110 protein-coding genes, 7 tRNA genes and 1 pseudogene (2 of these 118 cut by a window edge) are annotated in these 115343 nt (G+C 37.2%); 49 read left to right on the forward strand and 69 right to left on the reverse strand.

From position 1 onward, the window contains the following. Positions 1-107 carry the 3' portion of a DUF4260 domain-containing protein gene (locus J4Q03_RS07100; RefSeq protein ID WP_426047506.1) on the forward strand. 262 nt of this gene lie to the left of the window's left edge, so only the last 107 of its 369 coding nucleotides appear in the window; the start codon falls outside the window, past its left edge; it ends in the stop codon at positions 105-107. Positions 108-155: 48 nt separating this feature from the next. Here the strand turns inward: J4Q03_RS07100 and rpsO are convergent, their stop codons facing one another. Then, complete coding sequence (rpsO, locus tag J4Q03_RS07105; RefSeq protein WP_034704056.1) at positions 156-425, reverse strand: 30S ribosomal protein S15; 270 nt, start codon at positions 423-425, stop codon at positions 156-158. A 174-nt stretch (positions 426-599) separates the two neighbouring features. Here rpsO and J4Q03_RS07110 point away from each other — a divergent pair, with 174 nt between their 5' ends. The 8 genes and pseudogenes from J4Q03_RS07110 to J4Q03_RS07145 all read left to right on the forward strand — a co-directional run. Further along, entirely contained in the window at positions 600-1151 is a 552-nt protein-coding gene (locus J4Q03_RS07110; RefSeq protein ID WP_426047507.1) for a pyruvate decarboxylase, read from the forward strand. Positions 1152-1441: 290 nt separating this feature from the next. Next, complete coding sequence (locus J4Q03_RS07115) at positions 1442-1585, forward strand: bacteriocin-like protein (RefSeq protein ID WP_426047508.1); 144 nt, start codon at positions 1442-1444, stop codon at positions 1583-1585. 36 nt (positions 1586-1621) lie between these two features. Continuing rightward, positions 1622-1765 (forward strand): bacteriocin-like protein, encoded by a 144-nt coding sequence (locus J4Q03_RS07120; protein WP_157963374.1) that lies wholly within the window; start codon positions 1622-1624, stop codon positions 1763-1765. A gap of 36 nt (positions 1766-1801) precedes the next feature. Further along, positions 1802-1945: a bacteriocin-like protein gene (locus tag J4Q03_RS07125; protein ID WP_157967960.1), complete on the forward strand. Its 144-nt coding sequence runs from the start codon at positions 1802-1804 to the stop codon at positions 1943-1945. 29 nt (positions 1946-1974) lie between these two features. Continuing rightward, positions 1975-2139 (forward strand): bacteriocin-like protein, encoded by a 165-nt coding sequence (locus J4Q03_RS07130; protein ID WP_426047509.1) that lies wholly within the window; start codon positions 1975-1977, stop codon positions 2137-2139. 172 nt (positions 2140-2311) lie between these two features. Further along, positions 2312-3634, forward strand: coding sequence for a magnesium transporter (gene mgtE / locus J4Q03_RS07135; RefSeq protein ID WP_426047510.1), 1323 nt, complete (start codon positions 2312-2314; stop codon positions 3632-3634). 22 nt (positions 3635-3656) lie between these two features. Beyond that, positions 3657-4394: an ABC transporter substrate-binding protein gene (locus tag J4Q03_RS07140; RefSeq protein WP_426047511.1), complete on the forward strand. Its 738-nt coding sequence runs from the start codon at positions 3657-3659 to the stop codon at positions 4392-4394. Between the two features lie 209 nt (positions 4395-4603). Beyond that, positions 4604-4708, forward strand: a pseudogene (locus J4Q03_RS07145) (hypothetical protein); the annotation flags it as partial. Here the strand turns inward: J4Q03_RS07145 and J4Q03_RS07150 are convergent. Further along, on the reverse strand, positions 4709-4954 hold the full coding sequence (locus tag J4Q03_RS07150) for a hypothetical protein (protein ID WP_426047705.1): 246 nt from the start codon (positions 4952-4954) through the stop codon (positions 4709-4711). Positions 4955-4970: 16 nt separating this feature from the next. Between J4Q03_RS07150 and J4Q03_RS07155 the strand changes: the two genes are divergently transcribed. Then, on the forward strand, positions 4971-5993 hold the full coding sequence (locus tag J4Q03_RS07155) for an IS4 family transposase (protein ID WP_426047512.1): 1023 nt from the start codon (positions 4971-4973) through the stop codon (positions 5991-5993). Positions 5994-6171: 178 nt separating this feature from the next. Here J4Q03_RS07155 and J4Q03_RS07160 read toward each other — a convergent pair whose 3' ends face one another. Next, entirely contained in the window at positions 6172-6621 is a 450-nt protein-coding gene (locus tag J4Q03_RS07160; RefSeq protein WP_426047513.1) for a GAF domain-containing protein, read from the reverse strand. A gap of 11 nt (positions 6622-6632) precedes the next feature. Further along, positions 6633-8060: a TonB-dependent receptor gene (locus tag J4Q03_RS07165; RefSeq protein ID WP_426047514.1), complete on the reverse strand. Its 1428-nt coding sequence runs from the start codon at positions 8058-8060 to the stop codon at positions 6633-6635. Between the two features lie 54 nt (positions 8061-8114). On the opposite strand from J4Q03_RS07165, the gene J4Q03_RS07170 reads away from it, so the two are divergent. Then, positions 8115-8882 (forward strand): MBL fold metallo-hydrolase, encoded by a 768-nt coding sequence (locus J4Q03_RS07170; protein ID WP_426047515.1) that lies wholly within the window; start codon positions 8115-8117, stop codon positions 8880-8882. A 67-nt stretch (positions 8883-8949) separates the two neighbouring features. Next, positions 8950-9029 (forward strand) — tRNA-Leu (locus tag J4Q03_RS07175). Between the two features lie 68 nt (positions 9030-9097). Here J4Q03_RS07175 and J4Q03_RS07180 read toward each other — a convergent pair. From J4Q03_RS07180 to J4Q03_RS07195, 4 genes are all read right to left on the reverse strand, one after another. After that, positions 9098-10261, reverse strand: coding sequence for a hypothetical protein (locus J4Q03_RS07180; protein ID WP_426047516.1), 1164 nt, complete (start codon positions 10259-10261; stop codon positions 9098-9100). Between the two features lie 341 nt (positions 10262-10602). Then, positions 10603-11418 (reverse strand): ferritin-like domain-containing protein, encoded by an 816-nt coding sequence (locus J4Q03_RS07185; protein ID WP_426047517.1) that lies wholly within the window; start codon positions 11416-11418, stop codon positions 10603-10605. 25 nt (positions 11419-11443) lie between these two features. After that, entirely contained in the window at positions 11444-12154 is a 711-nt protein-coding gene (locus J4Q03_RS07190; RefSeq protein ID WP_426047518.1) for a ferritin-like domain-containing protein, read from the reverse strand. A gap of 81 nt (positions 12155-12235) precedes the next feature. Further along, the gene (locus J4Q03_RS07195) at positions 12236-12805 is read right to left on the reverse strand and encodes a fasciclin domain-containing protein (protein ID WP_426047519.1); all 570 of its coding nucleotides are present in this window, start codon (positions 12803-12805) and stop codon (positions 12236-12238) included. 395 nt (positions 12806-13200) lie between these two features. On the opposite strand from J4Q03_RS07195, the gene J4Q03_RS07200 reads away from it, so the two are divergent. Both J4Q03_RS07200 and J4Q03_RS07205 read left to right on the forward strand, forming a co-directional pair. Further along, positions 13201-13677 (forward strand): RNA polymerase sigma factor, encoded by a 477-nt coding sequence (locus tag J4Q03_RS07200; RefSeq protein WP_426047520.1) that lies wholly within the window; start codon positions 13201-13203, stop codon positions 13675-13677. A gap of 1 nt (position 13678) precedes the next feature. Next, on the forward strand, positions 13679-14506 hold the full coding sequence (locus tag J4Q03_RS07205) for an anti-sigma factor (RefSeq protein ID WP_426047521.1): 828 nt from the start codon (positions 13679-13681) through the stop codon (positions 14504-14506). Positions 14507-14536: 30 nt separating this feature from the next. On the opposite strand, the gene J4Q03_RS07210 is transcribed toward J4Q03_RS07205, so the two are convergent. Beyond that, entirely contained in the window at positions 14537-15484 is a 948-nt protein-coding gene (locus J4Q03_RS07210) for a beta-1,6-N-acetylglucosaminyltransferase (RefSeq protein WP_426047522.1), read from the reverse strand. A gap of 520 nt (positions 15485-16004) precedes the next feature. Between J4Q03_RS07210 and J4Q03_RS07215 the strand changes: the two genes are divergently transcribed. The 3 genes from J4Q03_RS07215 to lgt all read left to right on the forward strand — a co-directional run bounded on the left by J4Q03_RS07215 (position 16005) and on the right by lgt (position 18461). Continuing rightward, positions 16005-17129, forward strand: coding sequence for a DEAD/DEAH box helicase (locus J4Q03_RS07215; RefSeq protein WP_426047701.1), 1125 nt, complete (start codon positions 16005-16007; stop codon positions 17127-17129). A gap of 88 nt (positions 17130-17217) precedes the next feature. Next, positions 17218-17412 carry a cold-shock protein gene (locus J4Q03_RS07220; RefSeq protein ID WP_034741125.1) on the forward strand — a complete coding sequence of 65 codons (195 nt, stop codon included), beginning with the start codon at positions 17218-17220 and terminating at the stop codon, positions 17410-17412. A 215-nt stretch (positions 17413-17627) separates the two neighbouring features. Next, on the forward strand, positions 17628-18461 hold the full coding sequence (gene lgt / locus J4Q03_RS07225; RefSeq protein ID WP_426047523.1) for a prolipoprotein diacylglyceryl transferase: 834 nt from the start codon (positions 17628-17630) through the stop codon (positions 18459-18461). Between the two features lie 277 nt (positions 18462-18738). Here lgt and J4Q03_RS07230 read toward each other — a convergent pair whose 3' ends face one another. From J4Q03_RS07230 to J4Q03_RS07240, 3 genes are all read right to left on the reverse strand, one after another. Continuing rightward, the gene (locus J4Q03_RS07230; RefSeq protein ID WP_426047524.1) at positions 18739-19440 is read right to left on the reverse strand and encodes a LytR/AlgR family response regulator transcription factor; all 702 of its coding nucleotides are present in this window, start codon (positions 19438-19440) and stop codon (positions 18739-18741) included. Next, positions 19421-20491 carry a sensor histidine kinase gene (locus J4Q03_RS07235; RefSeq protein WP_426047525.1) on the reverse strand — a complete coding sequence of 357 codons (1071 nt, stop codon included), beginning with the start codon at positions 20489-20491 and terminating at the stop codon, positions 19421-19423. The genes J4Q03_RS07230 and J4Q03_RS07235 overlap by 20 nt, the downstream gene beginning before the upstream one ends. Positions 20492-20572: 81 nt before the next feature. Further along, positions 20573-20956: a DoxX family protein gene (locus tag J4Q03_RS07240; protein WP_426047526.1), complete on the reverse strand. Its 384-nt coding sequence runs from the start codon at positions 20954-20956 to the stop codon at positions 20573-20575. Positions 20957-21644: 688 nt separating this feature from the next. On the opposite strand from J4Q03_RS07240, the gene J4Q03_RS07245 reads away from it, so the two are divergent. Next, positions 21645-22073: a cold-shock protein gene (locus J4Q03_RS07245; protein ID WP_111956070.1), complete on the forward strand. Its 429-nt coding sequence runs from the start codon at positions 21645-21647 to the stop codon at positions 22071-22073. Between the two features lie 84 nt (positions 22074-22157). Here J4Q03_RS07245 and J4Q03_RS07250 read toward each other — a convergent pair whose 3' ends face one another. The 4 genes from J4Q03_RS07250 to queG all read right to left on the reverse strand — a co-directional run bounded on the left by J4Q03_RS07250 (position 22158) and on the right by queG (position 25275). Continuing rightward, on the reverse strand, positions 22158-22619 hold the full coding sequence (locus J4Q03_RS07250) for an SRPBCC family protein (RefSeq protein WP_426047527.1): 462 nt from the start codon (positions 22617-22619) through the stop codon (positions 22158-22160). Between the two features lie 14 nt (positions 22620-22633). Next, complete coding sequence (locus J4Q03_RS07255; RefSeq protein ID WP_426047528.1) at positions 22634-23281, reverse strand: murein L,D-transpeptidase catalytic domain-containing protein; 648 nt, start codon at positions 23279-23281, stop codon at positions 22634-22636. Positions 23282-23287: 6 nt separating this feature from the next. After that, positions 23288-23965 carry a TIGR02117 family protein gene (locus J4Q03_RS07260; RefSeq protein ID WP_426047702.1) on the reverse strand — a complete coding sequence of 226 codons (678 nt, stop codon included), beginning with the start codon at positions 23963-23965 and terminating at the stop codon, positions 23288-23290. A 356-nt stretch (positions 23966-24321) separates the two neighbouring features. Next, a complete protein-coding gene (gene queG, locus J4Q03_RS07265; protein WP_426047529.1) occupies positions 24322-25275 on the reverse strand; it encodes a tRNA epoxyqueuosine(34) reductase QueG in 954 nt (317 codons plus the stop codon). 163 nt (positions 25276-25438) lie between these two features. On the opposite strand from queG, the gene J4Q03_RS07270 reads away from it, so the two are divergent. Both J4Q03_RS07270 and J4Q03_RS07275 read left to right on the forward strand, forming a co-directional pair. Next, positions 25439-25738: a rhodanese-like domain-containing protein gene (locus tag J4Q03_RS07270; protein ID WP_426047530.1), complete on the forward strand. Its 300-nt coding sequence runs from the start codon at positions 25439-25441 to the stop codon at positions 25736-25738. A gap of 27 nt (positions 25739-25765) precedes the next feature. Beyond that, entirely contained in the window at positions 25766-26383 is a 618-nt protein-coding gene (locus J4Q03_RS07275; RefSeq protein ID WP_426047531.1) for an HD domain-containing protein, read from the forward strand. A 544-nt stretch (positions 26384-26927) separates the two neighbouring features. Here the strand turns inward: J4Q03_RS07275 and J4Q03_RS07280 are convergent. From J4Q03_RS07280 to J4Q03_RS07320, 9 genes are all read right to left on the reverse strand, one after another. Further along, complete coding sequence (locus tag J4Q03_RS07280) at positions 26928-27695, reverse strand: alpha/beta fold hydrolase (RefSeq protein ID WP_426047532.1); 768 nt, start codon at positions 27693-27695, stop codon at positions 26928-26930. Positions 27696-27705: 10 nt separating this feature from the next. Continuing rightward, positions 27706-28650 (reverse strand): NAD(P)H-dependent flavin oxidoreductase, encoded by a 945-nt coding sequence (locus J4Q03_RS07285; protein ID WP_426047533.1) that lies wholly within the window; start codon positions 28648-28650, stop codon positions 27706-27708. A 135-nt stretch (positions 28651-28785) separates the two neighbouring features. After that, positions 28786-30150 carry a peptidylprolyl isomerase gene (locus tag J4Q03_RS07290; protein ID WP_426047534.1) on the reverse strand — a complete coding sequence of 455 codons (1365 nt, stop codon included), beginning with the start codon at positions 30148-30150 and terminating at the stop codon, positions 28786-28788. 87 nt (positions 30151-30237) lie between these two features. Continuing rightward, on the reverse strand, positions 30238-31161 hold the full coding sequence (locus J4Q03_RS07295; RefSeq protein WP_426047535.1) for a PfkB family carbohydrate kinase: 924 nt from the start codon (positions 31159-31161) through the stop codon (positions 30238-30240). Positions 31162-31188: 27 nt separating this feature from the next. Then, entirely contained in the window at positions 31189-31746 is a 558-nt protein-coding gene (gldD, locus tag J4Q03_RS07300; RefSeq protein ID WP_426047536.1) for a gliding motility lipoprotein GldD, read from the reverse strand. Positions 31747-31790: 44 nt separating this feature from the next. Next, positions 31791-32825 carry an A/G-specific adenine glycosylase gene (gene mutY, locus J4Q03_RS07305; RefSeq protein ID WP_426047537.1) on the reverse strand — a complete coding sequence of 345 codons (1035 nt, stop codon included), beginning with the start codon at positions 32823-32825 and terminating at the stop codon, positions 31791-31793. A gap of 108 nt (positions 32826-32933) precedes the next feature. Beyond that, positions 32934-33443 carry a hypothetical protein gene (locus tag J4Q03_RS07310; protein ID WP_426047538.1) on the reverse strand — a complete coding sequence of 170 codons (510 nt, stop codon included), beginning with the start codon at positions 33441-33443 and terminating at the stop codon, positions 32934-32936. 29 nt (positions 33444-33472) lie between these two features. Next, positions 33473-34834 carry a DUF5458 family protein gene (locus tag J4Q03_RS07315; RefSeq protein ID WP_306844376.1) on the reverse strand — a complete coding sequence of 454 codons (1362 nt, stop codon included), beginning with the start codon at positions 34832-34834 and terminating at the stop codon, positions 33473-33475. A 21-nt stretch (positions 34835-34855) separates the two neighbouring features. Next, positions 34856-35302: a type VI secretion system contractile sheath small subunit gene (locus J4Q03_RS07320; protein ID WP_306844374.1), complete on the reverse strand. Its 447-nt coding sequence runs from the start codon at positions 35300-35302 to the stop codon at positions 34856-34858. Between the two features lie 354 nt (positions 35303-35656). Here J4Q03_RS07320 and J4Q03_RS07325 point away from each other — a divergent pair, with 354 nt between their 5' ends. Next, positions 35657-36703, forward strand: coding sequence for a hypothetical protein (locus J4Q03_RS07325; protein WP_426047539.1), 1047 nt, complete (start codon positions 35657-35659; stop codon positions 36701-36703). 60 nt (positions 36704-36763) lie between these two features. Here the strand turns inward: J4Q03_RS07325 and J4Q03_RS07330 are convergent, their stop codons facing one another. The 3 genes from J4Q03_RS07330 to J4Q03_RS07340 all read right to left on the reverse strand — a co-directional run bounded on the left by J4Q03_RS07330 (position 36764) and on the right by J4Q03_RS07340 (position 42609). Next, entirely contained in the window at positions 36764-38860 is a 2097-nt protein-coding gene (locus J4Q03_RS07330; protein WP_426047540.1) for a M13 family metallopeptidase, read from the reverse strand. 325 nt (positions 38861-39185) lie between these two features. Then, a complete protein-coding gene (locus J4Q03_RS07335; protein ID WP_426047541.1) occupies positions 39186-41243 on the reverse strand; it encodes a M13 family metallopeptidase in 2058 nt (685 codons plus the stop codon). Between the two features lie 115 nt (positions 41244-41358). Next, a complete protein-coding gene (locus tag J4Q03_RS07340; protein ID WP_426047542.1) occupies positions 41359-42609 on the reverse strand; it encodes a CinA family nicotinamide mononucleotide deamidase-related protein in 1251 nt (416 codons plus the stop codon). Between the two features lie 118 nt (positions 42610-42727). Here J4Q03_RS07340 and J4Q03_RS07345 point away from each other — a divergent pair, with 118 nt between their 5' ends. Further along, the gene (locus tag J4Q03_RS07345) at positions 42728-43207 is read left to right on the forward strand and encodes a hypothetical protein (protein WP_426047543.1); all 480 of its coding nucleotides are present in this window, start codon (positions 42728-42730) and stop codon (positions 43205-43207) included. A gap of 257 nt (positions 43208-43464) precedes the next feature. Here J4Q03_RS07345 and J4Q03_RS07350 read toward each other — a convergent pair whose 3' ends face one another. From J4Q03_RS07350 to J4Q03_RS07360, 3 genes are all read right to left on the reverse strand, one after another. Next, a complete protein-coding gene (locus tag J4Q03_RS07350; RefSeq protein WP_426047544.1) occupies positions 43465-44007 on the reverse strand; it encodes a lipocalin family protein in 543 nt (180 codons plus the stop codon). Between the two features lie 68 nt (positions 44008-44075). Further along, positions 44076-44810: a LytR/AlgR family response regulator transcription factor gene (locus tag J4Q03_RS07355; protein ID WP_426047545.1), complete on the reverse strand. Its 735-nt coding sequence runs from the start codon at positions 44808-44810 to the stop codon at positions 44076-44078. Positions 44811-44899: 89 nt separating this feature from the next. Next, positions 44900-46681, reverse strand: coding sequence for a histidine kinase (locus J4Q03_RS07360; RefSeq protein WP_426047546.1), 1782 nt, complete (start codon positions 46679-46681; stop codon positions 44900-44902). Between the two features lie 187 nt (positions 46682-46868). On the opposite strand from J4Q03_RS07360, the gene J4Q03_RS07365 reads away from it, so the two are divergent. The 3 genes from J4Q03_RS07365 (at position 46869) to J4Q03_RS07375 (ending at position 50876) form a co-directional block, all read left to right on the forward strand. Next, a complete protein-coding gene (locus J4Q03_RS07365; RefSeq protein WP_426047547.1) occupies positions 46869-48623 on the forward strand; it encodes an amidohydrolase family protein in 1755 nt (584 codons plus the stop codon). A gap of 182 nt (positions 48624-48805) precedes the next feature. After that, complete coding sequence (locus J4Q03_RS07370) at positions 48806-49480, forward strand: SIMPL domain-containing protein (protein WP_426047548.1); 675 nt, start codon at positions 48806-48808, stop codon at positions 49478-49480. Between the two features lie 199 nt (positions 49481-49679). Next, the gene (locus tag J4Q03_RS07375) at positions 49680-50876 is read left to right on the forward strand and encodes a vWA domain-containing protein (protein WP_426047549.1); all 1197 of its coding nucleotides are present in this window, start codon (positions 49680-49682) and stop codon (positions 50874-50876) included. A gap of 117 nt (positions 50877-50993) precedes the next feature. Here the strand turns inward: J4Q03_RS07375 and J4Q03_RS07380 are convergent, their stop codons facing one another. Continuing rightward, the gene (locus J4Q03_RS07380; RefSeq protein WP_426047550.1) at positions 50994-52199 is read right to left on the reverse strand and encodes an NAD(P)/FAD-dependent oxidoreductase; all 1206 of its coding nucleotides are present in this window, start codon (positions 52197-52199) and stop codon (positions 50994-50996) included. A gap of 116 nt (positions 52200-52315) precedes the next feature. Between J4Q03_RS07380 and J4Q03_RS07385 the strand changes: the two genes are divergently transcribed. Continuing rightward, positions 52316-52696, forward strand: coding sequence for an STAS/SEC14 domain-containing protein (locus J4Q03_RS07385; RefSeq protein WP_426047551.1), 381 nt, complete (start codon positions 52316-52318; stop codon positions 52694-52696). A 118-nt stretch (positions 52697-52814) separates the two neighbouring features. On the opposite strand, the gene J4Q03_RS07390 is transcribed toward J4Q03_RS07385, so the two are convergent. Then, positions 52815-54017: an MFS transporter gene (locus J4Q03_RS07390; protein ID WP_426047552.1), complete on the reverse strand. Its 1203-nt coding sequence runs from the start codon at positions 54015-54017 to the stop codon at positions 52815-52817. A 193-nt stretch (positions 54018-54210) separates the two neighbouring features. Between J4Q03_RS07390 and J4Q03_RS07395 the strand changes: the two genes are divergently transcribed. Beyond that, positions 54211-55071: an AraC family transcriptional regulator gene (locus tag J4Q03_RS07395; RefSeq protein WP_426047553.1), complete on the forward strand. Its 861-nt coding sequence runs from the start codon at positions 54211-54213 to the stop codon at positions 55069-55071. A gap of 404 nt (positions 55072-55475) precedes the next feature. On the opposite strand, the gene lipA is transcribed toward J4Q03_RS07395, so the two are convergent. After that, positions 55476-56342 carry a lipoyl synthase gene (lipA, locus tag J4Q03_RS07400; RefSeq protein ID WP_426047554.1) on the reverse strand — a complete coding sequence of 289 codons (867 nt, stop codon included), beginning with the start codon at positions 56340-56342 and terminating at the stop codon, positions 55476-55478. A gap of 108 nt (positions 56343-56450) precedes the next feature. Between lipA and J4Q03_RS07405 the strand changes: the two genes are divergently transcribed. Continuing rightward, positions 56451-57083 (forward strand): hypothetical protein, encoded by a 633-nt coding sequence (locus J4Q03_RS07405; protein WP_426047555.1) that lies wholly within the window; start codon positions 56451-56453, stop codon positions 57081-57083. Between the two features lie 78 nt (positions 57084-57161). On the opposite strand, the gene J4Q03_RS07410 is transcribed toward J4Q03_RS07405, so the two are convergent. After that, the gene (locus J4Q03_RS07410) at positions 57162-57722 is read right to left on the reverse strand and encodes an RNA polymerase sigma factor (RefSeq protein WP_426047556.1); all 561 of its coding nucleotides are present in this window, start codon (positions 57720-57722) and stop codon (positions 57162-57164) included. Between the two features lie 145 nt (positions 57723-57867). Here J4Q03_RS07410 and tyrS point away from each other — a divergent pair, with 145 nt between their 5' ends. Next, positions 57868-59163: a tyrosine--tRNA ligase gene (gene tyrS / locus J4Q03_RS07415; RefSeq protein WP_426047557.1), complete on the forward strand. Its 1296-nt coding sequence runs from the start codon at positions 57868-57870 to the stop codon at positions 59161-59163. 76 nt (positions 59164-59239) lie between these two features. Here tyrS and J4Q03_RS07420 read toward each other — a convergent pair whose 3' ends face one another. Continuing rightward, positions 59240-59656, reverse strand: coding sequence for a hypothetical protein (locus J4Q03_RS07420; protein ID WP_426047558.1), 417 nt, complete (start codon positions 59654-59656; stop codon positions 59240-59242). Positions 59657-59854: 198 nt separating this feature from the next. Between J4Q03_RS07420 and J4Q03_RS07425 the strand changes: the two genes are divergently transcribed. Together J4Q03_RS07425 and J4Q03_RS07430 are read left to right on the forward strand one after the other, a co-directional pair. Continuing rightward, complete coding sequence (locus J4Q03_RS07425) at positions 59855-61825, forward strand: sensor histidine kinase (protein WP_426047559.1); 1971 nt, start codon at positions 59855-59857, stop codon at positions 61823-61825. Continuing rightward, a complete protein-coding gene (locus tag J4Q03_RS07430) occupies positions 61815-62456 on the forward strand; it encodes a response regulator (protein WP_426047560.1) in 642 nt (213 codons plus the stop codon). Before J4Q03_RS07425 ends, J4Q03_RS07430 begins: the two co-directional genes overlap by 11 nt. A gap of 50 nt (positions 62457-62506) precedes the next feature. Here the strand turns inward: J4Q03_RS07430 and J4Q03_RS07435 are convergent, their stop codons facing one another. After that, complete coding sequence (locus tag J4Q03_RS07435) at positions 62507-62929, reverse strand: hypothetical protein (protein WP_426047561.1); 423 nt, start codon at positions 62927-62929, stop codon at positions 62507-62509. Between the two features lie 225 nt (positions 62930-63154). Between J4Q03_RS07435 and J4Q03_RS07440 the strand changes: the two genes are divergently transcribed. From J4Q03_RS07440 to J4Q03_RS07450, 3 genes are all read left to right on the forward strand, one after another. Continuing rightward, the gene (locus tag J4Q03_RS07440) at positions 63155-63793 is read left to right on the forward strand and encodes an alpha/beta hydrolase (RefSeq protein WP_426047562.1); all 639 of its coding nucleotides are present in this window, start codon (positions 63155-63157) and stop codon (positions 63791-63793) included. 122 nt (positions 63794-63915) lie between these two features. Then, positions 63916-65238, forward strand: a complete 1323-nt coding sequence (locus J4Q03_RS07445) for a PDZ domain-containing protein (protein ID WP_426047563.1) — start codon at positions 63916-63918, stop codon at positions 65236-65238. Between the two features lie 3 nt (positions 65239-65241). Next, positions 65242-65769: a hypothetical protein gene (locus J4Q03_RS07450; RefSeq protein ID WP_426047564.1), complete on the forward strand. Its 528-nt coding sequence runs from the start codon at positions 65242-65244 to the stop codon at positions 65767-65769. On the opposite strand, the gene J4Q03_RS07455 is transcribed toward J4Q03_RS07450, so the two are convergent. From J4Q03_RS07455 to J4Q03_RS07475, 5 genes are all read right to left on the reverse strand, one after another. Further along, positions 65762-66799 carry a L,D-transpeptidase gene (locus J4Q03_RS07455; RefSeq protein ID WP_426047565.1) on the reverse strand — a complete coding sequence of 346 codons (1038 nt, stop codon included), beginning with the start codon at positions 66797-66799 and terminating at the stop codon, positions 65762-65764. The two genes, J4Q03_RS07450 and J4Q03_RS07455, sit on opposite strands and share 8 nt — an antisense overlap. A gap of 290 nt (positions 66800-67089) precedes the next feature. Continuing rightward, positions 67090-69204 (reverse strand): hypothetical protein, encoded by a 2115-nt coding sequence (locus tag J4Q03_RS07460; protein ID WP_426047566.1) that lies wholly within the window; start codon positions 69202-69204, stop codon positions 67090-67092. Positions 69205-69751: 547 nt separating this feature from the next. Further along, the gene (gene nagB, locus J4Q03_RS07465) at positions 69752-71680 is read right to left on the reverse strand and encodes a glucosamine-6-phosphate deaminase (protein ID WP_426047567.1); all 1929 of its coding nucleotides are present in this window, start codon (positions 71678-71680) and stop codon (positions 69752-69754) included. A 79-nt stretch (positions 71681-71759) separates the two neighbouring features. Further along, positions 71760-72635, reverse strand: coding sequence for a sugar phosphate nucleotidyltransferase (locus J4Q03_RS07470; RefSeq protein ID WP_426047568.1), 876 nt, complete (start codon positions 72633-72635; stop codon positions 71760-71762). 14 nt (positions 72636-72649) lie between these two features. Further along, positions 72650-73729: a galactokinase family protein gene (locus tag J4Q03_RS07475; RefSeq protein WP_426047569.1), complete on the reverse strand. Its 1080-nt coding sequence runs from the start codon at positions 73727-73729 to the stop codon at positions 72650-72652. A 195-nt stretch (positions 73730-73924) separates the two neighbouring features. On the opposite strand from J4Q03_RS07475, the gene J4Q03_RS07480 reads away from it, so the two are divergent. Further along, entirely contained in the window at positions 73925-74965 is a 1041-nt protein-coding gene (locus tag J4Q03_RS07480; RefSeq protein ID WP_426047570.1) for a substrate-binding domain-containing protein, read from the forward strand. A gap of 1 nt (position 74966) precedes the next feature. Here the strand turns inward: J4Q03_RS07480 and J4Q03_RS07485 are convergent, their stop codons facing one another. Then, complete coding sequence (locus J4Q03_RS07485) at positions 74967-75605, reverse strand: sugar-binding protein (protein WP_426047571.1); 639 nt, start codon at positions 75603-75605, stop codon at positions 74967-74969. A gap of 544 nt (positions 75606-76149) precedes the next feature. Here J4Q03_RS07485 and J4Q03_RS07490 point away from each other — a divergent pair. From J4Q03_RS07490 to J4Q03_RS07505, 4 genes are all read left to right on the forward strand, one after another. Further along, entirely contained in the window at positions 76150-79221 is a 3072-nt protein-coding gene (locus tag J4Q03_RS07490; protein WP_426047572.1) for a SusC/RagA family TonB-linked outer membrane protein, read from the forward strand. A 10-nt stretch (positions 79222-79231) separates the two neighbouring features. Continuing rightward, positions 79232-80929, forward strand: coding sequence for a RagB/SusD family nutrient uptake outer membrane protein (locus tag J4Q03_RS07495; protein WP_426047573.1), 1698 nt, complete (start codon positions 79232-79234; stop codon positions 80927-80929). Positions 80930-81015: 86 nt separating this feature from the next. Next, on the forward strand, positions 81016-82335 hold the full coding sequence (locus J4Q03_RS07500; protein ID WP_426047574.1) for a DUF3472 domain-containing protein: 1320 nt from the start codon (positions 81016-81018) through the stop codon (positions 82333-82335). A 71-nt stretch (positions 82336-82406) separates the two neighbouring features. Then, positions 82407-83762, forward strand: coding sequence for a Gfo/Idh/MocA family protein (locus J4Q03_RS07505; protein WP_426047703.1), 1356 nt, complete (start codon positions 82407-82409; stop codon positions 83760-83762). A 523-nt stretch (positions 83763-84285) separates the two neighbouring features. Here the strand turns inward: J4Q03_RS07505 and J4Q03_RS07510 are convergent. Next, positions 84286-84474: a hypothetical protein gene (locus J4Q03_RS07510; RefSeq protein WP_426047575.1), complete on the reverse strand. Its 189-nt coding sequence runs from the start codon at positions 84472-84474 to the stop codon at positions 84286-84288. Between the two features lie 111 nt (positions 84475-84585). Between J4Q03_RS07510 and J4Q03_RS07515 the strand changes: the two genes are divergently transcribed. Continuing rightward, positions 84586-85266: an aspartate/glutamate racemase family protein gene (locus J4Q03_RS07515; protein ID WP_426047576.1), complete on the forward strand. Its 681-nt coding sequence runs from the start codon at positions 84586-84588 to the stop codon at positions 85264-85266. Positions 85267-85345: 79 nt separating this feature from the next. Here the strand turns inward: J4Q03_RS07515 and J4Q03_RS07520 are convergent. The 20 genes from J4Q03_RS07520 to J4Q03_RS07615 form a co-directional block, all read right to left on the reverse strand. Then, a tRNA-Asp gene (locus J4Q03_RS07520) sits at positions 85346-85419 on the reverse strand. A 32-nt stretch (positions 85420-85451) separates the two neighbouring features. Beyond that, positions 85452-85525, reverse strand: a tRNA-Asp gene (locus J4Q03_RS07525). 32 nt (positions 85526-85557) lie between these two features. Continuing rightward, positions 85558-85631, reverse strand: a tRNA-Asp gene (locus J4Q03_RS07530). A gap of 133 nt (positions 85632-85764) precedes the next feature. After that, the gene (gene trxA, locus J4Q03_RS07535) at positions 85765-86082 is read right to left on the reverse strand and encodes a thioredoxin (protein ID WP_047099031.1); all 318 of its coding nucleotides are present in this window, start codon (positions 86080-86082) and stop codon (positions 85765-85767) included. A gap of 85 nt (positions 86083-86167) precedes the next feature. Beyond that, positions 86168-87343 carry a cysteine desulfurase family protein gene (locus tag J4Q03_RS07540; protein ID WP_426047577.1) on the reverse strand — a complete coding sequence of 392 codons (1176 nt, stop codon included), beginning with the start codon at positions 87341-87343 and terminating at the stop codon, positions 86168-86170. A gap of 2 nt (positions 87344-87345) precedes the next feature. Beyond that, complete coding sequence (locus J4Q03_RS07545) at positions 87346-87810, reverse strand: hypothetical protein (protein WP_426047578.1); 465 nt, start codon at positions 87808-87810, stop codon at positions 87346-87348. A 24-nt stretch (positions 87811-87834) separates the two neighbouring features. Continuing rightward, positions 87835-88422, reverse strand: a complete 588-nt coding sequence (locus J4Q03_RS07550) for an HAD family hydrolase (protein WP_426047579.1) — start codon at positions 88420-88422, stop codon at positions 87835-87837. A gap of 5 nt (positions 88423-88427) precedes the next feature. After that, positions 88428-89153, reverse strand: a complete 726-nt coding sequence (locus tag J4Q03_RS07555) for an SDR family NAD(P)-dependent oxidoreductase (protein WP_426047580.1) — start codon at positions 89151-89153, stop codon at positions 88428-88430. Then, positions 89153-90472: an FAD-binding protein gene (locus J4Q03_RS07560; protein ID WP_426047581.1), complete on the reverse strand. Its 1320-nt coding sequence runs from the start codon at positions 90470-90472 to the stop codon at positions 89153-89155. Before J4Q03_RS07560 ends, J4Q03_RS07555 begins: the two co-directional genes overlap by 1 nt. Continuing rightward, positions 90469-91356: a decaprenyl-phosphate phosphoribosyltransferase gene (locus J4Q03_RS07565; RefSeq protein WP_426047582.1), complete on the reverse strand. Its 888-nt coding sequence runs from the start codon at positions 91354-91356 to the stop codon at positions 90469-90471. The genes J4Q03_RS07560 and J4Q03_RS07565 overlap by 4 nt, the downstream gene beginning before the upstream one ends. A gap of 109 nt (positions 91357-91465) precedes the next feature. Continuing rightward, positions 91466-92155, reverse strand: coding sequence for an OmpA family protein (locus J4Q03_RS07570; RefSeq protein ID WP_426047583.1), 690 nt, complete (start codon positions 92153-92155; stop codon positions 91466-91468). A 23-nt stretch (positions 92156-92178) separates the two neighbouring features. After that, complete coding sequence (locus J4Q03_RS07575) at positions 92179-92670, reverse strand: hypothetical protein (protein WP_426047584.1); 492 nt, start codon at positions 92668-92670, stop codon at positions 92179-92181. Between the two features lie 124 nt (positions 92671-92794). Then, the gene (locus tag J4Q03_RS07580; protein ID WP_426047585.1) at positions 92795-94477 is read right to left on the reverse strand and encodes a S8 family serine peptidase; all 1683 of its coding nucleotides are present in this window, start codon (positions 94475-94477) and stop codon (positions 92795-92797) included. 84 nt (positions 94478-94561) lie between these two features. Continuing rightward, on the reverse strand, positions 94562-95185 hold the full coding sequence (locus tag J4Q03_RS07585; RefSeq protein ID WP_426047586.1) for a WbqC family protein: 624 nt from the start codon (positions 95183-95185) through the stop codon (positions 94562-94564). Between the two features lie 60 nt (positions 95186-95245). After that, positions 95246-96892 (reverse strand): signal peptidase I, encoded by a 1647-nt coding sequence (lepB, locus tag J4Q03_RS07590; protein WP_426047587.1) that lies wholly within the window; start codon positions 96890-96892, stop codon positions 95246-95248. Between the two features lie 130 nt (positions 96893-97022). Beyond that, positions 97023-97760, reverse strand: coding sequence for a 4-hydroxy-tetrahydrodipicolinate reductase (gene dapB, locus J4Q03_RS07595; RefSeq protein WP_426047588.1), 738 nt, complete (start codon positions 97758-97760; stop codon positions 97023-97025). Between the two features lie 26 nt (positions 97761-97786). After that, positions 97787-98443 carry a DUF5683 domain-containing protein gene (locus J4Q03_RS07600; RefSeq protein ID WP_426047589.1) on the reverse strand — a complete coding sequence of 219 codons (657 nt, stop codon included), beginning with the start codon at positions 98441-98443 and terminating at the stop codon, positions 97787-97789. After that, a complete protein-coding gene (locus J4Q03_RS07605; protein WP_306844292.1) occupies positions 98444-99334 on the reverse strand; it encodes a ParB/RepB/Spo0J family partition protein in 891 nt (296 codons plus the stop codon). It abuts the gene before it with no gap. A gap of 73 nt (positions 99335-99407) precedes the next feature. Next, positions 99408-100181: a ParA family protein gene (locus tag J4Q03_RS07610; protein ID WP_426047590.1), complete on the reverse strand. Its 774-nt coding sequence runs from the start codon at positions 100179-100181 to the stop codon at positions 99408-99410. Positions 100182-100348: 167 nt separating this feature from the next. After that, positions 100349-101191, reverse strand: coding sequence for an energy transducer TonB (locus J4Q03_RS07615; RefSeq protein ID WP_426047591.1), 843 nt, complete (start codon positions 101189-101191; stop codon positions 100349-100351). A 388-nt stretch (positions 101192-101579) separates the two neighbouring features. Here J4Q03_RS07615 and J4Q03_RS07620 point away from each other — a divergent pair, with 388 nt between their 5' ends. The 5 genes from J4Q03_RS07620 to J4Q03_RS07640 all read left to right on the forward strand — a co-directional run bounded on the left by J4Q03_RS07620 (position 101580) and on the right by J4Q03_RS07640 (position 108807). Further along, positions 101580-103181: a hypothetical protein gene (locus tag J4Q03_RS07620; protein ID WP_426047592.1), complete on the forward strand. Its 1602-nt coding sequence runs from the start codon at positions 101580-101582 to the stop codon at positions 103179-103181. A 223-nt stretch (positions 103182-103404) separates the two neighbouring features. After that, positions 103405-105276, forward strand: coding sequence for a hypothetical protein (locus tag J4Q03_RS07625; protein ID WP_426047593.1), 1872 nt, complete (start codon positions 103405-103407; stop codon positions 105274-105276). 150 nt (positions 105277-105426) lie between these two features. Beyond that, the gene (locus J4Q03_RS07630; RefSeq protein ID WP_426047594.1) at positions 105427-106254 is read left to right on the forward strand and encodes an N-acetylmuramidase domain-containing protein; all 828 of its coding nucleotides are present in this window, start codon (positions 105427-105429) and stop codon (positions 106252-106254) included. 270 nt (positions 106255-106524) lie between these two features. Next, entirely contained in the window at positions 106525-107319 is a 795-nt protein-coding gene (locus J4Q03_RS07635) for an FkbM family methyltransferase (protein WP_426047595.1), read from the forward strand. Positions 107320-107328: 9 nt separating this feature from the next. Then, on the forward strand, positions 107329-108807 hold the full coding sequence (locus J4Q03_RS07640; protein ID WP_426047596.1) for a lipopolysaccharide biosynthesis protein: 1479 nt from the start codon (positions 107329-107331) through the stop codon (positions 108805-108807). Here J4Q03_RS07640 and J4Q03_RS07645 read toward each other — a convergent pair. The 4 genes from J4Q03_RS07645 to J4Q03_RS07660 all read right to left on the reverse strand — a co-directional run bounded on the left by J4Q03_RS07645 (position 108800) and on the right by J4Q03_RS07660 (position 113362). Further along, positions 108800-109846, reverse strand: coding sequence for a hypothetical protein (locus J4Q03_RS07645; RefSeq protein ID WP_426047597.1), 1047 nt, complete (start codon positions 109844-109846; stop codon positions 108800-108802). The genes J4Q03_RS07640 and J4Q03_RS07645 overlap by 8 nt on opposite strands. 91 nt (positions 109847-109937) lie before the next feature. After that, the gene (locus tag J4Q03_RS07650; protein WP_426047598.1) at positions 109938-110792 is read right to left on the reverse strand and encodes a glycosyltransferase family 2 protein; all 855 of its coding nucleotides are present in this window, start codon (positions 110790-110792) and stop codon (positions 109938-109940) included. A 74-nt stretch (positions 110793-110866) separates the two neighbouring features. Then, the gene (gene aspA / locus J4Q03_RS07655) at positions 110867-112267 is read right to left on the reverse strand and encodes an aspartate ammonia-lyase (RefSeq protein ID WP_426047599.1); all 1401 of its coding nucleotides are present in this window, start codon (positions 112265-112267) and stop codon (positions 110867-110869) included. Positions 112268-112336: 69 nt separating this feature from the next. Further along, entirely contained in the window at positions 112337-113362 is a 1026-nt protein-coding gene (locus J4Q03_RS07660; RefSeq protein WP_426047600.1) for an N-acetylmuramoyl-L-alanine amidase, read from the reverse strand. 135 nt (positions 113363-113497) lie between these two features. Here J4Q03_RS07660 and J4Q03_RS07665 point away from each other — a divergent pair. The 4 genes from J4Q03_RS07665 to J4Q03_RS07680 all read left to right on the forward strand — a co-directional run bounded on the left by J4Q03_RS07665 (position 113498) and on the right by J4Q03_RS07680 (position 115193). Continuing rightward, positions 113498-113582: transfer RNA gene (locus tag J4Q03_RS07665), tRNA-Ser, on the forward strand. 27 nt (positions 113583-113609) lie between these two features. Next, positions 113610-113684 (forward strand) — tRNA-Pro (locus J4Q03_RS07670). A gap of 32 nt (positions 113685-113716) precedes the next feature. Next, a tRNA-Arg gene (locus J4Q03_RS07675) sits at positions 113717-113790 on the forward strand. Positions 113791-113996: 206 nt separating this feature from the next. After that, on the forward strand, positions 113997-115193 hold the full coding sequence (locus tag J4Q03_RS07680) for a phage integrase SAM-like domain-containing protein (protein ID WP_426047601.1): 1197 nt from the start codon (positions 113997-113999) through the stop codon (positions 115191-115193). Here J4Q03_RS07680 and J4Q03_RS07685 read toward each other — a convergent pair. After that, positions 115190-115343, reverse strand: partial view of a hypothetical protein gene (locus tag J4Q03_RS07685; RefSeq protein WP_426047602.1) — the final stretch only. Its footprint extends 1700 nt past the window's final position; 154 of the gene's 1854 nt are visible here — the last part of the coding sequence; the start codon falls outside the window, past its right edge; its stop codon occupies positions 115190-115192. The two genes, J4Q03_RS07680 and J4Q03_RS07685, sit on opposite strands and share 4 nt — an antisense overlap.

A 115343-nucleotide genomic window follows, 5' to 3' on the forward strand; every position in this document is an offset into this window, starting at 1 on the left:
CCCATTCAGCATTCGACAGGATACTGGGCTATGGATTGAAATATCCCGACAGTTTTCAGAATACACATTTGGGGAGAATTGGAAAAGATAAAAAAGTGGGAACATAAAAAAAGCAACCTCTTTCGAAGTTGCTTTTATTTGAAAATCTCTGTAGATTATTTTCTTAAACCTAGTTCAGCGATAATAGCTCTGTATCTTGTAATATCTTTTTTCTTAAGATAATCCAATAAGCTTTTTCTCTTACCTACCAATTTCACTAGAGATCTCTCTGTGTTGAAATCGTGACGGTTAGCCTTTAAATGCTGAGATAAGTGGTTGATTCTGAAAGTGAAAAGAGCTACTTGTCCTTCAGCACTTCCTGTGTCCTGTGCAGATTTTCCATGTTTTGCGAAAATTTCTGCTTTTTTTTCTGTTGTTAAGTACATTCCAATATTGTTTAATGATTATTATGTAACGGGTGCAAAATTAAGACTATTTTTTGATTCTGCAAACATTATCGATTTCATTTATTGATTTTGATAGAAAAAAATGTTAAAAATTTCTTAATAAATTGTATGTCATCCGGTGAAAAGGCAGTAATTTTGCATACGAATTACACAATGAGAAAATTTATATTTTTTACAGCTGTCGGAACTTTTTTACTGGTTGGTTTTATTTCGGTAAAAGCACAGAAAAATGCCGACAACAAGACAAAAAAAATCCTATACTTCAATCCCGAGGTAGAACCGGATATTGAGGAAATCAAAGAACCTACAAATCTTGCTTTTTTCAGTGCCGTTTCCGATAATTTCAGCGGAAGGAAAAATAAAATACTCAGAGCTGAAGTGCAGATTCCTTTCGACAGTATTGAAAAACAAACCATCACGGATTACTGTGTCAATAACGATGCTGATTTCGCCGTTGTTCCCAAAGTAAGATATTTCAAGGTAGGAATAGGTAAATATGTATTTTCCAATCAGGTTGTAGTAAGCATGAAACTTTTTGATGCAGGAGGAAATCTGGTCACGGAAACCGATTATGATACTTACCGGAAAAATATGCGTCTTTTAGGTTCCACCGAAAATTCTATTAAAATAGGAACAGACGGAGCGATCAAGGGGATTTTGAAAAAACTCAGAAAACTTAAATCCGGGGCTGGAGCAGAGCTTTAAAAGTCAATGGGCAATTGTTACTGTTAAAAAATTCACTCATTGACAATTCACTATTCACGAATCATTATCAACACTATTTTTAATTGTCCATAGTTAACTGTTGATAAACTGACAATTCACAATTGACTATCCCATAATTCACTTCCCCAAAATTTTTTTCTATCTACGCTTTTTTGATAAATTCGGGAAACACCCAGAACAATCTGATTACTAGATAAATATTTTCACCAAGTAATGAATAATTAAATATTTTTTATTATTTTAGTGCTACAAATTAAAACTAAAATAATATGAAAAATTTAAAGAAACTCAACAGAGAGCAACAGAGACAGATCAATGGCGGAGCCATCACTAAATGCAGCCTTACCAACCCATGCAGTATCGGATGGTGCTGTGATGGTGCCTGTAAAGAATATGCCTGCATAGAGTTCTAATACAGATTTTTATTAATGATTAAAAGAATTATTGATATGAAAAATCTAAAGAAATTAAACAGAGAGCAGCAAAGCCAGATCAATGGCGGGACTATCGCAAGATGCAGTTTAACCAGACCATGCACCGTTGGATGGTGTTGTGATGGAGTATGTAGCCCACAAGCATGTATTGAATTCTAAGAGTCTTATCTTTTATTGAACTAAAAAATATTTACCATGAAAAATTTAAAGAAACTCAACAGAGAACAACAAAGAAAAATCAACGGGGGAGCTATTGAAAGATGCAGCGCAACCAGACCATGTTTCATTGGTTTCTGCTGCTGGGGCGTTTGTATGGAATATGACTGTATTGAAGAATAAATCAGTTTTTTACTTAATACAAAATATCCATGAAAAATCTAAAAAAACTCACCAGGAAACAGCAGCAGCAAATCAACGGTGGCCAATTGATCAGAAAATGTCAGGACCACAGCCAGTGTAGATTCGGGGAATGCTGTGACGGAGGTATGTGTATGCCTTCTCCTTACCCTTTATGCGGACCTATTCTTGAATAATATAGGTATTTATGAATTAAATTTAATTTTTGAACATCCGCTCCGGCGGGTGTTTTTTATTTCCAAAAAGATGTTCTGCTTTATTTTAATGTTTTATTAATCTTAATTTTTCGTCTTTCCTTCATAGTCTTAAATTTTTGAATTATTTTTGCATATCCAAAAAATTCACGTTTTGAATTCCAGAGACGAACTTATCTTTAATCCTGCCGATATCGCCGAAACTCTTAGCAATCTTCCTGCTGATGAGAGGCTTTTGGCATTTTTAAAAGTTCCGAAGGAATATAAAGCAGAAGTTTTTTCTCATCTTGATCCTGATTTCCAGGAAGAAACCATCCGAAGTATCGGAAGTGAAGAAGTTTCTGAAATCCTGAACGGAATGACTCCGGATGACAGAACCTCCCTTTTTGAGGACTTTCCGGATGAACTGATCAAGTATTCCATCAATCATCTTAATCCTCAGGAAAGAAGGATTGCCCTGAAGCTCCTTGGCTACAACTCAGATTCTATTGCCCGTCTGATGACTCCCTACTACATCCAGATCCGTAAAGAATGGACGGTAAAAAGATGTCTTCAGCAGATCAAAAAAGTCGGAAAAAGAGTGGAAACCATGAACCATCTTTATGTAGTGGATGAAAGGAACCGCCTGATTGATGATATTGCTTTAGGAAGCCTTCTGCTGGCAGAAGAAGATACTTTGATCTCGGATATGACCGACAATCATTTTGTAGCAATAATGACAACCACTTCCAAGGAGGATGCGGTAACTTATTTTGAAAAATATGACCGGACTGCCCTTCCCATCATTACGGAGGCCGGTGTCCTTGTAGGCATTGTAACTATTGATGATATCCTTGACCAGATTGAACAGCAGAATACGGAAGATATTCAGAAATTCGGGGGGCTTGAAGCATTAGATGATCCTTATACGCAGACTTCACTGATGGAAATGATCAAAAAGAGGGGTACGTGGCTGATTATTCTTTTCTTTTCGGAAATGCTGACTGCTTCAGCAATGGGCTTTTTTGAAGATGAAATTCAGAAAGCCGTTGTACTTGCTTTATTTGTACCTTTAATTATTTCCAGTGGAGGAAATTCCGGTTCCCAGGCAGCAACCCTTATTATCCGGGCTATGGCTCTCCAGGAAATCGGGCTGAAAGACTGGTGGTATGTGATGAAAAAAGAGATCTTTACCGGGCTCGCTCTGGGCAGTATTCTTGGTGTTATCGGATTTTTAAGGATTATGGTGTGGCATGAAGCAGGATTTTTCGATTACGGAATGTACTGGCCTTATGTGGGCCTGAGTGTAGGAGTTTCTCTTGTGATGATCGTACTTTGGGGAACGATTTCAGGATCCATGGTTCCTTTTATCCTGAAAAAACTGAATCTCGACCCTGCTACTTCTTCCGCGCCTTTTGTGGCTACTCTGGTAGATGTTACCGGACTTATTATCTATTTTTCCGTAGCCGGACTTTTTCTGACAGGAAAACTTTTGTAATTTAGGCAGACAAAGTCTGAATATGAAAGTTGTTTCACTAGTCCCATCTATCACAGAGGCGTTATTTGATCTTGGTCTTACTGAAAATGAAGTTATCGGCAGGACAAAATTCTGCATCCACCCTGAAAACAAAGTAAAAAATGTTCCGGTTATCGGCGGAACAAAAAACATCAATATTGATAAAATCAGGGCATTGCAGCCGGATCTTATTCTGGCCAACAAAGAGGAAAATACCAAAGAGCAGGTGGAAGCACTGATGAACGATTTTAAAGTTATCGTAACCAATGTGGAAACTATTGAAGACAATTATTATCTTCTTAAAACACTCGGAAATCTCTTCAATAAAGAAGAAAGAGCACAGCAGTTCAATCTTAAGATCTATGAGGTTGTAGAGCAGGCAAAACTTGATTCAACGGTAAAAGCAGCTTACCTCATCTGGAAAAATCCTTATATGACCATCGGTTCGGATACTTTTATCCACAGAATCCTATCAGAGATTGGTTTTGAAAACATTTTTAAGAACAGGACCCGTTATCCTGAGATTCAAATGGAAGAGCTTGCTGAAGCAGATGTTATTATGCTTTCTTCGGAACCTTTCCCCTTCAAAGAAAAACATATTGAGGAAATGAAGGCTTTTTATCCTGACAAAAAGATCATGATCGTGGATGGAGAGGCGTTTTCCTGGTATGGAACACATATCGCAAAGTGCGGGGATTATTTTAAAGAATTCTTAGCTGAAATTCATACGATGCAGCGTTAATTTTTTTTAACTACAAAAGAAGCAAAAGTTTTTAAACACTTAAGTTTTTATAAGTTGTCATAAAGGCTGCATGGAAAAACAACTTAAGTTCTTTGAAAATCTTGGATTCATACTGGCGGATATTCGTCTGAGGGATCAAAATTCCCCTCCTCCGGACTATCGTGTGGACACAATTTATTCCTAGTTTTATACGTTTATCATTATTTAGCATGATTACAAGAAATTTCAGGGAATTAGCCGATAAACGCTTACTTAAACGGGGTAATAAAATTTTAGATGATTTATTTTCCAAAAGCGTTCATTCGATTCGTCGTTTAAGTGATGACGAAGCTTCCGCCAAGGGGTATTATCGTTTTCTTCAGAATGATCGTGTCAGTGAATATGACCTGATCCGCAATATGTCTTATAATTGCATTGAAGCCTGTCAAGGCAAATATGTGATCTGCATTCAGGACACTACTGAAATTAATCTTTATAGTCATAAAGGGAGAATAAAAAAAGACCACTTTATTGGCACGACCACCTCTAAAAAGGATCTGGGTCTGGGTTTCTATATCCATCCGTCGGTTGTTCTTGATGCTTCCGAGTACACCATATGGCTTTGCTACTGTTAAGCTATGGAGTCGTTCGCAAAATTTTGCGAATAAACATGAAAGAAACTATCGTGAGCTTCCTATCGAAGAAAAAGAATCCTACAAATGGATCGAGGTATCTGAGCAAACCATCTCTGTTTTGAAGGCGCAAGTTCCGGGAATGCTTATTGTACAGGATCAGGAGGGTGATATTTATGAGCAGTTTGCCAGGATTCCACAAGAAGGTGTAGATTTATTGGTCAGGGCAAGGGCAGACCGTTCACTTCCAGATGAGACAAAATTATTTTCCAGCATCGACAAGGAGCAGGTACCCACTGTTTATTCGGTTTTTATTGATGCCAGAAATGGTAGAAAAAAGAGAACAGCCAAGGTAGAAGTCCGCTATAAACAAGTAGAAATAAAGAGCCCTAAAAGAATAAATGAAAATACGCCTAAAAGCTTAAAAATATATTTTATAGAAGCCAGGGAAGTTGAATATGAAGGCAGCGATGCGGTCTGCTGGCGTTTGTTAACTACCCTATCCATAGATAATATGGAGATGGCCATGAGCTGTATCGAATGGTATAGCTGGCGTTGGAGAATCGAAGAGATATTTAAAATTCTGAAAAAGGAAGGCTATGACATTGAATCCTCAGAACTGGAATACGCTTCTTCGATCCGAAAACAAAGCTTAATGATTATGGAAGTTACCATTAAGCTGTTTTTAATGCGCCTTGCCTATGCTGAGCCTGAGATAGAAATTGCTCCCGACTCCTGTTTTCATCCTGAAGAGCAGCAGCTGATGGAAGAATACATGAAAAATCTGGAAGGCAGTACCCAAAAGCAAAAAAATAATTATTCAAAGACGGATCTTAAAAGATACGTGTGGGTCATTGCCCGCTTGGGAGGATGGAAAGGATACGAAAGCAACAGACATCCGGGTATTACAACCCTGTGGATTGGACTCAAATGCTTTAAAGATATAGCCAAAGCTTACAAAATCTTTAAAGATGTGTCCACACGATAGTCCTCCGGAGGGGTGGCAAAAATTCAAAGAATTTTTGACGGGGTGGTCAACATATTCCTCAACAATCTCTTGAACCAATTGGTGGCTTCGGGAGCCTCAGTCACCAATTGAATTTAAATGTACAAAAAAAGCTCCGATTAAACCGGAGCTGATGTTATATTTCGAAATCAAATTTCAATTATAAAATCTTGGATACTTCATTACAAAGCCATTCCAAAAGTTCACGGTCCTCGGCTGTAAACGGATCTACAGTATGGGAATCGATATCGATCTGACCCACATTCTGACCGTCTTTGAAAATCGGAACTACGATCTCTGCTTTTGTATCGATAGAGCAGCTTAGATAATTACTTTCCTGGTGAACATCCGGAACTACGAATGTTTCATTGGAAACAGCAACCTGTCCGCAGATCCCTTTTCCGTAAGGAATGATAATATGATCAGTAGGTGCCCCAACATAAGGACCTAATTTCAGTTCATCCTTATCTCCGTTTTTAAAGTAGAATCCTGTCCAGTTGAAGTAAGAGATTTCCTGGTCCAGCAGGTGGCATACCTTCTGAAGCTTTTCTTCTGTATTGTGTTTCGGACTTTCAAGAATGGAAGAAAGTCTTTTCTTTATTTCTGACATTTTATTTTGTTTTAGGAGAATTGTTTGAAGGAAAGCTCTTCTTTATAGCCGAACATTCCGCGTTCTTTTATCATTTCTGCCACACCTTCAGGAACCTGGTTTTCCCAGCCTTTAATGCAGCATGCAATTTTTCTTAATATTTCTCGGGAATAAATTTCCAGGAACTCCGGATTGTGATTGGTAATATCTACAATACGGTTGTTGTGCTTGAAATATTTGTAAAGCTCTTTTAAGTTTTCTTCTACTTTAAGATTTGAAGAATCCAGCAATTCATGAGTTTCAGGATCTTTGTAAGGATAAAGATACACCCTCATTCCGTTCCTGAAGAACTTTCCGAATGCTTCCAGAATTCCACCCGAAAGGTCTTTATAATATTTCTCATCAAATACCATCAGAAGGTTATTCACACCCATGGCAACACCGATGTCCCCGCTTGTATAGGATGCAAAATAATCGATTAGTCTGTAGTATTCCGAGAAGTTGGAAATAATAACGGTATAGCCCAGTTTACCGAGAATATCCACCCTGTCCATAAAATCTCTCTCATCAATATCTCCATCCGCCCTAAGGTTTGAAATAGTGATCTCAATAAGCACTTCTGTTTCTTCATGGGTACAGGTTGCGTCTTTCTGGAACATCTCAAGACCGTTTTTAAGCATATCGATATTCACCTTCGTTACGGGTCTGAAACTTCCTCTTACCGCAAATATATTTTTCTTGTATAAAACATCGGCAGGCAGCATATTGCTTCCCTGGGAATTGAAAATCACCGCATCTGTCATTCCATGCTTCACAAGCTGCAGCGACATGAGTCTGTTGTCAACATAGTCAAAAGCAGGACCGCTGAAATCGATCATATCAATTTCAAGACCGTCTTTTGCTATATCATCGTATAAAGATTCGATTAAATTTCTGGGATTATCGTAGTAATGGAAAGCTCCGAAAATAAGGTTTACTCCAAGGTTTCCTAAAGTTTCCTGCTGTAGCGTAGCATCGTTTTCCTTAAATTTTACGTGAATCACGATCTCATTGTAATCCTCGTTTTCCTTTGTCTGGAAACGGATTCCTACCCATCCGTGGCCTTTAAGCGTTTTGTCGAAATTAATGGTAGTTACCGTATTTGCATAAGAGAAAAATTTTCTGTTGGGATTGTTTTCCCTTGAAATTCTTTCTTCAATTAACGCAACTTCATACCGGAGCATTTTACGAAGTCTGTTTTGAGTAACATACCTGTTTTTTGCTTCTTTTCCGTAAATGGCATCACTAAAATCTTTGTCGTAAGCAGACATCGCCTTAGCAATTGTACCGGAAGCCCCTCCTGCTCTAAAAAAGTGACGAACAGTCTCCTGCCCTGCTCCAATCTCTGCGAAAGTACCATAAATAGTAGGATCTAGATTAATTGTTAATGCTTTTTGTTTAGGAGTTAGTTTCTGATACATTAGGACGTGAAATTTTTCGTAAATTTACCAAAATTAAACCAACCTCAAAAGAAAATGAAGTTGAAATTTTTAGGAACCGGTACTTCCCAGGGTGTGCCCGTTATAGGCTGTACATGCGAAGTATGTACTTCCAAAAATCCCAAAGACAGGCGTTTCCGCTCCTCAGTAATGATTACTACTGAGGAAAGTAAAAAAATACTGATCGACTGCGGACCGGATTTCAGGGAACAGATGCTTCTCAACCACGAAAATACTGTAGATATTGTTCTTCTTACCCATGAACACAATGACCATGTGATTGGGCTTGATGATATGCGTCCGCTGATCTTTAAAAGCGGAAAAAATATGCCGATTTACTGCTATCAACGGGTTGGACATGAGATTAAAAACCGTTTTCCTTACGCCTTCGCTGATATAAGATATCCGGGAGCGCCGGCTTTTGATCTTCATGAAATTGAAAAAAAACCTTTCCAGGTTTTAGATACTGAAATCACGCCTGTGGAAGTGATACACTATGAAATTACGGTCTTTGGCTATAAATTTAAAAACCTGGCCTATATTACCGATGCCAATTTTATTTCGGATACAGAAAAGGAGAAACTGCAGAATCTCGATGTTCTTGTTCTAAACTGCATCAGAAAATTCGATCCACATCCTGCCCATTTTATTCTTCCTGACGTTATTGCCCTATTCAAGGAGCTTAAGCCTAAAAAATTATTTTTAACACACATCAGCCACCACCTCGGTCTGCATGATATTGAAGATAAGGATCTTCCGGAAGGAATGCATCTGGCCTATGATGGTTTGGAGATAGAATTTTAAAATTTTTCCCTTAAAAGCTTTTGAACATTAAAAAAAGTTTCTATATTTGCACACCAATTTAACACTTGCCCAGGTGGCGGAATTGGTAGACGCGCTGGTCTCAAACACCAGTTCTTAGGAGTACCGGTTCGATCCCGGTCCTGGGTACACAAAACCTCTGAAATCTTTTGATTTCAGAGGTTTTTTATTAAGTTTAATATAAATTCTTTCGACAGTTACCATTTTATTTTCGGCAGTACTTTTTTTATTTCTTTTGCAATATTATTTCCTGTTTTTCCCAGCTCGTTTCCAACATTGGTAAAGACCTTTACCGCTTCATGGTTTTTGCCCGGACCATACTGAATGTCGTGGACTGTATTGTTCCATGTTTTTACGATGTCATTATTAGGACCAAACTGATTCTGCAGCTCAGAACCGATTTTATTCAAACCTTTTACAATGTCATTATTTTTCCCAAAGCAACCGGAGTCACCTCCCACACCAATGGTAAGGCATTTATCCAGTTCCCGGGACATCAGCTGTCCACCGGCACAACCGGCAAAAACATAAGGCTGTCCGCCTGACGTTACAGCACACTGCACTACAATCTGAGATTCTGTATTCATATTCAGCTTGCTTGCTCCATAGCACATGGCTGTATTCATAAAGTTTACCTGTCCAAAACTGCCCTGTTGCTGCACACAGGAAAGAAGTTTCTGAAGCTCAGGATCCGAAGATTCACCTGCCAGACATAACGGATATTTACTATAGTCATTTCCATACTGCTTATAACATTTTAGCAGAGATGCAGATATCCTTCTTTCATTAGTACCTCCCATAGTTCCGACCAGGCATAAAGACTGTTCTTCCGATGTTGAAGCATTTTTAACACAGTTATAAATTTCATTCTCTTTTTTTCCAGCCATATTTTCGATCATGCAGTCGCCAAACTTTTGTCTGTCCAGTGCACCATTAAAACCCACTGACCGGTCGTAGCAGCTTTTAGCGGCCTGCTCGTTTGTGATCATCAGGTCACCATACGGTTTGTTGAGGTCTATAATCTGATCCGGTAGAGGCTGAAAACCGTTCGCTGTCTGAATACCTACATTAGGATTGTATACCGGCGGAACATACGTAACCATCGGATTTGGTGGTGGCTGAATGTCTGAATATCCAATGATCCGCGCTCCCTGAATATAATCAATCTCAATAACGTTCCTGTTGTAATCCAGGAAAAAAGCTTTTTGGTGCGGATTGGCAGCCGGCAGCCTTAAATACATCATTCCGGACGGATCACGGTACGCCATTCCTCTATTCATGGGATTGCCATCCTGCACCATCATCCCGTCACTATACAAAACAAAGCTCTGCTGATGTGCCTGATCATAAATACGGCCCACAGGAGCCGGAGGTTGCGAATAGAGACTGGTAAACAGAACGAGCAGGAAAAACTCACAACAGTCTTCAAATTTTTTAAATGTAGTGTTTTCATGATAATTTTGTTTTTATTAGCAGTAATTACGTACAAACTCAGATTTCCACAGTAGGGTTTCCGGACACAATGCCCTGGTTCACTGTTTTATCACTTATTAATTCCAGAGTAAAACTGGTGATAAAAACAAAATAAGTCAATTACACTTTTGGGTAATATTTCCTACACATCAAGATTAAATAATCAAAAAATCCTACCCTTAAGAAAACTTCTAAGGATAGGATTCACACCTAAATAATAAAAATTACCTCAGACAATAAACAGACCTGCAATTGCCTGAGCCTCACTTCCTGTTAAAATTTCATCATAAGCCGCAGATCCTGCAGCTGCTCCAAAAGCAGTACCGGTATTGAACCCGGCCTGATTCACATTTTCTTCTCCGGCATAAACAGCATGGGTAGCAGCAGGCATATTTCCTCCGTCGGCCAGCTCTATCCAGCCTTTATTGGCTCTCATTCTTCTCACCTGCGAAGCGTGTCTGGCTTCCACCGAGTGTATCTGTAACGCAGCCTGTAAAACAGCCTTATTAGCCATTACATTTCCGGCCTGTCCCTTATAAGCACGAACTCCTGTATCTTCAAAAGCCTGCGCCAAAACAAGGAATTGATTATAATCTGTAAAAGGCATAAAAGCTCCTCCTGCTGTAAAATCAAAAGTGGGTTTAGGCCCCGGAGTCTCTCCCAGGGAAGTTAATGTACTTTTCAGGAATATAACATGAGCCGATTCATGTTTTGAGATCTGCATGAAAACGGGACGGTCTGCATTGGGAATTAATCCGGGTGCGGCCAGCCCCATTGCATAATATTCATTTTCCAGATATTCAAGGACTAATGCCAGCTGTAAGGCATCCGTCAAAGCACTTTTAAAAAAAGTTGCAGATGCTGTCCTATCTAAAGTTTCTGCTTTGGCAGGAGTGGCCATTACGGCTCCCAATCCCAGAGGAATAGAGGCTACCGCTGCTTTTTTACCCAATGTTGAAATATTGGTAATCGTTTCTAATCTTGTAGCTTCCTTCGTAAAAAAATTATCATTAGAAAGCTTATCTAGTAATTTAAGAATGTTCATAATTGTAGATTTTGAAAATGAATAATTAGCTGATTCCTCTTTCTTTCCATGTGAAAGGTGTTTTTATAAAACCTCCCGCTGCCATGACAATATCTTTAGGCTCCTTGGCAAGATCCAGCCCATTGGCATCTATGACATCATCACCTGAAAAATCTGTAGATCCGGGATTAATAATATTCCTGATCGCTGAAGCGTGCCTTGCTTCCACAGAAACTATTTTCCCGGCAATCACTAAATAAGCCGGATTGGTAATGTATTTACCGGCACCGTTATATGCTGCTACTCCGGTATCTTCCAGAGCTTTCGCTGTTGCCAGAACAGAATTTCTGTCGTTGAAATTCACATTGGGGTACTGAAATTCAAGTTTGGGTAAAACATTCGTTGTCGCACCGGTTATAGCCGCTTTGAAAAAATCACGGTGGATAACCTCATGGTGATAAAGATCTGTGAAGATTTCTTTTTCAACACTTGAAATTCCCGAGTAAAAGTTATTGACCACTTTCGTATAAAAATCAGCCTCCAGCTGCTCCAATGCATACGCATAATTCAAAACTCCGACATCTCCGGCACCAAGGTCAAAAACCTGACCGTTGCCTGGGAATTCAAAATCATCGTCATCACAACCAATCAGCGTAAGTCCTGCCATTGCCAGTCCTATACCGCCCAGTTTTAAAAAATTTCTTCTGCCTGTATCCAGAGTTGCCCCCTGGTTAGAAACATTAATCGTTTTTTTCATAATATTATAGGTTTAAGTGTTTTATGATTCTTAAAGAGAAAAAAACAGCATAAAAAATTATGCTGTTTGAAAACTAAAACATTACGGCATCAACACCGTATCAATCACATGGATCACACCATTTGACTGGTTCACATCAGCTATCGTCACTTTTGCACTATTTCCTTTAGCATCCTGTACATACAGATCTTTTCCTTTTGTCCAGAAGGTCAGCTCTTCCCCTTCCACAGTTTTCATCATACTTTTACCTTTTCCGGATTTCACTGCGGCCCAGATGTCTTTAGCACTGTATTTTCCGGCCAGCACGTGATAGGTTAAAATCTTGGTAAGCATCTCTTTGTTTTCAGGCTTTACCAGAGTTTCCACCGTTCCTTTCGGAAGTTTCGCAAAGGCCGCATCCGTAGGGGCAAGCACCGTAAAAGGTCCTGCTCCCTGCAAAGTTTCCACAAGACCCGCTGCTTTTACTGCGGCAACCAAAGTCTTATGGTCTTTAGAATTGAGCGCATTTTCAATAATATTTTTAGATGGATACATAAGCGCTCCGCCCACCATTACTGTTTTTTCTTTCATCATCTGTGCAGTTACCTTCCCACTGAATACGAATGATAAAGCGATCATTCCTAAAACTGCGATTTTTGAGTTTGTGTTCATTTTGTTGTTTTTTTAGTTAGTATCTATTTGAATTGTGTTCTTAGAGTCATTTACGAGGTAGTTTTTATTTTGGATTTAAAAAAATTGATTTTTTATTAAAAATTTTAAAATCTGTCATTTTCTTTTAGCATCCAGAATAAAATCAAGACATATGAAATTCATGCGACAACTTTTAAAAAGGGTAAGAGTTGTTTTCACGATATACTTTTCATATTTGATCATTTTAAATAAATTATTTAAAAACATTTACGATTTAAAAGATTTTCCGGATGTTGTCTGTAGTATATTTTATTTTATTACATTTGGAATGAAAATCATACACTATTAAAACAACCTATTCGGAAGAAGAGCTTATCGTTTTACTGAAAGAAAAAAACGAATCGGGCTTTCATTATTTGTACGATCATTATGCAGGAGCCCTGTATGGTGTGGTTCTCCGGATCGTTCAGTCAAAAGAATATACTGAAGAAATCATCCAGGATGTTTTTGTTAAGATCTGGAATGCTGTTCATCAGTATGATCCGTCAAAAGGAAGATTTTATACGTGGATGATTAATATTGCAAGAAACACGGCTATAGATTATTTAAAATCGAAAGGTTTTCAGAATGAACTTAAAAACCAGCCGCTTCCGGATTTCGTATATAACTCTGCAGAACTTTCAACGACTAATAATTCATCCGATTTTATTGGGTTTAATAATGTACTGAAAGGTCTGGAAGTTGATAAGCAGGAACTTATCGACTTAGCATACTACCAGGGCTACACGCAGAACGAAATATCGGAAAAGCTAAAGATACCCCTTGGAACGGTGAAAACCAAAATGCGGAACGCGCTGATGAAATTAAAGGATTTGCTAAAAGATTATCAATAAATTGAACACTAAAGAATACATATCATCCGGAATTATAGAATCTTATATTCTAGGTCTTGCTTCTCCTGAGGAGGCAGGGATTTTGGAGTGTGTGATGAAAAACAATGCTGAAGTAAAAGCGGCTTTTGAAGAAGCGCAAAAAACTTTGGAAGATTTGGCGACAAGCCAGGCCGTGGCACCGCCAGCCGGTTTAAAATCTAAGATCTGGAATAAGATCCAGCAGGAACAGACTACTGAAGAAGTACAGCCTGCGGTTATTAGGGATATTCCCGCTGCGAAACCTCAGCAGGATATTAAACTTCAACAGGACACTAAGCCTCAAAGTACAGGCAGCTGGAAAACCTATGCGGTTGCCGCTTCTGTATTATTTCTGGTTAGTGCTGCCGGAAATCTTTTCTGGTTGAACGATCAGTCTAAAACGAAAGAGGAAATTGCTAAAATGAAGACCGAGAAAAAAGCTCAGGATCTCGCCATGCAAAAAATGAATCAGAAAATGGATATGTTTTCCAATCCTGATCTACAGATGGTCATGCTGAAGGGTGTAGAAAAACATACGGACTCCAAAGCAATGGTTTTCTGGGACAAAAAAACAAAAGAAGTCTACCTCAATGCTGAAAGCTTACCAAAAGCTCCGGAAGGAATGCAGTACCAGCTTTGGGCAATTGCAGACGGAAAACCGGTAAGTGCCGGAATGTACACTGAAGAAAAAGACAGTAAAACAGCTCTTGCCAATATTCCGAAAGCACAGGCCTTCGCCATAACCCTTGAAAAACAGGGAGGCAGTACAGTTCCTACAATGGAAAATATGTATGTAATGGGTGAAATCTAAGACCTGTATTATTCTGAATAAATACAGAAATTAATTATCTTGCCTTTTATTGATCTTCAGTTCTCTTTCTACTTCATCTACGCTTGGCAAAGGAAGATCGTAGCTTTCTGCAATATATTTCAGAACTTCTTCTTCTGTTTTCTCATTTATTTTCCTAATGAAAAGGTGATTGGTAGCTTTCAGAAAAACAATAAGCTCACCTGATGTCTGCTTCTTGCCGAATACCGTCTTTTCGATGACAGCCCTCTTATCATCATTTACAATAAGATCAGTAAAAGAAGTATTCATGAGAACAGTCTGGAAAAATGATTCTGCAGGCAGAAATGTATGGAGATAATAATCCTCGAAATTCATCACTCTTTTATTATTGGAGAGAAAAGCGCAGGTATCTCTGGTAAAAATAACCCATTTCCCCCCGATGTAGGGCGTAACTCCTTTCATAAATTCTCTTTTATATATAAGGGACGAGATCTTATAGGACAGTTCCGTGAAATGATTCTGTATTCTCTTAAGAGTATCCGGACGGTAAAATTTCTGATCGTAATAAAAAAGATAATTCCTTCCGTTGTTGGCTGTAAGAAATTTCCGGATGATATTCTGTGATTTCAAAGGATAATCTTCACCGCTCAGATTAACAAAATAATCCCATTCCTGGCTGACATTAAGAAGAAATTCCATGGCATCAAGCTCGATCTGGATCATACTGAATCCTCCGGAAACAATATTGATGCTTTCCAGGATATAGACGTTGGGAAACTTGGTGAGAAACATCTGAATCTCATCAGTAAACTCTTCCTTCGCTTTACGGTCGATATGAATAAGATAAAACTGATCTCTCGTATAGATCTTCTGAAACATCGCTTTGAATACTTCTGGCTTATGATGAACCATAATGAAGTACGCAATTCTTACATGCTGGCTTGAATTAGACTCTAAGGTTTGGGGCTGGGGGCTGGTTGTAGGAACAGAAGTCTGCATAAGTACGGATTTAAAAATCATCCGCTGGGGCAAACAATTCAGTTAACGTGCGAAAGCTACGAATAAATTTTTGATAATCAATTATTTAAACCAACCATTATTCAGTTTATTTATTGTATTTTTGCAATGCATTTATAAAAACAGGCCACTGCCTTTTGCTATTCTGTAACAGTTTAAAATCTTCATTTTTTCTCTTTCAGTTTGCTTTTTCAGCTGCCCAATTAAAACTTATTTTTAAAATAATTTTTAATACTGCTTCCCCGGTTTTCAGGTTAAAGTAGTTATAAAGCTCAGAGCAGCATGGATTTATAAAATCCTGTCCCTGAGAATGAGAACGATATGATATTGCAAAACTCTGTAAATATATTCCCAACTGAATTTATTGTCAAAGTTAGTGCAAAGTAAAATAATAATTAAAGATAATGCTTATCACAACTGACATTCATTATTTTGATACAAGACAACAATTCAGATCTTAACCGATTTGGCCACTCAGAACCGGATGTTCCGGTAGAATATGATGAGTTTTAGAAATTTAAATTTAATAAATCCTATAGTCCGGGCCGTTACAGAAGCCGGATATTCCAAACCTACAGAGATACAGTACACTGCTGTTCCGCATATTTTAGCGGGAAGGGATATTATAGGCTATGCCCAATCCGGCACTGGAAAAACGGCAGCATTTGCCATGCCTATTCTCCAGTTATTAAAAAGAAATACACCAGATCATAAAGAAATACGGACTTTAATATTAACTCCAACCCGGGAATTGGTCCTGCAGCTGGAAGAAAGTTTTAAAGTTTACAGCAAATATTTACCACTGTCACAGCTTTCCATCTTTGGAGGTGTATTATCAGGAAGCCAGCTGGCTGCACTGAGAAAAAGAGTGGATATCCTTATTGCAACCCCGGAAAGACTACTGGATCTGGTAAGCCAAAGATATATTGATCTCTCTAAAATAGAAATACTGGTCCTGGATGAAGCTGACAGAATGCTTGATATGGGATTTGCAGAAGATGTAAAAAAGATCCTGAAGCTGGTTTCACAAAAAAGACAGACCTTATTATTTTCTGCTACCCTGCCACCGGACGTCCAGAAATTCGCCGACGCCATGCTGAAGAACCCTGTAGAAATTACAGTAAATCCGGCTCCATCATCAACGCATACCATTAACCAGTCCGTTTACTTCGTTGAAAAAACTAAGAAAACTGATCTGCTTATCAATATACTGCAGGATGTATCTATATTACGCTCACTCGTTTTTACACGTACCAAACAAGGTGCCGACAAATTGGTGAAACAGTTGGAACGTACAGGTATTTTTGCAGCAGCCATTCATGGAAACAAATCTCAAATGGCAAGACAGCAGGCTGTGGAAGATTTCAGAAACAGTAAAATCCGTGTTCTGGTCGCCACTGATATTGCTGCCAGAGGAATTGATATTGAGGAGCTTCCTTATGTAGTTAACTATGAACTTCCCGATGTTCCGGAAATTTATGTTAACCGCATCGGAAAAACCGGAAGAGCAGGAATCCAGGGAACCGCTGTTTCTTTCTGTGACGAAGGGGAACGTTCTGACTTAACCAACATCCAGAAGCTGATAGGATTTATCATGCCAGTGGAAAAATTTCAATATATAAATTAAATCACAATAAAATAGATGGATTGTTCTCTAAGAAATTTAAGAAAGATCCTCAAAATAATTCAATACAACAATTTTTAATACTATTACAATGCAAGAAGGCACCGTAAAATTTTTCAATGAAGCAAAAGGCTTCGGATTTATTTCTCCAGCAGACGGAGGTAAAGACATTTTTGTACACTCTTCAGGATTAGATACAAGATCTATCCGTGAAAACGATAAAGTAGTTTTCGAAGTACAAAAAAGCGACAAAGGTTTAAATGCAGTTAACGTTAAGTTAGCATAATTTGAATATACGTTTAAACGAACATTGACTGATAGGTAGCAATACCTTTCATTTGATGTCCGTTCAAAACCTCTTACTTGATGTGAGAGGTTTTTTGTATCAGTATAAACATGATATATTCCCCCAAAACATTCTAAAGTTTGGTTTATGTTCCTTAAAAATGGCTATATCCTGCTATATTTGTCCCCTGAAAAATAATTCTACAACCATCATCAATGAATTTATACATTAACTGGGATGTAAATCCCGAAATTTTCAATATTGCCGGATTTCCCCTCAAATATTATGGCATGCTGTTTTTGGCCGGGCTCGTTCTGTGCTATTCGATCCTAAAGACCATTTATAAAAAAGAAAACCTAAGCCAGCAGGCTCATGAAGCCCTTTTTTCTTATGCTTTCATAGGGATTTTAGTTGGGGCAAGATTGGGGCACTGCCTTTTTTACGATTTCGATTATTATTCACAACATCCTGTTGAAATATTCCTGCCCATCCAAAAAGGGACTGACGGAGCGTATCATTTTTCAGGATACGCAGGGCTGGCAAGCCACGGCGGCGGAATCGGACTTATTATTATGCTTCTGGTGTATGCCAGAAAGTTTTCCATTAAGTTTATGACTGTTCTGGATGTAATTGCTATTGCCACGCCTCTGGCGGGAGCATTTATCAGGTTGGGCAATCTCATGAATTCTGAAATTATAGGAACACCTTCTAATGCGCCATGGGCATTTATATTCAGGCAGATAGACAATATTCCGAGACATCCTGCCCAGCTGTATGAGGCGATCTGCTACCTAATAATCTTCCTTACGGTGTATTTTATTTATACCAAAAACATTTTTAAGGTTGGAAAAGGCTTTTACTTCGGCATCACTACTCTATTGATCTTCATTGTGAGGTTCTTTGTGGAATTTATAAAAGTGGAACAAGTCGATTTTGAAAAGGGAATGAGCCTGAATATGGGACAGATCTTAAGCATTCCGTTTCTGTTTTTAGGACTGTTCTTTATCATTAAAAGTATCCGGGACAAAAAAGAAATAAAAGTTTCATAATCCTGGAAATAAATAGAAAACTCCGGTATCACCATCTTGGTACCGGAGTTTTTTTCGGATTATATCAAAAAAATTGGCTTAAGATGATTAAGCCAATCCGTATTCCTCAGAATACTAACATCCACATATATTCTAATTACTGTAATCGGTCATTCTTTTTTAAAACCTTTATTTACCACTATAAGTTCCTGCGATTTGTTTCACAGTTCAAAGTTGGTCAAAACTGAAGAAGAATAAAAGAAACAGCTATCAAATAAAGCTTGTGGTCTATGACGGCTTACAACCCAATGGAAGGCTTATAAGTCCTGCCGATCGGAAGCTTCTTACCCATCACCTGGATCATGCTGGCAGAACGTACTTCAATTTTAGGTTTCGAAATAATGTAAGATTTGTGAATCCTCACAAATATTTTAGGATCCAGACTTTCCTCTATCCTGCTGATCGGCATTTTCACTGTGATCGTTCCTGCTTTGGTGTGAATGTGAATATATTCCCGTAAGCTTTCAATAAAAAAGATGTCATAAAGAACAATTTTAATCTGCTTTTTTCCACTGCTGATAAAAATATGTTCACGGTCCGCTGCCTCCAATAAGGCTTCCTCTGCATTCATCAGATATTTAAATTTTTCAAGAGCTTTGGTAAACCTTTCATAGGGAATAGGCTTCATCAGATAATCTACAATATCAAGCTCATAGCCTTCTACGGCGTATTGGTGATAAGCGGTAGTCACGATAACAAGAGGTGGATTTTTCAATTTTTTCAGAAAATCAAAGCCTTTTACAACGGGAAGATGAAGGTCCAGAAACATCAGATCAATATTATGCCTGTTTAAAAGACTTCCGGCATAAACAGCATCGGAACATTTGGCCACCAGATAAAGATCTTCATCCTTTGAAACGAAATTTTCCAGGATCTCTGCGGCAATCGGTTCATCCTCTACGATAATGCAGCTGTATTTTTTAGAAGCGGAATGTGTCATTCAGATCAATAATTAAGGTTACAATATACCGTTCATTGGTAGTTTCAACGGTGAGGATATGCTTTGGATAAAGCAGTTCAAGCTGTCTGCGGATATTTTTCAGTCCTATTTTTGTAGAATTTCCATGGGGTTTTTCTTCTTTGGAATTTTCAATGTGGTAATGAAGAACACCGTTATTTAGCTGAATGTCGATATGAATAAAGCTTTGTCCAAAGGTTTCAGAAACACCATGTTTAAAAGCATTTTCAACAAACTGAATCAAAATAAGCGGGGATATTTCCTGAGAAGGATTATCTATATTCTCATTTAAACGGATCACAAGGTCATGATGCCGGATCTTCTGGATCTGAAGGAAATCTTTGATGTTTTCTACATCTTTATCTATGGAGATATACCGTTCGGCTGCTTCATAAATATTATAGCGCATTACTTTGGAAAGCTGTAAGATCACATCAGGTGTTTCGTCGGCTTTTTTTAGAGCCATTCCGTAAATATTATTCAGCGTATTGAACAAAAAATGGGGATTGATCTGTGCTTTGAGCATGGTAAGCTCCTGATCCAGCTTTTCTGATTTCAGCTTTGAGATCTGCTCTTTCAGCAGGTTTTTCTGCCTGGTAATCTCAACACCAAAGATAAGGCCCGCCATAAAGATCAGATCCATAAAAGAATTAAAAGCCACAAGCCCGTTCATAAATCCTGAAGGCTGTTTTCCGTCCAATGTTTCAACAACTCCATAAATATGGGGATAAATGATATAGTGGGTAAAAAATCTGTGAGCAAGGACCGCCGCAATAAAAATAATAACAGAGAGGATACAGGCAAGAAATCTTCTGATATCGGTTCTTTCGTAGACATACAGAAGGGCATAAGCCAACGGAATCTTAACCAGAAGATACCCAAGTTCCAGGATAACAGTATTCTGAAGCCTCACCTGCCATTCTGCATCAGGAAACTGATACCTTGACCAGTAAAAGTCCAGATAAACTTCCAGAATATAGTACAATATCCAAAAAAGCAGATGGACATATAATTTTGATTTTCTGCCTGGCATTAAGTGTAATACGATTTACTATGCAAAATACCATCTTTCAACGGAAAATAAAAATTTAAGCATTTGATGAACAGCAATGGTCTATGAACTGCAGCTTTCTTCCTGCCCGGTGAAAATAATCTGTAAAAAACAGCAGATTAAAAGAATATTGAATTCAATTCCATTGGTTCCGCCACCTACAACATACCATCCATTTTGCCAATGGACAAAATAAACCCCGAAAATCAGGATGATCATATTACAGATAGATACGGCCTTTACAAACCGGTCCGACCAGATCAGAAATACCGAGAAAAGATGAATCAGTTTCACAGCCCAGGCCAGATAGAGCCCAAAAGGACTAAACCCTATGGTATCGAGGTAAAGACGTCCAAAATTATTGACATCGCCACTGAAAATAGATACGACACTGTGCATCAGTAAAATAACAGACAGGGCTGCACGGAGATAGAAGTTCTTTTTCATGGATCTAAATTAAAAAATCACCAAAAAGAACAGTGAGTATAAGGTATCAACAGCTTAAAAGTGTATATAAAGATTAAATGTGGTAATGATTTTCAAATTCCCTACATCTATTGCAATACCTAATAATCAAAAAAAATTCTACCTATATAAAAGATATATCCCATTACATACCAACGTGATATAACTTACAATGCCTCTAAAATTCAGCTTCTGCGTAAAAAAAATCCAAAATATGTGATTTTTAGGCACAGCATTTGCTGATCTATGAGTCGTATTATACACCACTTCATTTTTATAATATATTATTTTCCACAATCCTCAGCGTGCTGGGGATTTTTTATTGATGTTTAAATTGATGAATAAATACTTCTTTATAAAGAAGAAAATACATTTTTGATAATCAATGATTTAAAATAGGTTTATTCGTTTAATTGTCGTATATTTGTATATTAATTAATAGGCCGCTGCCTTTGCCCTCTGTTACAGTATAGAAATTCTTTCTTTTCAGTTCCCGCTTTTCAGATGCCTCATTTTTTAAAAAATCACTTCTTTTACTGATGAACGCCTAAAAACAAACTGCTTTCGACGTTTCGTTTCATAAAGAAGAACAGACGGACGACTGCAGCTTTATAAGACTTGGCAGATCAGGTAAACAAATACAATATAAAATTAAATACTAGAATAATTTATGGCAGACTCTTTTTCTAAAAAAGAAAATTTCAAGAAAAAAATTCAAAAGCAAAAAGAAAAAGCGCTGAGACGCGAAGATCGTAAAACGAATAACAACAAAGGTGCAGAAGATGTTTTCATGTATGTAGATGAATTCGGAAGACTTACCTCTACACCTCCTGAAGACAGAGAAAGACAGGAAGTAAACATTGATGAGATCCAGCTTGGTGCTGCTCCTATTATGGCAGAAGAAATCAGAAAGACAGGAATCATCACTTTCCACAGTGAGAAAGGCTATGGCTTTATTACTGAAGACAACAGCAAAGAAAATGTTTTCTTTCACAACAACAGCTGTGCACATCCTGTAAAAAAGGGGAACAAAGTATCTTTCGAGAAAGAAAAATCTCCAAAAGGATTCTCTGCTGTTAATATCGAATTGGTTAAGTAAACAACAGATCTGTTGTACAACAGCAGATTTTGTAAGAAAATAAAGAAAGCCGCTCTCCAGAGCGGCTTTTATCATATCATAAACTTATTTTTTATTGAACATTTTCTCCAGTACTTCATAGCGGTAGTCGAAAATATGTTCCAGTTTCTTTTTAACGAAAAGTGGGTGGGCTATTTCACCTAAAAATCCCATCGGAAGTTCGTAATCAATGGTATCTTTCATAAGTACACCTTTTTCATTGGGAATGAATTCATGATGATGGTGCCATAGTTTATAAGGACCTTTTTTCTGGAAATCTATAAAGCTTTTCTGAAAGTCCACCTTAATGATCTCTGTCTGCCATTTCATTTTTATACCGAACAAAGGTGAAACGTAATAGTCGATGAGCATACCTTCATAAATTTCATCGTTTTCCATTGTGGTCAGAACGATAAAATTCATGTCTTTTGGTGTGATCTCAGAAAGATTATTAGCTGAGGAAAAAAATCTCCATGCGGTTTCTATACTGCAGTTGAGCTGCTGTTCCCGGAAAAGACGGTGCTTCATAATTTTTCTGTATTTTATTGATATATCCACATCAGAACCGGTTTTCCGGATTCTTGAATTATAGGATCAATTTCTTTCATTGCATTGTTAGACACTGTAGGACAGCCCCAGCCTTCCGGAGAACCTTTTGGAAAAACTTCATCGTCACTCATCCGGTCCCAGGAATGGAAAACGATATATCTTTTTAAAGCATTAGTGTTTGTTTCCTCCAGGCCATGCATCAGGTACTTGATATTGATTCCCCAATCACTGTGACCTCTTCCCCACAGCTTATATTTCCCTAAAGATGAAAGATGGCTTCCGTCTTCATTGCTGAACTGCGGATTGTCTTTTGAGCCATCTGCACTCCATTGATTTGAACCACAGCCATGACCCACAAGATATTTTTTAACAATCGATTTCGTTTTAAAATCCCAGACAAAAAATCTTTTAATTCCTGAATGAAGGCTCATATCGATCAGAATACAAAAATCCGTATTTAATTTTTCTGAAGTACAGAATTTCAGAGCATCTTTACCTTTTGCTGCCATCTTAAAAAGATCAGCTTCCGGCCTGTTCTCTTCTTTAACAGGAGAATCTGCTACAAGGTGACGGTTTCCTTTAGATTCATTAGTGCATGAAAATACAATGGATAAAGCAAAAATTACAGCGAAAACCTTCATTGAAAATTATTTGTAATGTCTGAAAATTCCAAAATCGGAAGGGGTCCATAACGCAGCTTTCTGTCCTGCAGCTTTCAGTGCATTGTTTGCCCAGGTATTACAGGTATTCAGGAAGCTATATTTTCCTTTGGCATCATAAAAAGCATCATTGATATCATAAACAGCATCAGTAGGAATCAGGATAAAGTTTCCGTTCTGATCCCTGTCGAATTTATCTTCTATAAACTTCACCAGATTCCTGTATTGATCTCTGCTGATCATGATCATTTTGCAGTCCTCACCTTCTTTCATGGTTTTGTAATAGGAACAGTGCATGGCAGAATCACTGAGCCAGAAAGCGGCTTTAAAAGCAGTGGAGAACTTCAGATCGGCCCATGTCGGCGTATCCAGATAAAACCCTTTATCCCCCCAGCCTATTCCTATATAACTATAATCTGTGCTTTTTGATTTTGTATTGGAAAACGGAACTTTTGCGCCCCAATCCTGAAGATCATTTTTTACGGGCATTACAATATCCGTATGTACACCGTTGGTATAAATATAAATCGGAATATCTTTCGGCTGCCCGTCATTATCTGCAGAAACTTCTATAAGCGGAAGTAAAAGACCCAGAATAACATACAGAGCAACAATTCCCAAAATAATTCCCAGAGTTTTCAGAACATATAGCAATACAATTTTCACACTCATGTTTTAATAAAATTTAATCTTCAATTTTATGTAAAAGTATTTGTTTTAATCGAAAAAATGATTAAATTTAGTTACGAAATATTCACAAATATGCGTAAAAATACAAAATCACAAAAAAGATTTAAAGTACGGGTAAAAACAGCTCCAAAAAGAGTACAAAAAAAACGTTGATTTTCTGTGGGACACTGGTCTCCTGAAAGTCAATTTTCTTTTTAGGAAAAGTTTTTCAGAGATTCTTACTGAATTAAATCTTAACCTCCTTAAGACTGACAACTTAAGGGATGGTCATTTACCCTCTTCAGCTTTGGAACTTCAAATTCCAGATAAGGATTCGTCACCAAAAATTTAACCTAAAGTTTTTCCGGAGAGCGTTCTAAAAATTCAATATTCCGCTTCAGACCTGCAAATTTAGTTCTCTTTACGGGGGATTTTCTGAAGATCTCAGAGAATATTTCCTGGGTAATTTCTTTCCATTCTTCTTTTTTGAAATTTTTAAGAGATGCATTGGGAGTAAAGCGGCTCTGAAGATTGGGTGAAGAAAATCTGTTCCAGGGACATACATCCTGACAGATATCGCATCCGAACATCCAGTCTTCCATCCTGTCTTTAAAATGATCCGGAATTTCATTCTTGAGCTCTATGGTTGCATAAGAGATGCAGCGGCTTCCGTCAATGATCTTTTCTGAAACAATAGCATCCGTAGGACATGCATCAATACACTTCCTGCAGGTACCGCAATGATCTGTAGTGGCATGGTCCGGAACCAGTTCGAGATCGCAGATAATTTCTGCCAAAAAATAGAAGGAGCCATTTTGCTTTGTAATGAGATTGGCATTTTTTCCTACCCAGCCTATTCCAGATTTTCTGGCCCAGCTTCTTTCCAAAACGGGGGCAGAATCTACAAAGACCCGGAACCCGAACTCCCCTATCTCCTGCTGCAGTTCAGAAACCATCTCACGGAGAATTTCTTTTACGACTTCGTGGTAATCTTCTGCGTAAGCATATTTTGATATTTTATAATTTTCCAGTGCTGAGATTTCTTCTTTCGGAAAGTAATTGTAGGAAAGTGAAATAACAGACTTTGAGCCTTCCACAAGCAGCCTGGGGTCCAATCTTTTATCGAAATGGTTTTCCATGTACTTCATTTCGCCATGGAAATTATTTTTAAGCCATTTTTCAAGATTCGGTGCATCTTCTTCTAAGAAATCCGCCTTTGAGATCCCGCAGCTCTGAAATCCAAAACGTTCTGCTTTAGATTTTATAAGTTGGGAATATTTTTCGGCACCGGTATTCAGGATTTCCATTCTGCAAAATTAAGATTAATTTACCAATCTTACGCGTTTCCATTAGAAATGGACAAGCCTTAATTTTTAAGCATTTTTGGGAAAATTTAAGTTTTGATAAGGCGTTTTTTCAGGAAAAAATTGCGTATTTTCGTTCTTACTTTTAATCTTAAATTACACAATTATGTCTTTAATAGAAGTTATACAGTCTGGAAATTATGAATTAATTGATGTCCGTGAGCCAATGGAGCTTGAAATGGACGGAAATATTGACGGAGCCAAAAATATTCCTCTTGGTGAAGTAGAAGACAGAAAAGAAGAAATCTTATCTATTGAAAAACCTGTGATTTTATTCTGCAGAAGTGGTAACAGAAGCGGAAAAGCATTGGAATATCTTAATGGACAGGGTCTGAAAGACGGTTATAACGGCGGAGGCTGGGCTGATCTTAAAGCAGTATTGGAAGCAAATCAGGGAACTTTTTAAAAGTTCCTTTTTTTATATTCATTCATCATGAAGCTGAAAGGAAATTTCACGGATCTCTGTCTTCATTTTACGAAAAACGGAAATCTTATTGAAAACCTGTGGCAGGAAATTGAAACCAGATATTCTGCCAAAGACAGATACTATCATGATCTTTTTCATCTTGAAAATATGTTTATGGAACTGGAAAGTGTAAAAAGCCTTATTGAAGATTTTTATACTGTTTCATTTTCTGTTTTTTATCACGATATTATCTATGATGCTTCTTCAAAGTCCAATGAAGAAAAAAGTGCTTCATGTGCTGCAGAACGGCTTCAAAAAGTGGGATTCCCCCGAGCTTTAATTTTAAAAACTGAAAATCAGATCTTAGCTACAAAATCACACACAAAGTCAGATGATCCGGATACTAACTATCTTCTTGACGCTGACCTTTCTGTTTTGGGAAAAGACTCTGCAATATATTTCGATTATACCCGGAAGATCCGAAAGGAATATGCCCTGTATCCTGATTTTCTCTACAAACCGGGGAGAAAAAAAGTGTTAAAATATTTCCTGGAACTGAAAAGTATTTTCAAAACAGAGCATTTCAGGGATAAATATGAGCAGCAGGCAAGAAGGAACATAGCAGCAGAGATTGAACTTCTATAATTACAGCTAAAGAAAGGAGATGCAGCAAAACCACATCTCCAGCATGAAACCATTCATTCAAACACAACTAATTAATTACTAATAACAAATGGAAAATTTTGGAGTTTCCTGTGAGGGAATTTTTTCATCAAATTTTATTTTTGGAATCTTCTCGCTATTTGATATTTCAAAAATAGAAAATATAAAATCACAAATTAGTGATTTAACGTGCGCTTTTTGTGTAACTTTCATTGATTCAACCCTATTAAAAAAAAGGTTAATGCTTTTAAAATAATCAGTTTAAAATTTATCCGGATGTAGATAATTCATTTTGTTATTTTCATCAAAACTTGTACATGTGCTAATATAGAATTATGTGACTTAAGATAAAAAATAGCTGAAAATAAAATTTGGACTGTAATAATGTGCATATTTAGACACAAACAGAAGTATTGAATCCCAATTTGTACATATAAGACCAAATCAGGTACCGTTCATTATTAAAGTCACAAAAAAACACCCTGCTATATCAGGATGCTCATGCTGCTGATTATATTTCAGACAGCTATATTCTTTTAATAAATTCTGATGTCTTATTGAGAATCAGCTCCGGAACCTCTTTATGTGGCGTATGCCCTACTCCCGGAATGATATATGTTTCTGCTGTACCGCTTACCTGGGCGACTGTTCTCTCAACCTGATCCAGGGTACCATATTCATCTGCTTCTCCCTGAATGAAAAGTAAGGGACACTGAATATCTTTTAAAAGGTATTCTATATTCCAGCTTCTGTAGTCTTCACGGGTCCAGGTTTCCGTCCAGGCTCTGAAAAGCATTCCCACTTTATCTCCGTGGTATTTGGCAAGACGTTCGGCAAGATTGGTCGTTTTGTAAGCGTTCCATGCTTCGTCAATGCCTTTTAATGTAACCTCTTCTACAAAAATATGTCCTGCTTCAAAAATTACAGCTTTTATTTTTTCAGGAAATTTAGCAGCCGTGATGAGCGCAATGGTTCCTCCGTCACTGTGTCCGAATAAAATTACATTATTAAGCTTAAGCTCATCCAGAAGGTCATTCAGCAAGTCGGCTTCAAGTTCCATATAATTAACCGGTCTTTCGTGAGTAAGCATAGGCCCGGATTTTCCATAGCCTAATCTGTCGTACATGAGAATATTACAGCCCGTAATTTCAGACAGTTTTGCCGGCATATCTCTCCAAAGCTGTGAACAGCCCAAGGAATCATGAAGAAAAACGATAACGGGTTTTTCTACAGCTAAATTATTGTATGCGATATAAAGTTTCTGACCTCTTACTTCTATTATCCTTTCTTCCATTCATTCGGTTCTATAAACTTGCAACTTTTGCTGCTTCAAATTCCTTCAACAAATTACTGAAAACGGTTTCTACCGGTAATATATCGTTAATTAATGCTGAAACCTGCCCTATTTCCAGCTCTCCGTCTTCCATATCTCCTTCAAACATTCCGCGTTTTGCCCTTGCGCGTCCCAATGAGGCCATTAAAGCTTCTTTATTTCTTCCTGACTGGTAGATGTCTTCCAATTCACTAAAGAACTTATTTTTCACCATCCTTACGGGCGCCAGTTCTTTCAAAGTAAGATGGGTATCGCCTTCATTCAGTTCGGTAATTTTCTTTTTCCAGTTTTCATGGGCACTTGCTTCAACGGTCGCTGCGAATCGTGAACCGATCTGTACACCATCTGCGCCGAGAATCATGGCAGCTTTCATCTGGGAACCCAATGCAATTCCTCCGGCAGCAATCAAAGGCTTGGAAATATGTTTTTTTACATTCGGGATCAGACAGAACGTCGTAGTCTCATCTCTACCATTATGGCCTCCTGCTTCAAAACCTTCAGCCACGACAGCGTCTACCCCTGCTTCTTCGCATTTTACAGCAAATTTTGTGGATGAAACTACGTGGGCCACTTTTATTCCTTCTTTTTGAAGGGTCTCCGTATAGGTTTTAGGGTTTCCGGCTGAAGTAAAAACAATTTTAACTCCTTCTTCCAGAATAATCTGAATGATCTCTTCAAGGTTGGGATATAACATGGGTACATTAACGCCAAAAGGCTTATCTGTAGCCAGTTTACATTTCTGAATATTTTCTCTCAGGATGTCAGGATACATACTTCCTGCTCCTATGATGCCCAATCCTCCGCAGTTAGAAACCGCCGAAGCCAGTCTCCATCCTGAATGCCAGATCATTCCTGCCTGAATAATTGGGTATTGTATATTAAAAAGCTCTGTAATTCTATTTTGATCTGTCTTCATTTCATGAAGTTTTTTTGCTGAATTGAAATCTATAAAATTGCTCATGCGTAAAAATAATAAAAAACACGGTTTCTAAAGGAAATATCTTGACTTTTCGGTATAAAAAAACCTTCAGAAATTCTGAAGGTTTTGTATTTATTTTTTGACTGATTCTTTTTTCCAGTTGGCTTTGAATTTACAGTTATCATAGCGTCCGTCAATTGATATAAAGGTTGTCGGTAATTTAGAGTTGACAAACTTCTCAATCATTTCGTTACGCTTTTTGTTGAGCGCCATCTGCTTGATTCTGTTATAATCTGTTTCCAGTGTGATCTGGTGGGCAGGAATAACATCTTCCAATTTGATGATCTTTATTACTTTTCTCTTATTGTCTTCATCTTCGAAAGGACTCGTAATATCTCCTTTGTTCAGACCTGCCAGTTCATACGTGATAGATCCCGGAATACTTTCTCTTTCAATTTTATCAGAACCATCCGCCCCAGAAATAATTCCAGCGTTGAATTTCGTTTTTTTATCTTCTGAAAATTTAAAAGCAGCATCTTTAAATGTTATTTTACCATCAATCACAAGTTTCTTGATACTGTCCAGTTTTGCTTTTGCTGTTTTCATCTCATCGTCTGTAGGGGTTGCTTTCAACAGGATGTGTCTTGCATCATATACTTTCCCTGATTTCTTGATCAGCTGTATAATATGGTACCCGAATTCGGATTCAATAGGTTCGGAAATCTCATTTTCCTGCAGATTTAATGCAGCCGCTTCAAACGGCTTTACCATCTGTCCCTTTGATATGTTTTTATAAAGCCCTCCATTGGCAGCAGATCCTTCATCTTCAGAATAAATCCTCGCCTGGCTTTCAAAAGTTTCTCCACCGGCAATATCCTGCTTGATTTTATTTAATCTTTTGATAAGGTCTTCTTTATGAGCCTCTGTCAGTTTAGGATATATCATAATCTGCGCTAAAGATATCTCATCTTTCACTTCAGGAAGCTGCATTTTGTACAGGTTATAGAAGTCTGTAACCTCATTTGGGGTTACGTCTGCCTTTTCAGTGATACGCTGATATTTTGCCTGCCCGTAATATTGGTCTACATCTATCTTTTCGATAGCGTTTTTCATTTCATATCCATTTCTGAATTTATAGGCAGCAAGCATCGTTTTTTCATCAGGGAACTGAGAAAGCAATTGACGGTATTTTGCATTGGCCTGCTCTTTAATAGCAGCAGAACGGTTTTCAATTAATGTATCTTTTTTAGCTTCGTATACAAGAAGTTTATTGCTGATCAGGTTTTCAAGGAAGTCACATTTATCAGTTTCAGAGGCTCCCTGCTGTTTGGCATAATTCATCTGCTCATTCACATCCGATTCCAAAACAATTTCATCCCCGATAACAGCAGCAATACCATCCACTAGTTCTCCCGGTTTTAGCTGAGCATTCATGTTTGAAGAGAATATCATCATGAAAATCCCAAGAAGAAAAGTGATTTTTAGTTTATTTGTCATTTTACTATTTTAAACAAGTTGCAAATTTAGAATACTTAACGAATTAGTCTAAATTTTTTATTATAAATATTTCTTAAAAAGACTTATTTATTGCAGTTCGATATCGAATGTCGTTAATTCTTTGAATTGTCTTAATCTGCTGAACATATCCGCTTCATTTACTTCCTGGATTCTTTCTGTTCCGAATTTCTCAACAGTAAAAGAAGCCATCGCTGAACCTACGATCAAAGCAGACTTCATTGTTTCGAAATCAAACTTACCTTTTTTAGCAAGATAAGCTGCAAAACCACCTGCAAAAGTGTCTCCGGCTCCGGTTGGATCGAAAACCTCTTCCAGCGGAAGTGCAGGAATAGCGAATACTTTATGGTCGTGGAAAAGTAGGGCGCCGTGCTCTCCTTTTTTAATGATTACATATTCTGGCCCCATCGTGTGGATCTTTTTAGCAGCTTTTACTAAAGAATATTCTCCTGAAAGCTGTCTTGCCTCTTCATCATTAATGGTAATAACATCTGTTTTAGCGATCATATCCATTAAAATATCCCATGCTGAATCCATCCAGAAGTTCATGGTATCAAGAATAACAAGTTTTGGACGCTTGTTCATTTTTTCCAGTACGGACAGCTGAACGCCAGGGTGTAGGTTTCCAAGCAGAAGAATCTCTGCATCCTGCATAGAATCTGGAATTTTCGGATCAAAATTCTCCAAAACGTTCACTTCTGTAACCAAAGTATCTCTGGTATTCAGATCATTATGATATTTCCCCGACCAGAAGAATGTTTTCCCTTCTTTTACGATCTCAATTCCTTCAATATTTACATCTCTGTCTGTGAACATATCAAGGTGCTCCTGTGGGAAATCTCCTCCAACAACGGAAACAATACCAGATTTAACGCCTAAAACAGATGAAGTGATGCTAATATAAGTAGCTGCACCTCCTAAGATTTTATCAGTTTTACCAAATGGCGTTTCGATTGCATCAAATGCAACGCTTCCTACAACTAAAAGTTTCATATATTTTTCAATGTATTTTAAAGTCAATTATTTTTTCCATTCAAAAGTGTCCAGCAGGTGCTTCATATCATTCCTGATATAGTTCACTGCCGGGGCCAGAGAATCAGGTTTCGGCCTTGTATTAAAGTATAAATAAGCAGTCACAAAATGTTTTGTGCTGTCTGTAATGTAAAATTGAAGATTGGAAGCACTCTGCCCCTTAAGCTCATAGAAGTTCCCATAGACTTTTTTGTTTGGGTATTCGAACGATTTTGTATCTATGGAACTTGCTTTAATGGTATGCTCATAGACCATTTTCTCAGCTTCTTTGATATGGTCTGCAAAATCATTCTGTATCGGATAATACGTCACAAAGACTTTGGCTTTCATTTTTGGGTAATTTATATAGTACCAGCACGGCTTTTTAGCATCAGAAATCAACGCAAAGTCTGAATATTCAAAAGTATAGGCACAGTTGTTCTCAAACTTCTGATATTGGGGTTCCGGATATTCCAGGCGGAGTTCCCCGTAAGGTTTTGGAACATGATCTTTTCCGCACGAAATTAAAAGCAGTGAAACAAAAATAAAAATGACGTTTTTTATCATTTTGCAAAAGTACAAATTAGATTTCAGATTTTAGGAGACAAATTTCAGTCTTTCAGTGAGTTTTGGATGTAGTTTTCCAAAGGCTTGGGGAAAGATTTATCATGAGAAGCTTCAAAGTCTGTAATGATGTACTGATTTTTAGCTATAAAACTGTTCCAAACCGCTTCTGAATGAACCTCAACGCTTGAAATTTCAATGGTAAGATTCTTGTGGGTAAGCTTATGGGTGATGGTTTTTACATTCCTGATAAAGGGTTCCAGCTCTGCAGAAATTACCGGTGGAAATTCAAATAATTTTTTCCAGATGAAATCGTCTTTTCTCTGCCGGATCAGAAACTGTCTGTTTCTGTGCACAAAATAATATTTCAGGCTAAGATCTTCTGTTTTTACCTTTTTTGTTTTAACGGGATACTCTGATGTTTTCTGCATGGAAAATGCAAGACAGTCATCATTTACAGGACATTCACCACAGAGAGGGTTTTTAGGTTTACAGATTTCTGATCCGAGATCCATCATGGCCTGATTAAAATCGCCTACATTTTCGGGCATGACCAATGCTGCCAATTGAGAGAAATAGGAAAAAGCTCTTGAACTGGAGATATCAAAATCATCGGCAAAAATACGGCTTAAGACTCTGTAAAAATTACCGTCAACAGCAGGCATTTTACCTCCGAAACAGATGCTTGAAACTGCTGCAGCAGTATATTTTCCGACTCCTTTCAATTTTAAAATATCTTCATAACCGGCAGGAAAAACGCCATGATAATCATTCATGATCTGTTGGGAGGCCTTATGGATATTAATGGCTCTTGAATAGTATCCAAGTCCTTTCCAGTAGAGCAGCACTTCATTTTCATCCGCATCAGCCAGTGTCTTTACATCCGGAAATCTTTTAATGAAGTTATTGTAATGGTTGAGTCCCTGACTGATCCTTGTCTGCTGAAAAACAATTTCGCAGATCCAGATTTTATAAGGGTCTTTTGTCTGTCTGAAAGGCAGATCTCTTGCATTTTTTCCGTACCAGTTCAGTAATTTATTTCCAATATGGAGAAATTCTGAACTTTTATTATCTTTTTCCAAAAACCTTTGTCTGTTTAAATAATTTGAGGGAATTCCTAACTGCAATTATTTTTATCATATCATTCAAAAATTTGATACAACTTCAATTCCCGTTCTGCAAAGATAAAATTATTTATCCTTTTTAACAGAGTATACAGGAGCTGCTTTCAGCCACTGATATCTGAGGTTTCTTTCTGCAGCAATAAACCGGTAGCCTTCAAGTTTTTTCAGATAAAGGTAGACAGAATCCGGTTTAAGCTTCAGTTTTTGATCGGAAAGAAACATGAACGGGTAATCCATCACTGAATCTCTTACTGTTTTCAATACTTTTCCGGATCTTACTTTGTAAAGAAAGAATGTTTTTCCTCTTCCTTTTGAACTGTCGGTAAGTTTGACATTGGAGCTTGCAATAACCAGCTCACTGCCGTCAAAACACTCCTCTTCGTTCATGATATAGGCTTTTCCCTTCTGCCGTTCGTCTTTAAAAAGGTCTACTGCATAATGGTCGGGAGCCTGGTATTTTTTTTCACAGCCCGACAATACAATCAGCATGAGTACAGGCAGAAAAAAGCTTAAACTGTTTTTGATCACATTAATTTTCATATGAATTGGCAGTAAAAAACCGATGTATAAATGCATCGGTTTTGTTATTTAAAATTGAGTTGTTATTATTCCTGAGTATATTGTGCATCCCATTCGTTACCATCATCTCCTTTGTGTCCGTCCAGTTTGATAACGAAACTTTTTGTAGGGAAATAAGGGGTCATGCGGATATCCAGCCATACTCTGTCTTTATTGACTCTGTCCTGCTCGAAACGAACAATTTTGAATTTTTCAATAAGTTTGTCCGGACCTTTGATATTGTCCAGGAAGGTCACGATCTGTCTTCTCAAATCGTCTTCGTTCTTTGCATTCCAGTTTTCGAAAGCTCTTCTGTTCAGGAAGTCAAGTAAAACTTTAGTCACATAGTCGAATACACGTACTACTGAATAGGTCTGAAGACCGATGTTATCTCCTGTAAACAGTGTTTTTGCAGAGAATGCCATGATCTTACCATATTCATTCACCATTGGAACAAGACCCATTTTTTCTAACTGAGAAATTTCACTTTTCTTCAACTCGAATTTTACAGCATCTACTTCGTTGATATTGCCATGCTTTTTACCTGCTGCCACCTGAGACATCAAAGTTTTGTGGATTTTTCCTGCCAGTGAAGTGGAAGGTGGAAGCTCTACATTCTCCTCTTCGCCTACTTCTTCAGCCTTCCCTCTGCCTACAAGCCAGTTACACGTCATAATAACGTTACTTCTGTGAAGCTCGCCTCCGGTAAGGTTTGCAGAGTGGAACAAGTCTACTACATCATCCGGCTTATCCAGGTTGGCGAAGTCGGTCACCATCATTACTTTATTCTCGTTACAGATCTTTGCCCATTTTTCAATGACTTTGTTTGAGCCTAAATATCCGGGTATTGCCAGGATAGAATAGTTGTCTCTAAGATCTAAACGGTCGTAATAGTTTTTGAATTCTTCGGAAATAGCATCAATGAATAAGGGGTTATCCAAATCTGAAACCTGTTCAAGACTTGCATTAACGATGCTTACGTTATCCACTTTATCCAGTTCTGTATTTTTATAAAACTGAGCTACAGTTCTGTAGTTGGTTTCCAACAGACGTACTGCGTCAAGTGTATTTTTCAGATTGGTCTTTAGATTCTGGTCTGCTGCCTGCGCTTTGGTTTTGCAGGTATCTGCCATCTGATCTGCAGATTCGTTTCCTTCTAAAAGACTTACCCAAAGGTTTATTTTTTGAAGAAGCTCTTTTCTTTCGTCTGATTTATTATTGTCTGTCAGGAAAATTTCTTTCCTGGCTTTTCTTGTAGGGTTCATATTGGCGATACCGTCTACAACGGATTCAACAAAGCCAAAACCTCCTATTTTATTAAGCTCTGCAAGCGGGTTGCCTTTCGGCTGCCCTGAGTGTTGCTGCTGACCCTGCTGTTGGCTTTCTTGTGCCTGTAATTTGCTATCCATGATTTGATTTAGTGTAAATAATTATTTTTCAAGTTCTTGTGCCACATCTTTCAATACTTCGATGAATGCAGCTCTGGTCTGGTCATTCTCAAGCATATTACGCAGAATTTTATTGGTTTTCAGCTGGCGTACGATTTTATTGTACTGCTCCTGTTCCATACTAAGCTGCTGTAAATAGTCTGATTTCTGGGTAAGATTTTTGGGTGTAAAGTCTGCAAGATTCTGAAAACGGAATTCCTCTTCCACTACACTGCCATCTTCCGTTTCGTGCTGTACAGCTACGGATGGTTGAAAATGTCTGAAGACGTCGTCCACAGTTTTTAATCCTGTTACGATTTCAGGGGTATAAGATTCTTCTGTAGTAAGCTGGCTCACTATCAGCGATTTGTTTTCCTGTATTTCCTGAATAGCTTCATTAGCGTCTACTTTTACCTCGTTGCCGCCAACACCATAATTAAACATTGCCATATTATTGTTATTTTGAGATTTCTGATTTTGGTTTGGATCTGTCTTTGAGTAATTTACCGATGAATCAAATAAATTACCAATCCAATGTTTAAATTTAAAAAAAAACTGTAACATACAAAATTTTGTAAAGATTTTTCTTGAAATATTTAATTTAACCTTATTTATATATAACGTAAAATCATGACTTTACGATTCACTAAACTATGAAAAATAAATAAAATAAGCTGTGTGGAGATAAAATAAAATCTTTGTGCACTTTGTATTTATATAAAAGCCTAAAAAACGTGTTAAAATAAGAATTTCTCCGGTGCGAGGAAAAAATATTCTTTATATTTAAACAAAGTAAACACAGTCATGAAAGATGTAAAGATTGCATTTAGAAAACCAATATATCCTGTTTCTGAAGCATTAAATCAGTATCTGGAAAAACATAACAGAACGACCAAGATTCAGTTTTTATATGAAGACCTGCTAAGATTCAGCGACAGTGTGAAAATTCTGGATAAGGAAGGCAAGGATACCTTATGGCTTGGTGTATTGTATTCTGAACATGAATTTACAGAAATAGAGGCTAATTTAAATAAGATTTATACGCTTCTTCATTCCGATGGAGATGAGGCTACTTTACCTTATCTGAAAGTGGATACCATTGATTTTTGTACCTTCGGAAACTCTAAGCCTTTTCGGATTCGGGTAAGAAATATTCTAAACGACAATCATACTAATTTTTATATTAAACAGGCCGATGCTTCCCGCATCTATGGACTAGAAATTGAAGACCTGCTTTCTCCCAACCGAATCAACTTTCTGATTTACAAAAACACCTTGATAGAAGAGCATATCCTGGGAATTCCCGGAGATGTTTTTATCCAGAAACATTTACATAACTGTACAGAATTGGAAAAAGCACAGATTTCCAAGGAATTTGTAAAATTCAATGAACGCTGCCTCATTGGGCTGCTGGGTGACATGCGTTCTTATAATTATGTTATTATTCCTATTCACGATTTCGATCAGGTTATTTACAGAATCCGCCCCATCGATTTTGATCAGCAAAGCTATGAAGGAAATTTGAAAGTTTATCTTCCCCAGTATTTCAAAGAAAACAATGCAATGGTTAATATGGTACTGGAAAAACTGAAGCCTAATTCTATAGAACAGTATCGCAAAGAAGTGCGTTCACAAATTGTAAAAAGAGTGACCAGCAGCAAAAGCAGATTCAGTGAACTTATTGCTATTATGAAAAAAGAAGATATTGCACCGGAAGCCAATGTTACAGAGCTAAAAACAGCATTACAAAAACTCACTTACGATGTCAACTTCAGGTATTGTAAAACTATGGGAGATATTATTGAAACCGGGATAAATTTTGTTCTCCGGAATTATAAGAAAGCCTATTAAAAAGAGAATCCATCCCATATTAATTGGGATGGATTCTTTTTTCTAACAATTTTGGTTATTCTACCAAATTTTTATTCTGTCCTGAGGCGCTTTATACATTTTGTCCCCAGGTTTTATATCAAATGCTTTATTGAATGCATCCTGATTGACCAGCGGTCCGAATGCTCTGAACACTCCAGGAGAGTGAGGATCGGTTTTCACCTGGTTGATCATATACTGGTCAGTAGATTTTGTTCTCCACACGGTTGCCCAGCTCATGAAAAATCTCTGATCCTGTGTAAATCCACTGATTTTTCCGGGGTTTCCTTTATCTTTCAGATACATCTGAAGGGCATCGTAAGCTACTGCTACTCCACCAAGGTCACCGATATTTTCACCGCTGGTAAATTTACCGTTTACAAAGCTTCCTTTTACCGGTTCATAAGCGCTGTACTGAGCAGCTAACTGTCCTACTTTCGCATCAAAGTTCTTACGGTCTTCATCCGTCCACCAGTTGTTTAGGTTTCCGTCACCGTCAAAACGTGAGCCGCTGTCATCAAATCCGTGAGAGATCTCATGCCCGATAACGGCTCCGATACCTCCGAAGTTTACGGCAGCATCAGCTTTAGGGTTATAGAAAGGAGGCTGAAGAATCGCGGCCGGGAAAACGATCTCATTGTTTGATCCGCTGTAATAAGCATTCACAGTTTGCGGAGACATTCCCCATTCTGTTTTGTCAACCGGTTTTCCTACTTTATCAAGGCTTCTCTGATATTGCCACTCAGATACGTTCTGAAGATTGGAATACAGTGTTGCGCCCTGTTTTGGAGATTCCACCTTTAACCGGGTATAATCTTTCCATTTGTCAGGATAAGCAATTTTCACAGTGAATTTAGACAGTTTTTCCTGAGCTTTCACTTTAGTGGCCGGAGACATCCAGTCCATATCGTTGATATGCGTTTTGAATGACTTTAAAATATAATCAATATACATCTCCATCTGAGCTTTTGCTTCAGGAGTAAAATATTTTTCAACATATAATTTTCCAAAAGCCTCACCAAGAACTCCATTTACAAGACTAAGTCCTCTTTTGTCCATCGGACGCTGCTCTTTCTGGCCCTGAAGATATTTTGAATAGAAATCAAACCTGATCTGCTCAAGCTTATCATCAAGATTGCTGGCATTCCCGTTAATCAGGTGGTATTTCAGATAGTCTTTTAACAGAGGAAGATTCTTTTCAGTCACAAACTGATCCATATTCTGATAATATTTCAGTTCACCGATGATTACTTTATCGGTATTCACTCCTGCATCCTTCAGATATTTAGCAAGGTTGACATTTTTAACCAGTCCTGAAAGTTCATTTACATTTTTAGGGTTGTACCTCAGATTGGCATCTCTGTTCTGCTCCAGAGTCAACAGGTAGTTGGCAAGCTGCTTTTCAAATGCCACAACATTCTGCGCAGCCTGTTCTGAATTTTTATTGCCTAAAACCCCAAATAGTTTTCCGACATAGGCCTGATATTCTGTTAAAGTTTTAGTATTGGCCTCATTTACTTTCTGATAGTAATCTCTTCCTAGTCCAAGATCCGGACCGCCAAGATACACCGCATTCATTTTAGAATTCTTCATATCTGCACCTACTCTCCATCCGTAGAAGGAATTGTCACCCAATTTTGTGGCTTCAAGAAGGTATTCTTGCAGGTCGTTTAGGTTTTTAATCGCCTCAATTTTTGCTAAATCCCCTTTAATAGGAGCCAATCCGTCAGCATTTCTCTTATTTACATCCATAAAAGACGCATACAGATTCTGGATCTTTTGACCTTCTGATCCTTCGGAATATGTTTCGGATAAAATTTTGTTCAGAATATCCAGAGAAGCATCATCTACATTTTCTCTCAACGCATTGAAAGATCCCCAGCTCGCTTTATCGGAAGGAATCTGAGTAGTTTTCACCCAATTCCCGTTCACATAGCTAAAAAAGTCATCCTGCGGGCGAACGCTTTTATCCATATAAGATAAATTAATTCCCTCATCTTTTATTTCTTCTTTCACAGGTTCTGCAACAGCAACCGTAGTTTCGGTTTTGATTTCTGTACCGGCAGTTTTAGCCGTTCCGCATGAGTTTAAAAATACAATGCCGGAAAGGGCAAGTATTCCAATATTTAGCTTTTTCATTAAAGATAATTTTGATTGTCTACAAACTTATCAAATATACAAATTTTAACAATAGGTGATTAATGATAATTGATAAATGATGAAGAATTGGCAGTGATTTCCGTGGGTTTGAGAGTATGAGGGGGTTGTAGCGTTTGAGCGTTTTAGGGTAAAAAAAACATTTAAGAAATCAGAATGAGTTAGCTACTGGCAACCCGGAAAACGTATCTTGAAACCTCATAACCTGAAACTCGCATCTGCTAGTTGCAACCTAACATTTGATATCTCCACATAAAAAAACAAAAACCGCTCATTGCTGAACGGTTTTACTATTTTCTGATGATAATTACCAGATTTTGATTCTGTCTTCTGGAGTTTTGTATAATTTGTCTCCTTTTTTCACGTCAAATGCATTGTAGAAAGCATCAACGTTGATGAGTGGGCCGAAGCTTCTGAAGTATCCCGGAGAGTGCGGGTCAGTTTTTACCTGGTTCACCATATACTTTTCACTGGATAAAGTTCTCCAAACAGTTGCCCAGCTCAGGAAGAATCTCTGATCCTGGCTGAATCCGCTGATTTTCCCTGGATTTCCTTTATCTTTTAAATACATCTGAAGGGCATCGTAAGCGATATTTACTCCTCCTAAGTCAGCGATATTTTCACCGTTTGTGAACGTACCGTTTACGAAAGTTCCTTTTACCGGCTCGTATTTGTCATACTGTGCAGCAAGAGCTTTTGTTGCTTTCTCGAAGTTCGCTTTATCTTCCGGCGTCCACCAGTCTACCAGGTTTCCGTCTGCATCAAACTGTGCACCTGAATCATCAAATCCATGGCTCATTTCGTGACCGATAACAGCACCGATTCCACCAAAATTAACGGCAGCATCAGCTTTAGGATTGAAGAAAGGCGGCTGAAGAATTGCAGCAGGGAAAACAATCTCGTTGTTTACCGGGTTATAGTAAGCATTTACCGTTTGCGGTGTCATACCCCATTCTGATTTGTCAACAGCTTTACCGATTTTTGCAAGATCTTTATTATACTGCCATTCGGTAATGTTCTGAAGATTGCTGTATAGATTTCCACCTTTAGCTTCAGAAACGATATCTAATTTTGAATAGTCTTTCCATTTATCAGGATAAGCAACTTTTACAGTAAACTTGTTCAGTTTGTTCATTGCCTTTTCTTTCGTTGTAGAAGACATCCACGCTAAATTGTTGATGTGAACGGCAAAGCTTTTCTTTAAATAGTCGATCAATTCCACCATCTGTGCTTTTGCCTCAGCCGGGAAGTATTTTTCAACGTATAATTTTCCGAAGGCTTCACCTAGAGTACCATTGATCAATTCGAAACCTCTCTTGTTCAATGCTCTCTGTTCCTGCTGACCTCTCAGGTATTTACCATAGAAATCAAATTTCATGTTACCCAATTTATCGCTTAAATAAGAGGCACTTCCGTGAATCATATGGAATTTTAAATAATCCTTGATTACAGGAAGATTCTGAGCAGTTACCAATTTATCAAATTCTTTGTAATATCCGATTTCTCCGATGATTACTTTATCTGTAGTTACTCCTGCTTTTTTAAGGTAAGCAGGGATATCAACACCTTTTACCAGTGTTGAAAGCTCAGCCATAGTTTTTGGGTTGTACTGCAATGTGTTGTCACGGCTCTGTTCGTTGGTAAGATAAGTTTTTGCAATACTTTTTTCGTAGTCGACGATTCCTTTTGCCGCTGCATCAGCATTTTTGTAGCCTAATTCTTTCAGCATGGAAGCTACATATTTCTGATATTCAGCAATAGCTTCTGTATTTTTTTCGTTTTCTTTCTGATAGTAATCTCTTCCTAGCCCCAGAGCAGCATTCCCTAAGTACACAGCATTCATTTTAGAATCTTTAAGATCGGCATCAACGCCCCATCCGTACAAAGTATTTTCTCCGTCTTTTGTTACAGAAATCAAATAGTTCTGAAGATCGGCAAGATTTTTAATCGCATCAATTTTATTCAGGTTAGTCTGAATAGGCTTGATTCCGTCTGCATTTCTCTTCTGCATGTTCATATAAGTAGCATACAGATCCTGGATTTTCTTGCCCTCGCTTCCTTCTGCAAATTTATCTTTCAGAAGAGAGTTCAGAATAGTCATTGAGTTGTTATCCGTATCTTCAGCCAGTTTGTTGAAACTTCCCCAGGTCGGTTTATCAGATGGAATTTTGGCTGTTTTCATCCAAGTTCCGCTTACGTAGTTATAAAAATCATCTTGCGGACGTACAGAAGTATCCATAAGGCTAATATCCAAGCCTTTATCTGTGCTGTTAACGGCTGTTTTTACGGCTTTTGCCTGTCCGTTCACTGTATTAAGTGAGCAAACTCCTGCCAGTAAAAACAAAGAAAGCGTTAGTTTTTTCATTATGATAGCAAATTTATTGTATATGTAGTTTTTTTTTGTAATCTGTTACAATTCGTTTCAATAAAAAATTAACAATTATAATATTGATTATTTTTCCTTTGGATAGTTAAAAAGATTACTTTGAAATTAATAAGCCCACCAGGTCCTGAATGATCTTCTGGGAAACGAAATTCATAAAATCGGGTCTGTCCAGATGAGGCATATACAGTTTTGAAGTGACTTCTTTTTCATTGATCCGTATCGTATAAAAAACGGTTCCCACTTCTTTACCGTCTTCACCTTTATCCGGGCCGGCAACCCCTGTTGTGGACATAGAAATATCGGAGCCAAATAATTTCTGACAGCCTTCTGCCATTTCACTGGCCACCTGTTCACTTACAACTGTAAACTGGTCTACGGTTTCCTGAGCAACTTTTAAAATCTCTATTTTCTTTTCTGTAGCATAAGGTACAATTCCGCCGATAAAATATTTTGAGCTTCCGGAATTGGCTGTGATCATTCTTGCCAGTTCACCTCCGGTACAGCTTTCTGCCGTGGATATAGTCAGTTTTCTTTCCGTAAGGATCTCCGCCAGAATTTTCTCTATTTTGTCTTCCGATACTGCGATAACGTGATCTCCTACCAAAGGAAGGAGCTTCTGAATCTCGTCTTCTGCCTGCTGTTTCAGGGCCACTTCATTATCCCCTGAAGCAGTAAGTCTCAGTTTCACACGTGTTCCTACCGGAAGATAAGACAATGCGATATTTTCAGGAAGGGCAAGCTCCCAGTCTTCAATAGTGTCTGCGAGAATACTCTCGGGAATGCCCACCACAGAAACTATTCTGGTATGAATATAGTAAAGATTGAATTTTTCTTTTAGATAAGGAACAATCTGATCTCTGATCAACGGTTTTACTTCATAAGGAACTCCGGGAAGGCTGAAACATAGTTTCCCGTCCTGCTCCATCATCATACATGGTGCCGTTCCAAAATGGTTTTGGAAAACAACAGATTTTGTAGGAACAAAGGCCTGTTCTCTGTTTCTTTCAAGAATATCCAGCCGGCCGCGCCTTTCCATATAATTTTTAAGATGGTTGAAAGTGACCTCGTCCAAGGCAATTTCGTCATTAAAAAATTCTGCCAGTGCTTTCTTGGTTTTATCATCTCTTGTCGGGCCCAATCCGCCTGTTGTAATAATAAGATCTCCAATTTCAAAAGCAACCTTTAAAGTATTTTTAATAGTGGCAATCTCATCTGAAATTGTGAAGATCTGTATAACCTGTATGCCTATGTTTTTAAGTTCTGCGGCAATAAAATTAGAATTGGTATCAACGGTGTTTCCGGAAAGGATTTCATCACCGATCGTAATCAGAACAGCTTTTTCCATATATAAATTCTTGAAAGAAAAATGTCCTGCAAATGACGTAAAAATCTACGGCTAAGACAACATAAAATGATTTTTTCTATCTTTGGCTGATACTGTTTAAAACTATAATTATTCGGCGATGGCAAAATATGATGATGCTTCCTGGCACTATGGCGGAGAATATCCGGAAAATCTACCTGATGAAAATGCAGCTACCCATATCGGAATGTTTCTGACATGGTGCATCAACAATGAACTCATATCAGAAGAGTTGGTGCAAGATTCCACAGATGAGATCCAAAGTGTGAAAAGACGTGAGATGACCGGAGGGCAATTCCTGATTGATATATGTGATGAAAAGTTCAGCCCACATGATCTGAATGATACCGGCAACGGTTTTGCACAGGCTTATTACAATGACGATACTGTCTTCGGAAAAAAATTCAGTTCGTTTACAGATGATTATTCGGAAACCTTTGACAGAAAAGCGGAAGAAAATAATTTCGAGTATGAATCTTTTTATCATGTAGAAGACACATACGAAAACTACGATCTGATAAAGCCTGTTATTGATCAGCGTTTTGAAGAGTGGAAGGAGTTTTCAGGCTACGTGGTTTGAGTTTAGGAGTCGTTACGAATAAGTTGCAGATGCAGAGTTTGCGGCTGTGAATTCAAAAGGCATAAATTAAGAGAAATATCTGGTGGCTGAGGCACTCGAAGCCACCAGCAGTAATGTCTCATATCTGAAGTCTTACATCTACAATCGTAAATCTTGACTATTGGATTCTGGCATTCACATTTCACTTGCGAAGCAAATTCACCATTGGCGTTTTCCAATCACAGTCTTGTATCTGATATCTAAAATCCTGATTTAAATTACTGATTATGCTTCACCCAGATCAATTCATCCGTGTTATACCCTAGTTTTTTTGCTTTTTCGATAAAACGCAGTCTTATACTTTCGGGAATTGAAGTTGTTCTGGATAGGATCCACAGGTATTTTACACTGCTTCCTGCCACCAGGGCATACTGATAATCTTCGTCGATATCAATCACATTGTAACCGGCCCAGATTGGTTTGAAAAATGAAACTTTAAGTCGGGCTTCGGTTTTATCTTTTACAAAACGTGCTTCTCCAATGGATTCTTTCCATTCTTTTTTAACGTAATCATAGCCTTTATTGCGGACACGGATGGAGCCGTTTGGATTTTCGGAGTATTCGGCAGTGACATTATCCATATTTTTCTCGAATCTGTAATCGAAACGGGCAATTTCATACCATCTTCCGAGATATTTCTTAGCATCAAAGTTTTGAACGGCAACAGCTCCTTTGGTAATTCCGGGAGAACAGGAATTGTAAATAATCAACCCCAGAATACCTAATGTAACCGGAACCGCAATTTTCTGAAAAGTTTTCATAATGGAATATTTTGTGATTGCGGTGAAAACTTCAAAAATAATGCCTTTAAGCTTTTAAGGAAGATATTCTAGGAAAAAACCTTCAGAAAATTATCTTTGAAACTGCCAGAAACTTCAATTTCCGTATCATCTGAAAGCATCACAGTTCCACTTTTATGATAAGATTTTACAAATCCAGCATTAATGATGTGGGAACGGTGAACCCTTACAAAAGGATTTTCCAGAAGATCATCGAAATGTTTCAGGAAACGGCAGACCATTTTTTTTGAGCCATCGGTAAGGTAAACCTGTGTGAAATTTCCGTCTGCCTGCAACCTAAGAATATCTTCAGTTTTTACAACATCAAATCCCTGAAGTGTCGGGAGAATGAGCTGCTGCTTTTCAGGCTTTAGTTTTAAATTTTCGAGAAGGATTTTATTACGGTTGAGTTCTTCTTTACTTTCGAGGCTTTCCGCTACTTTATTTACCGCCAGAATAAGCTCCTGAATATCTATAGGTTTCAGGATATAATAACTGGCCGATTTATTGAGAGCCTGCAGCGAATATTGGGAAAATGCTGTGATAAAAATGGTTTCATAAGAAAATTCTTTGGTAGCTTCTAACACATCAAAGGCATTCCCAAAAGGCATTTCGACATCCAGAAAGACCAGCTTCGGCTGTTTTTCAGCAATCAGGGGAACGGCTTCTTTGATATTTTCCGCCTCGCCTATAATTTCTACCTGAGGACAGTATTTCGTGAGATAATTTCTGAGAACTTCTCTTGCAATGATCTCATCGTCTACGATTACGGATTGTATTTTCATTTTTTCAGGTTAGAGTTTTGGAAGAGTGAACATTTTCATTACTATTTCCGTTTTAATTTTCAGATGCGACAGGAGCTTTTAAAGCTTTATTAAATAATATTAATTTTTATAGTAACCTGAACTCCGCCGCTGTTTTCTTTATCTTTTATGCTACATGTGATCTCTTTTTTGTAGAGGTCATTTAACAGCTTTATCCTTTCCAGTGTATTTTTCATTCCCCGCCCTTCTCTGGTTTTCTGGTGTTCCGTTTTTTGCTTTTTACTTTCCTGAATTCCGATTCCGTTGTCTTCAACCGTAATTTTTAAATGCTGAGCTTCTTTTTCAAAATTAAGTTTCAGAAATCCTTTTTCATTTCTGTAGCGCAATCCGTGCCAGACTGCATTCTCAAGAAAAGGCTGAATGAGCATTCCGGGAACTTTAAGGCTCTGCATATTCAGGCTTTCGTCTACATCAATTTCATAATCGAATTTATCAGCAAACCGCGTTTTTTCCAGGGCAAGATAATTTTGGAGCAGATCCAGCTCCTGCTGGAAAGGAATGAAATCTTCAGCAGAATTTTCCATGACGCCGCGCATCAGTTTTGAAAACTTCGTCAGATACTGATTGGCTTCCAGCTCGTTATTGGTTGCTATAAAATGGTTGACACTGTTTAAGCTGTTAAAGATAAAATGTGGATTCATTTCACGGCGCAGCGACTGCAGAGCAATTTTTTTATTTTTGACCTGAACTTTTTTCAGCATTCTGAAAATAAAGATCACGAGGCCCGTCAACAGAATCAAAACTCCGATCAGGCTGTAATTAAAGACATTTTTCCTGCGGATAAGCTGGTCTTTCAGTTCTTTTTCTTTTTCAAGCTGTGATATCCTCTGCTCGGTATCTTCCAGTATTTTATTGTCGATCAGGCTTCTGTCTTTGGAAACGAGATCCGGAAGTTTCCCAAGAAAATCCCTGTACAGCGAAACCGAAGCATCAGTATCTCCTGCAATATTATAGAGGCTGTCCAGCCTTTTTACACTTTTCTGAGCTTCAAGCGTATGTCCTTTTTCAAGGGCAATTCCATAGGCATTTTTTAATAAGGTAACAGCTTCTTCAGGATCATTATTTTTAATATAAATATCAGCCAGCTCCTGGATCTGATTGACTTTTTCCTGTGAATTTTCTTTTACAAAGTCTTCTTTCAGAACTTTCTTTTTGGCTTCAATTGCTTTTTTGAAATTCCTGTTTTCAACATAGAAATCAGTCAGTTTCTGATTGATCTCCAATGCCTGCTGAGGAGCTTCTTTTTTAGAGAGAACATAGGCATTGTTGAGGTTTTCTTCTGCTTTAGGGATATCTTTCTGCTGTATATTGACATCCGCCATCTGGCTGTAACTTGCTGCCAGATCACCTTTATCTTTTGTTTTAAGACTTATATTGATATTATCCTGAATGGCTTCTGCTTTCTGTTCGGGTGTGGGAGAAGAAAGTCTTGCCACGTCATTGGCATTGACAGCCCTGCTTTTTTCAGTATAGCTCATCTCGGCTGCCATGCTGTAATTGCTGATGGCGGGAGTTATTTTGTTCTGCTTTTCCTGAGACTGGGCAATTTTCCGGGTGACAGATTCCAGATTTTTCTTGTCGTTAAGGTTTTTGTAAATAGTTCTGGCTTTGACTAAAAACTCTTCGCTTTTAGCATAATTACCCTGATTGTAGTAATCATTGGCAATTCCCACATAAGTGTCGGCAACGCCTTTATTATCATTGTTGTCTACTGCTTTTTTGAGTCTGGCTGCCGATTTGTAGGCCTGAGTAACCCGCGTGGAATCCTGTGCTGTACAGAAATTTCCTGCAGCAAGAATGAAGATAAACAGTATTTTAAAAACTAATTTCACGGGTTTCAGATCTTGAATGCAAAGTAAGTAAAACTTTAGGTATCCTTTGGTATTCTTTACCAAGTCAAAACTTCATTTCACCAAGTTTGCCAGTTAAAAAATCAAACCTTTACATGTTCCTTAAAATTCTGTAACAGAAGGCAGTCCGTCTTTTGTTATATTTGTATTGTTACTTTATCCCAAACTCATGTGCAAAAAATTCCAGATCGCATTGGCAACTTTCTTTTGTATGAACATTTTTCATGCACAGATCTATATTGAAAATGTAACTGTTGTGGATGTTATTCACAAAAAACTGATTCCTGCCCAGACTGTTGTCTTTTCAGGAAAGCCAATTACAGAAATAAAACCCAGCAGGCAGATCAAAATTCCGAAGAACTCCCATGTTATTGACGGTAAAGGTAAATACCTGATGCCAGGAATGACGGATGCACACGTCCATTTTTTCCAGAGCGGCGGTCTATATACAAGACCGGATGCCCTTGATCTCAGAAAACATGTTCCTTATGAAAAAGAAATCAGCTGGAGCCATCATAATATGGAAGAGCTTCTGCAGCGTTATCTTAAAATGGGAATGACGTCAGTAATTGATCCCGGAGCAACGTATAATTTACTAAAACTCAGAGATTCTTTGAAAGAGAATGTCCGTCTGCCTTCAGTGTATATGTCGGGACCGCTCATTACTACTTATGAGCCTGAAGCTTTTAAAAATCTTAATAAAGATGAACCTTTCAGGCTGCTCTCGTCTGTGGATGATGCTAAGAAACTGGTTCAGGAACAGATTGCTTATCAACCTGATTTTATTAAGATATGGTATATCGTAACGGGAGATGCACAGAAAAAGAAAGAACAGGCAAAGGAATTGGAACCGGCTATAAAAGCAGTTATTGATGAGGCTCATAAAAATAATTTAAAGATCGCCATTCATGCAACAGAACGCTTCACCGCTGAAACAGCTGTACAAAACGGTGCCGATTTTCTGGTACATAATATAGAGGATGAAGTGATTTCTGATGATTTTATAAAGCTTTTAAAATCAAAAAAGGTCATTGTATGCCCTACCCTTACGGTAATGGATAATTATTATGATACTTACGGACAAAAGAAGACCTACACTACTTATGAGCTGGAAAATTCTCATCCAGAAAGCATTGGCTCTATGTACGACCTGAAGCATCTTACACAAACTTCAGACTCTGTTATACTTAATAAGCGTAAAGCAAGGTTCAGTGAACCTAAGATCAAAGCCTATATCTCAAAAACGGATTCCATCAGAGCTGTTAATCTCAAAAAAATGGCTGAAGGAGGTGTAACCATCGCTGCTGGTACGGACGCCGGAAATATCGGAACGCAACATGCATCATCATTTATCTCAGAACTTAAGGCCATGAAGGAAAGCGGGATGGACGAATGGCAGATTCTTCAGTCGGCAACCATTAACCCTACGAAGATCCTTAATAAGGAAAAGGAGTCCGGCAGCATTGAAGTGGGAAAAGCAGCTGATCTTGTTTTACTGAATTCTAATCCTGTTGAAAATCTGGACCATCTTACTGATATTGATTGGGTTATAAAAAACGGACTTCCTATAGACCATGAAAGAATTGTAAAAGTGACACCGGAATCCCTGGCTCAGCAGCAGGTGAATGCTTATAATGCGAGAAATATTGAAGCATTTCTGGAGCCTTATGCAGAGGATGTAGAACTGTACCTGTTTCCAGGAAAGCTGATCAGCAAAGGAAAGGAAGCCATGAGAAAAACATATTCCAATCTGTTTGATAAATCTCCGGATCTTCATTGCGAAATCAAACAGAGGATTGTGAATCTTAATACTGTTATCGATAAAGAGAGCGTTTCGGGATTGAGACCTGGTGTAAAGACGGAAGCAACAGCTATTTATGAAATTAAAAACGACAAAATCTCAAAGGTTTACTTTATCCATTAGTTTTATTTTTTGAACCCTTAAAAATGATTCAAATCATATTTAAAAAATTTGAAAAAGACGATTCTCACAGGGATTGTCTTTTTTTGTGACCATCCACCAAGTGAAAACCTCATTTCACCAAGTCTCTTCATTTCCGGTTTCAGATCGCCGTAATTTTACTTCAGAATTTAAAACAAGAAATTATGAAATTGAGACATTTTTTATTGATCGGAATCTTTACTCTGGGAAGTTTTGCCCATGCACAGGAAGTAAAGAAAAATGCAATTGAAGTTACAGGGATTGCAGAAATGGAAGTAGAGCCGGATGAAATTATCTTCAGCATCGGCATCAAAGCGGATAACAAAAACGAATTGGCAGACAACGAAAAAAAGCTGATTGAAACATTAAAGAATTCCGGAGTGAAGAACGAAGACATCAAATTTAAATCGATGTATCAGAATGTATATGCTAAAAATGGAAAATTTACAAAAAATTACCAGTTCAAGGCCAGTGCAAAAGCAAATATCAGCAAAATATTCGAAGACCTGAACCAGAAATGGGTAAGCAGCCTGAACGTTTCAGAAGTAAAGAATACTAAAATTGCTGATTTTAAGAAAACCGTTAAGATCAATGCTTTAAAAGCAGCCAAAGAAAAAGCGGATTATCTTTTGGAAAGTATGGGCAAAAAGGCCGGAGCTCCGATTGAGATCATCGAAATTGAAGATTACACCAGCGATACGGTTCTTCCTGTAGCTTATAAAAGCAGCATGAGAAATATACAGCTTGAAGCGGCAGATGCCGTAACCGATTTTTCTTTTGACAATATTGAAAATATCAAGCTGAAATACAGCATCAAAACGAGATACGAAATCCTTTAAAATAAACAGATTTAAGACAGTCCGGAAGGGCTGTTTTTTTTGTCTTAAACCAGCTTTATAAGTTCACCAAGTGAAAGTCAGGTTTCACCAAGTCTCCCGGTTTTCATCCTTAAATACAGATAATTTTACTTCAGGAATTATAACAATAAATAAGTTAAGATTCAATATTACAGCAGATAACCAATAAAAAAATAGAATTATGACAACTTTAAAAATCTTAGCCCTGACAGCCGGTACTTTTTTTTTAAGCTCAGGAAGTTTTTCAGACGCCCGCTGTTCAAACAGCAATACATCAGGCAGAGAGACATTTATTCAAAATGCTTCGGTAATACAGCCTGTGGTAACATCAAAGGATAACAAAATCCAGGTTGCCCTTCTGCTGGATACTTCCAACAGTATGGACGGGCTGATTGATCAGGCCAAATCAAGACTTTGGAATATTGTGAATACGCTAACCACTCTGAAGTATAATGGTCAGGCTCCCCAGATAGAAATTGCCCTTTATGAATATGGGAATGACGGTATCCGTGATGAAAATTATATCCGCCAGATTACTCCGCTTACGCAGGATCTTGATCTGGTTTCCGAGAAATTATTTGCACTAAGAACTAACGGGGGAAGTGAATATTGCGGTGCCGTAATCCGTGATGCCTCGATGAACCTGAGCTGGGATGGCAACGAAAAAAGCATGAAACTGATCTATATCGCCGGCAATGAACCGTTTGACCAGGGAAGGGTGAATTACAAGGAAGTCATTTCCAAAGCTAAAAGCAAAAACATTTATACCAATACCATTTTCTGCGGAAACAGAGAAGAAGGAACCCAAACCTTCTGGCAGAACGGAGCAGTAGTGGGCGGCGGTAAATATTTCAATATCGACAGCGACAGGAAGGTGATTTATATTGAAACGCCTTATGATGTAAAAATCTCAGAATGCAATACAAAACTGAATGACACCTACATTTATTATGGAAGTCACGGCTCTGAATATAAGCTTAAGCAGGTTACACAGGATAGAAATGCAGAAGTTCAGTCGGCTTCCAATTACGTAGAAAGAGCCGTAGCCAAGTCTAAAAAGAATGCTTATAAAAACGACCACTGGGACCTGGTAGACAAAGCTGAAAGTGATGCAGGGTTTATTGCTACAGTGAAAGATGATGTGCTGCCGGCCGAACTAAAAGGCAAAAGCAAGGAAGAAATTAAAAAAGCAGTTGCCATAAAATCTACAGAACGCGGGAAAATTCAGAAGGAGATTGAAGAGCTTTCCAGAAAACGTCAGGAATATATTGATGCCGAAATGAAAAAACGGGGCAATGCAGATACTGATGACCTTGGAAAAGCAATTGAAAGTTCTATTTTGGAGCAGGCAAAAGCAAATGGATATACTGCTAAATAATAGTTCCAAAATCCGTACAGATGGTGGCTTTGAATATCTTTAGCCATCATTTTGTTTTGGTATTGGTCTGGTCTTAACTTCAATCTTCATGTACATCCGGTGGCTAACCACCGGTTTTTACCTCCCAAACTTAAAATACCTTGACAGCGGGTGTTTTTTATTTTCCATAAACCGGGAAGCCATTTCCATCCCTGTCACAGAAAACGTGATTCCGTTTCCACCGAATCCCAGTACAAAATAAGAATTCTTAAACTTTTTATGCTCGCCAATATAAGGCAGTCCGTCTTTGGTTTCCCCAAAAGTTCCGGCCCATACAAAATCTGTATAAAAATGATAATCAGGTTTTATTTTCTTCAGGTTTCTCAGAATCTCTTTTTCCTTTTTATCCAGAAGGACATCCCGCTTTTCAGCACTGTAGAAATCTTCGTCGCCTCCTCCGATCAGAAGCCGGCCATCGGCTGTTGCACGCATATAGATATAAGGTGTATCCGTATTCCAGATCAGGGTATTGCTGATATTCTTGAATTTATCGCCATCAATTTCTGAAACGAGGGCATACGTGCTTTTTAAATCAACAAAATTTTCCTTCAGCAGATTTTTGCTTTCATATCCAATACAGTAGATCACTTTTTTAGCTTTGATCTGAAAACCGCTGTTTACCGTTATCAGATTAAAACCTTTGTGATATTCCACTTTTGTCATTTCAGTCTTATCAAATATTTCTAAACCTTTTCTTATATTGTGTTTAAACAATTCATGGGCGAATTTAAAAGCATCAATACTGGCTCCCTGCCTGGAAAGAATTCCACCATATGTGTTTTCAAGTCCAAACTGCTCCATCACTTTTTCTGCTTCTATCCATTTTACATCAAATCCTGCATCTTTTCTTGCCATATATTCATCTTTCAGCCACTTTACATCTTTCTTTTTTGAGGCAAAATACAAGGATTTCTTCCGTTTAAAGCCTGCATCGGATCTGATTTGTTTTGAAAGTTTTTCGAGGGTATCTATTGCATCAGAACAGGCTTTGTAACTTTCTACAGCACCTTTTTTGCCAATCAGTTCTTCCAGCTTAAAGAGGGGAACATCTATTTCATACTGTAGCATAGAAGTCGTTGCTGAAGTACTCCCGTTACAGAGCTCGCGTTTGTCAATCAGGATCGTTTTATAGCCGTCACTCACCATTTGATGGGCAATAAGACTTCCGGTAATACCACCGCCTATAATGAGTATATCACAGTCTTTATTTGATTTAAGGGATGGGTATGAAGCGGTCAATCCGTTTTTTAGAAGCCAGAAAGGTTCATTTGATTTTAGATCCATAATTGAATATTACATTTAAAACAATAACATTTATAAGTATTTTAACGATTTTTTATCAATTAATGGTGCAATTATTGTACCCAGTTTTAAAATCCAACCCACTTAAAATAATTAGTATGATAACAATTATTCCAGAAGCTCCGGAAAATGTTGCGGCATTCAGTGCGACCGGAGATGTGACGAAAGAAGATTTTGAAAACCTTGTCATCCCTCATGTAAAAGAAAAAGTAGACCAGTTTGGCGAGCTGAATTACTTACTGTATTTGGATACTGATCTGGATAATTTTACCATGGGCGCATGGCTTGAAGACGCATTTTTAGGATTAAAAAATCTCACAAAATGGAACCGTACAGCTATTGTTACAGACAAAGAAGCGGTACAGAATTTCACAGATATTTTCAGTGTTCTGATGCCGGGAGAATTTAAATCTTTCCCTAAAGAAAACTTATATAATGCACTTTACTGGTGTAAGAACGGTAATGAAGTGGAAGTATAGCATTATTGATAAAGAAAAAGAGGCTTTGTTCATCGACTGAACAAAGCCTCTTTTATATCTAGACAGTTGATTATAAATCTTTAAAGTGCTTCAGAAGTGCTTATAATCCGGTTTACTGTTACTTATCACAAGGTACACATTCTACAGCTGCATCATCATTGTCAGGAGTTTCTTTCCCGTACAGATATCTGTATCTCAAACTTATTGCCAGACCAATGAATGTCATCCCCACTCCTACTAACGATGGATATTTAAAGGAAAACCCGTACTCCAGAGGAATTCCGCCCAGAAATGCACCCATCGCATTGGCAATATTAAATGCCGCCTGCATAAATGCGGCAGCCATCATTTCGCTCTTAGGAGCCGCCTTCATCATCATGATATTAATAGGTGCGGCAACAGACATCGACAGCGCGCCACAGATAAATGTCAGTATCAGTGCCATATTCTGGTTCTCTGCAAAGAAAAATACTCCTGCCAGAGAAATCATCATCAGAAAGATCAGCAAAGCACATGTTTTCTCAGGTCCCAGCCTGTCTGAAATAAATCCTCCGGCAAGATTTCCAACAACCATTCCGGCACCGGCAAGAATCATTACATAAGCCATATGATTGCTTTGGATTCCGGCAACGATTGTCATTAAAGGAGTGATATAGCTGAGCCATGTAAACAGTCCTCCAAACCCAATCGCTGTAATTCCTAAAACCAGCCATGACTGTTTATTTTTAAGAAATTTCAATTCTTCCAGGAAATGGGTATTCTGATTCGATTCTATGGCCGGAAGCCATAATTTCAGGAATAATATGGCAAAAAGCCCGATTAATGCTACAATGGCAAAGTACAGCTTCCAGTGGTAAACATGTCCGATATACGTGACCAGTGGAACCATGATCAGATTCGCGATCGTAAGCCCTGTAAACATTAAGGATATATAAAATGCCTCCTTTCCTTTTCCAGCCATGCGGGATGCGACTACCGTTCCTACTCCGAAAAACGCACCGTGAGGGAGTCCGGACATAAATCTGATGATCAGCATGCTCGTATAATCAGGAGCTACCGCAGAAAGCCCATTAAACAGCGTAAAAAGGATCATTAAAACCATTAACACTTTTTTAGGTGGGAATTTCACGGAATACCCGATCAGGATCGGAGCTCCGATTACTACTCCCATCGCATAGGCCGAAATAAGGTGCCCTGCTTCAGGAATGCTAATTTTTAAGGTATTCGCAATATCAGGAAGCAGTCCCATTACGGTAAATTCCGTAGTTCCTATTCCCAGACCACCTATGGCTAAAGGTATTATTCTTTTATCAATCTTCATTGTCAGTAAACTTCTTTTCGAATTAATTTTAAATGATTTTTTCTGAAAAATAAAAACAGTTTTCCATCTTTACTTTGAAAGTGCAAAAGTCGCGAGAAATATCGGTTTTCACTTCTCCTGAAATGATAAAAATTTGCTCCATATTAACCTTTTTATGTAATTTTAAAATCAGAATCTATCAAATGAGAACAGGATGAAAATTCAGAAAGAAATCATAGAGTTTGAAAACGGGAAGTCTTTTAAGCTTTTCTCACCGTCTTTAAAGAACTGCTTTTTCTGGCATCATCACCCGGAAATAGAGCTTGTTTATGTAGAAGCCATCAACGGGATCCGTCATGTAGGACGGGATATTTCTGTTTTTACAGAAAGTGATCTGCTTTTAATAGGTTCCAATGTACCTCATCTTAATTTTGATTACGGTATTCAAACGGAATGCAGACAATTGGTGCTGCAGATGAGAGAGAACTTTCTTCAGGATATTGTTGTTTCCGTTCCTGAATTTGAAAGCATTAAAAAACTTCTGGAAAAGTCTTATTTGGGCCTTTCATTCTCAGGAGAAACAAAAAAAATGGTTGTCGAAAAGCTTCATGAAATCAAAGATAAAAACTCTTTTGATTCCCTGATAGGACTGATTGAAATCCTTCAAATTCTCGCTGCCTCAGATGAAATAAAAGAACTGAATAAGGAAGACACCAGAATAAAATGGTTCCTGAATGATAAGATCAGAATGGGAACGATCTACGATTACATCCACGAAAATTATGATAAAAAACCTAATGTCAACGAAATTGCAAAAATTGTCAGCCTTAGCACTCCTGCTTTCTGCCGTTATTTTAAAAAGCAGACGAATATGACGTTCACGGATTTTGTTAATAATTACAGGATCAATCAGGCTAAAATATTTCTACTGAAGGATTATTCTGTGACAGAAGTTTGTTTTCAGGTAGGTTTCGAGAGTCTGTCGTATTTTAATAAACTGTTCAAGCAGCATACGGGTGAAACGCCTTCAGAATTCAGGAAAAAGCATTTGAAGAATATTGAAGTGAGAAACTAGTTTTTTTCGTTGTTTGCGAGTATTTCTGATGTTTTTTATAACCACCCCGTCAAAAATTCTTTGAATTTTCGCCACCCCTCCACGGGAGGGGAATTCTGAGCCGACTATTTTTATCAGTTTGAAAATCTTCGATTTTCAAAGAACTTATGTGCTCTTCCTTTAAGAAACGTTTTTACTTAAAATAACTTAAGTGTTAAAAAGCTTTTGTAGCTTTTGTGGTTAAAAGTTTAGTCGGTGAGAACTTCGAGAGCCTCAGTTCCCGGTAATTTTTTGTTATCAATAATTAAAATTATCGCCGTAATCAGCTGTGTAGCCTTCAAAGTGGGCTGAGGCTCTCAAAGCCACTTATTTTTCTAATATTTTAATTAAACAAAAACCGCTTCAAAAATGAAGCGGTTATATTTTTAGTGAATATGTTTTTCAGCGTGGTAGGAACTTCTTACCAACGGTGAGCTTTCTACGTGTCTGAAACCTAAGCTTCTGGCAAAATCTCCCAGCTCGTCAAACTCTTCCGGTGTAATGAATTTTTTTACCGGCAGATGTTTTTTGGTAGGCTGAAGATACTGTCCAAGTGTGATGACATCTACGTTGGCATTTCTGATATCCTCAATGGTCTGGAAAACCTCATCTTTAGTTTCCCCCAAACCAAGCATTACCCCGGTTTTTGTTCTTCTCTGACCAGCTTCTTTTAGGTATCTCAGAACTTCTAAACTTCTTTCATATTTGGCCTGGATCCTTACTTCTCTTGTCAGACGTTTTACGGTTTCCATGTTGTGAGAAATCACTTCAGGGGCCACATCTACCAATCTGTCAATATGTTTCGTAAGTCCCTGGAAATCCGGAATAAGAGTTTCCATGGTTGTGCCCGGAGAAATTCTTCTTACCGCATTTACAGTTTCAGCCCAAAGGATGGAACCCATGTCTTTCAGATCATCACGGTCTACAGACGTAAGAACAGCATGCTTGATCTTCATTAATTTAATAGAACGGGCCACTTTTTCAGGCTCATCCCAATTAACGTCAAGCGGTTTCCCTGTTCTGACGCCGCAGAATCCGCAGCTTCTTGTACAGATATTTCCTAAGATCATGAACGTTGCCGTTCCTTCTCCCCAGCATTCACCCATATTCGGACAGCTTCCGCTCTGGCATATGGTATTTAATTTATATTTGTCTACCAAAGTCCTAAGCTCCCTGTAATTCTTTCCGGTAGGAAGTTTTACGCGGATCCACTTTGGTTTTTGAACGGTAGTATCTTGAACTAAATTCTCCATTTATTTCTCAAATTGAGCTTCAAAGTTAGTGATTTTTTTATCGAAACAATCAAAGACAAACATTGATGAAACATATAATTTCGTAATTTTAAACCACTAAAATCAAATATGAATAAAATCCTTTTTACTTTATCCGTTGTTATCAGTACATTTTGCTTTGCCCAGAAAGAGCTTCAGCCGGCAGGCTCGGAAATTATTGAAACGGTGGAAGGAGATCTGGACGGTGATAAAATTCCTGAACGAGTGGTTATTTATACTACAGCAGATGAAGGTGAACTGGGGAAGATCCGTGAAATCCAGATTCAGAAAAAAAGTGGCGGAACATGGATGATCCTGGAGAAATCAAGAAACGCCATTCTTGAAAGTGCCGGTGGAGGGATGATGGGTGATCCGTATCAGAGTACAGCTATTTCAAAGGGAATTCTGAATATCACCCAGGCAGGCGGAAGCAGCTGGAAATGGAGCTATACAGATAAATACAGGTTTCAGAACGGACATTTTGAACTGATTGGCCATTCTTCAACGTATGGAAGACCCGGAGATTATTGGACAGAGATAGATTTTAATCTCTCTACAGGACAGCTCAATTATGAGAAAGAAGTAGAGAATATTGCTGAATATGGTAAATCCAGGCAGGAAACCTATATTAAAAAAGGCTTGAAAATAGACCTGCAGAACAGAAATAAGAAGGAACCAAGGAAAATTATTCTTCCTAAAACAAAGGAGGAAGTTTATCTGTGAAAGTTTTGAACCTTTAAAACTCTATTAAGGTAAGCTTTGCTTTTAAGACTGAACGAGGCTGATTATCTTACTAAGCTATTAATTATCATCAAATTCATTATTTTTCAGCAGCTCGGCAAGAACTTTCTTGGCGCGCATTACTCTTACTTTGGTATTGGCAACGGAAATCCCGAGCTCTTCTGCAATTTCCTTGATACTTTTTTCTTCAAAGAATCTTAATTTTATAATATCCTGGTAATTGGCATCCAGCGACTCGATGGTCTTGATGATTTTTTTCTGCTCTTCTTTGGAGATCATCAGCTCTTCCGGAGATTTTGCAAACTGGTTTTTTACCTCATCCAGATTTTCGGTAGGGTCCTGGTTTTCGCGGCTTCTTTTTCTCCAGAAATCAATGACTGTATTCTGGGCAATGGTTAATATCCAGGTTTTAAACTGAAAATGCGGATCATACATATCCAGCTTCGACAGCACTTTTGAAAAAACGTTCACTGTGATCTCATCTGCATCATTTTCATCTTTCACTTTTTTCATGACAAAAGAGAAAACATCCACCCAAAAAATATTGATGAGTTTGGTCTGGGCCTTCTGGTCCTTTTCTTTTGCCTTTTGAATAAGCAGGAATAGCTGTTCGTCGTTCATTATTAACAAATATAATTTTTTTAAGTGAAAGCACAAAGGGGCTGACAGGCCTTTTTATCCTCCGATTTTTTTACCTCCGGACATCTATTCTCTATACTCCTGAATTTACTATCTTTGCATCGTAAAATTTTAAAGAAAATTATAGATGAATTCCTTTATAGAAGAACTAAAATGGCGTGGTCTTTTTGCCGATATGATGCCAGGAACCGATGAACAACTGAATAAAGAGGTAACTACTGCATATATTGGTTTCGACCCGACTGCTGATTCTTTGCATATCGGAAGTCTTATCCAGATCAAAATTTTAGCGCATTTCCAACAGCACGGACACAAGCCTATCGCTTTGGTAGGCGGTGCTACAGGAATGATCGGAGATCCTTCAGGGAAATCTGCAGAAAGAAACCTGCTGGATGAAGCTACTCTTCTTCATTATGTAGACTGTTTAAAGAACCAGCTTTCAAGATTTTTGGATTTTGAAGGTAATGGCCCTAATAAAGCTGAATTGGTCAACAATTACGACTGGATGAAGAATATTTCTTTTCTTGATTTTGCTAAAAATGTAGGAAAGAATATCACGGTGAACTATATGATGGCGAAAGATTCTGTAAAAAAGAGATTTTCGGGAGAAAGCGGTGCAGACGGGATGAGTTTTACCGAGTTCACTTACCAGCTTATTCAGGGATATGATTTCCTTCATCTGTATCAAAATAATAATGTGAAGCTTCAGATGGGAGGTTCTGACCAGTGGGGAAATATCACTACAGGTACTGAACTGATCCGAAGAAAAGCCCAGGGAGAAGCATTTGCATTAACAGTTCCTTTGATTACCAAGGCTGACGGCTCTAAATTCGGAAAGTCTGAAAGCGGAGAAAATTACTGGCTGGACAAAAAGAAAACATCTCCATACAAATTCTACCAGTTCTGGCTGAATGCTACGGATGAGGATGCTGAAAGATTCATTAAATTCTACACATTCATTGGAAAGGAAGAAATTGACGCTTTAATTGAAGAGCACAAAACGGCTCCTCACGAAAGAAAACTTCAAAAGAGACTGGCTGAAGAAGTAACCGTATGGGTACACGGCAGAGAAGAATATGAAAAAGCAGTAAAAGCTTCGGAAATTCTGTTCGGCCGTTCTACCGCCGAAGATCTTGTAAGCCTGGACGAAGAAACTTTCCTTGAGGTTTTTAACGGTGTTCCGCAGAAAGAAGTTGCAAAAGCTGATGTTCTGGGAATAAGTATTATTGATCTTCTTTCTGAGAAATCAGGTTTCCTAAAGTCTAAAAGTGAAGCTCAAAGAGAGATCAAAGGGAATGCAATTTCTGTAAACAAAGAAAAGGTAAATGATACTTATACCGCTAATGAAAGTGATCTTATCGACGGTAAATTCTTACTGCTTCAAAAGGGTAAGAAAAGCTATTTTATCGTGAAGGTTATTTAATTCAGTATCTTATAAATAAAAAGACCGGCGCTGAGATTGATCTCAGCGCCGGTTTTATTCATGAAGTTATTTAGTTTTAGAATACATAACTTGCGGAAGCCGACAAATACTGCCCGCTGGAAGTTCCTTCTTTTTTCAGCTCGCCATCTACCCAGATCTGAACCTTCAATGTAGAAGAAGCATCTGCCCCGATTGCATTGACAGCAACATTAGCATTATAAGCTCCCGCTTCTGATGTCACCTCCGGACTTGTCCATGTTGTTCCGCTAAGACTTGAAGCTGTGGTTGGGTTACCATCAATTCCATATACCGCTACCTCGATATCACTTCCTGAAGAAGCAATAGCTTTAAAAACAACTTTATGGCTGCTTTTTGCCGGACCGTTGTCATCGTCATCATCGTTGCTACAAGATGCTGCAAACCCTATGAACATCGTTGTCAGCAATACTACAAATGTCCCTTTAAGCAACTGGCTCATTCTCATTCTTTTCATAATCTTTTGTTTAAATTTTTAATTATTTATTTAATATTCTATGATCAGTGATTTGATACCTGCAAAGCTATTAGAGTCGACAAACTTTATCAATCCTGAAAAAGGTGTAATTTTTTCTACCTAAAATCAGGTATTTTATTTGCTAAAATTTTTAATTAAATTGAGCAGTTTTAAAAAAATTATACAGAACCGAATCCAATGAAGAGATTACTTATTCTATTAAGCCTACTATTGTCTTTTACTCTGCAGGCACAGGTTATCCCTCTTAATGAAAAGTCCTATTTAGACAGCTTACAGAATATTACTAAGACTACGGCAGCAAATACTTCAAAAGCAACAGCATTTTTTCTTTTATCAAATTATTACAGAAACAGTGATTCTCTTTTAAGCAAAAAATATTTAGCAAACGGGAAGGCATTCATTAAAAATGATCCTTTTCTTACAGCAAAATATGATTACTACGAAGGACAATACAATCTTGACCGGAATAAAGAAAGGGCAGCCCGCTCCTATCAACAGGCCATTAAGGCATTCTCAAAATTAAAAACCAAGGAATCAGGTTTCTACCAGTCTTTAGCCTGGTATAGCTATGGGGTGACGCAAAAAGATAAGGCAGGCTACCCTTTTTTAGTGAAGACCATTGTTGAAAAATGCATTCCATTGATTAAAAAATACGGAGACAGCAAAAACTTAGGATTTGTATATACTCAGCTTGCAATCATCCTTACATATAATGCCCAGTTTGAAAAGGCCGGGAACTATAATAATAAAGCTTTAGAAATTCTTGAAAAAAATTATCCGGGTTCTGCCGAATTATTTTACACCTACCTGAATTTTGCCAGCAATTTCTGCTATCAAGCCAAGGGAAATGAAGCCAAAAAATTTCTGGACAAAGCTGAAAAACTGATCATGCCTTATCCTGAATCTTCGTCCAACTCGTTTTTTTATTATGGTAAAACACTTTACTTTATTACGAAACAGCAAAATGCAGAGGCATTACCTATTATTGAAAAAGGGCTTTATTACACCAAAAAGTTTAATCAGAATCTTCAGGGACAGATGTTCTATTTTAATAAATACGACATTTTAAAGAAATTAAAAAGGTATGGAGAAGCTAAAAATGTTCTGGAAGATATTTTAACGGAAAAATCACTTGTTCTTGATCTTAATAACAGAAAAACCATCTACAGACAACTTTCTGCCTTGAATGAAGAAATGGGAAATGCTAAGGAAGCTTTGGTTTGGGAACAGAGATATTCTAAACTCAATGACAGCCTGAGCAGTGAGAATGTAAGGCTTGAGATTAACAAAATTGAAGCAAAATTCAATACTGCCGAAAAAGAAAGAAAAATAGCAACCCTGAATGCTGAAAAGAATCAGAAAGATCTGGAGGTGAATAAGAAAAATTCCTATTTATGGGGGCTTAGCCTGATTTTATTATTGGCTTTAAGTCTGTTGGTTTTTCTTTTCATCCTGTTCAGAAAAAATAAAAAAATCTCTGAACAAAGAATAAACGACATTAAACAGAAGGAAGAACTCTCTCTTACCAAAGCTATTCTTGATGGCGAAGAAAGGGAAAGAGAGCGTATTGCCAGGGACCTCCACGATGGTTTGGGCGGAATGCTTGCCGGCGTTAAAATTAATTTCTCCACCTGGTCATCCAGCCATTTGCATCCTGAAAAGGACAAAGAGTTTTATACAATTTTAGGGCAATTAGACAGATCTGTAAGCGAACTTCGTCACATAGCAAGAAATTTAATGCCTGAATCCCTTCTTAATTTCGGTCTGGAAACAGCTTTAAATGATCTTTGTGAATTTCACTCCAGGAAAGATTTAGAGATTGATTTCCAAGCCATTGATATTGATAAAAATCTACCTCTGAATATTCAGCTTAATATTTACAGAATTGCACAGGAGTTATTGGCAAATGCTCTAAAACATGCTGAGGCCAGCAGTATTCTGCTCCAGTGTTCCCAGTCCGAAGAATGCTTTATGATTACCATTGAAGACAATGGAAAGGGATTTGATAAAAAAATTGAACAGACAACGAAAAGCATGGGACTCCGAAACTTAAAAAACAGGGTGAATTATCTGAAAGGTAAAATGGAAGTAAATTCCGACAGCCAGGGGACAACAATTAATATTGAACTTAACACGAATGGAGAATAAAAAAATAAATATTGTCATTGTAGACGATCACCCCATTGTCATAGAAGGATTAAAAATGATGCTCAACAGTCAGCTCGGGTTTAGTGTTTCCGAAAGTTTTACTTCGGGCTCAGAGATCATTGGTTTTATTATGAACCATCAGGTGGATATTATCCTTTTGGATATTACCTTACCTGATGCCAATGGTACAGAGCTTTGCCGGGAAATAAAGAAAATATCGCCGGATACTTCAGTCATCATGTTCAGTAACCGTTCTGAAAGAAGTATTATCATGCAGTCTATACAACACGGCGCCAGCGGTTATATCCTTAAAAACACCTCTATAGATGAACTGGTGGTATGTATTCAGGGAGCCTATTCCGGAAATATTGTTTTCTGCAATGAGACTAAGCAAATCATCAGCAAACCTTCTCAAAACGATTTGCAGGTGCCCAGACTGACGAAAAGGGAAAAACAGATCCTACAAATGGTAGCCGAAGGGAAAACCAGCATGATCATTGCTGATGAACTTTTCCTGAGCCCGCTTACCGTAGATACCCACCGCAAAAATTTATTGCAGAAGTTCCAGGTAAAAAATTCTACCGAGCTCATCAACCGTGCCATCCAGCAAAATATGATTGAAAAACAGTAAATAAAAAAACCGCTTCAAAAGCGGTTTCATTTATATAATAAGTAAATATCTTACAATTCTAAGAAGCTGTAATCAATGGAAGCGACCATAGGCCCTGCTCCTACTTTCTTATCAGTTTTTACGATTTCGCCATCTATCCAAAGATTGATTACCAATTCTGAATCGGCATCCGGAAGATCGGCTTTAGCATCAAGATTTAACTGTGCCTGGCTGGAATTCACAAAGAATTCACCACTAGTCCAAACAGTTCCTACAGGATCGAAAATATCAGTTTTAGTTGTTCCTACCTGTGTTACGATAGCTTTAATAACTCCTCCGGTAGTTGTTTTCACTTCAAACTGAACAACATGATCTTTGAATTCTTCGTCGTCGTCATCCTTTTTACAAGAATTCACTACAGTAATTACCGAAAATAATAAAACGAATAAAAAAGAAAGTCTAAGTAAACTTTTTGATTTGTAAAATTGCTTCATTTCTCCAAATAGATTTTTAATGTTTCAAATATAAGTTTTTTATTAATATAAAAATAACTTTTATGAAAAATTTCCAACAAAGTTTTCTAAATAATATCAAATCAATAAAAAGCACAATTACAGTAGCGGCCTATATTGGGGCTTACATTCATGTGAATTATTAAGTGGAAAACCCGGCACCTAAGTTTTGAATTTACAATATGATTTATTAATTATATTTGCTGTATGAATTTAGATTATATAGTAAGAGAACCGGAACATATCACCCCAAATACTACCGTCCTTTTCATGCTTCATGGCTATGGCAGTAATGAGCAGGATCTTTTCAGCTTCAGGGAAACTCTTCCCGCCGACTGGCTTATTGTAAGCTTCAGGGCCCCCAGGGACACCCAATTTGAAGGATATTCCTGGTTTGACATTGATTTCAACAATCCTGAAAACTTCATCGACCTTTCCCAGGCCAGAGAATCTTTAGACGGAGTCCTCGAAAATATCCTGAAAATTGTAAATCATTATGGACTTACCGAAGGTAAAGTACATTTGTGTGGCTTCAGCCAGGGCGGAATACTCTGTTACGCGTTAGCTTTAAAGCACCCCGATCTGTTCAGTTATGTGGCGTGCTTAAGCAGCTATCCTGAGGAAAAACTTCTGAATGGTATTGTAAAAGATAAAAAGAAGCTGGAAAGGCTCCGTTTCTTTGTATCACACGGAACAGATGATGCTGTTATCCCAATGGAATGGGGAAGAAAAGCGGCTGATCTTCTTTATGACCTGAGCTGCTATTTTACGTTCAGAGAATATATGAGCGGACACGGTGTGAATCAGAAAAACTATATAGACCTGATGGATTTCTTCTCAAAATAACAACAGTTCATTTAAATTAACTTTTCAATCAATACCTCTGCTTCATTGCAGTTTATATAAACATTCCTGCTTTTGGAATGTTTTTTTATTGATAGTAAGGATAAATTCAGTAAATTCAGTAAATGAAACTTAAGCTTTTTTTACTGGCATTATTCTTCAGCATTTTTATAGGTGCACAAAATTCTTTTGAGCTGGTAAAGGTTAAAAAAGCGGTCATTCCTTTTAAACTGATCAACAATCTTATCTTTATTCCCATCAATGTTAACGGTGCAGAGCTTACCTTTATGCTTGATACGGGAGTTGCAGAAACCATTCTTTTCAGCCTTGACAATAAAGAGATCAAGCTGGAAAATATTGAGAAGATCAAATTTTCAGGGCTTGGAGGGAATTTAAGTATAGACGGTTTTAAATCTGACCGTAATATTGCAAAAATAGGTGATCATATTATTAATTCTTCCATGCTTTTATTTATTGTCATCGATGAAGAATTCAATATTTCATCACATATCGGAATTCCGGTGAACGGGGTTATCGGGTATCATTTTTTTAAAAACCATCCTATTTCAATTGATTATACCTCAAAAAAAATAACGGTCTACCAGGATGCCAATGTATTCAAAAAAAAGGTTCGAAAGTTTGATGTGCTTCCTATGAGTGTTGAAAAGGACAAACCTTACATTAACGCTGATGTAGAGATGACCCGGGAAAAGAAAAGCTCAAAGCTGCTGATAGATCTCGGTAACAGTGATGCCATATGGCTCTTCCCCACTCTTATCAAAGATTTTGTGTACAACAGACCCAATATTGATGATTATCTGGGACGCGGGTTCAATGGAGATATTTACGGTAAAAGAAGCCGTATCCATAATTTTTATCTCGGGGATTTCAAATTTGAAAAGCCGCTCACAGCAATGCCTGATGAGTATTCTATCCAGCATGTCAATCTGGTGAAAGACAGAAAGGGGTCTGTCGGAGGCGAAATAATGCGTAGGTTTTATGTCGTTTTCGATTATAAAGGTGAAAAGTTATATCTGAAAAAAAACAGGAATTTTAATGATCCTTTTCATTTTAATATGAGCGGACTGGACTTTAAGCAAGACGGACTGGAATGGCAGGAGGACCGGGTGAAAATAGAACCTAAGAAATTATCGGAAGCAAGCAGTGAGATTTCCGTGGTCAATAATTTTCAGTATAAATTTACTTTGAAACCTATCTTTTCCGTTGCAGGGGTAAGGAAAGATTCTCCGGCATTTGTAGCAGGGCTGAAAAAAGATGACCGCGTTCTCACCATCAACGGAAGCCGGACTTCAGATATGACCATGGAAAAGATCATGGAGCTGATGAAATCCGATGAAGGAAGAAATATCACAATCGTGATTCAGAGAAAAAATAAAGAAATGACCTTTAATTTCGTCTTAGAGGACCCTATACCCTATCAAGATTAAAATATGAAAACCGAAGAAAGCACAATAGATAAAATAAGAACCCGCCCAAGATTTAAGATGTTTACGCATCTTACCAAAGAAGAATATGCGGAAAACCTAAAGAAATACCTTGCTGACCATAAGGATGAATTTTCCGGAAATATCAACAAGGAGGTAGCCACGATCTGCGTAGAAACAGTATATGACAATTACTGGAAGCCAAGACTTTCTCTACGGATTGAAATTGAGGATGATGAGACTGTTATACGGGGAGTATTCGGCCCCAGCTCTGCGGTGTGGACTTTCTTTATGTTCCTTTACTTTTTCTTTTCTATTATGTGGATGACTTTTTTCACCATGTATTACGTGGAAAATCAGATAAAAAGCGCTGAGTTCCCGTGGGCCCTGAGCGCTTCATTTGTTATGTTGTTCTGCATATTTCTTACCTATGCAGCTGCCAGATTCGGGCAATACAAAGGCAAAGAAGAAATGCTTAAGCTTAGAAGGTTTGCTGAAGAATCTACTTCACAGTTTGAAAAGAAAATCAGTTAGCAGGAACTTCGGCAGGTTTTTCCTCCTGGATTGGGGCTGCCATAGCTTTAGCCGCTTTTATGGAGTCAGATACTTTGTCCCTGTTGTCCTGTTCCTTGATCATTTTATCAATATGAGGCTCCAAAAGTCTGGTCATTTCTTCCACTGAAATATTATTGGCATTGGGATCATCCAAAAGCTTTCTCCATGGTTTTCTACCACCCCATTTGTAATCTCCGAATACCATCACAGGTGTTCCTTTTGCTTTGGTTGTGGCACCGCCTGGATTCAGAATCCATGTATCTGCGTAAGAATACAGCCACTGGGCATCTTTCATTAATAAACGTAAACATGAATGTGATGCCGGATAACCGGGAAGATCATACTGATGCCATCCAATACCACCGATATTATGAATATTAAAATTATAAGGAAGTTTCCACTCACTGCTTACCGTTGAAATCGAAAGTTTCTTTTTCCAGTTGGCAAAAGTAAGTCCACGTGTGGTCTGGGCTGCTTTTTTTCCCATACTTGTTGGTCCCCATTTAACAAGGCTGCCATTGGAATATACTCCGTAAGCCTGAATAGGATAGGAAAAGATCACAAATTTTTTCACCCCGCTCAGTAGATCAAGCTGCATTGGAAAAGGTGAATATTCCATAAGTGTCGTGTCTATTTTTGCAGGCACTACTAATGTATCTGCATTCCATTTATTTTTAGAATCAAGCCTGTTTAATGCCAGAATTGCATACCTTTCTTTCTCACTGTATTTTTTGCTGAATTCTGCATAGATGGAATCTCTTAGTTTTTTATCTTTTGGAAGAACAAGGGCGTTATAAAAACCATTTTCCTGCATTGCCGGCGGTACAGATTCTTTTTCCACTACAGAATCTTTCTTAATGGAATCTTTTTCTACGGCAGGAGTTTCTGAGGAAGAAACTGTATCTTTAAAAGTATCGCTTATTTTTTCAATTTCTTTCTTACATGAAATCAGCATTGCAACACAAAACAGAGCATATAAAAATGATTTTTTCACAGATATGTTTTTCATAAATAAAACAGGTCATTTAGTTGGATTACCCATTGCAAATATCAGACCTTAATTTGAATCCTAAAAGACATTATAAAAAATACCGTAAAAAAACGGTATTCACGTATATTGTTCAGAACAGTTTATTAGTTTCAGCATATCTCAGGGTCTCAGCAGATTATTTACTTCTATTTCTTTTATGGCTTTTTTCGGTGAAAACTTTGAGGTTATATTGAATAAAGCAATTATAAAAACTTTATAAAAATAATAGGCTGCCCGTTGGACAGCCTATTCAGTTTTAATTGATAATTTTATTTTTTAATTAACCCTTCGATTTCATAATGTACTTCACCATTTCCTAATGCATTGATCAAAAACCAATACCCTGTGGAAGTTTCATAAACAATATTGATTTTACCACTCTGTATATTTGCTGTGTTTCCAATAAAGATCTTTGATGCATCATATGGTCCGGCGGCATAGGTTCCATTTTTAAATAATGTCAAACTTGCCTTAAGAGCATAAGAGTCTGAAAACATATCGATATTATATAAAACATATTTTTCATCAGGCAACCAAGGATCTTGAGCATCCTGGAATTTACTATGGTAAAGCTTTAGCCACAATGTATCATCAGCACTCACCTCTTTCTGAATAAATTTTCTTGCTCCATCAAACTCATTTTTAAAGATCACATTAGCCTTTCTTATGACAGTAACATCATGGTAATTAACTTTATATTCTGCAGATGGACTTTTTTCATAATAGTGGTTATCAATAAGCATTCCGCCATTATGAATCAGCGGGTAAGCTACATCTGAAGTAATATTTTTAAATCGTACTGCAAAGGAAGAATAGAGCTCATGATTGGTTTGGATCAGATATTGAAGTGGAACATCCGCTCCTCCTGAAACGTTATCAAATTCAACATATCCTCGAACCGCACCACCTATATATATACCATTGGAATGTCCTGAAACTCTTATATTGGTGAAAATAAAATTCTCAATATTACGTTGGTAGTCAATATAAACACTAGTTGATCTCATTTTACCGGCTTTATCTTTAAGCTCTGTCAGCTGTTCAATTCTTACATTACTAATAGAACAGTGCATAAACGAATTAAAGGTTATATTTTTGCAAGCATACAAACCGTACATTCCTCTGTTCCAACTCTGGATACCATTCATTACCAAATTATAAACATTTGGTGCTCCAAAAAACACATTTGCCAATCCAAATGCACCACAATCTGAAGTAAAATTATAAATAGATGGCCAATCTACCCCTTGTTCCTGCAATACCGGAACATCATTCATCGTTGTATTAAAGCCTATACCAACATCTGAAAAGGTTTCTAAATTATTGATCGCGCACAATTCTGAACAGCCACGAAATTCAAGACCAATATTGGCCTCTTTATACCTTTTCTCGATATCTACCAATATATACTCTAAATCGCTTTCATTCATCTGCATATTATCTATATTATGAATGATTACATTTTCAACTTTTCCACTGTGAGCATTTCCCATAACCACTCCTGAATAGTTCCTTTTTCTTACCGGAGATGTAGTGATAACCGCTATCTCTCTCAAAGTATTAAAATAGGTTCTGATAGATGGTCCTTTTGGATCGGCCGGATCTACTATAAGACCTTCATATTTTCCCAGGCACAATCCATATTTTACCGCTTGTCCAAGATCTGACTCAGGAAGTTCAACTTTAATAATAGAATGATCTTGTGAAATTCCTTCAAAATGTCTTACCGGAATTTCTCCCTTCTTAGAATAGTATACTCCTATTCCGAATTTTACATTCCAAAATGGCTCCAGCTTTTCAAGACTATCCTTCAAATCGACAGAGAATTCATCATAAGGAAGGGTTCCAAACCATTCCGGAAAAGCAAAACCCTCGGAGCTTTTCCATGAACCATTCAAAGAAGTGGTTCCAAGAAAAATAGGATACGGAGCAGCCTGTATCATTGTATGATCACCATAAAGCGAAGCGTTTTTAATAGTTCCACCATCAAATTTTAATGTAACCCCTTTTGAAAATCCTTGGGAGTTATTTTCTAGATCCAAATCACAGGTTTCAGGAAATAACAGAGTCTTATGGTTAGTTTTTGAAGCAAATATATGGGCCACATGAAGGGCTTCAAAATCACTTGCCACACCGGATAATTTGGCTTTAAACCAAAGTACGTTAATTTCATTCTCAAATACTCTCTTATAATATTTCCCGGTAGGTCTTTTTCTGAAAATAAGACCATCAAGATTACTTTCTGTAGGATCTATAGCCAATCCATCAAATCCTGTAGTGGTCTGCACATAATTAACATTTTCTTTTGTGTAGCTATCTACCAGCTGTACCAGATCGGCATCCAGTAAAGGATCATTTGATGCGAAAAAAACTTCAGTATACATAATTTTTGTTTTTGTTATTGTTATTAATTGGTTATAATAAAATTCCTGCAGGAAATCTTCTGAAACAAAGATAGAAGTGACCAACGCCAGAACTTGACGCAACAAAAAAAATGACGGTATGGTCATTAAGAGGGTTATTTTAGTAAAATAGGAATGGACGAACAGTATTTAAAATTTGAAAAATGAGATGTTCCACAAACGATCAACTGAATATTATTTGCAAAGTGAAAACATTTCTTCCGTTATATGTTCAGGCAGTATCCCGTAGATTTAAGGCAATATTTTTCCGTCTACAGTTTCTCTATAGACAGCTGATAATATTTTTCAATTTTGGATAAAAATGGTCCGAAACTTCTTTAAATATTATTTATTAAGGTCAAAAATACCATATGCTTTACCAATAACTCAAGATCTCCCCCTGATCACTGCATGATAAAAAGTACAAGAAATTCTTTTCAGTGTTACCTAAAGCTTAGGTGAATGCTGCCTCCTCTGTTTCTTTTCCCAAATCTATTCATACGGCAAAAGGAGGTAGCAACTCCAATATCTAGTAGTGCCATCTCACGAAAGCTTCCATAGCAGCATAAGTTGCCAAACCTAATTGTTGATATAAAACAGCTGTTTCCGCATTTCTATCTTCGGCTCTTTGCCAGAATTCTCTGGTATCATTTCCTTGAAATACCACGCCGTCTTTTTGTGATTGGTGTTTAAAGATTCCATGACGTTTTGCTAAAACCTGATCCGGACTCATGGGTACTGCCATTTCAACTTCGTCAATTCCCCATTCTTGCCAAGCTCCACGATACAGCCAAAGCCAACAATCATTCATAAAAGATTTTGATTTTAAAATTTTTACGGCCTCAAAAATGGCATCTAGACATACTTTGTGCGTTCCGTGTGGATCAGCCAAATCTCCTGCTGCATATATTTGATGTGGTTTAATTTTTTCGATCAAATCTATCATTAATTGAATATCTTCCTGTCCAATTGGTTTTTTCTCGATGGTTCCTGTTTCATAAAAAGGCAATTCCATAAAATGAATTTGCTCATCAGGCAAACCTACAAAATGGCTGGTTGCTCTGGCTTCTCCTTTCCGAATTAATCCCTTGATGTAACGTACTTCCGGAATATCAATTTCGCTATTTTTTTTATTTTCTAAAAAAGTCTGCGATTTCTGATAAACAGAATCTGCTTCTGGGCTTTTGATTCCGAATTTTTCATTGTAATCAATAACAAATCTTGCAAAACGCAAGGCCTCATCATCTGCTACAGCAATATCCCCTGAGGTTTGATACGCCACATGAACTTCATGACCTTGTTCTTGCAAACGCATAAAGGTTCCTCCCATACTGATGATATCATCATCCGGATGTGGACTAAAGATTAAAACACGCTTTTTTGCCGGCTTTGCTCTTTCCGGACGGTTTGAATCGTCAGCATTTGGTTTTCCGCCCGGCCAACCCGTAATTGTATTTTGTAATTTATTAAAAATCTTAATATTAATATCATAAGCAGGACCCGAATCCGCCAACAAATCACTCATACCGTTTTCAATATAATCGACATCGGTAAGCATCAAAATTGGTTTTTTGAGCTCTAATGCCAATCCTAAAACCGCTTTTCGAACTAATTTATCATTCCAAACTACTTTTTCTACCAACCAGGGTTTGTTGATTCTTGTCAATTTAGAAGAAGCTTCTTTATCTAAAACAAAAACAGCATTAGTATGTTCTTGCAAAAATGAAGCAGGAATTTGATTTGTCACTTCATCTTCAACAGCTTTTTTGATAACATTCGATTTTCCTTCACCCCAAGCCATCAAAATAACTTGTTTGGCTTCCATTATTTTCTTGACCCCAAGTGTAATTGCCGTTCTTGGTGTATTGTTTAAACCTGAGAAATCTTTACTTGCAGCCACTCTGGTAATGTGATCCAGTGCTACTAAACGAGTTTTAGAATTTTGAAGTGAACCCGACTCATTAAAACCGATATGTCCGTTGCCACCAATTCCTAAAATTTGTAAATCGATTCCACCAAGAGCTTCAATTTTAATCTCATAATCATGGCAATAATCTGCAATTTGTTCTTTTATTAAAAGCCCGTCCGGAACGTGACAGTTTTCAGGTAAGATATCAACATGATCAAAGAGTAATTCTTTCATAAAACGAACATAGCTATTGATAGAATCCGGTTCCATCGGATAGTATTCATCTAAATTGAATGAAATCACATTTTTAAAACTCAGACCTTCCTCTTTGTGCATACGAACTAATTCAGCATACAATCCTTTTGGTGAAGAACCCGTTGCTAAACCTAACACGCAGGATTCGTTTTTTTCTTGTTTTGATTTAATTAATGCTGCTATTTCTTGTGCAACCGCTTTAGATGCTGTGGTTGAGTTTTCAAAAACTACCGTATTAATATTTTCAAATCTTTTTTCAAACCCTGTTGACTTATCTATAGTACTTTTTAACATTTTTCAATTTTTTTTTATTACTATTTATTTAGACTGTGAGATTTTGACCAACTTCTGTATTTACTAATTTTACAGGGTGTTATGCATTCCAATCCAATACAGGATAATGCTTTTTCAAATATTCTTTTACTTCGTTTATATCTTCCTTTGCTGTCAAATCAGGAACATGTTCTGAAAAAGGAATTCCCAAAGCAGTATTTCCATTTTCCTTTAACGAATTTAAAAGTACGGTGGGCAACTCTTTTTCATCTCTTTCCGGATGAACAGGACAATCTTTAAGATAGGAATACAAAACCGCACCATTAAATTTAAAAGCATTCATACTTACTCTTAATTTTCCTTCGGAATCTTTATAACTGTCTAAAACATCAGCCGTTGGTTTTTCTAGAATATCTACCAGGCAGTTATTCGCATCCAATTTAACGATAGCAAAACGTGAAATGCGCTCCAGAGGAAATTCCATAGCATCTCGATCGTAACTAATGAAAGCATTAGGAGCATCCGTTTCTCTGAGGGCCAATAAAGCTTCCGTTGAATACAGGTTATCACTATTACATACAGAATAGTACTGTGTATTCAATTCAGGAAACTGCTCTACAGCTTGTAATAATGCGTCAGCAGTGCCAAATGGTTTTATTCTTCCTTCCGGAATATATTGAACGGCAAAAGAAATATTTAAATCGTGAAAATCATTGTTTTTATCATCACTTCCATAAAATTCTTTAAACAAATCACCTTGTTCTCCAATGATGATATAGATTTTTTTGTAACCAGCTTTTTTTGCATTAAGCAATAGATAATCCAATAATGGTCTTCCGTTTGCTCCGACCCCTATTAATCCTTTACTTCTTTCATTTGCCTGCAAAATTTCTTCTTCTGTCAAGTTTTTGACAGAAGCTTCTTTCTTCATTCGTGAGGAAGCACCTCCTGCTAGAATAATTAAATTGTTATGCATCTTTATTTTAAGTTTTATTCAATAATTCTCGCACCAGAATCAACACTTACAGGATAGGCTTCTACAGCCTCTGCAGCTAAAATAGCTTGAACAATTTGCTCTTCTTTATCAGGATCTGCTATAGCAACAATACTTCCTCCTCCTCCAGAACCTACAATTTTGGCTCCGTATGCTCCTGCTTTTAAAGCAGCATTGATCATAGCATCTATTCTCGGAACTGTAATTTTTAACAAATCACGCAAAACCTCATGGTGCTTATTCATTAGCTCACCTATTTTTTTCAGATCTAAAACAGGTTTTTCGAGTTCTTTTAATGCTTTTTTTGTACAGTCATAATTTATAACTGCCGCTTCGAAATACGGAATTAAATGATCTGGTAAACAATTTCGATGTCGATCTAAATCTTCAATTTCAGCGGTATTCAAATCAAAATCAGGAAAATTTTGTTTGACAATATCAATTGCCAACAAAGCATTTCCTTTTAACTCGCCAATTAATCCAATTGTTTCCTTTGGAATACCAGAAACCCCTGTAATAAGACCATTTAATCCCGATCCTATAACGGTACACGAAAAAGGAGATTTTGTATCAATATGCACAATATTTCCCAAACCGATACTATAATGGTCCATCATGCCGCCCGGTTCTCCATGTTCTAATATCTCAGAAGCATAACCTATTTGCGAAATGAACTCAGGTGTTACTTCATCATCTACACCAAATGCCGTTACCAAAAAGTTAATCCATGCTAATAATAAAGCAGATGAACTTGATATCCCGGAATTGATAGGAATATTTCCGGTTATGGTAATATTGTATCCTACATTCGGAATACAACCATGACGCCTAAGAACCCTTAAAGCGGATGCAAAATAATCACGTGGTTCTAATTTTGCGAAAGTATCATTAATATCAATGGATCTAACTTCATCAATATCAATCATATTAAGCTTAAAAATTTTGGTGTCGTTTTGTACCGCAGTCAATTTTATATTTCTATTAATTGCACATGCGATAACAGGTAATCCCAGATAATCTTGATGATCCCCAAAAAGACAAATTCTTCCCGGAGCCAATGATATAATTTTAGTCATTAAAATTCATGTTAAATTACTGTATTATAATAAATTACAATGTGTTTTTTATTAAAAATTAAATTTTTAACTATACGAAAGTAGATATTAATTTCTGATAAAACAAGTAAAAACACAAAAAATGTGCTCGAGCACATTTTGAAGTTAAAAAGGGCTTACTTTAATATTAAATCAAAATTTCTATATTTGTTTATAATGGATAAGAAATACACAATTAAAGATATTGCAAAATTAGCCGGAGTCTCTAAAGGAACCGTAGATAGGGTATTGCATAAGAGAGGAAAGGTTTCACCTGCCACACTTGATAAAATAAATGAAGTGCTTAATGTGATTAATTATGAACCCAATCTAATTGCCCGAAATCTAAAAAACAATAAAATTTATCGTATTTGTGTGGTATTACCCGACCCGGAAATTGATCCATATTGGTTACCTTGTCTTAATGGGATTAATGAATCCATAAAAGAGTTTAAGGCCTATAATGTAGTCATAACAAACCACTTTTTTAATCCCGAGAGTACCAAATCTTTTATTAAGGCCAACGAAGTTATTATCACGCAATCACCAGATGCGGTTTTGTTAGCACCATTATTTCATAAAGAAACCTTAGAGGTAATCAAACAATATAATGAACAGAATATTATCGTAAGTAGTTTTAACAATCAAGTCGAATCAAATTACATAAAAAGTTTTGTTGGGCAAGATTTACATAAAAGTGGCCGCGTGGCTGCCAGTTTGATGAATTTGATTGTGCCACAAGGCCAAATTGCAATAATTCATATTGACGAAAGTTTAAAAAATGCGGTTCACATGCAGGAAAAAGAAAAAGGCTTCAGAAATTATTTTGAAGAAAAAAGCAATCCTGATTTTTCAATTTCAACTTTAAAATTAAAATTCTCAAATATTGAAACCCAGTTTAATACTTTTCTAGATAAAAACCCTGATTTAAAAGGTGTTTTTATTACCACTTCAAAATCATATCAAATTGCCTCGCTTATTTCGAAAGCAAAAGACAAACAAATTAAACTTATCGGCTATGATTTAATATACAAGAATGTAGATTATCTAAACCAAGGCTTTATTCATTTTTTAATTCATCAAAATCAGAAACAGCAAGTCTGTTTGGGCATTTCTACTTTAGTTGAACACTTTTTGTACAGCAAAGCAATTCCTGAAAAAATATTATTGCCAATTGATATTATTAATGTAGAAAATGCTTCTTTTTATGTTTCTTAAATTATTTCATTAAAACAAATCTTCCAAAAGAAGAAGCAATGTGAAAATCAGGAGACTCAGTTTCCGGATTAACCCAGGTAATCCAAGTTGGCTCGTATTCGGAATTATTTATTTTGTTAAATTTCGCTCTAAAAACACCAACTTCAAGTATATTTCCTTTTATTAAATCTAAAGCTTTTAATGATTTTATACTTATTTGACCTTCTACAGCAAAAGAAGTTTTACTGCGGGAAGCTTTTACAATCAGATTTTCTTTTGGCCATTTCCATTCAAAATCGAAGTTTTTATTAGGATAGGCTCTAAAATCCATTATTCTTGCATTGCTATCAATTTCTAAACAATAATAAGGATTGAGTTCCCGGTTCGTTCTAAAAAACAACTCTACCCTATCCGAATTTCCAATGCTCTCAAAACTTTCATCTTTTACGTCAATATAAATATCCGAATCAAAAACAGTAAATTTAAAATAAAGGTTTTCTAAATCATAAAGTACCCTAAGCTCAATTTTGGAAATTTCACTTTGATTCCATGGTGAACAAAAATCGGTCAAACAATTTGCTTCTTCCCAAAATTCTTTATCAAAATCCTGTGATTTTTTTTCTATAAAATTTACCTGATACTCTTTTAAAGTTTGATTCATTATTTTTAATTTGCTGAGCTACTAAAATCTAAAATATATTTTACACTTTTGAAAAAACGGACTTAAAAATAGGTCTTATTTTATATATTAAAAATTATACTGAAATTTTTATAAAATTACTTCTTTTTTGATTTCTATTTTAAAGATTAAAAAAAACATATTTTTTGATTAATACAAAATAACGGTTTGAAATATTATTAACAATGAAGTAAAATCACTGCTAAATATTTAATATTAGAATACTTATAATGCAGATAGCTTTTTTTTAAACTTAAAAAAAGAGCATTGTATTTGTAAAAACGACATCAATTTAAGCGCAAAAAAGGGTTTTGCGCAATTTTATGTGTTCGAGAACATAAATTTTATGTGTTCGAGCACATTTTTTTGTCCTTTTCCTTGTTTTATAAAAATATAATCTCTAGTTTCGTCAAATATTAAAATTTTCAGACTAAAATTTTGAGTGTTTTTTGTTTAAAAAACATCACTTATTTTTAAAAAAAACTTAGTAAAAAAACATTTTATTAACCAAAACTATTTCAATAACATGAAAATATTATCCCCAAAAAAACCAAGAAATTTGCGGTTAATGACTGGCGCAGGAAAAGTATTTAAATTGACAATATTATTATCAATTAGTTTTCAAATAGCAAATGCTGCCACTTTAAAAAAGACAGAATCTTACAAAGTCTTATCCTATGCACAAAAAATAGTAAAAGGAAAAGTAACAGACGAAAAAGGGGTACCAGTTTCGGGTGTAAATGTTACAATAAAAGGAACCAAAACCATTGTGCAAACTGATGCAGACGGGAACTTTACAATAGAAGCTCCCAGCTCTGATTCTATATTAGTATTTGAATTCTCAGGAATGCAAGATCAGGAGATTGCAGCCGGAAATGATTTTATAACTATTGTAATGAAAGAAGTTGTACAGCAAATAGATGGAGTTGTTATGTTAGGTTATAGTAAGGTGAAAAAAGAAAGTTTGACGGGTTCTTTGCAAACTTTAAACAATAAAAAACTATTAGATGTTACTACTCCTACTGTTGAAAACTTACTTTCTGGAAAAGCATCAGGGGTTTTTGTAAGTACTAGTGGTGGCCAGCCCGGAGGTTCATCAAAAGTAGTTATTAGAGGGAAAACTACTGTAAATGGAAGTACAGACCCCCTTTGGGTTGTTGATGGTGTAATTGTTGGAAATGCTTCTCCGAGTATGAATCCTGCTGATATTGAGAGCTTAACGGTTCTTAAAGATGCTGCATCTACAGCTATTTATGGATCGCAAGGTGCCAACGGTGTTATTGTGGTTACTACAAAAAGTGGAAAAACAGGTAAAGCAACTATCAATTTTTCGGCAAAAACAGCAGTATCAGTTATAAACAATGGCAACTACAAAATCATGAATGGGGCAGAATTGTATGATCTATATAATTCATTTTCAAACAAAGAAGTTTTTCAAAATGCTACATGGTGGGCGCCTGAACTAAGAAACAGAAACTATGACTGGTGGGGAAATGCAAACCAAGCAGGCATTGCCAATGACTATAATTTATCTATTAGTGGAGGTGGTGACAAGTTTAAAAGCTATGTTTCGGTAGGGATTTATGACGAAACAGGAGCGATAAAAGGGTATGATTATAAAAAATATAACGGCCTTATGAAATTTGAATATAAACCAAATACTTGGTTAACAATAAGACCTCAAGTAAATTTAACAAAAGAAAAAATCTTTAATCAGCAGCACTCTGTTGGTGCTTTGTATAGAAACTTGCCATGGGACAGCCCCTATTTACCAGATGGAACTTTGGTAGGAAATGCGCCCAACCCAACCTGGGTAAATGTTTCCGGATCAAATTATTTGTATGATTTACAATGGAATTTTTCTGAATCGGAAAGCTATGATGTGCGTTCAAATCTTGATTTTGATGTGAAGCTTACCAAATCGTTAACTTTTGCTTCTGTAAACAATTATATTTTTGGTAATTCAAACTCAACTTCTTACTCTGACCCTAGATCATCTTCAGGACTGGCCGTAAAAGGTAGAATTGAAGATAATTTTAGCACATTCAACAGATTATATACTAATCAATTACTAAAATTTAATAAATCTTTTAACAAACACGAAATAAATGCTGTTGCCGGTTATGAGTGGAATGAATATAAGTCAAAATTTAGCCAGGCAATTGCTACCGGGATCCCTCCCGGAATTATTGTAACAGAGCCTGCTGCAGTACCGGAAAAAGTAGAGGGAAACAGATCTGAATGGGCCGTACAATCATTATTATCAAACGTAAATTATTCGTATAATAATCGTTATTTGGCACAGTTTTCTTTCCGTCGTGATGGTGCTTCCAACTTTGGAAAAAATGCCCAATATGGTAACTTTTTTTCTATAAGTGGTGGTTGGAACATCCATAAGGAAGCTTTTTTTAATGCAGATTGGATTAATAATTTAAAATTAAGAGCAAGTTACGGTTCTGTGGGTAACCGCCCACTACAACTATATGGACATCTACCATTATACTCTTTATCAGGAAGTTATAATGCAAATCCAGGCGCTCTTATTTCACAAATAGGAAATCCTGATTTAAGCTGGGAAAAAACATATACTGCTGGTGTAGGCTTGGATGTAAGTTTTTTTAACAGAGTTAATATTACATTTGACTATTATAACAAAAACACCTCGGACTTATTGTACCAAGTCCCTCTTCCCGGAGTTATTGGAGTAACCAGTATTTTAAGAAATGTTGGTGCTGTAAACAATAGAGGTTTTGAGGCTTCTATTAATGTAGATATTATCAAGAATGAAAACTTAAAATGGTCTGTTGATGCTAATATTGGTGCAAACAAAAATAAAGTAACGAGTCTCTATGGAAGCCGCCAAGAAATTATTGTTTCTGACGGTAGCGGTGTAGCAGGTTCTGCATTCAAATTATTAAAGCCCGGCTATGATGTAGATAGCTGGTATCTTACAGAATGGGCCGGTGTTGACCCTGCAACTGGTGCCCCTCAATGGTTTACCACTAACGCCAATGGAGAACGCGTTAAAACTTCAGACTATGGAGAAGCTTCAAAACATCAGAAAGTAATAGGATCTTATACCCCTGATTTCTTTGGAGGGTTTTCGACCAGTTTAAATTATAAAAACTTTGATTTTTCTGCTGTTTTTAGCTACTCTGTTGGAGGCGAAATTTACAACTATTCTAGAACCGAATTTGATTCGGATGGAGCTTATACCGATCGAAACCAAATGAATTTGCATAGTGGATGGACCCGTTGGGAAAAACCAGGTGATATTGCTACACATCCAAAAGCGACTTACAATAATTCAAGCAATTCAAATAGAGCTTCATCCCGTTTCTTAGAAACCGGAACCTACTTAAAAATGAGAAGTATTTCTTTGGGGTATAACATACCTATCAATAAACTAAATATCAATACTTTAAGATTATTTATAGCTGGAGAAAACTTATTTACCATTTCTCACTTTTCTGGTGTAAGTCCGGAGCTTTCACCAAATTTTAATAGCGGAACAGGTCAATATGTTATTTCTGGTGTAGCTACTGATGTATATCCACAAACTAGCAAAATTACTCTAGGACTTAATCTAACGTTTTAAAAATAAAATCATGAAAAAGATACTAATATTAGGAACTGTAATTAGCTTTCTGTCCTCATGCAACTTAGACAGAGAACCATTTGCATCTTATACTCAAGAGAAAATACAGGAAGACCAGGAGGCTTCTATCGAAGTTTTGTTAAACGGATGTTATGGACAGCTAAAAAATTGGTCGGATGTTATGCATCGTGTAGGAGAATATCCCGGAGATAACATTATGATTCGGGGAACTTCTACTGACTCATTTTATTCTTTTATCTCTTATCAACATATTCCCAATAATGGAAGGTTGTCTACTTTATGGAATAACAGTTACAAAGTCATTTCTCAATCAAGTGATTTGATAAAAATTATTCCTGAAGGAAAGAGTACTGCTTCTGACCAACAACTAGGAGAGGCATACTATTTAAGAGGGATGATTTATTTTTACTTATGCCGTGTTTACGGAAGGCCTTATGCCCAATCTCCTGAAACCAATTTAGGTGTTCCTATCATCAATGGTTTGCCGGCTGACGTTATTGATCTGAAACTGCCAGACCGTTCTACAGTAAAAGAAACTTATGAACAAGCTATCAGCGATTTGAAAAAATCTGAATTGCTAATGACTGAAAGTAAATCAGCAGCTTATGCTACCAAAGAAGCAGCCCAGGCTATGCTTTCTAGAATATATTTGTATATGAGTGGTACTTACGAAAGTCCAAATCAGGAGTTTGCAACACGCTCTATAGAATATGCCAATAAAGTGATCGCAAGTGGGAGATACAGTTTACTTAGCCGCACTAACTTTATGAAATACAATACGTATGCACCTGACTCTGGAGAACAAACTGAAACTATTTTTGCCGTAAAAAGAGTTGCTTCAGAATATTCCGGATTTGACCATTATTATGGAATTGGTGGATTGTATGCCAACATTCAGGGACAAGGTTGGGGTGAAATGTATGCCAGTGCCGAATATCTTGATTTGCTGCGAAAAGCGGGGTTAAAGAAAGATGCACGTTGGGCATTTATTGACCCACAATTTGCCAAAGATTCAGCTGGAAATAAAATCGATGCTTTCCGTTTTATTGTGGATGTCTACAGTAGTGGCGGTACTCAAACAGGATATAATTATGTTCAGCAACCATTAAAAACAAACCCAAATGGTTCGTATTATATCACAATCGGAACTACTAATTATAATCTTACAGAGGTAAATGCAGCTGAAAATCAATACTCTATTGTATATGAGGGTAAAACATATACCGGTGAAAAAGATTTTATGATGTTATTAAATCGTGTATATCCGATGTTTTATATCACAAAAGCTTCGTTACAAAACAATGATTCTCACTTGCACTCGCCTATTATTTCGAGATTAGCGGAAATGTACTTAAATCTCGCAGAAGCATATGCCAAAAAAGGGGATTATGCCAATGCATTGATAAACCTCAATATCATTCGTGAAAGATCTATTGTTGGAGGGGGTTATACTTCATTAAACAGTACAAATGCAGCACAAAGAATCGATGAAGAACGTCAGTTAGAATTGGCTTTTGAAGCACACCGTGGTTATGATGTGTATAGAAATGGTCAAACGATGACACGCCGTTATCCTGGTCCACACCTACCATTGATTGATTATCCGGCAACAAGCCTTCGTGTTGTACAGTTTATTCCACAGTCTGAGATTAATGCCTATCCGGGTATTCTCACTCAGAATCCTTAATTATTATTTGGATAGTATAGCCTCTCTAATCTGCTTGCTAGAGGAGCTTATTAAAAAAATAAAACGATTATTCTTCAATTAAAAAGATGAAAAATATATTCTACTTTATTTTGGTTTCATTATTGGGATTTTTTTCTTGTGTTGGTAACAATACAAAAGAGATTTCTACAGAAAAAAATCCAAAAACTAAGATTTCTTTACCTTTAGCAGGAAATACGTTCAGCTCTAAACATCTTGATGGCAATAATACGGTCACCAATAAAGGAATAGAAAATTGGACAAATCCCGATGAATTTTTTACAGTTTATTTTAGAGTCTCAAAAGCAGGTACTTTTCAAATTATTATTGAAGAACCAACTGAAGTTTATGGAAAATCAGAACTTGAGTTTTCTATTAACGGAATAGCAAAAAAAGTGAAATTTGATCCTGCTACAAAAAAATCCATAACAGCAGGAAGTTGGAAAATTACTCAAGAAGGCTATGTAGCAATTAAAATAAAAGGAATTAGAAAAACAACAGATCGTTTCCCTTCTATTGGCCATTTAACAATTATCAGCTCTGATTTTGATGGGAAAATAGCCTATGTTCCAAATAATGAAGGAAACTTTTTTTATTGGGGAAGACGTGGTCCTTCCGTACATTTAGCATATCAAGTTCCTCAAAATACTAATGCAGAATGGTATTATAACGAACTTACCGTTCCTAGAAATGAAGACAAAATTGGTTCCTATTTTATGGCTAATGGTTTTGGAGAAGGCTATTTTGGAATTCAGGTTAATTCTCCAACTGAAAGAAGGGTTTTATTCTCTGTCTGGAGTCCGTTTACAACCGATGATCCCAAAAGTATTCCAGAATCTCATAAAATTAAACTGCTTAAAAAAGGTAAAAACGTATATACAGGTGAATTTGGAAACGAAGGCTCAGGTGGTCAGAGTTATTTTAAATATGATTGGAAAGCCGGAAATACTTATAAGTTTTTGCTTCATGGAGCTCCCCAAAGCAACAACTCAACAACATATACGGCATATTTTTTTGCCCCAGAATTGAATCAATGGCTATTAATTGCTAGTTTTAATCGTCCGGAAACAAATACTTATTTAAAAGGTTTTCATTCATTTTTAGAAAATTTCATCCCCGAACAAGGTGATCAGTCCCGCAAAGTACTATTTAATAATCAGTGGGTTTGTGATAACAAAGGAATGTGGTCAGAAATCAATACTGCCCGTTTTACAAACGATAACACAGGTGCAAAAGAATACCGAATGGATTTTGCAGGTGGTGAAGAAAATGGTTTTTTTTATTTAAAAAATGCTGGTTTTTTTAATCATTATACAACGCCAAAACAAATATTTACAAGACCTTTAAATCACAAAAAACCAGAATTAAATCTTAATGACTTACCATAAAAAAATATTACAAATTATCAATTATTTCAAATCAAATTAATTCAATTATGAAAATTAGTATTTTAAAAAATATGTTTGTCGTTTGTCTTTTATTTGGATGGACAATTGCATCAGCTCAAATGATTAAAACCCCAACACCCGCCCGGGCAAAAGGACAAAAAGACGTTTTGCGTCTTGTTGCCAAACCAATACCAGTCGTTCGTGTTGCCTTTATAGGGCTTGGAATGCGCGGCCCCGGAGCAGTAGAACGCATGACGCATATTCCTGGTGTCGAGATTGTTGCACTCTGTGATATGTTGGAAAAAAACACACAATCAGCAAACAAAATTCTAACCAAGCAAGGATTTCCAAAAGCTCAAGAATTTTTTGGTGATGAAAATGTATGGAGAAAGGTAACCGCCTTGCCAAACGTTGATTTAGTATATGTGGCAACCGATTGGAAAAATCATGCTAATATCGGTGTACAGGCAATGAAAGATGGTAAGCATGTTGCTATAGAAGTGCCCGGAGCCATAACAATGAAAGAAATTTGGGAACTTATTGATACTTCTGAAAAAACTCGTAAGCATTGTATGCAACTAGAAAATTGTGTGTACGACTTTTTTGAGTTGACTACTTTAAATATGGCACAACAAGGCTTATTTGGAGAAATTCTTCATGCAGAAGGTTCTTATATCCATGCTCTTCAACCGTATTGGGGTGAATATTGGAACAACTGGAGAATGGATTATAATATAAAACATCGTGGAGATATTTACCCAACTCACGGGATGGGACCTGCTTGTCAAGCTTTGAATATCCATCGTGGAGACAAAATGAACTTCTTGGTTTCTATGGATACAAAAGCCGTTGGAAATCCTGCTTATATCAAAGAAAAGTCAGGAAAAGAAATTAAAGATTTTAGAAATGGTGACCATACCATGACAATGATTCGTACCGAAAACGGGAAAACAATTCATATTCAACACGATGTTACCTCTCCCCGTCCCTACAGCAGAATGTATCAATTGAGCGGAACAAAAGGTTTTGCAAACAAATACCCTAAGGAAGGATATGCTCTAGATTCCAAAGAAATGGGTAACGATATTGCAGCAAACCATGAAAATTTAACAGCTCATCAATTTGTTCCTGAAGATGTTAAAAAAGCATTAATGGAAAAATACAAACATCCTATCTTAAAAGGGATTGAGGAACAAGCAAAAAAAGTTGGTGGTCACGGCGGAATGGATTTTGTTATGGACTACCGTTTAATATATTGCCTGCAGAGAGGATTACCTCTAGATATGGACGTCTATGATTTGGCTGAATGGTCTTGCCTGTCTCCGCTAACAGAAATCTCTCTTGACAACAATTCTGCTCCTGTAGAAATCCCGGATTTCACCCGTGGCGGCTGGAATAAACTAAAGAAAATAGAGTTTTCAAAATAGATTATTATATTAATTATCATCCCGGCTCCCTCTCTATTAACCTATGATTCAATAAGTTCAATCCAAAAATGGGTGGTTAATGTTATTTGTAAAATAAAATCCCCGAAAAAATGGACTTCCCTATTATATAGAAAATTTTTCTGATAGTGAAGTGAGTAAAATGATAGATAGTATTTTTAAGTCTATGAATGACATATTCCCAAAATAGTTCTTAGGTATTTAATGTAGCTAAGCAACTATGGACAATGCACTTTGTCTGCTATTTTAGTAGCACTCCTCCACCTCTTAATCATAAGATGCTGGTTTAAGCCCAGCAGGAGATCTAATGAAAATGAAACACTTACATTCATTGTAAGTGTTTTTTTATTTTTGAAATTTTAAGTAAAGCAGGAGTCAGTCGACGAAACGGAAAATACAGCACGTTAATGACGTAAACTATGCTGATGTTAATAGATACAGCTAATAAGCTATAAATTGCTTAGAATATGTTAATTTGTACCTGATAAATCAATTTCGAACAAACTTACTTCAGCGTTATGGTAATGTCCGGGAAGTCCGTCAGTATTTCCAAGCTTTGTAAGTCCCAGAAAATAAAACCCGCATTTTTATAATAGTTGATTAAAGGTATATTTTCTCCCGTTGTATCCATTCTGATGAACCGTTTGTGGTTTTCCTCCGCATATTTTTTTGTCCAGTCTACTATTTCAGCCATCAGATTCATATCTGGCTATAGTTGTAAAAAGAATATGCTAAGGCAATCTGTTTTTGCTTAATCCGGAAACTTTTATCTAGATTTGTTTCAATAGTAAATAAACAGAATTTCATGAAAAAAATAGGACTGGTAGGCGGAATAAGCTGGGTATCTACATTAGATTATTATAAGTTCATCAATGAAGGAGTGAATGCCCAACTGGGTGGATTGAATGCTGCTGAATGTATGGTATATTCTTTAAATTTCGGAGATCTCCAGGCAAAAGGGTGGGTCAACTCCTTTGAGTTATTATTGAAAGCCTGTAAACACCTTAAAAACGCCGGAGCAGACAGCATTGTTCTATGTGCAAATACAGCCCATTTATTTGCTGACGAGCTTCAGGATACCTTACAGCTGCCCATCCTCCATATTGGGACAGAAACCGCAAAAGCAATACGTAAAGCAGGATTTACAAAGGTCGGACTGCTCGGAACAAAATTTACCATGGAAATGGACTTTTATAAAAATAAGCTTCAGGAATACGGACTCGAAGTGCTGATCCCCGAAAAACAGGAAACGAGAGATTATATTCAGCAAACCGTCAAGGAAGAACTGGGAGTAGGATTTATTAATCCCCAAACCAAAACCAATTATATTTCTATTGTGGAAGACCTTATAGGCTGTGGTGCAGAATGTATTATTCTGGGCTGCACGGAAATTCCACTGCTGATTGGCCAGGATGAATGTACAGTTCCTGTTTTTGATACCACAAAAATACACTGTGAAGCTATTGTAGAGTATATTGTTTCGTAAGCGGCAGGATTTTCTTATAGGTAAATCCATACAAAACAAAAATCCCTTCAAATAATTGAAGGGATTTTAAAAGATCCTGCGATCCGGACGGGACTCGAACCCGCGACCTCCGCCGTGACAGGGCGGCATTCTAACCAGCTGAACTACCGGATCAATTTTTTTAAAAGAAATTGACAAAACTTCTGCGATCCGGACGGGACTCGAACCCGCGACCTCCGCCGTGACAGGGCGGCATTCTAACCAGCTGAACTACCGGATCTAATTTTTTTAAAAGTAAATTATAAACTTTTGCGATCCGGACGGGACTCGAACCCGCGACCTCCGCCGTGACAGGGCGGCATTCTAACCAGCTGAACTACCGGATCATTTTCTGTTGTTGTAAAGAACGTTGTTTCTTTTTTGTGATTGCAAAATTACACCTTTTTTCATTACCTGCAAATTATTTGTAAAAAAAAAACCTTCCGAAACCGGAAGGCATTCATTATCAAAGTTATTTTTTTACAAGTGTGCGCTTAATTTTTCAGCGATTACTTCTTTTGGAGTCACGCCTACTAATTTATCAACCACTTCACCGTTCTTAAAAATCAGAACTGTAGGGATATTTCGGATGCCATACTGCATAGAAATTTCCTGATTGTTGTCTACATCCACTTTTCCTACCACTGCTTTTCCTTCAAAATCTGATGCTACCTCTTCGATGATTGGTCCTAAAGTTCTGCATGGTCCGCACCATACTGCCCAGAAGTCTACCAATACCGGCTTATCTGATTTTAAAACCGTGTCCTGAAATGAGCTGTCCGTAATTTCTAAAGCCATTTTGTTTCTTTTATTTAAATTAATATTATATTCTTATTTCTATCCTTAATTGGATATTCAAAATTACGATATTTAAGCAATAAGACTATCTATGCTCAACATTTGTTTTTTCTATAGCAAAATCTTTTGAAATTTCTTCCAAAGCTGCTGCCAAGGCATCTATCTCTGCTTTTGTCGTCATATGGCTGAATGAAATACGTAATGGTGTACAATGATCCATTTCATCCTCGGTAAGGACCATCATCATCACCATGGAAGGTTTCGATGCTCCCGAAGAACAGGCGCTCCCCTGCGAGATGGCAATTCCCTTCATGTCCAGCTGAAGCCCTATCAATGGGTTCTTGTATGGAAGTAAGGCACTTAAAACCGTGTAAAGACTGTTTTCCTTCTCTGCACTTCTTCCATTGAATTTGATCCCCGGAATCGCAGCAGAAAGCCTTTCTATAGTATAGTCTTTGATCTCCTGCATGTGGCTGGTATATTCTTCCATATGGTTCAGGGAAATTTCTAACGCTTTACCAAGACCTACGATACCACTTACATTCTCTGTTCCGGCTCTCAGGCTTCTTTCCTGAGGTCCTCCTGTAATAATTCCCTTCATTCCGGTTGCTTTTCTGATAAAAGCAAAACCTACTCCTTTCGGACCATGGAATTTGTGGGCACTGCATGAAGCAAAATCCACCATAATATCTGAAAAATCCAGATTCATATGCGCCATTGTCTGTACCGTATCTGAATGGAAAAGAGCATTATTGGCTTTACAAAGCTCAGCAATCTTTTTGATATCTATAATATTTCCAATCTCATTATTGGCATGCATTAAGCTTACCAGAGTCTTTTTATCCGAAGCTTTTAATAATTCCTCCAGTTTATTAAGGTCGATATCGCCTTTTTCATTAGGACGGATATAGTTTACCTCTACGCCTTTTCTGTTTTTCATATCCAGAATACTCTCAGAAACGCATTTGTGTTCCAGCGGAGTACTGATGATCCTTTCCACTCCAAGATGTTCCACACTGGATTTGATGATCATATTGTTTGATTCTGTTCCGCAAGAGGTAAAAATGATCTCTGCAGGAGTTACATGAAGATAATCAGCAACCTGTCTTCTCACATTTTCAATAAGAATCTTTGCTTCCTGCCCAAAACTATGGGTGGAAGAAGGGTTTCCGAAATTCATTTTCATGGTACCAACCATGGCATCTATGACTTCTTCTGAAAGAGGAGTTGTTGCCGCGTTATCTAAATATATTTTGTTCATTTTTATTTTGAATATTTTAATTCTACTGAGGTAAACTGATAATCTGCAGGAACGGCAAAAATAAACCACGGGTTTGAAAGCATCTGAATTTCCATTCCGCCTGACGGTGTTTCAGGAACCTCCACATAAAGGATATTATTTTTCACAGAGGTATTTTTGATCGTACCAACCGTATGACTTCCCGATCTGAAGCTGCCCATATTATACAGAACCACTTTTTTGTTCTTGGGAAATGCCGGATAGTTGATGGATGGTTCTTTGCCCAACTCCACAAGGCCAAAACTCCCTTTGATGATGCTGCGGAATTCCTGTTCATCCTTAATGATCTTAAATCCGGCTTTGTCCGTGCCGCCCTGCGACTCGGAAACAAGCAGTTCAGTGCTTTCCTGCATATCTGATGTTTTTTGAGACGGCGTTGCTGCACAGCTCATAATGATTGCAGTACATAAAATAAGCAGTCTTTTCATTTTTTACATTTTTACCATCCAAAATTAGTGAAAAAATTGGTAATGACCTTCATTTGCCCATTTCAGCATCTGCCGGTCTCCGGAAGTATCTCCGAAAGCAATAATTTTATCGTATTTAGAGTCGTGTATTTCAGCTTTTATTCTTAAAAGCTTTTCCTTACCATTGCAGTTTTTACCAATGAAATTTCCTGTAAAAATGCCATTCTTAAACTCTGCACGGGTAGACACGAGCTCCATTTTCAGCTCTTCAGCAAAAGGTTTCACCCATATATCCAGCGAAGCAGTTACCAATAAGCTTTGTGTATTATCTCTATCGATATTTTTTATAAAGTCCAGCGCATTTTCTCTTACAATCTTCGGATAATGCTGTTCAAAAAACTGTTTGGACTTCATTTCGATCTTTTCCTGGGTTTGCCCTTTAAGAATGGAACCTATAAAGCTTTTCTTTACTTTTTCAGTTTCGGCAAGCTTCAGTTTCAACAGGACAAAAAGAGGGACATGCCTTAAAAATTGTATCCTGAATTTTGTAGAATCAAAAAATTTAAGATACATAAACATAGTATCCTTATAGGTCAGGGTTCCGTCAAAATCAAAACAATACAATTTTTTCATTTTTACTAAAGCTTTAATTTTTTGAATATAAATTCAGGTATATTCCTGATAATCACCATAATAATACTCCATACCGGCAAAACATATGCCACATTTTTCTGCTTTTTAAATGCTTTATAAATGCAGTCTGCAGCCTGTTTTGGTGTTGCGGTCAGTTTAGGATTTAAAGGCAGTCCTTCCGTCATTTTTGTGGCCATAAATCCCGGTTTTATGGTAAGAACATGTACTTTTTTATCAAAAAGATAGTTACGAAGTCCGCTTAGGTAAGCTGTAAAAGCCGCTTTTGCGCTTCCATAGATAAAATTACTCTGCCTCCCACGGTCTCCTGCTACTGATGAAAGACCAATAATGGTTCCTGATCTTCTGCTTTCAAACTTCTGTGCAAAGTAGTTCATAACGGGAACCAGCTTTGAATAATTGATGTTAATGATCCTTTCTGTATTCCTGTTATCATAAAGACCTTCTTCAGTTCCATCGCCTAAATACCCTACGGCACAAAATAATACATTTGAACTGACATGATCAAATGTATTATAATCAATCTCTTTCATCAGATCAATTTCAATCACTTCGGATTGCTGAAGAAACTTTACATCAATGTGTTTCGCGAATCTTTCAGTAGTTTCTTTATTTGAAGTAAAAAGATATATTTTTTCAAACTTTTCCCCTTCCTGCAAAGCCTTTTCAACAAAAGCCTGTGCCACCTCAGACGTACTTCCCAGAACTATCATTATGAATTGTTGTTTATGATTCTTTTGTGCTGTAAAGACACAAATTTTGAACTTTGAATATTTTTAAGATAATTGGTGAGCGAAGATCTGCTCATGCTGTCTTTCGTAAGATAAATTCTTCCTCCGAACTTCTGCACCGTATCATCTAATTTCTCAACAAGGCTTTTCAGCTTTGCATTAACCTTAAAATCAAGGGCCAGCGTATAGCCTTCAACAGGAAATGAATTATAAGCCTCAGGGTTATTTTTTCCAAAGAGCTTTAAAACAGCCAGAAAAGATCCGTTCCCGCTTGCTGCAATGGTCTCCAGAATCTGTTTCATCCCTTCTTTACCTGCTTCTTTTGGAATAACCATCTGGTACTGGATAAAGCCTGCTTTCCCGTAGATCTTATTCCAGTCATTAATTGCATCCAAAGGATAGAAAAAGGTTTCGTAATCAATGAATGATTTGACCTCTTTTTTTGCCTGTTTTTTATAATACAGGAGATTGAAGATCTTCACCGTTAATGCATTCAGCACAAACCCCGGAAAATAAAAAGGAACCGTAGGCTGTAGTTTTTTCTTCAGTCTTAAAGGCTGTTTTGTCATATTCTGTGGAAGTTCATGCTGAAAAGCATGTTCACCTCTCATTAAAATACTTCTTCCTAAATTTTTGCCTTTCTGAAGACAGTCGATCCACGCTACCGTATATGTCCAGTTTTCGCTTTCTTCAAAGAGCCTGAAAATTTCGTCCAGATTCTCTGCTTTTATGCTTTCCTGACGGATGTAGGCAGATTCTATATTTTTAAGTTTAAATTTTACGGTAAGAATAATCCCGGTAAGCCCCATTCCTCCAATGGTAGCCCAGAACTTATCTGAATTTTCTTCCCTGGAGCATGTAATGATGTTTCCGTTTTCTGTCATCAACTTAAACTCGGTGACATATTCTGAAAAACAGCCTTCCGCATGGTGGTTTTTACCATGAACATCAGAAGCAATAGCTCCTCCTACTGTAATAAATTTTGTTCCGGGAGTTACATAAAGAAAATAACCCTGCGGCACCGAAATTTCAAGCACATCGGAAAGCAATACTCCGGATTCGCATTCTATAATACCGTTGAGACGGTCGAAACTGATGAATTTATTTAATTTTTTTGTTGAAAATATGGTTTCTCCCAGAGAGGCATCACCATAGCATCTGCCGTTCCCTCTTGCAATGATTTCGTTATGATTGAGTACAAATTCTTTTATTTTTTTGAAGCTGTCCTCAGATCTCATTTCTTTTTCTATCACCGGGAAATTGCCCCAGTTTGTAACTTTCTGTATGAAATTTGGCTTCATTTTTTAAAATAAATCTGGATTAAAAAAGCGGCTACCCAAAGTATTAAAGTGATCTGGATATACCGGTCTCTGTACACAATTTTCGTAGGAGATTCTGTCCTGTTGTACACTAATGTCTGCTGAAGATATCTTAGAAAAGCAAAAACTACAAATATGACGGTATAAAAGACTCTCTCATGAAACCGTGCCTGAACTTCAGGTGAAAGGGTAAACATAAGATAGCAGACAATAGCCAGTGTAACTGAAATAGACAGTGCAATATCTGCAAACTGTACATTATATCCATCCAATGCTTTCCTCGTTTTTCCTGAAACCTGAGCATTAATGAGCTCTCCTCTTCTTTTCCCGATTGCTAAAACCAGGGCCAGGACAAAAGTCAGTAAGATAGCCCACTGGGAAATGCCTATTTCTGTAATATAACCGCCGGCTAAAACCCTCAGCACAAAACCCAAAGCGATAATGAAAATATCAATAATCGGAACATGCTTAAGCTTAAAGGTATAGGCAAGATTAACGGCAATATAAAGCCCAATGATAGTGGCAAATTTCCATAGAGGCTCCTGAAAATAAAGGTGAGCAAGAAACACAAGAGCAACATCAATGATAACGAGTGCTGTAAGGATTCCCACAGCTTTGGCTTTTGAAACCGCTCCGCTTGCCAGAGGCCGTCTTCTCTTTTCAGGATGTTTTCTGTCGGCCTCAATATCATTATAGTCATTCAGGATGTAGACAACGCTTGCTGCAAGGGAAAAGATGATAAATGCAAAGATACTTTTACTAAGTAGGTCCAGATTGGTAATATTTCCGGAAAAAAACAGAGGAACGAAAACAAACAGGTTTTTCACCCATTGTTCTACACGGAGGAGTTTAAGATATTTCTTCATTTATGCTGTATCGTTTGCAAAAATAGTGAATTCAAAGTTTAACACCATAAAAATACAAAAAAAACCGCCGAGGCGGTCTTTTACGAAAATATTTATATAATTAAATTAATTACTGCCCTTGTTTGGCTTCATTAATCATTTTCTCATTAGCAGTAATGGCAAATTCCACTCTTCTGTTTTTAGCTCTTCCTTCGTCTGTATCATTGGTAGCTACAGGCATAGATTCTCCTTCACCTTTTGTAAACATTCTGTTGGAAGCAATTCCTTTTCCGGACAGATAAGCTTTCACAGCGTCTGCTCTTCTTTGAGAAAGAGACAGGTTGTAAGCATCAGCACCTTTGCTGTCTGTATGTCCGTAGATATTGATATTGGTATCCGGGTTATCCACAAGAACTGTAGCTAGCTTATCAAGGTTCGTCTGAGCAATTGAAGTTAAATTTGAAGAGTCAAAAGCAAAGTTTACAATGCTTTCATTCATGGTAATTTTGATACCGTCTCCTACTCTTTCTACTTCCGCTCCAGGTAAAGTTTCCTTAATCTGCTTCGCCTGCTTGTCCATTTTATTACCGATTACGTTACCCGCAACACCACCGATAATACCTCCTAATACTGCTCCTAATGCTGAGTTTTTACCACTTCCTACATTATTCCCCAAAATACCTCCAAGAACAGCTCCTGAAGCAGCACCTACTGCTGTACCTCTCTGCTGGTGATTAGAATTCTGAACAGCTTCACAGCTTGTTAGCAATAATGCTGATGATAAGAAAAGAGCTCCTATATATGTTTTGTTAAATTTCATTTTTTTAATCTTTTATATTATAATTATTTCATTCCTGTTCTTTGGAAGTTGTAAACAACCTGTACTGTACTTCCGTCGAACGGAACACTCTGTACAAGTGAAAACTGATCTGTAGACTGGTTAGTAATCGTTAAAGAGTATCCTACAGTGTTCTGCTTAGCTTTAGTTCCGTCAGCGATTTTTTTAAACAAGAAAGTATTGCCATCTTTTACTTCAAATTTAATGGGACGTGTAAGGCTTGGGCAAGCTCCACCTCCGTTTAAAGTATAGGCACCGGTGTAGTTATTTGGAATTAATCTCCAATGGCTTCCTACGAAACACTGGGCATCTGCACCTTCATCAAAAGGCTTGATTTTGAACCCTTTTTCATAGTCCACACTTACAATCTGCCAGTCGCCTTTTAACTTTAAGTATTCAGCTCTCTGGTTTTGTGATGTTTCTGCTTTTTTCACTGAGGAACAGGACACTGCAAAAAGTGATGTTCCAATCATCCCTGCAAGTAGTAACTTTTTCATTTTGTTGTTTATTATTTTGTTAGTATAAAGTTACAAAAAACCGTGCCAAATTGAAAGATAAAAATAAAAAAAGTCCGAAAATTTCGGACTTTAAATGTTTTCTCCTTATATACAGGAAGATATATTATTTTTTAACAGCCTTTTTTACGGATTTCGCAGGCTTACTTTTCCCTGAAGATTTTCCGTCATAGAAATTGGTGTAGGCATATTCTGCTGCCTTCTGAAGATCTATAACACCTCCGGCCTGAGAGTAGTCAGGAAATTTGTTATCCGCATTAGGATTACTGCTTTTTACAAGCGACTCAATGATCTGGTGAGGCTTAAGATTAGGCATATAGGCAAGTAATACTGCTGCAGCTCCGGCGACTACCGGCGACGCCATAGAAGTTCCCTGAAGATATTTGTATTCATTTTTAGGAACTGTAGAGTAAATTTCCTCTCCTGGTGCGAAAACGTTTACCATTTTCTTATTATAGTTTGAAAAATCTGCTCTAAGCTCGTTATTTCTGTTAGTACTTGCTCCTACAACCAAAACGTTATTTACAAACGGCTTCTCATCTGCAACATTTTTAAAATTGGTAGGGTAAGCAAGGTGCTCAGCTACATCTTCGTTTTCGTTACCTGCTGCTTTTACTAAAAGAACGCCTTTGTCTTCAGCATATTTGAAAGCATCCCAAACTACATTTTTACCCGGAGACACCGGTTTTCCGAAGCTCATATTTAACACTTTTGCACCGTTATCCACTGCATATCTGATCGCGTTGGCAACGTCCTTATCTCTTTCGTCTCCGTTTGGAACGGTTCTTACGGACATGATCTTAGCTACTTTGGAAGCTACACCATACTGTATTTCTTTGCCTTGAGGAAGACCGGCAATAATTCCTGCAACATGTGTTCCGTGTTCAGCATCCGGGCCTTCATAGTCATTATTCCCATAGTTTTTCTCAGAATAATCATCGTAGTTATCTCCTACAATTTCTTTTCTAGGATCATAGCTCAGGTCATACTGTTTGGATTGTGGAGTAAAATGATCAATAGCTTCTTTCATCTGCTCTTTCATCAGCTTTTCGAAATCTGCGGAAGATTTTCCTTTGAACTCAGGATTTTCAGAAACCTGTCCTAAAATCTGAAGAGCAATAGCATCTTTCTGATCTGTCGGAGGTTTAATTCCCTGCAAAGTTTCTGCAGTTACGGGCTTACCCCCTAAAAGCTTTAGCATATTTGGAATGATACTGTTGATCATCGTATATGTCTGCAGACTTTGTTTTGCTTCTACGCTTTTTTTGCTGAAAAGTTCTTTAGACTTCATATACATAGCAAACTCTTCAGGCATTTTCGCTTGGTTTGCTTTGTTTTTTGTAGAATCATCACCTTCGAAAACAGACTTGTATTTAGCAACAACTCTTGTCACCTCCATATTGTCGATGTCGATGTCGCCATTTTTACCGCCGATAAAGTTCCAGCCGTGTATGTCATCAATATATCCGTTTCCGTCATCATCTTTTCCGTTTCCTGGAACTTCATTAGGATTTGACCATACATTTTTTACAAGACCCGGGTGATCAACCTGAACACCGCTGTCTAAAACTCCTACGACAACAGTTTTTGGCTTAAGGCCTTTAGATTCTAAATATTTATAGGCGTTTGCCGTATTTACTCCGTATACTTTTGTTGCAGAAAAATCTTTATGATACCAAGTCATCAGATCTTTATCTTCTTTCGGGTCAATGCTCTTAGCCTGTGCTTCCTGAGCATAAGAGAAACTAAAACCTGCCAGAAAAACAGCAGCTAATAATACCTTTTTCATATGTTGATATTTATTTAAAAGTCATATGCAATCGCCATTTTCATTGGTTTATTTCCACAGAATTTCATTAACGGCGAATTCATGTTAATATGATTGTTTAATATTTTTTATATAAGTCAAAGATTCAGGGCCTTTGTTACAGATAAGATCCAAAACCGATAAATCTTCCAAAAATCCCAGCTTATCCGAGAAGGTCTGGTAATATTCCTCCATTTTAAATTCTGAAGGATGTTTAGCCGAAAATTTCTCTCTGAAATTAATACTTCCAGGATTTTTGATATATTCTTCATTCAAAGACTGTGCCTTTTCTGTTTTAAGGATCTGCTGTATGACTTCTAATCCTTTAAGGTTGAAATCAAGAAGGAATTTTTCTTTCAGATCATATATTTTCCTGAATTTATCTTCATAATATTCAAAATAAGGGGAACTTTGATAGGCTGTTTTGATGGATTTCCAGTGCAGATTTCTCCAGTCTTCTCTATATGAGATCTCAATATCTTTAAATTCTCTTTTCCCGTTATGATCAATAGGAATTATTAAGGAAAGCTTTCCATTTGCCCCATAGATATTCGTTCTGTTTCTGTAGGTCTGTTTAGGAAAGTTTTCAAACTGCTCAAATATAATCTCGTTTTCAGGATTTAAAAACACTGAAAACCATGAAATCGGGGGCATATAAAATACCGGCAATAATACATTTGTCATATTCATTATATTAAAAATGAAGCATTCTCTCAAATACTTCATTTTATTTTTAGGTTTTAATTTAAATTATACTTCGTCTTCCCTTTTTTTCTTTCCGAATAATTTCATGAAATACTCCCATCCGAAGAACAGTATAAGGATCATTACAGCAATCCACCAGTAAGATGTTTTGTTGGCTTCACCAGTGTTTGTTGCTTTAAACATTCTGTCCCATCGTATTTTTTTCGGAGCCTGGTAAGTTGAGCTTGCATCAGAAAATACTCCCTGTACACTCATCCAGGTAAACATAGGTTTTCCTACGATGTTTTCTTCCGGAACGAAACCAAAGAATCTCGCATCTAATGAAGCGTCTCTGTTGTCTCCTACCATCATGTAATAATCCTGTTTAATGGTATACTGGGTTGTTTCCTTACCATTGATAAAAATTTTACCGTTTTTATTTTCCAGACTGTTATGTTCATATTCAGAAATAATCCATCTGTATTCCGGCAGAGTTTCCTGATTCAGTGTTACCACATCTCCTTTTTTAGGAATTTTTAAAGGCCCGTACCAATCCTGATTCCAAGGTTTGTTGATTGGGAAGATAGACTGCGTGGTGTCTATTTTTGTTTTAGCTTCGTCTCTGTAATATACTGCTGCCTCGCCTTTAGGAGTCACATCCTCTTTCATATCAATGACCTGGGGAAGTGCTTTGATCTCTCTAGCAGTTTTATCCGTAAGTCCCTGGAAAGCATAAATATATCCATTTTCACCCTGAACCTCCTGTACTGGAAGGAATCCGTATGTATTATATAATGCAGGAATATCAAGCTGACTTCCGGTATTGACAATATATCTGTGCTGTACTTCCTGATCTCCTAAAACCATTTCAGGTTTTCCGTTAACGAAAAGTCTTCCGCCTCTCATTTCAAAGGTATCACCGGCAACGGCTACACATCTTTTAACGTATGGATCTCTTCTGTCGATCGCTGTATGCACGGAATCACGTGGATAGTTGAAGACAACTACATCATTTTTCTGAGGCTTGCTGAACTGGAAAATTCTTGTATAAGGAAGTTTTATACCATCAACATATGATTTGGGATCATCTTTTGGATTTCCTTTCTGTCCTATATCCATAATGGTTCCCTGAAGGAATGGTATCGCCACAGGACGCATCGGCATTCTGTATCCATAGCTCCATTTGTTCACGAAAAGGAAATCACCTACTAAAAGTGTTCTTTCCATAGATCCTGTAGGAATCCCGAACGGCTGTGTTACAAAAACGTGAATAATGGTTGCAAAAACAACCGCAAAAGTAATAGACCCAATGAATGTATCTTTCTTTCTTTCATTTTTCTCTTCGTCTGTAATGAACAGATCGTTGGCATTTTCGTCTTCTATTTCTACATCTTTAGAATAGTTCACTGTTGCCATATAGATAAACGGCAGGATTACTGTAAGCAATTGATGCTGAAAAAGAGTTTTTCCAAATTTTTTCATTAAATAAATATGGAAAACAGACATCATAATGGGTCCAACTATCGGAAGATAGGACAGGATAGCCCACCATTTCGGGTGTTTTGTTTCTTTTAATATAATGAAGTAATTATAGAAAGGTATAAATGCCAATAATGGACTATACCCCATTTTTTTGAACAGCTTCCAAGTGGAAATTCCCATCAGTACAGATAAAATGAGAACGTATACTGTATAAGTTAAAAAATAATTCATAGTTTTTTGTGCCTATTCTAAGTATATAAATGATAAATGATGAGTAATAAATGATCACAGCGTTCTGCTATTTATAATTTACTATTCATCATTTTTTTATTGGTATGCAATTTAAAGAATTTGTTACAAATTAAAGCCCCAAAACGTCTTTCATTGTAAAGTTTCCTTTTTTATCTTTAATCCATTCTGCAGCGACTACGGCTCCGAGTGCGAACCCGTTTCTGTTGAAGGCAGTATGCTTTATTTCAATTTCGTCCACTTCACTTTTATAATATACGCTGTGGGTACCGGGAACCTCATCTTCACGGATGGCAAAGATCCCCAGTTCCTGCCCCTGTGTTTCTTCCAGTTTCCAGGCGTTAAATTTAGGATTATTCTTGATGATTCCTTCAGCAATAGAAATTGCGGTTCCGCTGGGAGCATCTTTTTTGTGAACATGGTGAATTTCTTCCAGCTGGCAGGAATATTCATCTACATTTTTCATGATATCAGCTACTTTTTCGTTCAGGGCAAAAAATAAATTCACGCCTAAGCTAAAATTAGAGCCATATAAAAATGCGCTGTCATTGTCTACAGCAATTTTTTCAATGTCTTCTTTTTTGTCCAGCCAACCTGTGGTACCGCAAATCACAGGAACTTTATTTTCAAGACAGGCTTTTATATTATGATATGCCGCCTCGGGTAATGAAAATTCAATGGCAACGTCCGGGTTATTAAGATTTTCAGCTGTTGGAGTTTCTTTAAGGCGGGCCACTACTTCATGACCTCTCTTCTGTGCAATCTCATCGATGATCTTCCCCATTTTACCATATCCAACTAATGCTATTCTCATGTGATATCTTTTATTATGCTCAATGAACTTTACCATTCAATGAGCGTTATTCAAAATTATACTTAAAATCTATAGCTTAAACTTAAGCCTGTTTTCGGGTTTGAAAATCCATACTGATCCTGAATTACCGTAGGATTAAAACTCAGATCCGGATCGTGGCGGCTTTCATAAAGATGTGCATCTACCACGGCATCTACAATATTCAGGATGTAGATGAGGCCTGTAATGGCGATGGCGTAATCTCTTTGTCTTTTATATCTGTCCTGAGCATTCCCAAAAGCTTTTTTATCAAGCCAGGGATGGCTGTCTACAAATTCATTAGGGGTTCCGTTCAGTTTTGCCACGTAATATTCTCTGTACTTCTTGTACTGGTTGTTACTCCAGATTGTATATCCGATACCGGCTCCCACAGCTCCCCAGACAATAGGAATTTTGATGTATTTTTTATTATAATACTGTCCTAGTCCCGGAAGAACGGCAGAATACAGCCCGGCTCTTGTAGGGTTCAGCTTAATGGTTTTCTTTGTAGGTCCGTTTGCATTTTCAAGATCCTGAATAATCTTAGCTTCCGTTTTTACTGTTTTTGTAGGTTTTACAGTTTCAGTAACCACCGCACTGTCTTTCGGAAGAGGCCCTACACGAACTGTGTCGCCGGGAACCACCTGCGAATAAGCAAAAGCAAAAATGCCCAAAAAGAATGTGAAAAATAATTTCTTCATTTATTTAATATGGGATAAAATATATTCCAGCTCTTCCTCATTTTTGAAGTCCAGGAGAATTTTACCTTTTTTTCCGTTTCCGGAGGTTTTGATTTCTACTTTTACGTCTAATATATCAGCGATGGTTTTCTGTGCTCTTTTATAATTGTTGGAGAGCTCAGTATTAACTTTTTTCGCTGCGGGTGATTTAGGATTCTTCAATGCGGTAGCAGCCTGCTCAGCCTGACGTACATTGAGTTTTTCTTTGATGATCAGGTCAAATAGTATCTGCTGGTGTTCTTCACTTTCAAGGCTGATGATCGCTCTTCCGTGTCCTGCAGAGATTTCGCCGCTTCTGATGGCATTCTGAATATCAGGATTCAACCGTAACAGTCTGATAGAATTGGTAATAGTACTTCTGTCCTTTCCTACTCTCTGGCTCAGATTTTCCTGAGTAAGGCCAATCTCGTCCAAAAGTCTCTGATAGGTCAGAGCGATCTCAATGGCATCAAGATCTTCTCTCTGGATATTTTCAACAAGAGCCATTTCCAGGAGCTCCTGATCGTTTACCAGACGGATATAGGCAGGAACGGTCGGAAGTCCGGCAATTTTACTTGCACGGTAACGTCTTTCCCCTGATATGATTTCGAATTTCTCACCGTCTTTTCTTAAGGTAATCGGCTGGATCACGCCTAAGTTTTTAATCGACAGGGCAAGTTCGTTTAATGCTTTTTCATCAAAATAAGTTCTCGGCTGGGTCGGATTCGGATAAATATCCTCAAGGGCAACCTCTACAATATTCCCCACAAACTTATCTGCTCCTTCATCGGTAGCGGAGTTGATACTCGCTTTAGATTCAGCGCTCAAAATAGCGCCCAAACCACGTCCCATAGCTCTTTTTTTGTCCTTCATATATATAATCGATAAATGATGATTGATAAGTGATGGTCCTCATTCACTTATAGGGGATCCATTTATTATTAAATTAATTTTTTACTAAGTTTTCATTCTTCAGCAAGACTTCTTCGGCCAGCTGAATATACTGTATAGCACCTTTACTTTCTGCATCGTAGTTCAGGATACTTTCTCCAAAGCTTGGTGCTTCACTCAATCTTACGTTTCTGCTGATAATGGTTTCAAAAACCATGTCAGGAAAATGTGAATTCACTTCTTCAACCACCTGATTAGACAATCTTAATCTGCTGTCGTACATCGTAAGAAGAAGACCTTCAATCCCAAGATCTTTATTGTGGATCTTCTGTACATTTTTAATAGTGTTCAAAAGCTTACCCAACCCTTCCAATGCAAAATATTCGCACTGTATCGGAATGATCACAGAATCTGCTGCAGTAAGGGCATTAACTGTAATAAGTCCTAAACTCGGTGCGCAGTCTATAATGATATAATCATAATCATCTCTTACTTCTGCTAATGCTTTTTTCAGCATATACTCCCTGTTTTCCTTATCTACGAGTTCAATTTCCGCTGCTACCAGGTCAATATGTGATGGGATAATATCCAGATTTGGAGAAGCTGTTCTTTTGATACAAGTACTTGTATCTGCACTGTGCTCCAATAGATTGTATGTAGAGTACTGAACATCTTCTACACCAAGTCCAGAGGTTGCATTAGCCTGTGGATCAGCATCAATGATCAATATTCTTTTTTCCAATACCCCTAATGCTGCCGCCAGATTTACAGCTGTGGTAGTTTTTCCTACTCCTCCTTTTTGATTAGCGATACCTATGATTTTTGCCATTATTAGAACTTTAGGTTTCAAAAATACACTTTTTTCTTTGCTCTGTATGAATGGTGAAATTCAAAATTGAGTTAAAGTATTGTTAATAAACAGTTTAACAATTAAAAAAATTATCCACAAAAAAAATTCTTTGTGGATAACTATTTTAAGATTTGTTTTTATGTCAGTTATTCAAAGTTCATTGTGATTGGAAATTTGAAATAACTTCTTACGGCTTCACCTTGTTTATTTAAGCCAGGTTTCCATTTTCCTTTGATATATTTAATGGTTTTGATGGCTTCATTATTAAACTCCGTATTTGCTCCGTTAGCTTTTATTCCGGAAATGCTTCCATCAATCTCCACTACGAAAGTAACTGTTGTTTTCATCACTCCGTTTTCTCCTTCAAAACCTGAACCATCAAAATTATTCATCACCTTATTTCTGAAAGAGTTAATTCCTCCTTCATAAGCTGCCTCAACAGCCAAATCTCCTCCACCTATAATTTTATTCTTATCAACCGGAGGAACAGTTGGAACCGTAGTAACAGGCCCACTTCCTATAACCGGGGGCGGTGGAAGATATCTATCCGGCTTTACTGGATCTCCTTTAAAATTATCTACTAGTCCAGGAGTTGCATCTTGGGGTTTAGTTTGTTTAATTGGTTCTATTGCATCAGACTTAGGTGTTGGAACAGAACTATCAAATTGTCTCGTGTTTGGAGGCGTAACAGGCTGAACCGGTTTTACAATTTCCACAGGTGGTCTTTCTATTGGATCCACTTTTTTTAGTTTAATAACTACCGGAGGACCATCAGTAGGTGTATGTATAGCTGGAGCATTATCTGTAAACGCTGAAATCACAAACGGCGTTATTGAAATAGCAGCCAATAAACTCACGCCTACAAAAAGCGCTTTGGTTAATAATCTATCTGATTCATTTCTTAATGCATAGGCACCATATTCTTTGTTTCGGTGCTCAAAAAGAACTTCGTTAAAACGAAATTCCTGATTTTGGTTTAGGTGTTTCATCACTATTAAATATTTAAACTGTTAAAAAAATCAGTGATTATTAGTTTTAGATGTTCTTATCGATAAGTATTGTTTCGATATCAAAACATCTGCCAAAATTTTATCAAAACATCAATATTTTAAAAAATATTATAACAATATGTAAAATTTAACATTCTAATCAATCAGAGATATATAAAACTTAACAGTAATTCATTTTATTATTCGCAAAAAACCCGTCATTATTTATAAAATAAATATCATAAAATCAAAAACAGTTAAAACCACATTAAAAAACAGGAAAAACACTGATGAATCAATTGCAATACTGAAATACATTTGTACCATAGAAAAATCGGGGACGCTGAAAACCAAAAAGAGTAAGCAATTTTTTAAAAAACTTATAATTATGCCAACTTTAACTCAAGACGCAAAAACAAACTCATTAATGAGTATGCTTTTAAAGCAGATTTATGACACAGTAACCAACGGAGGAAATCCGGAACACCTGGGGAAAGATGATTTCATCGCATTTGATCCGGTAGGGATTACACTTTCGGAAGACACTTTTGATTATGCACTGAATGGTCTTTTCGGAGATGCCCCTTCACCAAAACCAATGCTGGACGGAACAGGAAAACCTATTCTGGATGCCAACGGAAATCCGAAAATAGATATGGAAGCCTATCAGACCGCATTATCCAACAGTAAATTCAAAAAATACCTGCAAATGGAACAGTTTGCAGCAATGACCGACGCTATTCCATCACAGCTTCCACCACTTACGGAAGACGGAAAAGGAAGAGCGATTACTATTATGAACGATTCACAGAAGAGGGTTTCTAAGGTATATGAAGATCTTTTGCAGTGGTCAGTAGTTGTAGATACAGACTTTGATCAGAAAGTAGAGAAAAAGCTAGACTCTTTGAGAAACAAATTATTCAAAATAAAAAAGGTAAAGAATCCTGATTTTGATGAGAATGCTCCGGTAGATGATCTGAACAAACCAGAGCTGATCCACACTTTCGTAGCGCCTACTTATGCAAAATATGTAGAATACCAGATGAAGTATTATGATATCGTGGACGCAAACAACGAGATCAGAACTGCCGCAGATAATGGTGATACTGATGCCATGGCAAAAGTATCCATTGACGGAAAAAACATGAAAAAGCGTGAAGATGCCGCTTTAAAGGCATGGCAGTCTTTAGGATATAAGGAGGCTGTGGAGAGAATTCAAAATTACCTGAGCGAGATTGAAGAGAAACACATGCTTGTGATCAAGAAAAGAATTCAGGCAGAATTCAGGAACAGCCAGAGAACCAGGATTTTAGACTATACGAACTATTCTCCATGTATTCCGGTAGCTGCCAATGCATTGAGGGAATCAAAAGGATGGCCGGAAATTTCTATTTCGCAGGGAAAATCCAATTATGATTATTCTAAATCAATTCACAACTGGGGTGCTGCGGGAGGTTTCAGCATGGGATTATTTTCTATTGGAGCAAAAGGCGGTGGAAAAAATGAAAAAACGCAGATAAAATCCGATTATACGAGTATGGATATTTCTTTCAAAGTAGGAAAAGTAAGAGTGGAAAGAGGCTGGTTCAATCAGCAGTTCATAGAATCTAAATACTGGAAGCTTCACGAACAGTCCCCACAGACCCTGAACGGGGATATGATCAGCGATGGAAATGGGAAGGGACTTATGCCGTCTATCATCACGGAGCTGATCATTGCTAAAGATGTCTCTCTGAATTTTAAAGACAGCAGCTCAGCATACACTGAAGCTAAGAATTCTATATCCGCAGGCGGTGCAGTAGGAATAGGACCTTTCGTGATCGGAGGAAACTACAGCTATGACAATCAGAATGTAAAATCCAGCTATGAATGGGAAGGTAAAACACTGACCTCAAAAGGAATTTACATCATCGGGTACAAATGTCATATCGTACCGAAATCTCCAAACCCGAATCCTGAGATTAAAAAATGGGCGGACGGAAAATCATAAGCAGAAAGGAAGTCTGAAGCCGGAGGAAGGAAGTTATTGAGTACCAAGATGCAGTCACGGTGTAGTTTTAATAATTTTTGAGAATTATTAAAGATGTACGTACCATACTAACCTCCAGTCTCCCTTCTTCTCTCTTCTCTTCTTACACCATATATCCTTCTCAATAGAATGGCCGGCAGAAGTTTTTTCTGCCGGTTATTCACCTAAACTAAAAACGATAACCATGAAATATTTTGTAGCCGTCTACCAGAAACTGAAGAACATTTATATGTCCCAAAGTTCGATGGAAAATGATCTGCCTATGATTTGCCCCTCCCTGCGCATTTATGATAATGAGGAGCTGGAACTGCTAAAACCTCCAAGTCTGCTGAACGATGAACAGAAAAAAGCGCTTTCGATCATTAAAAAGCAAAATGTAGCTTACGAACTGAACTCTGTGCCTATCTCTCCCAACTTTTGGGACCTTAATCCCAATAATTCCTTATTTGATATTTACAGAGATATCCTGGATAAAAACAACCTTAAAAATTTGGAGGAAAATCTGGATAAGGTTCTTGAAAACAAAAGCACCATTCTTTTTGATGCCAAAAACAGCGACACCAGGGAGTTTAAAGCGTATAAAAAGTACAGAATACTGTATGAAGATACCGTCATTAAAATAACAGACCACCTACTGGTGTTGGACGGACTGGAAACTGATGAGGAAAAAAGAAACTGGAATGACCGGCTTGTCAATTTAAACAATCTGAAAGAACTCGCTTTTTCGGAATGGAAAGTAAAAGGCAGTATAGATACTATTGAAAAGGAGCTGGCCAGAATCAACAGATCTTCTGATGCCGACCTCTATCTTGCTATGGCGCAAAATGCAAAACATACATTTGAGGCTGCAGAAAAAACCGATGTGATCAGCAATTCTTCGATTCACGACATTAATTTTATCCCGTATGACTTTATGGAAAATGAATCGGGATGGAACAGCATGCGCATTGAAAGATCCGAATTGGAAGGACTTCATTCTGAAGCGAAAAACGGTAATGAAAATATCCCCTCCGAGATTTTATCGATAGATTATGACGAAAGCATGATCCAGGCCGTGGAAGTGGAATATTCTTTTGTACACCTAAAAAGAAACTGGTTCAATAAAAATTTTATGCTTTCCAATTATTTTGAATGGAAGGAGCCTAAAAAGATATCAGACGGACAGACCATCTCCAACGATTTCAAGCTTCCTGCATTTCCAAAAACCATGATGCTGATTAAAAATCTGAAGGTGATCCTTGATCCGTCCATTATCAGCAGCAGTGTAAGCAACACCGAACAGCTGGTTTATTTCGGGCCTATGGTAATGAAACAGCAGGTTTTCATCAATAAAAACAATAACCAGAAGTTCCTCAAGGCGATCACTAATGTAAAGACCATCAAATCTGATCAGCTTCATTATCTGGCCAAGAAAACAGCCATCGCCGAAACCCAGAGGTCAGCTGTTATTAATGACTTTTCAGCCAGAGCAACAGTGGAACATGAGCCTGCAGAAAGCGCCAAAGCAACAGTCAATACAGCAATCGAAGGCAAAATAAATACCGGAAATATTCTCAGCAATATTAAAAATTTAAGACCTCTTAATCCGGTTCCACACAGAGCAAGTCCGGTACAGCCGGTACCTCAGCCGACTCATCCCATTAAAGTCCCATGGGGATCATGGGGTCCAAAATTTCCGACTATCCCCACTCCAAATCCAATTCCCTCTCCTGTTCCGCCATCTCCTCCAGGTTCCGTTATACAGTTCAGGGTTTCTGATAAAATCAATAACGAACCTATTTATAAATGTGCTATTTCTATTAAAGGAACCAATAACAACAGGATTTTTGAGATCGAAAGCAATGAAGCAGGCATGGTCAATCAGCTGATTCCTCTTGGGGAATACAGCATTGAGCTGAGAATTGATGATTATGCCGTTTTGAATCAGAACTTCAGTGTTACCAGTGCGATGCCTCTTAACCTTGAATATAAGCTTCAACGGGAGGAGGTAAAGTTTAAATCTTTTTTCCTGATCGGAATGATCTGTGAGAGAATGCCGCGAGTACCGGTTAATTAGAAACCAGACTTCAGAGGTCAGATATCAGACTTAATGCCTGAGACTTTAAGAGGTCAGTCCATGTACTTTATCTAAAATCATTTATCATTTATCATTTATCATTTATCATTTATCATTTATCATTTATCATTTATCATTAAAAAAACTGTCATGAAACTTTTAAAATATTATACAAAAACACCGGAAGTGCTTACCTTATGTGAGATCCTTTATCAACTTGGATACAGCCTTAAAATCTCGGATTCATTCACTCTGGAAGTGGATGCAGCTGTGAAAGATTTCCAAAGAAAAAACTCTTTGGTAGTGGACGGAATCGTAGGTGTAAAAACCTGGGCCGTTCTTCTTGAAAAAGATGAAAAACCCTTGAGCCAGACCGATAAATTTCTGAAAGAAGAAGATCTTATCCAGTTTGCAGATGAATACCATCTGGAGCTGGCTGCTGTAAAAGCAGTGAATGAAATTGAAAGCAGCGGAAAAGGTTTTCTGATTAACAATAAGCCCAAAATACTTTTTGAAGGCCATGTTTTCTGGAGTGAACTCAAAAAAAGAGGGATCGATCCTAATTCTTATTACAATTCAAACAGCCAGAACGTTCTTTATCCGAAATGGACAAGAGCGCATTACCAGGGCGGAGTGAAAGAATACGACAGATTAAATGAAGCCATCAGTCTGAATAGCAATCCGCACTTTAAAGAGGCCGCACTGTCTTCTGCTTCTTGGGGGAGTTTTCAAATCATGGGCTATCATGCCAAAAATTTAGGATATTCCGATATAGATATTTTTGTTTCGAGAATGGAACTCAATGAGGGTGAACATTTGAGAGCATTCGGGAAATTTTTGGAGAAGAACAACTGCCTTGTTCATCTCAGAAATAAAAACTGGGCAGGTTTTGCAAAGCTTTATAACGGGGCCGGATACAGGGAAAACAAATATGATGAGAAGCTTGCGAAAGCCTATGCAAAATATTCACAAAACTAAATAAGTAGTTTTTTTAAGTTCCTGCAGGTACACAGATTCGAAGTCACTTACATCCTTTGAATTTCTGTGACCTGTGGGAATCTTGTTTTTATACAACGTTGATAAATGGTTTGCAGAAATGGTTTCACAGCAATATGAGCCGCTAAAATTCATTTTTTTTACAAAACGCATTTAAAAGCTACAAATTGATAATCAACTGGTTATATTTATTATTTTTTAACATTAGTTTAACATTTTTGTTTATCTTTGCTTTTCGTCAAATAACTAAGGATGTCTTTATACCAACAAATTGCAGAAAAACTACAATATATAAGTCCGAGTTTTTATAAAAAAAGATATTTTAAGAATTTAAACAATCTTACTAAGGACAATTTTTCGGCGCTTAATGTAGAACCGGAACTGGTATGGATCAAGGAATACCTTCCAAAAAATGCTGTAATACTGGACATCGGAGCCAATGTCGGAACTTTTCTTTATCAGTTGGAACATAAGCTGAACCATGAACATATTTATGGTTTTGAACCCAACAAGAAACTTTACGGCCGCCTGAAAAGACTTTTTCCGGGAATGAGGATATTTCCTTTAGCGCTTTCTGACGAAAACACAACAGCTGAATTTAAGGTTCCTGTTATTAACGGCAAACTGATTGCCTCCCGGGGAACTTTGAACACCTCTTACAAAGAAAAAGGTGAAGAGAAGAGCTATACGGAAAAGGTAAAAGTGATCAAGCTGGATGAATGGGCTGCTATAGAGCATTTTGACAGACTGGATTTCATTAAGATAGATGTGGAGGGAAATGAAATGAAAACCCTTTCCGGTGCCAAGAAAATCATCACGCGGTTCCTTCCGACACTGATGGTAGAAATGGAACAAAGACACCACAAAACACCAATCTGGATTGATATTTCTGAAATAAAAAATTGGGGATATGAAGCGCAATATCTTAACCGTGACAGTTTTAAGCTGGAGCTCCTGACGGAAGAGATCTTAATACACAACACGAACGATGAAAAAAATAAGACCAGCTATATAAACAACATTATTTTTACGCCAAAAAACCATTAAAAAAACATTATGAGTGTAGTAGCGAGACAGGGCTTCAAATATTCCATCATAGGTTATATTGGTTTTCTGCTGGGTACCATATCCGCCATTTTTATCTTTCCATACAACTTTGAATTTTATGGAAAACTCCGCTATATCCTGCCTACTGCCGAGATGCTGGTTCCTGTTGTGGTATTGGGAATCTCCTACTCCAACGTGAAATTTTTCCACAAGGTGGAAAAAGACGGTAAGAAACAGAATATGCTCTCGTTGTCGCTGCTTACGGTATTTATTAATTTTATCATTTTTACAGGAGTGTTTTTTGTACTCCCCTACCTTTTTCCAAAATTCAGACATTCTGAAGCATGGAAATTAAAGGAAATGATCCTTCCGCTGATCCTCATCCTTTCTTTCTGTGCAATTCTTAATAAATATACCTCCAATTACAAGAGAATTGTTGTTTCCAATATTTTTGACAATCTTTTCCCAAAGATCGCTAATCTGGGTGCTTTCTGCCTGTTTGCTTACTTTTTACTGTCGCAGAAAATTGCATTTGCCTTCTTTTTCGGAATGTTTGCTCTGATGCTTTTCGGATACGTTTATTACACAAACAGACTTGAAAAGATAAGGCTGGACTTTAATACGGATTATTTCAGGAAGGATAATTTCTGGAAAGAGTTTTTCAATTACAGTTTTTTCGGATTCCTGGGAACTTTTGGAAATTATCTGGCGATCAACAGCTTTATGATCGGTGAGTTTATGGGAATGGAGGAAGTAGGAATCTATTCCGTTCTTTATGCTTTGATTTCCCTGATTTCAATTCCACAGCTGGGACTGTTCAACATCTCTGCCCCGATCATCAATAAAACACTGGTTGAGGGTGACATGGAGGAACTGGACCGGTTTCATAAAAAGACATCATTATCCCTGTATTTTTTAGGTGCGGTTCTGTTTTCATGCATCATGGTGGGTTTTCCTTATCTCACGGAATTCATGCCTAAAAACGGTACGATGCTGAGAGAATATGAGCCCGTGGTATGGATCTGGGGTTCTGCAGTTTTAATTGACCTGGCGACGGGCTTTAACGGGAATATCATTTCGCTTTCCAAATATTACAGATTCAATATCCTGATCATGCTTCTTCTGGCCGGGCTTACCATTGGACTGAACTATTATTTTATTAAAAATACGGATCTGAAACTCATCGGGATTGCTTTATCTACAGCTATTTCACTGACGACTTACAATGTCATCAAGATCGCCTTCAATTATTTTGTATTCAAGGTATCTCCGCTTACGATTGAAATGATCTTCGTTTCCATTATCTGTACTTTAGCGATTACAGTGGCGATTGTTTTACCCACTTTTCATAATAATTTCATCAACCTGATGTACAAACCGGCTGTTGTTCTGGTATTGATCTACATCGGAAATTATTTCACGAAAGTATTTCCACTCGATGATTATCTGAATGCAAACTTTATTAAAAGTATTTTTAAATTTAAATAGAAATGAGGCCGGAAAGAACATTTTCAAGTTTATTGAGAACGGTCTTTTTGCTGTAATTTTTCTGGAAATCGAAGCGTATATTCTTAAGGGTTTCAAACTGCTCCAGGATATTGTCCGCCTCAGGAACAATAAATTCTAATTTCGAAGGATAATCTTTAGGAAAAACAGCTGTTTTACCATATTTGACGGCATCACCCAAGTTTCCGGTCATTTTTGTTCTGCCATAGATTTCTTTTCTGCTGAAAAACTCTGTTTCCTGCTGAATAGGACACCACAAAATATCTGCAGCCTGCATCCTGATTTCAAAATCATGATGGGAAACCCGCTCTGAGAAATATTGGATAGAAATATTCTCAGGAAGTTTTTGGGACAATTCTTCCAGCTGCTTCAGTTCCTTGTCTTTAGCTTTTCCTAAAAATATAAATTTACATTTTTCTTCTGTCTTTAAATTTTGAATGGTTTTAAAAACGTGATGGTAATCTCTTCTTTTTTGTGATACGCCTCCCGGAATCACAACGGTAAGATCTCTGTTTTCCTGTTTATCAAAATTTTCACTGTAAAAAAGAGGCAGAAATTTATAAATATCTGATGAAAGCTCTTCGTCCAACACCAATAAATTCTTAGCATTCCTATACGCTTTTGAGGTATAAAAAAGGCCTTCTTTCCACCAAAGCTTCAGCCGGTAGATGATATCTCCTTTAAAAACACTTTTCATCAAAGCACCTTTTGAAGCTGTCGAAAAATTCATATTATGAACAATAACGGACACATTATATTTCTGAACCAACGCATGAAAGGTGTTGAAATACCGGTGGACCGTTCCAATGATGATCAGATCGTATTTCTTTAATTTCAACTGTTCCATGATCATGGAGCTGTCAGATAAAAACACGGTCTCCCCATTCTCTATAACCAAATCTTTGATCTTTTTCGAAAAATAATAGTCTACGCTAAATTCCGAAGAATCCTTCATGATATCCATGAAAGCCTGCGCAATTTCTGCGTGGGTATCTATTTCTATGTAGGCGATTTTTTTCAATTAGGGATTAGAGATTAGAGATTAGAGATTAGAGATTAGAGATTAGCAAAGGTAAAACGTTGGCTGGATGTCAATTATATGTATGATTGTGCTATATTTTCAGCCATTTTTTCTTCAGCATTTTCCACCGTTTATCGTTGATGGCTTTCTGTTCGTCTTTGGAGATCTTCAGTTCCAGTTTGGCTTTTCTGCAGGCTTCATAAGCTTTAATGATCTTAAAGAAAAAAGAAACAGATCTGCTCTTTGCAGCTTCTTTGGTTGAAGCGATATAGGCTAGAAACCTGTTCAGACCTAAAAAGTAAAAATACCTGCCGTAATAGTCTGCCGGCCTGATTGTATAATCCGCCCCTTTTACTTTGATCAGCTTTACCTGTAATTCCGGAAGAACAATTTCTTTCCAACCCAGGTTTTCTAAAAGAATGGAATCAATATTGTCCCAGCCCAGCGTTTCTCTCAATCCTCTGATCTGAAGGAAAGATTCTTTACGATACGCTTTCATAGGGCCCCTTACGTGATGTTTATTGGAATTTCCTTCATACACCCAACCGCCATCTTTTTCCACGTATAACAAACCGCCAATAAGCCCGTATTCAGGATTATTTTTGAACGCAGATTCTAATGTTTCCAGATAATTTCCGGGAAGAATAATATCAGCGTCAAATTTACAGATAATATCAAATTCATCTATATTCTGAGTTTTTAATCCGTTCCTGAATGCATTCACCACTTTAGAACCTGGCTGATGGACAGATTTCTGAAGATTCACCGTTTCAAAACGGGAATCATTTTCTGTATATTGTCTGATTACTTCAGCCGTACCGTCTGTAGAACCGTCATTAACTACCACAGTTCGGAAATCTTTAAAGCTCTGCTGCTGTAAAGAATCGAGTGTGAATGAAAGATTTCCTTCTTCGTTATGTGCAGGAATTATGATTAAAAACCTCAAGTCTGTGAATTTATAATGATAAATGATAAGCGATAACTGATGAATGGTTTTATTATCAGTTATCGCTTATACTATTACTTGTTATGCGGTTTCAGCATGTTTTTAGGATCCAGAATTTCATCCAGTTTTTCCTGGGAAAGAATTCCTTTTTCCAAAACAAGATTGTAAACGCTGTTTCCGGTTTCCAGGGCTTCTTTTGCAATCTCCGTAGACTTTTTGTACCCGATATATGGATTAAGTGCTGTTACAATACCGATGCTGTGTTTTACCATATTCAGGCAGATTTCCTTATTGGCGGTAATTCCCACAATACATTTTTCGCGAAGCGTATCTAAAGCATTGCAAAGGAAATTAATATTTTCCATGATTGCATGGGAAAGCACAGGCTCCATTACGTTAAGCTGAAGCTGCCCGGCCTCTGCGGCAAAAGTTACGGTAAGGTCATTCCCAAATACTTTAAAGCAAACCTGGTTTACCACTTCCGGGATAACAGGGTTCACTTTTCCAGGCATAATGGATGATCCCGGCTGCATAGGAGGAAGATTGATCTCAAATAATCCGGCTCTTGGACCTGAAGAAAGCAGTCTCAGATCATTACAGATTTTTGAAAGCTTCACGGCAAGACGTTTTGTAGCGGAGGAATAGATCACATAAGAACCTGTATCCGGTGTTGCCTCAACCAGATCCGGAGCGGAAATAACTGGAAAACCGGTGATCTGAGCGAGGTTTTTCGCGCAAAGGGTTGCATAGCCCACAGGAGCGTTCAGTCCTGTTCCTATGGCTGTTGCTCCCATATTCACTTCTACAAAAAGGCCGGCATTGTTATTTAATTTAGAAATATCTTCTTCCAGAGTGGCTGCATACGCTTCAAACTCCTGGCCTAAAGTCATTGGAACAGCATCCTGAAGCTGGGTACGACCCATTTTTATTACATCATGAAACTCTTTTCCCTTGGCACGAAAAGCTTCAACGATTTTTTCAAGTTTTTCAACAAGCACGATATTCATATGCAACAGCCCCATTTTGATCGCCGTAGGATAAGCATCATTGGTGGACTGGGAAAGATTGATATGGTCATTCGGTGAACAGAATTCATATTCCCCTTTATTTTTTCCTAATTTTTCTAAAACGATGTTGGCGATCACTTCATTCGCATTCATATTGATTGAAGTACCGGCTCCTCCCTGGATCATATCCACAGGAAACTGCTCATGGTATTTTCCCTCTACAATTTCATCACATGCTTCCGCTATTCTGAAATACAGGTTTTCATCAAGCAGACCTAATTCATAATTGGTTTTTGCCGCTGCCTTTTTCACAAAAGCCAGACCTTTGATAAAATCCGGATAGGAAGACAGAAGCTGTCCCGAAATTTTGAAGTTATCGATCGCTCTCTGCGTCTGTACTCCGTAATATGCGTCTGCAGGCACATTGAGTTCGCCCAACAGATCGCTTTCTTTTCTGAAATTTTCCATTACAGATATTTTAGCTGTTTTTATTTTTAAATAGAACAAAAACGCATCTTTACCGATGCGCTTTAATAGTTATTTCGCTGGATATTTTTGATTTAAAGCCTGAAGAATTGCCCATGTTTCGGCATCCAGGATTCCGTCGTAATTCTGCGGACGGAAATGGTACTGCAAAGCTTCGATGGTTCTTTTTGTTGCATCATCCCACTTTCCGCTCAGATCCAGGTAATACCCGAATTTCTGCAATGCAGTCTGAATAGCAAAGATAAAGGAAGGATCATTATATTTTAAGGGGACTTCTTCCTGCGCCAGAGCTAAGAAGTTCTGTTTTACAGTTTCATCATACCACATTCCAAGCTGGTATTCATCATACAGCTTTTTCCATGGAAACATAGGTCCGGGATCCTGTTTTCTGGTTGGAGCAATATCTGAATGGGCCAGGACATTGGTTGCCGGAATCTGATATCTGCTGACAATATCCTTAGCCAAAGCAGCCACTTTTCTCACCTGCTCATCACTGAATGATGCAAATATTTTTTTCCCTTCAGCATCTGATGTATATCCGGTATTGACGATTTCAATGCCTATAGAGGTATCATTAAGGTTTTTATCATTTCTCCAGTTACTTACTCCGGCATGATAAGAACGTTTGTTTTCGTCAACGAGCTGATAGATCTCATTATCGCCGGTATTATTAACCAGGTAATGAGCACTTACCCCCTGTTGGGTGAGAACTGTAATGGATTTGTCATCAGGAAGCGCTGTATAATGTAATATAAGATAACGTTGTCTAAAGTTCTGTGCTATGGCAGGGAAATAGGTCTTTACAACTTTATATCCTGCCGGCTTTGCCGAAACGATAGAACCGTAACTTGCCGTATTATCATTTTTTGTAGGATCAGCAAGATTGGTGGTAAAAAATTCCACTCCGCGTTCATTGGTAATTTTAGGTTTTGCAGTCGTCGCCACCGGAGCTTTCACGGCAGGTTTTGCCTGTGATACCGGGGCTTTTGGCTTGTATGTATTTTTTGTAACATTTTGCTGGGAAGTACATGAAAAAACAAAAGTACTTAATCCGATGATATATAATGTCTTACGCATCAGTTTAATTTTTTAATCATTTATCTCCTCAAAAATACGCAAATTTTTCTTGAATTTTATTTGGTAAATAAAGAAATCTATTCTATATTTGCACTCGCAATAACGGAACAACGATCATTAAAAAATAAGAAAAAAGGAGGGTTGCCAGAGTGGTTAATGGAGCAGTTTGCTAAACTGTCGACGTGCAAGCGTCGCAAGGGTTCGAATCCCTTACCCTCCGCATTTTTTTCTTACTAACTATATTTCTCGGGGCGTAGCGTAGTCCGGTCATCGCGCCTGGTTTGGGACCAGGAGGTCGCAGGTTCGAATCCTGCCGCCCCGACTGTTTTAGTAATTTTCTCAAAATTATTTAATGGGTGCGTAGCTCAGCTGGATAGAGCATCTGCCTTCTAAGCAGACGGTCAAAGGTTCGAATCCTTTCGCGCTCACTTATTTAAAAGCCTCTATTTCAGGGGCTTTTGTTATTTTCAACAAGTTCTACCATTTATTTTTATATCAAATATTTGACAAAAATACGAAAAAAAACAAGCCAAAAATGCGCGAAAATGGTATATTTGTTCAGATTTTTTTCAGACATCTTTTCAGACATTAATTTTTTCAGACAATTTTCAGACATTTTCAATCATAATTGACAATGGAAATAGAAATTAAATTAGACAAATCAAAATTGAGAAAAAAGGGGTATCCAATCATTATAAGTATTTATATAACCCCAACGGATCGGCAGTATCCAACAACTTCATTTTATTCATTCCCTGAAGAATGGGACGAAGTTCGTAAGGAACCGCGACCAAACCATCCAAATTACTTTACTTTATATGAATACATAACAAAGAAAAAACTTATTATTAATCAAATTTTATCTCAGAATGTAAGTAGAACATCAACACAGATAAAGAACCTTATTCTCGGCAACAATAACGATTCATTATCTTCTTTTTGGCAAAGCTATATAGACGAATTTAGAGAAAGGAATAATGATGGCCAAGCGCGTTATTTTGAAAGCAACTTGAAAGCCTTAAATCAATTTAATACAAATGTTCTTTTTAATCAAATTGACTATAATTACTTAATTCAATATCGTGATTTTCACCTATCAAAAAGAGATCAGCACGGAAAACGAAAAGTAAGTAATAATGGCGTTACTGTTTATTTAAGAGCAATTCGTACTGTTTATAATGAAGCTGTAAAGAGAAAAATTTTTGTTCCTGCAGATGCAACAAAACACTTTATAGGAGTCATGCCCAAATCGGAACCAACAAAAGACAAAGATTTTACCCAGGAAGAAATGAAAAAAATTGTTGCAGTTCCAAAAAAATCCAAATATTATGATATTTTCATTCTTTGCTTTCTTTTAGGAGGTATAGATTATGTTGATTTATTAAATCTACGTTATGACCATATCAGAAATAACAGAATTAAATTTGTTAGGTTTAAAGGAGGAACCAATGAGGTGATCAATAATTATGTTTATCCGGAGGTCTGGGACATTCTTGATGGATACAAGGATGATTCTGGTTATCTCATGCCTTTTTTACAAATATATGAGGCAAAGGCAGAAAATTATTCCTACCGGGATAATTATATAAGACGGTTCAGAACCTGGCTTAAAAACAACGATATTAATTCTTATTTCACTAGCAAAACTCCTCGATACACTTTTATAAATATTGGAAAAAAATTAATGCTGAATAGGGATATCTTGATTGAAATAACAGGACACTCACACGATGATGTTCATGCCATTTATGAAAGTAGATTTCCTGATCATGTTCGGGATGAAGTTCAAAGGACGATTATTGATGCTGTATTAAAAAAAGACGGAGACTAAAAAGTCTCCGTTTCGATTTCTACGGAATAAAATTTCTTTGACACAGAATTTTTTACCCAGGATTTAATCCAATGCTTTTTGTTATATGCATAAATTTCAGACCGAATATTGTACTTCCGGATTTTTGATTTGGATATCCTAAAAGTCCAT

This window comes from Chryseobacterium sp. NFX27 (assembly GCF_049887855.1).
In the GTDB taxonomy this organism is placed as follows: Bacteria; Bacteroidota; Bacteroidia; order Flavobacteriales; family Weeksellaceae; genus Chryseobacterium.

Coding starts and splice junctions, on each gene's coding strand:
- J4Q03_RS07475 (WP_426047569.1), bottom strand. CDS start 73,729: ATGACTAAAATTATATCATTGGCTCCGGGAAGAATTTGTCTTTTTGGG.
- J4Q03_RS07235 (WP_426047525.1), bottom strand. CDS start 20,491: ATGCCAGGCAGAAAATCAAAATTATATGTCCATCTGCTTTTTTGGATA.
- J4Q03_RS07315 (WP_306844376.1), bottom strand. CDS start 34,834: ATGGATAGCAAATTACAGGCACAAGAAAGCCAACAGCAGGGTCAGCAG.
- J4Q03_RS07270 (WP_426047530.1), top strand. CDS start 25,439: ATGTCTTTAATAGAAGTTATACAGTCTGGAAATTATGAATTAATTGAT.
- tyrS (WP_426047557.1), top strand. CDS start 57,868: ATGAATTCCTTTATAGAAGAACTAAAATGGCGTGGTCTTTTTGCCGAT.
- lipA (WP_426047554.1), bottom strand. CDS start 56,342: ATGGAGAATTTAGTTCAAGATACTACCGTTCAAAAACCAAAGTGGATC.
- J4Q03_RS07290 (WP_426047534.1), bottom strand. CDS start 30,150: ATGACAAATAAACTAAAAATCACTTTTCTTCTTGGGATTTTCATGATG.
- J4Q03_RS07230 (WP_426047524.1), bottom strand. CDS start 19,440: ATGACACATTCCGCTTCTAAAAAATACAGCTGCATTATCGTAGAGGAT.
- J4Q03_RS07515 (WP_426047576.1), top strand. CDS start 84,586: ATGAAAAAAATAGGACTGGTAGGCGGAATAAGCTGGGTATCTACATTA.
- lepB (WP_426047587.1), bottom strand. CDS start 96,892: ATGAATTATTTTTTAACTTATACAGTATACGTTCTCATTTTATCTGTA.
- J4Q03_RS07375 (WP_426047549.1), top strand. CDS start 49,680: ATGACAACTTTAAAAATCTTAGCCCTGACAGCCGGTACTTTTTTTTTA.
- J4Q03_RS07115 (WP_426047508.1), top strand. CDS start 1,442: ATGAAAAATTTAAAGAAACTCAACAGAGAGCAACAGAGACAGATCAAT.
- J4Q03_RS07130 (WP_426047509.1), top strand. CDS start 1,975: ATGAAAAATCTAAAAAAACTCACCAGGAAACAGCAGCAGCAAATCAAC.
- J4Q03_RS07550 (WP_426047579.1), bottom strand. CDS start 88,422: ATGAAAAAATTGTATTGTTTTGATTTTGACGGAACCCTGACCTATAAG.
- J4Q03_RS07340 (WP_426047542.1), bottom strand. CDS start 42,609: ATGGAAAAAGCTGTTCTGATTACGATCGGTGATGAAATCCTTTCCGGA.
- J4Q03_RS07155 (WP_426047512.1), top strand. CDS start 4,971: ATGCTTCCGAGTACACCATATGGCTTTGCTACTGTTAAGCTATGGAGT.
- J4Q03_RS07630 (WP_426047594.1), top strand. CDS start 105,427: ATGAAACTTTTAAAATATTATACAAAAACACCGGAAGTGCTTACCTTA.
- J4Q03_RS07680 (WP_426047601.1), top strand. CDS start 113,997: ATGGAAATAGAAATTAAATTAGACAAATCAAAATTGAGAAAAAAGGGG.
- J4Q03_RS07240 (WP_426047526.1), bottom strand. CDS start 20,956: ATGAAAAAGAACTTCTATCTCCGTGCAGCCCTGTCTGTTATTTTACTG.
- J4Q03_RS07350 (WP_426047544.1), bottom strand. CDS start 44,007: ATGAAAACTTTTCAGAAAATTGCGGTTCCGGTTACATTAGGTATTCTG.
- J4Q03_RS07620 (WP_426047592.1), top strand. CDS start 101,580: ATGCCAACTTTAACTCAAGACGCAAAAACAAACTCATTAATGAGTATG.
- J4Q03_RS07245 (WP_111956070.1), top strand. CDS start 21,645: ATGGCAGACTCTTTTTCTAAAAAAGAAAATTTCAAGAAAAAAATTCAA.
- J4Q03_RS07635 (WP_426047595.1), top strand. CDS start 106,525: ATGTCTTTATACCAACAAATTGCAGAAAAACTACAATATATAAGTCCG.
- J4Q03_RS07395 (WP_426047553.1), top strand. CDS start 54,211: ATGAAAATTCAGAAAGAAATCATAGAGTTTGAAAACGGGAAGTCTTTT.
- J4Q03_RS07605 (WP_306844292.1), bottom strand. CDS start 99,334: ATGAAGGACAAAAAAAGAGCTATGGGACGTGGTTTGGGCGCTATTTTG.
- J4Q03_RS07280 (WP_426047532.1), bottom strand. CDS start 27,695: ATGGAAGAAAGGATAATAGAAGTAAGAGGTCAGAAACTTTATATCGCA.
- J4Q03_RS07185 (WP_426047517.1), bottom strand. CDS start 11,418: ATGAACATTCTTAAATTACTAGATAAGCTTTCTAATGATAATTTTTTT.
- J4Q03_RS07220 (WP_034741125.1), top strand. CDS start 17,218: ATGCAAGAAGGCACCGTAAAATTTTTCAATGAAGCAAAAGGCTTCGGA.
- J4Q03_RS07555 (WP_426047580.1), bottom strand. CDS start 89,153: ATGATAGTTCTGGGAAGTACGTCTGAGGTGGCACAGGCTTTTGTTGAA.
- J4Q03_RS07585 (WP_426047586.1), bottom strand. CDS start 95,185: ATGAATATGACAAATGTATTATTGCCGGTATTTTATATGCCCCCGATT.
- J4Q03_RS07495 (WP_426047573.1), top strand. CDS start 79,232: ATGAAAAAGATACTAATATTAGGAACTGTAATTAGCTTTCTGTCCTCA.
- J4Q03_RS07420 (WP_426047558.1), bottom strand. CDS start 59,656: ATGAAAAGAATGAGAATGAGCCAGTTGCTTAAAGGGACATTTGTAGTA.
- J4Q03_RS07470 (WP_426047568.1), bottom strand. CDS start 72,635: ATGCATAACAATTTAATTATTCTAGCAGGAGGTGCTTCCTCACGAATG.
- J4Q03_RS07170 (WP_426047515.1), top strand. CDS start 8,115: ATGAAGTTGAAATTTTTAGGAACCGGTACTTCCCAGGGTGTGCCCGTT.
- J4Q03_RS07120 (WP_157963374.1), top strand. CDS start 1,622: ATGAAAAATCTAAAGAAATTAAACAGAGAGCAGCAAAGCCAGATCAAT.
- J4Q03_RS07540 (WP_426047577.1), bottom strand. CDS start 87,343: ATGAACAAAATATATTTAGATAACGCGGCAACAACTCCTCTTTCAGAA.
- J4Q03_RS07110 (WP_426047507.1), top strand. CDS start 600: ATGAGAAAATTTATATTTTTTACAGCTGTCGGAACTTTTTTACTGGTT.
- J4Q03_RS07580 (WP_426047585.1), bottom strand. CDS start 94,477: ATGAAAAAGGTATTATTAGCTGCTGTTTTTCTGGCAGGTTTTAGTTTC.
- J4Q03_RS07255 (WP_426047528.1), bottom strand. CDS start 23,281: ATGAAGGTTTTCGCTGTAATTTTTGCTTTATCCATTGTATTTTCATGC.
- J4Q03_RS07455 (WP_426047565.1), bottom strand. CDS start 66,799: ATGAAAAACATATCTGTGAAAAAATCATTTTTATATGCTCTGTTTTGT.
- J4Q03_RS07285 (WP_426047533.1), bottom strand. CDS start 28,650: ATGAAGACAGATCAAAATAGAATTACAGAGCTTTTTAATATACAATAC.
- J4Q03_RS07160 (WP_426047513.1), bottom strand. CDS start 6,621: ATGTCAGAAATAAAGAAAAGACTTTCTTCCATTCTTGAAAGTCCGAAA.
- J4Q03_RS07380 (WP_426047550.1), bottom strand. CDS start 52,199: ATGGATCTAAAATCAAATGAACCTTTCTGGCTTCTAAAAAACGGATTG.
- J4Q03_RS07140 (WP_426047511.1), top strand. CDS start 3,657: ATGAAAGTTGTTTCACTAGTCCCATCTATCACAGAGGCGTTATTTGAT.
- J4Q03_RS07125 (WP_157967960.1), top strand. CDS start 1,802: ATGAAAAATTTAAAGAAACTCAACAGAGAACAACAAAGAAAAATCAAC.
- J4Q03_RS07505 (WP_426047703.1), top strand. CDS start 82,407: ATGTTTGTCGTTTGTCTTTTATTTGGATGGACAATTGCATCAGCTCAA.
- J4Q03_RS07345 (WP_426047543.1), top strand. CDS start 42,728: ATGGCAAAATATGATGATGCTTCCTGGCACTATGGCGGAGAATATCCG.
- J4Q03_RS07365 (WP_426047547.1), top strand. CDS start 46,869: ATGTGCAAAAAATTCCAGATCGCATTGGCAACTTTCTTTTGTATGAAC.
- J4Q03_RS07480 (WP_426047570.1), top strand. CDS start 73,925: ATGGATAAGAAATACACAATTAAAGATATTGCAAAATTAGCCGGAGTC.
- J4Q03_RS07425 (WP_426047559.1), top strand. CDS start 59,855: ATGAAGAGATTACTTATTCTATTAAGCCTACTATTGTCTTTTACTCTG.
- J4Q03_RS07445 (WP_426047563.1), top strand. CDS start 63,916: ATGAAACTTAAGCTTTTTTTACTGGCATTATTCTTCAGCATTTTTATA.
- J4Q03_RS07435 (WP_426047561.1), bottom strand. CDS start 62,929: ATGAAGCAATTTTACAAATCAAAAAGTTTACTTAGACTTTCTTTTTTA.
- J4Q03_RS07625 (WP_426047593.1), top strand. CDS start 103,405: ATGAAATATTTTGTAGCCGTCTACCAGAAACTGAAGAACATTTATATG.
- gldD (WP_426047536.1), bottom strand. CDS start 31,746: ATGATAAAAAACGTCATTTTTATTTTTGTTTCACTGCTTTTAATTTCG.
- J4Q03_RS07310 (WP_426047538.1), bottom strand. CDS start 33,443: ATGCATTTATACATCGGTTTTTTACTGCCAATTCATATGAAAATTAAT.
- J4Q03_RS07195 (WP_426047519.1), bottom strand. CDS start 12,805: ATGAACACAAACTCAAAAATCGCAGTTTTAGGAATGATCGCTTTATCA.
- J4Q03_RS07640 (WP_426047596.1), top strand. CDS start 107,329: ATGAGTGTAGTAGCGAGACAGGGCTTCAAATATTCCATCATAGGTTAT.
- J4Q03_RS07610 (WP_426047590.1), bottom strand. CDS start 100,181: ATGGCAAAAATCATAGGTATCGCTAATCAAAAAGGAGGAGTAGGAAAA.
- J4Q03_RS07490 (WP_426047572.1), top strand. CDS start 76,150: ATGAAAATATTATCCCCAAAAAAACCAAGAAATTTGCGGTTAATGACT.
- J4Q03_RS07165 (WP_426047514.1), bottom strand. CDS start 8,060: ATGTATCAGAAACTAACTCCTAAACAAAAAGCATTAACAATTAATCTA.
- nagB (WP_426047567.1), bottom strand. CDS start 71,680: ATGTTAAAAAGTACTATAGATAAGTCAACAGGGTTTGAAAAAAGATTT.
- J4Q03_RS07570 (WP_426047583.1), bottom strand. CDS start 92,155: ATGAAATTTAACAAAACATATATAGGAGCTCTTTTCTTATCATCAGCA.
- J4Q03_RS07500 (WP_426047574.1), top strand. CDS start 81,016: ATGAAAAATATATTCTACTTTATTTTGGTTTCATTATTGGGATTTTTT.
- rpsO (WP_034704056.1), bottom strand. CDS start 425: ATGTACTTAACAACAGAAAAAAAAGCAGAAATTTTCGCAAAACATGGA.
- J4Q03_RS07405 (WP_426047555.1), top strand. CDS start 56,451: ATGAATAAAATCCTTTTTACTTTATCCGTTGTTATCAGTACATTTTGC.
- J4Q03_RS07510 (WP_426047575.1), bottom strand. CDS start 84,474: ATGGCTGAAATAGTAGACTGGACAAAAAAATATGCGGAGGAAAACCAC.
- dapB (WP_426047588.1), bottom strand. CDS start 97,760: ATGGTAAAGTTCATTGAGCATAATAAAAGATATCACATGAGAATAGCA.
- J4Q03_RS07215 (WP_426047701.1), top strand. CDS start 16,005: ATGAGTTTTAGAAATTTAAATTTAATAAATCCTATAGTCCGGGCCGTT.
- J4Q03_RS07325 (WP_426047539.1), top strand. CDS start 35,657: ATGAAAGATGTAAAGATTGCATTTAGAAAACCAATATATCCTGTTTCT.
- J4Q03_RS07450 (WP_426047564.1), top strand. CDS start 65,242: ATGAAAACCGAAGAAAGCACAATAGATAAAATAAGAACCCGCCCAAGA.
- J4Q03_RS07335 (WP_426047541.1), bottom strand. CDS start 41,243: ATGAAAAAACTAACGCTTTCTTTGTTTTTACTGGCAGGAGTTTGCTCA.
- J4Q03_RS07565 (WP_426047582.1), bottom strand. CDS start 91,356: ATGAAGAAATATCTTAAACTCCTCCGTGTAGAACAATGGGTGAAAAAC.
- lgt (WP_426047523.1), top strand. CDS start 17,628: ATGAATTTATACATTAACTGGGATGTAAATCCCGAAATTTTCAATATT.
- J4Q03_RS07190 (WP_426047518.1), bottom strand. CDS start 12,154: ATGAAAAAAACGATTAATGTTTCTAACCAGGGGGCAACTCTGGATACA.
- J4Q03_RS07460 (WP_426047566.1), bottom strand. CDS start 69,204: ATGTATACTGAAGTTTTTTTCGCATCAAATGATCCTTTACTGGATGCC.
- J4Q03_RS07410 (WP_426047556.1), bottom strand. CDS start 57,722: ATGAACGACGAACAGCTATTCCTGCTTATTCAAAAGGCAAAAGAAAAG.
- J4Q03_RS07600 (WP_426047589.1), bottom strand. CDS start 98,443: ATGAAGAAATTATTTTTCACATTCTTTTTGGGCATTTTTGCTTTTGCT.
- J4Q03_RS07390 (WP_426047552.1), bottom strand. CDS start 54,017: ATGAAGATTGATAAAAGAATAATACCTTTAGCCATAGGTGGTCTGGGA.
- J4Q03_RS07560 (WP_426047581.1), bottom strand. CDS start 90,472: ATGAAGCCAAATTTCATACAGAAAGTTACAAACTGGGGCAATTTCCCG.
- J4Q03_RS07485 (WP_426047571.1), bottom strand. CDS start 75,605: ATGAATCAAACTTTAAAAGAGTATCAGGTAAATTTTATAGAAAAAAAA.
- J4Q03_RS07385 (WP_426047551.1), top strand. CDS start 52,316: ATGATAACAATTATTCCAGAAGCTCCGGAAAATGTTGCGGCATTCAGT.
- J4Q03_RS07370 (WP_426047548.1), top strand. CDS start 48,806: ATGAAATTGAGACATTTTTTATTGATCGGAATCTTTACTCTGGGAAGT.
- trxA (WP_047099031.1), bottom strand. CDS start 86,082: ATGGCTTTAGAAATTACGGACAGCTCATTTCAGGACACGGTTTTAAAA.
- J4Q03_RS07575 (WP_426047584.1), bottom strand. CDS start 92,670: ATGAAAAAGTTACTACTTGCAGGGATGATTGGAACATCACTTTTTGCA.
- J4Q03_RS07250 (WP_426047527.1), bottom strand. CDS start 22,619: ATGAAGCACCGTCTTTTCCGGGAACAGCAGCTCAACTGCAGTATAGAA.
- J4Q03_RS07440 (WP_426047562.1), top strand. CDS start 63,155: ATGAATTTAGATTATATAGTAAGAGAACCGGAACATATCACCCCAAAT.
- J4Q03_RS07660 (WP_426047600.1), bottom strand. CDS start 113,362: ATGCGTAAGACATTATATATCATCGGATTAAGTACTTTTGTTTTTTCA.
- J4Q03_RS07275 (WP_426047531.1), top strand. CDS start 25,766: ATGAAGCTGAAAGGAAATTTCACGGATCTCTGTCTTCATTTTACGAAA.
- J4Q03_RS07430 (WP_426047560.1), top strand. CDS start 61,815: ATGGAGAATAAAAAAATAAATATTGTCATTGTAGACGATCACCCCATT.
- J4Q03_RS07320 (WP_306844374.1), bottom strand. CDS start 35,302: ATGGCAATGTTTAATTATGGTGTTGGCGGCAACGAGGTAAAAGTAGAC.
- J4Q03_RS07150 (WP_426047705.1), bottom strand. CDS start 4,954: ATGGATATAGAAACCCAGACCCAGATCCTTTTTAGAGGTGGTCGTGCC.
- queG (WP_426047529.1), bottom strand. CDS start 25,275: ATGGAAATCCTGAATACCGGTGCCGAAAAATATTCCCAACTTATAAAA.
- aspA (WP_426047599.1), bottom strand. CDS start 112,267: ATGGAAAATTTCAGAAAAGAAAGCGATCTGTTGGGCGAACTCAATGTG.
- J4Q03_RS07210 (WP_426047522.1), bottom strand. CDS start 15,484: ATGCAGACTTCTGTTCCTACAACCAGCCCCCAGCCCCAAACCTTAGAG.
- J4Q03_RS07330 (WP_426047540.1), bottom strand. CDS start 38,860: ATGAAAAAGCTAAATATTGGAATACTTGCCCTTTCCGGCATTGTATTT.
- J4Q03_RS07615 (WP_426047591.1), bottom strand. CDS start 101,191: ATGAAACACCTAAACCAAAATCAGGAATTTCGTTTTAACGAAGTTCTT.
- J4Q03_RS07295 (WP_426047535.1), bottom strand. CDS start 31,161: ATGAAACTTTTAGTTGTAGGAAGCGTTGCATTTGATGCAATCGAAACG.
- J4Q03_RS07355 (WP_426047545.1), bottom strand. CDS start 44,810: ATGAAAATACAATCCGTAATCGTAGACGATGAGATCATTGCAAGAGAA.
- J4Q03_RS07545 (WP_426047578.1), bottom strand. CDS start 87,810: ATGAAAAGACTGCTTATTTTATGTACTGCAATCATTATGAGCTGTGCA.